Origin of the sequence: Acinetobacter sp. Ver3 (genome assembly GCF_000632455.1) — a bacterium.
Lineage (GTDB): Bacteria > Pseudomonadota > Gammaproteobacteria > Pseudomonadales > Moraxellaceae > Acinetobacter.
This window is the reverse complement of sequence record NZ_JFYL01000004.1, coordinates 1-99,489: the sequence shown is the minus strand read 5'-3', so window position 1 is coordinate 99,489 and position 99,489 is coordinate 1. Positions and strand designations below refer to the sequence as shown.

Genomic DNA, 99,489 nt, shown 5'->3' with positions numbered 1-99,489 from the left:
GAACTTTATTCCTCATTCAATAAATTATTTAATCCGCACATTGTAAAATGATTGAAAAAAGTTAAAGTTATAATGTCCTCACAATCCCGTTTCCTCTGTATCGGTGGCTTCCTAAACGGAACACAAATTAAAGACCAAGGCGACAGCTTTGTTTGTATGACCAATGGAAAGAATGAAACTTATACGAAGAAGGTTATTTTCCATCAAGAGGCATGGGATCATGACTACTATGTGTTTGAAAACATCACCGACCAACAAGCAAAAGAGTGGGTGTTTCAAAAATACGGCGAAACCGTCATTTACCGAAAAAGAAAGCCCATGAAAAAGCCCCGTAATTAAAAAATTAACGGGGCTAGTCGTACCACTCACGTGATACTCATATAAGGCTCATCTCATACTGATTGCATTAAAACACATTCACACAAATTCGTCATGCTGAATCGAATATAAATTCAAATTGACTACTGCGAAAAGCTTACAAGACCATAACCATAAAGAAAACAGACAGCAACAATCTAGAAAGGTGAAATAAATAGAATAAGCAAAAAATGAACACAGCATGAATATAATGAAAACGCTACTCACATTAAGTTTAATCAGACTATCGCTCATTGCATGTTCAAGCGTGGATATCAAAATTATGATCCAGAAGAAGATGCACGTTATCAGAAATATAAAGATGAAACAGTAAACATGTCTGAATACGATAAACAGCGCTATTACAATCAGCATCACCTAGGTGTAGTTGAGCCAGATCAAGTTCACGAATCAATTCGAGAGCAAAGAAGAAAACAGGTGCAATAAACCAATAGGGCAGTACAAATAAATGTACTGCCTAAAATCATTGAAAAATTACATTTCAATAGCTGAATAAAGCATAATTCTTTGTGAAAATTGATTAAAATTAAAACATTAGGGAAATAGAATGAATTTTGAAGTTGATGCCTTTGGCACCATCGTGATTGCCGTATTTTTTCTATTTATTGGGCGCTATCTAGTCAACCGAGTCCAATTCTTTAAAAACTACAATTTACCTGAACCTGTGATTGGCGGTTTGGTCGCAGCAATTACAGCATTCATCTTATTTAAATTCTTTAATATCAGTGCCACATTTGATGCGCAAATTCAAAGCATTTTAATGCTGATGTTCTTTACCTCTGTGGGCTTAGGTGCAGATTTTGTTAAATTAAAAGATGGTGGTAAAGCCCTATTTATATTTTTGTTCTGTGTGATCGGATTTGTGATCGTTCAAAATATTGTTGGGGTGAGTTTAGCGACGGTATTAGGTTTAGATCCGCTCATCGGTTTAATTGTAGGTTCAATCACCTTAACGGGTGGTCATGGCACGGCAGGTGCATGGGGCCAAGTGCTTGAAACCCAGCATGGCATTCAAGGTGCGATTGTATTGGGTATGGCAAGTGCGACCTTCGGTCTGATTATTGGTGGTATTGTTGGTGGTCCAGTTGCTAAATTTTTAATTAAACGTCATCAACTGGCTGACAAAATTGACAATGATCAAAACGAATCACAATTGGATGATCAGTTAAAATCTGCACCATTTGAATATCCAAAAAAGACACGATTAATTACTGCAAGTAATGCGGTTTCGACCCTTGGTATGTTTGCACTTTGTATATTCACGGCAAACTTAATGACAGATTTTAGTCAGGGTAAATGGTTTGAGCTTCCAACCTTTGTTTGGGCGCTAGGTTCAGGTGTGATTTTGAGAAATCTGCTTGAACATGTATTCAAAGTAAATATCTTTGATCGTGCGATTGACGTGTTTGGAAATGCATCTTTATCACTTTATTTATCAATGGCATTGTTATCACTACAACTGTGGTTATTAGCAGATTTGGCAGGTCCGTTAGTCACGATTCTGATTGTGCAAATGTTGGTATTGATTTTATACACTGCTTTTGTGACATTTAAGGTGATGGGGAGCAACTACGATGCTGCGGTTTTATCAGCAGGTCATTGTGGTTTTGGTATGGGTGCGACCCCAACAGCTATTGCGAATATTCAAGCAGTAACCAATACCTATGGTCCTTCACACAAAGCATTCTTACTTATTCCACTCACAGGTGCATTTTTCATTGATATTGTAAATGCGATAGTCATCCAGCTTTCGATTGGAATATTGGGATAGAGTAAGTTTAAAAAAACCGCCTTTAAGGCGGTTTTTTACTTATGGAGATTTATATATGCAGTTGAGATTCGATCATCGGCCAAATATTTTGATGCGACTGTTTGAACATCATCATGTGTCCGATCGCTTTGTGTCCCAGCTCTTTAGGTTTGAGTTCGATCGCTTCGGTAGGTGCATTAGGATATAAACGAAGTAAATCCTGAACATTTGCTTCGGTTGCAATCTCGTCATCACTTGCCCAAATGGCCGTGACAGGAATTCGTATCTCTTGGTGATAGTCTTGATCTAGAGCAACCGTTTTCCCAATCGCATTAATAACATAGCCAGGTTGACTACAAAATTGAGCCCAGTCACGTGCAACATCTTTCGGTAGATTTTCCCCCATACCAATGGCTTGGGTAGGACCATAACCAAGCGTTATGCGTGCGAGAGGAAAAATACCTTTAAACATCACAGGGGCAAGTAGTTTCGTACGACCTTTGAGCCCTTTTATATGCCCAGTCGAACCTGCAATTGCCACGACTTTTGCAACTTTATCATGGTTGGGGGTGATCCCAATGAGTTGTCCACCAGCGCTGTGACCGACAAGAATAACTTGCTTGGCATGGGTGAGTTGTAAGAGTTGATCAATCGCAGCGGGAATATCCAACTGTCCCCATTGCACAATACTTGCTTTGGATTGCTTCAATGGGCCATAAAGAGAAGCACCAATACCACTAAAATCAAACACCATTACGGCATAGCCTTGTTGGTTAAGCCATTCGCAAAATCGATGATAAAACTTTTGAGTAATTCCAGTGGCAGGGCACACCAAGACGGGAAGACGCTTTGAATGCTCGGCAGGAAAAAAGGTAGCAGCAAGTTCGTATTGATCCTGACGAATAATTTTAATTTTTTGCATAATTTAAACTGTGCAAGTATCCGTAATCAAAATACTTTACCGCAGTTCTAAAAGATCAAACCAACAAATGATGACTGTTGCGTTTGTGAAATGACTGTTCAGTCGTGAAAGTAACCTGTTTCAAGAAGTTCCAATGATAATGGAAAGTATTCCTGCTGCAATTAATGGTCCAACAGGGACACCACGTAAAATAGCCACACCTGCTACAGTACCGATGAGCAGTCCAGCGACAATATTTGGCTGATTCGCCATAAGCGTTACGCCTCGACCACCTAACCATGCCACCAGTAACCCGATTCCAATGGCTAAAATTGAGTTTAAGCTCAAGAACGACTTGAGAATATCTTTACCCGGAATGGTGCCACTGGCAATTGGCGTAAGAACGCCAATGGTGAGGATAATAATGCCGATATTTAAACCATGCTGTTGAAGCAATGGAAAATACTCGTTTAAAGGGGTGATACGAAAAACAATAAGTACTGCGACTGAAATTGTGACAGCTGTATTTTGACTGAATATTCCACATGCCAATAAAATGATTAGAACGATTAAATTGAGGTCTAATTGAGACATAAAGAAGATCCAGTGCTTATCACGACAGTACTTGAAAGTTATAATAGTTTAACTGATTTAAAGTCTGCATTCAGATGACATACTTTAAATTTCAACGAATATTGTAAGTAATGGAAGTGATTCATGGTTCTGGAAAAAATGTTACAGTCTCAAGGCTTTGGATCACGAAAATATTGTCAACAATTAATTAAAGCTGGTGCAGTGGTCATTGATGGTACTGTGATCACGGACCCGAAATATAAACTGAAGCTTCAAGGTCTTAGCTTCCACGTGTATAACGAGGAATATACTTATCGTGAAAAAGTTTATATAGCACTCAATAAACCTGTAGGCTATGAATGCTCGCATCAAGCGACGCATCACTTCAGTGTATTTGAATTGATTGATGACATATTGTTGCAAAGGGGAGTGCAAACAGTCGGACGTTTAGATCAAGACACGACTGGTATATTGTTACTTACAGATGATGGACAATTTCTGCAAGCGCTGACTCATCCTAAAAAACATGTTCCTAAAGTTTATCAAATGCATACAGCAGATCCAGTCACTGAGCAGCAAATCATTCAATTGGGTCAAGGTGTAGAGCTTCGCAATGAAACAGGATTGTTTCAAGCAACAGACATTCAACTCATAAGCGAACAACACCTACAATTTACAGTGCATCAAGGCGTTTATCATCAAGTTAAGCGTATGGTTGCTGCTGTGGGAAATCGTGTTGAATCATTGCATCGACTGCAAATTGGACAATTAAAATTAGATCAGCTTGCTGAAGGTGAATATTGCTATCTCACTGAACAGCAAATACTCGCCGCAAAAAATCAAAGTCCTGATGCTCAACTCCTTGAGATTTAAATCATCAATGCTAAAGACTCTATTCTTAAGACGATATGTTGTGTAATGCCTTAGGATAGAAAGCAATGATAGGTTTGGAATTCATTGTCTTTGACGAAGCCCATCTTTTCGTAAAGTTGGTGAGATTGAAAGTTACTTCGTTGTGTCTCTAATGAAATTCGACTGGCTTTTTCGGATTGTGCAAACAAAATTGCAGTGTCAATGAGTTGTTTGGCTGAACCTTGTCTTCTATAAATTGGAGTGACATATACATCATCTAGAATGTAGTAGCTTGAACAAGCATGGGATGAAAAACCTAAATAAAGAATCACGAAGCCAGTGATTACATCATTTTTGATGTGAATAAAAATAACACTTTGTTGGTTTTCGAATCGCTGTTTTAGAAAATCATAGGATTGTTGAATATTGGATGATGCACCATAAAACTGTCGGTATTCATCAAAAAGTACAGCGAGTTGATTGAGATCTTCTGTTGTGGCTTTCCGTACTATCACTGTTGAGCTCTCCTCAGATCATTATTTTTAATCTTGTTATGATGAAGAGCTAAACATATTTGCGCAGGGCGCTGTAAATTAAATTGTTTAAAAATACGACAAAGTTAACTTATGTCAAAAATTAATCTTTATCGCTTTCACCCAAAAGTGCATTCAATTCTGCAAAAAAATCGTCGTCATCTAAACTCGAAGTTGTAGTATTGGAATCTTGTTGTTCTTGCTTAAGTTTTTTGAGTTTCAACAATTGATCCATGTTGATCGTTTGATTTTCGATTGCAAAAGGAATGGACTTTGTCAGTACAACTTGTTTGAAAAATAAACGCACTGCTTGCGCTGGTGTAATCCCCAATTGCTTAAAAACTGCAAAGGCTTGTTTTTTTCTTGTGAGTCAAGTCGGACTTGATAAACTTCTGTTTTTCTCATGGATTAAAACCAAACGACTCTAAATTTAAGTGCTTATTTTAATCTAAGTAAATGTAATTTCAATGTCTGAACGTCAAAATTATATAAATTTGTCATTACAATGAATCTACAATGTCAGTGTTTGCGTGCTTTTAAATTGCATTTCAATATTTAATATCGGATCAATAAATTGAAGCTCATCAGCAAGTAATTGCAACGGTGCACTGAAATCATCCTCAGCTTTATGCGCGATTACCGGATAAAAAGGATCATTTTTGATTGGAATGTTGAGCGCATTGAGGTGAACGCGAAGTTGATGTTGCTTACCAGTCAGTGGCTTCAAAATATATCGTCCCCACTGTGAATTGTGTTCTATCAGGTCAATTTGAGTGACAGAATTAGTGACGCCTTCACATACTTTCATTATATAAAATGGATTTCCCTTTTCCATGCGTAATTCAACTGTTCGTGGAAAGACTAAGTCTTTTAAGTAAGGTGCGATGGCTTGATATGTTTTGGATACCTTTCGATCTGCAAAAAGTTGTTGATAGACTCCGCGACTTTCAACTTTTTTTGAAAATAAAACAACACCTGCTGTTTCGCGGTCTAAACGATGAATCGGTGTGAGATGAGGATTATCAGTGAACTGCTTTAATCTCACCAATAAGGTTTCTTGAACATATTGACCTGTCGGACTCATGGTTAAAAAATGAGGTTTATCCACCACGAGCAGATCATCGTTTTCGTATAAAATTTTTTCCTTGAACGGAACATGAATTTCGTTTGCTAAAAAACGATAATAAAAAATATGAGAATTGGGTTGATACGCCGAATTGATGGAAAGTGTGTTGCCATCCGCATTGTAAATAAGACGATCTTGAAAACGTTGTTGCCATTCCAGTGCGTCTATATGAGAAAAGGCTTGAATGAGGAAATCATAAATCGTGATCGGGGAGACTTCGAGATTTGGAAGAAATACTTTGCTGGCTGTTACACCATTGATCATCGGTGGCGTAAAACTTGGGACACTTTCTGAATTTGATTTTGGCATAACAAGACAACAGAATAAAAAAATGATCAGATGAATGAGTTTTTGAACAAGTCGAGATAGGCACTGTTCAGGAGCATGCTATTATACCTCTTCAACAGATGTCTAATGTGATCCAGATGCAATATTCTTTTCAACTCAACTTAAATGATGAAGCAGATACTCAAAAATTAGCTGCATGTTTAGGGCAGTGTATTGAAAAGGGTGTCATATACCTCATTGGAGATTTAGGTGCGGGTAAAACCACCCTGACGCGTTATTGGCTACAAAATTTAGGTCATCGTGGTGCGGTTAAAAGCCCGACTTATACACTGGTTGAACCCTATAAAATCAATCAGCAGGATGTCTTTCATTTTGATTTGTACCGTTTGAATGATCCTTATGAACTTGAGTTGATGGGTATTCGTGATTATCTGGATATTGCTGATGCGCTATTCTTGTTTGAATGGCCCTCCAAAGGTGGTGACGAAATTCCAGAAGCAGATGTTATCTTGAATATTGAGAAATCTGATGATGAATCAGTACGTCATGTCACAATTTCTGCAAATGATGAAGCTTTACTCGCAAAATTAAAGACACAGTTTTAAATAAATCTATGGCGCATGATCTTAGCTTGAATCGAATTCAAACCTTATCTCCTGCATTAGCAAACCAAATTGCTGCGGGAGAGGTAATTGAACGTCCTGCATCAGTGGTGAAGGAACTTCTAGAAAACTCAATTGATGCGGGCGCGACTGAATTAATCATTCGAGTCGAACAAGGCGGTAGTACGCTGATTGAGATTATTGATAATGGCAAAGGGATTCATCCTGAGGATCTTCCGCTTGCGGTCATGCGGCATGCAACCAGCAAAATTCAAACTGCTGAAGATTTACATGCAATTGTGAGCTTAGGTTTTCGCGGAGAAGCCTTGGCTTCCATTGCTGCTGTTTCGCGCTTGGCCTTGACCAGTAGTCGTGATGATTCAGGAATTGGTTATCAGGTCGAAGTAAACGGTACGGCCTTTGATCATCAAGAGATTCAAGCTGTTGCTACTCAGCAAGGCACACACATACGTGTACAAGATTTATTTTTTAATGTACCAGCAAGACGAAAGTTTTTAAAAAAGCCAAATACGGAATTTGGCCACATTGAAGAAATCGTACGGCGTTTAGCCTTAACGCATTTCGATATTCGGATTGTGCTGGAACATAATGGTACTATCCGTTTAAATTTGCCTGTCGCAGACAGTGGTCAACTCAGATTTCAACGTGTACAGCAGCTTTTAGGCCGACAATTTACTGAAAATGCGTACTGGATCGATGCTGATAGTGTCAATATGCGCTTATCAGGATGGTTAGGTCATCCTTCTGATGCTCGAGCACAAAGTGATTTGCAGTATGTGTACGTGAATGGTCGTATCGTAAAAGATAAAACAATCTCTCATGCTTTGCGAATGGCCTATGATGGCATCTTACATGGGCATCAACATGCAGCTTATTTGTTGTTCTTAGAAGTTGATCCTGAATTTATTGATGTGAATGTGCATCCGACTAAGCATGAAATTCGATTTTTGAATCAACGTGAAGTACACGAATTTGTACGTCATTTTGCCAAAGAAACTTTGTCGCAATTTCAAACTGCGACTGCGGATTTAGCCCAGGCTTTAAAGCTTGATCAAGATGTCATCGCACCATCAGTACAGTTACCACGTTATCAAGAGCAATTTAATTTGCATCAAAATGCTCAAGCATCGCCCCCTATGTCCCAGACGTTGCAGGAATCGAGTCATGAGGGGTATCTAACAGATTTTAGTGCTAAACAGCCTCAGTCAGTTCAATATAGCGCGCCGAGTCAGTCTTATTCAAATTCTAATATTAGCAATGCACTCAAATCTTATTTGGCACCTTTGAAAGAAACGTCATCTAATTTTGAAGTTCCTCATGATACTGAGATGGAATCAACATCGTCTAAAGTTGACGAGTTTCCTTTGGGGATTGCAATTGCACAACTTCATGGAATTTATATTCTGGCGCAGAATTCTGAAGGCTTGATCATTGTAGATATGCATGCCGCGCACGAGCGGATCTTATTACAGCAAATGAAATCTGCTTGGGATAAACCTGAATTTTGGACATCACAGCAGTTGCTTATTCCAAAAGTGATTTCAATTACACGCATGCAAGCCACGCGTATAGAGGACCTTAAGCCTCAGTTGGCGCGGCTTGGTTTAGAAATTGATCAATATGGCGATGAGCAAGTGATAGTGCGAGGTGTGCCTGCTATTTTGCACAAGGCCGATTTTAATGCATTAATCCCAGAACTTTTGAATGATCTTGATCCCAATGATGAGGCCAGTGCTTTACAACAAAAAAGAGATCATATCTTGGCAGGAATGGCATGTCATGGCGCAGTGCGTGCGCATCGCATGTTAAGTATTTCTGAAATGAATGCACTGTTGAGGCAGATGGAACAAACTGAGTTTGCAAGTCAATGTAATCATGGACGACCAACTTGGAGAGCTTTTCCACTTAGTCAATTAGATAAATTATTTGCTCGAGGAGAGTAATTGCACATGTCAAATCAAATGCCAGTCATCAACTTAATGGGGCCGACTGCGAGTGGGAAAACTGCTTTGGCATGTGAGCTATATGAGCGCGGTAATTTTGAAATTGTTTCGGTGGATTCTGCTTTAATCTATAAGGACATGGATATCGGTTCGGCTAAGCCATCTAAAGAAGAGCAGGAGCGATATCCACATCACCTGATTGATATTATTACACCGCTCGAGGTTTATTCGGCAGCTCAATTCGTTGAAGATGCATCGCTGCTGATTGATGAAATACATTCACGCGGTAAGACCCCAATCTTGGTGGGTGGGACGATGTTGTACTACAAAGCACTGTTAGAAGGCTTGGCAACGAATCTCCCTAATGCTGATGAAAAGGTACGTCAACAAATTGAAAATGAAGCCATGGTATTGGGTTGGGAGAGCGTCTACGAAGAGTTAAAACGTGTCGATCCTATGGCAGGTGAGAAGTTTAAAGTGAGTGATCGTCAGCGCATTATACGCGCGCTAGAGGTCTATCGTCTGACAGGTCGACCTATCACTGAGCTTCAAGCAGAACAGCCCAAAAAACAGCCATATCGTTACAATTTTCATAATTATGCGCTGTTACCTGATCGTGTAGAATTACACAAAAGAATTGAACTGCGCCTAAAAATAATGTGGGATATCGGTTTTTTAAATGAGGTGGAGTACCTGATTGAAAAATACGATTTAAACGATAATTTGCCATCGGCGAGATCTGTTGGATATCGCCAAGCTTTAGATTTTCTTAAAAATAGTGATGGAAGTCTCAAATCTAAGCAAGATATGGAAGACAAGTGTTTGTTTGCAACACGACAACTGGCTAAACGTCAATACACTTGGTTACGTTCTTTGCAAGAAGCGCACAGTTTTCAAACTTTTTTGACGATAAAGCAAGCTCAAGAAGACTTGCGAAACTTATATGGATAAAGCAAAATTTACTCACTATCTTTTTTATAAATTTTAATTGAAAAATAAAGATAGTTTTTTTGCGCTGATTTTATTTTTTGGAGTATAACATGTCTAAAGGTCAAACTTTACAAGATCCGTTCTTAAACTCTCTCCGTAAGGAACGTATTCCAGTTTCAATCTTTTTAGTCAACGGTATTAAATTACAAGGTCATATCGAATCATTTGACCAATACGTTGTATTATTAAAAAACACGGTAAGCCAAATGGTTTACAAGCACGCTATTTCAACAGTTGTACCTGCACGTAATCCACGTCCTGCTGGTGCTCCTGCAGGCGCTCCTGCTGGTGCTCAAGGCGGCTTCGGTGGTCAACAAGGTGGCTTTGGTGGTCAAGGCGGCTTCGGTGGTCAAGGTGGCTTTGGCGGTCAAGGTGGGTTTGGCGGTCAAGGTGGGTTTGGCGGTCAAGGTGGCTTCGGTGGCGGTCAAGGTTTTGGCGGTCAAGGTGGCTTCGGTGGTCAAGGTGGCTTTGGTGGTCAAGGTGGCTTTGGTGCGACTTCTACACCAAACTTTGATGGCGAAACAAAATTTGATGATGCTCAAGAAGACGATAACAATCGTTAATTTTTGAGTAATCAAAAAGGCACCTGATGAAGGTGCCTTTTTTTATATGAACAGCCTAAAAATTAAAATTAAAGCCCCCATAGTGGAGGCTCTCAATTAAGAAAAAATTAGTTTTGGTTGGGTTGTTTAATTTCAACGTATGTACTTGCGCGAAGCTCTCTTAACCAGCCATCTAACTCTGCATCAAATTGACGGTCACCAAGAATTTGGCGCGCTATGCGTTTTTGCTGTTCCTGAGTCATGTCTTGCTGACGTGCATCAGTAACTTGCAAAATATGCCAACCAAACTGTGTTTCAAAAGGTTCACTGACTTCGCCAATTTTCGCAGTCTGCATTTTTTGATCAAACTCTGGCACCATCATACCTGGTGAAACCCAACCTAAGCTACCACCATCACGTGCAGAACCTGGATCATTTGAATAAGTTGCAGCAAGGACTGCAAAATCATCACCTGCCTTTACACGGCTATAGATACTGTCAATAGTTTGTTTGGCATTTTCAGGGCTCACCACTTCAGAAGTCTTAATCAGAATATGGCGAGTTTGGTATTGTGGCACAATTGTCTTTTTCTCATTTGACTTGCGCTCTAAGAGTTTCAACAAGTGGATGCCATCTCGAGCCTGAATTAAATCAGTAGTATTGCCTGGTGAAACTAAAGCGATACTCGATGCAAGTTCTTCTGGAATATCTGCGATTGAGCGCGAGCCCATATCTGCGCCTTCAACTTTAATTGTAGATGTAGAAAATTGTTTCTGTATTGCGTCTACATTATTGGAAGTCTGAAGTGCATCTTGAACTTGTTGCGCGACTTGAGTGAGTTCTTGTTGAGAGGCTTCACCTGAAACTCTGAAGTGAATGACGTGAGCTTGAGTACCCACAGCAGCTTGACCTTCCGGTGATTTGAGGAAGTTTTCAACATCTTGGTCGCTGATTTTAATGCGTGACATCACTTGTTGTTGACGTAAGCGCTGAATAGCAAGATCATCAGCGACTTTAGCACGTAGGTTTTCATAAGTGCCCGGAGCCATACGGTCAAGCTTTTGCTGGAAGTCTTCAAGGCTATTACTGTTCGACTGGCGAGCAACATTAAGCACAGCATCATTTAAAGTTTTTTCATCAACTTGAATGCCATAGCGTTTTACTTGTTCAAGTTGCGCATTTTGGATGATGAGTTTATTCAGAGCTTGATTTTCAAGTACCTGAAGTGGTGGTACATCCTGTTTTTGAGCTTTAAGTTGATGTTGTAGCTCAGCGACACCTTGTGCAATGTCACTTTTTAAAATGGCACTTTTGCCAACAATAGCAACGATTTGATCTGATGGGTTTGCATAACTTGACACTGATGCAGAAATAACAAGTGCTAATGCTGAAGCTTTAAAGAGTTGTTTTAAATTTTGCATCTTCATTAATTCGTCCAATTTTGTTTAACTTTATCGAAACCCAAGATTCGATTTTCCAGTAAAGAGCTTAACTTACTGTTTAAGCCACCAAGTCCTTTAAGTGTAAACTCTGCCATTACAGCACGTTTTTGTTTGGTGTCTGGTGCATTAACATCATCTAAGTCATTGTAATAAGAGCGACCATAGACCGAAACACCCCAGCAGCACGACTCATAGTTAATCCCTAAAAGGTACTCGCGTGCAACACTGTTGTCTAGATCATATTGCATATGACCCATCAAATTCCAATTACCTTTCACAGGTTGTATAAAGGATGCTGTAACTTGGTCATAGTGGTCTTGACGATCTTCAAGTCGCTTACGATTAAAATAACCAAAGTTATATAGGTTACCTTGTTCACCTGTGTAATACACTTGTAGATCACGTTGAGCATTGTCTCCGTTAGACATCCACATTGAGTTTGCATTCACAGTAAAGTTCTGAGAAAGCTGGCTGGCAATGCTGATCACAGGACCAGTTTGACGCTCAGTGTTAAATGGGTCATTTTGACTATTATTCAAAGTCACCTTACGGTCTTCAAAGTAGTAACTTTGTCCGATGCTGGCACGTAAACGTTCTAATCCGATTGTATCAAAGAGGCTGTAACTTACCCCGAGTGATAAGAAGTTATTATCTTCTAGGCGGTCGTGGCCATAAAAACGACGTGGATTAAATAGTTGATCGTAATTCAGGGACGCTGCGGTTGAGTCAAAGTTCGGTGAACTGTTTTGATTTCTGTGTGGTGCATAAGCATAGAATGCACGTGGTGTGATGGTTTGTAAGAATTTTCCATCTTTTTCAAAGATAAGACCTGCATCCAAAGTAAACTCTGGAACTATAACTGCATTGTCTTTGGTATTTTTTCTTTGTTCTTCAGTGATACGATCAATCGTATTTTGATCAAAGAAGGTATTTATAGAGCGAACTGATGCTTGAGGTATAAAGAATGACCACTGATTGCGGAAGTTATATCGAGCAGAAAACTCATTATAAAGACGTGTACCACTTGGTTGATAAATGGTGTCCATATTTGAGTTGTCTGAAGCATTTAAGTCATTAATATCTTTTTGGAAATATGCTGTATCGTTATTAAATTCATATTCCAGTCCTTGCGGATTACCAGTGATATAATTGACAAGCAATTGCGGTAGTCGTGCATAGGGGCGATCAACATCATCAACATCAGGGTCTAGCGTCTGGAAGTCTTCAACTTTGAGTTGCGCGCGTAACCCTGGAATTCCATTCGCGTAATTAAGATCCCAAGCGCGGCGTTGGTTTAACTCTGTTCTTGTATTCGGATTGCTGTCTAGATCGGCAAAGAAGTCTTTATCAGAAACATAGTTATATTCTAAATTGGTCGTCCATTGGTCATTGATTTTCCAATTGTGCAAGAGGTGTAAATCTTTGCGATCTTCATCATCATATTTACGATCTTGTGCTAAATAACCACCCCAAATACGACCGCCACCATATTGTTCAGTCAGATATCTGAACTCACCCTCAGCCATTAATCCACGACCGCCAATGAAACGTGGAGTGATAGTCGCATCATAATTGGGTGCTAAATTGAGATAAATTGGCGCTTCAAGTTCTAAACCACCATCGTTTGTATAACCAAAACCTGGGTTTAATAAGCCAGTGGTACGACGATCATCAATAGGGAAATTAAAATATGGCACAGCCAGCACTGGTGTATTTTTAATATATAGTTTAGTGCCTTTGGTTACGCCACGACCAGTGTCTTGATTTAACTCAATCGAATTGGCTTGAATCTTCCATGTTGGGTTTTGCTCAGGTGGACACGTGCTATAAGTTGCATTCTGAAGGAGTAAAATATTGGGTGAGGTGCGCTCAATATTTTCTGCACGACCATGCCCATGTGTCGCTTCTGAAATATAAAAGCTGTTATTGAGGCGTCCCGTTTGGGTTTTTAAATTGTAGTCAATTTGATCACTTTGAGCCAATAAACCCGCTTGTGCCAACTGTACATTGCCAGAAGCTTTGGCATGAGTTTGAGTATTGTCAATTTTAATTTTATCCGCACGAACCATGCGACCTTGCTGATCGATGATGACATTGCCTTCTAATTCTGAATCACCATTTGGATTGTAATATGCACGATCAGCGGTGATGATCGATGTTGCTTGCTCGGGATCAACAGCTTTAGTATCAGGGCTGATTGGTGTCAACCAAGTTTGAGCACAAAATTTCGAGCTTGGGGAGAACGTGCTACGTTGTTGTGCTTCAGCTGAATTTTTATTGACATAATATTGATCAAAGAAGCGCTGACCAGGGTAGCTTTCTTTGATTGCAGTTTGAAGTGCTTGATTATCCACCTCAGTTGTACTGTCTTTAGAGTCGGCATAACTTGAGACTGTGCTACCACACAATAAGGTTAAAATAGCAGTCGCCAAAGGGCTGAAAGTAAACTGATGCTTCATTTATATCATTAACCAAGTATGCAAATTGCAATTAATTATTGTCGCATCATAGAGAAAAAACGGATTAGTGGCTACACTTAGCACTTTAAATATTCAGCCTGTACTAGAATTTATAGCAAATGAATACACAACGTGAACAATTGATACATACGTGGGTGCAATCTGTACTTCAATCAGAGCAGTTCGAAATAAAATATTTAGCAGGCGATGCTAGTTTCCGTCGCTATGCGCGAATCACCTTGAATAATAAATCATTTATGTTAATGGATGCACCTCCAGAAAAAGAAGATTGTGTACCTTTTGTGACGATTGATGAGTTCTTTGATCGTCATGGAGTTCGTGTTCCACATATTGTTGCAAAGGATTTAGAGCAAGGGTTATTGCTTCTAGAAGATTTTGGGGATGAGCTTTTAGCGAACCATTTAAACAATGACACGGTAGATCAGCATTATTTACAGAGTTTTAAACAACTCATTCAATTACAGTCTATTCATGGTGTGGATCAGTTTCCAGAATATAGTTACGAAAAATTAATCAGTGAAATGGAGTTATTCACAGATTGGTTGCTTCCATCATTAAATATTCGATTAAATGCTGATGAACAAGGTTTGATTAAGCGTACTTTTGCGATATTGGCAAATGCGGCTTTAGCTCAACCACAAGTAATTGTTCATCGAGACTTTCACAGTCGTAATCTCATGTTGTTGAATGATGAACAAGAACAAGGCGTAATTGATTTTCAAGATGCGGTAATCGGTGCGGATACCTACGACTTGATTTCAATTACACGTGATGCATACGTGCAATGGCCTCCAGCACGCGTAAAACAATGGTTTAAAACTTTCTATGAATTATTACCAGATGATTCAAAAATTGATCGTGATTTAGAGCGCTTTATTCAAGATGCTGACTTCATGGCGATTCAACGTCATTTGAAGATTTTAGGTATTTTTGTGCGATTGTTTGAACGTGATGGAAAGTCGGGCTATTTAAAAGATCTGCCTCGTGTCATGTGGTATTTACTCGAAGAGTCGAAGCCCTACGCTGAACTCACTCCATTTATTCAATGGGTTGAAGATAAAGTGCTTCATGCATTTGAAGCCAAATATGGTCACTATGAGGTAGTAGCTGCATGAAAGCTATGATTTTAGCAGCGGGTCTGGGTAACCGTATGCGTCCCTTGACGCTTTATAAACCAAAGCCACTATTGGAAGTGGGTGGAAAGCCTTTAATTGTATGGCATATTGAAAAACTTAAGTCGATTGGTATTAGTGAAATTATTATTAATTCCGCATGGCTGGCCGACACATTGATCGGTGCTTTAGGCGATGGTTCTCAGTTTGGTGTGAACATTCGCTGGACGCGTGAAGATGAGGGTTTGGAGACAGCTGGTGGTATCATCAATGCTTTGCCCTTGTTGGGTGAAGAACCATTTATCCTCGTCAATGGGGATGTGTGGACTCAGTTTGATTTTGCTCAGTTGCTTGAGCTTGATTTACAAGAAGATCTAGCACACTTAGTACTTGTGCCAAATCCGCTACAACACCCTCAAGGTGATTTCACACTATTAGATGGTCGTGCTTATACTTTTGAGCAAGAAAAAGAGGGCGAAAATCTGACTTATAGTGGTATTGCGGTGATTCATCCTCGTTTATTCGAAGGACTAGAATGGGGCAAGCGTCCTTTAGCACCTTTGCTTAAAGATGCTATGCACAACCACAGAATTTCTGCTGCAAAAATGGCAGAAACATGGGTGGATGTGGGTACTCCAGAAAGGTTGATGCAGTTGGATCAGCAAATTCGAGAAGGACAATTTAACTAAGTGAGTATTCACTAAGCGTTAAATAGTGTTCCACGATGCATAAAACGGTATACTTTGATTAATTTTATTGAGATGTTTACTGTTTATGCATCCTTTTTTTCATGAGTTACAACAAGGTAGTCAAAAACTAGGTTTATCACTCAGTGATGAGGCGTTGAATCTATTATTAAAATATCAAGATGCGCTTGTATTGTGGAATAAGGCGTACAACTTGACCGCGATTCGTGATCCTAAAGAAATGTTAGTTAAACATTTGTTGGATAGCCTCAGTATCTTGAAAGACTTGCCTGAAGGGCGATTGCTTGATATTGGTACCGGTGGTGGTATGCCAGGGATGATCATCGCGCTATGTCAACCTGAGCGAAGCTGTGTGCTTCTAGATTCGAATGGAAAAAAAATTCGTTTTCTCAAACAGTTCATTGCTGATTTAAAACTAAAAAATGTTGTGGCAGTTCAAACTCGAGTAGAGAATGAAGAGAGTATTAATGAACTGGGTAAATTCGATGTAATTACCAGTCGTGCTTTCGCCTCACTGACAGATTTTATTACTGCTTCTCGTCCTTTTATGCATGAAAACAGTATTATTGCTTCTATGAAAGGTTTAATTCCTGCTGAGGAAATTGAAAACCATAAAGATGAGTTGAGTTGCGAAATTATTGAGCTTCACGTTCCACGTTTAGATGAACAACGTCATTTATTGCTACTTAAACAAATTTAAAAATTCTAGGGATTGGGGTTACCATGGCTCAAATTATTGCTATTGCGAACCAAAAAGGTGGCGTAGGTAAAACCACGACTGCTGTAAATTTGGCTGCATCATTAGCAGTGCTTAAAAAGCGAGTATTGTTGATTGATATGGACTCTCAAGGCAATGCCACTATGGGTTCAGGTATTCAAAAGAATGATCTCTTATACTCAGTGACTGATGTTTTATTGGGTGAAGTGCCAATTGAAACGGCCATCACTAAAGCTGAAGTTGGATATCGTGTACTCGGCTCCAATCGTGATTTAGCAGGTGTTGAATTAGCCATTGCTGAGCAAGACGGTCGTGAATTTATTCTGCGTGATGCGATCCAACAAATTGAAGATAAGTTTGATTACATCATTGTGGATTGTGCACCAAGCTTAAGTTTGATCACGGTAAATGCATTGGCTGCTGTTAAAAGCGTGATCATTCCAATGCAGTGTGAATATTATGCCCTGGAAGGCTTGGCAGATTTAACACAAACGATTGATCGTATTCAACAAGCGTTAAATCCTGATTTAGAAATCATTGGTGTATTGCGTACCATGTACGATGCTCGAAATGCGCTGACACGTGATGTGTCGGATGAGTTGGAGCAGTATTTTGGTAAAAAATTATACGAAACGGTTATTCCTCGAAATGTGCGTTTAGCGGAAGCGCCAGCACATGGGTTACCGATTATTTATTTTGAAAAAAGTTCTAAGGGTGCAGTGGCTTATTTGAATCTTGCTGCTGAAATGTTAAAAAAAACCAAAGTGAAAAAAGGAAGTAAAGCATGACCGTGAAGAAAAGAGGCTTAGCAAAGGGTCGTGGCTTAGATGCGTTATTGGGCTCTATTCAAAAAGAAAAATTACAATTAGAAGCACAGTCATTAGATCATGGTCAGCTCAAACAAGTAGATGTCAAACTTCTTAAACGTGGTAATTATCAGCCGCGACGTTTTATTCATGAAGAAGACCTTCAGGAATTAGCATCTTCTATTAAAAAGCATGGCATCATGCAGCCGATTGTCATTCGTCCAATTGAGGATGATGTGCATCAATATGAAATTATTGCAGGGGAGCGCCGTTGGCGAGCAGCTCAAATCGCTGGACTAAATGAAGTTCCTGCAATTGTTCGTGATTTGTCAGATCAAGTTGCAATTGCGTTGGCATTAATTGAAAACATTCAACGCCAAGATTTAAATCCAATTGATCAAGCTATGGCATTGCAGCGTTTTCATGAAGAGTTTGGATTAAGTCACCAAGAAATTGCTGAAACAGTGGGCAAGGCACGTACTACAGTAAGTAATTTATTGCGCTTATTAAGCTTAGCGGATCCGATTAAAGACCATATCCAACAAGGTCAATTAGATATGGGGCATGCGCGTGCAATATTGACTTTGCGTGCAAAAGACCAAATTGAAATTGCAAAAATTGTCATTGAAAAAAACCTTTCTGTTCGTCAAACAGAACAGTTAGTGCGTGATTTTAATGCACCAAAACAGGATAAGCCAAAACCATCAATTTCAGCTGATTTAGAGCAACTGACTCAGCGTCTTTCTGAACGTTTCAGTGCAGATGTTAAAATTGATCACAATAAGCAAGGTAAAGGTAAGCTTGTGATTCATTATCACTCACTTGATGAGTTAGATGGTATTCTAAATATCTGTTTAGATGAAAAATAATTAATTTAAAAGCAGTAAATGTGATTTATTTAGATGAGTTTGAGATTTAAGTCATTTAGGTCTCAATACTCCAATTGAGCTAAGGTTTACTTTGATCATTCCATACAATCAGGTCATTGATTTTAGAGTGGGGCAGACTTTAGCATTCGATGTTCGAATTATGTATGATTAAATTGCATACGTGCTGAATCTGTTTAGGTGTTTAAGGATACCGTACCAATTAGAGGTTGTGAGTGAAGCAAGATTTTAAAGTTTATATGCGTTTGTTGAGTTACTTAAAACAGTACTGGACGATTGCATTGATTGTTGTATTTGGTTTTGTGCTGAATGCCGCGACTGAAGTTTCTGTTGCGAAATTATTAGAGCATATTATCAATGCCATTCAAGAACAGGATCGAAGTTTCACGAACTTATTCCCATTTTTGGTTGTGGTTTTGATGTTTGTACGAGGAGTGGGGCTATTTCTAGGTGGATACTACACTTCGGTGATTTCTCGAAATCTAATTTTTAATATTCGCCAAGAAGTTTTTGCTAAATTAATGCGATTGCCGTCGCAATATTATTTAGATAACACTAGTGGTCATATTACTGCCAAAATTATGTACAACGTTGAACAGCTGACTGCTGCCTCAACGGAGTCATTAAGAACCTTATTACAACAAGGTTTGATCACCATTGCGCTGTTAGGATATTTGTTCTATTCCAACTGGCGCTTGACTTTATGTATTTTGATTTTTGCGCCATTAATCGGTTTGTTGATTAGAAAAGCTGCTAAACGTATGCGTAAGCTGTCTACTCAAGTGCAAGATACGATGGGTGATGTAAACCATGTAGTGCAAGAAACCGTGAATGGTAATCTGGTTGTTAAAGGGTTTGGTGGACAGGCATACGAGCAAACTCGTTTTAAAGAAACCTCACTCGAAAACTTGCGTCGTGGTTTAAAAATGGTTGCAGTACAACAATTAAATAGTCCTGTTGTACAACTTATTATGGCGATCGCTTTAAGTATTGTGATTTGGATTGCTTTAAGACCTGAGATATTACAGGATACTTCAGCGGGTCAGTTTGTTGCGTATATTACTGCAGCCGGTATGTTGAGTAAGCCGATTAAAGCTTTAACCGATATCAATGAAAAATTACAGCGAGGAATGGCTGCAGCACATTCAGTATTTGAATTATTGGATATGCCTGAAGAAAAAAATGAAGGGCAGTTAAAACCACAACTCAAAGGCAATATTGAATTTAATCAGGCAAATTTAACATATAGCGATGGTTTTCATGCCATTCATGATTTCAATTTAAATGTTAAAGCTGGGCAGACTGTAGCGTTGGTGGGGCGTTCGGGGGCTGGTAAGTCTTCTTTAGTTAACTTATTGGTTCGTTTTCAAGAATTAAGTTCAGGGTCAATCAAATTCGATGGCCATGATATTCAAGATATCGAAGTTACAGCGTTACGCTCACAAGTGGCTATGGTCAATCAGCAAGTCGTGCTGTTTAACCGAACTGTTCGTGAGAATATTGCTTATGGTCAGTTACAAGATGCTTCGGAAGAGCAGATTATTGCTGCTGCGAAAGCTGCTTATGCCCATGACTTTATTATGGCACTGCCTCAAGGCTATGACACACCATTAGGTGCTCAAGGTTTAAATTTATCTGGCGGACAAAGACAGCGTATTGCAATTGCTCGCGCAATCTTAAAAAATGCTCCAATTTTAATTCTTGATGAAGCGACAAGCGCATTAGACAATGAGTCTGAATACTTTATTCAGCGTGCTTTTGATGCAGCTATGCAGGATCGGACAACGATTGTCATTGCACATCGATTATCAACGATTGAGAATGCAGATCTTATTGTGGTAATGGATAAAGGTCGGATATTAGAGCAGGGAACACATCAGGAATTACTCGATTTGCGTGGTGCATATTTCCAACTGCATCAACGTAATTTTGAGGAATAAGTTATGTCTATTGCGCAGGTCATTCAAAACGCTTGGAATAAGCAATCCAAGTGGTTGATTGTATTGCGACCCCTGTCATTGCTTTATCGATTAGGATTTTTCCTGAACAAAGCCTTGTATCAACGTGGTATAAAACCTATTTATACTGCACCAGTTCCTGTCATGGTCATTGGCAATATAACGGTAGGTGGTAGTGGTAAAACACCGTTATTAATTCAATTGGTTAAATATCTTCAACAAAAAAATATTCGAGTTGGAGTAATTAGTCGAGGCTATGGTGGTAAAGGTCCTTTTCCTGCAAGCGTGAATCTCGATTCTGAGCCAAATGAAGTGGGTGATGAGCCCTGTTTAATTGTGCAATCTACTGGCGTGCCGATGGTCGTAGGTGGGCAACGACAGAAAAGCATAGAGTTGCTTCTCTCTAAGCATCAACTTGATTTGATCATTAGTGATGATGGTTTGCAACATTGGGCACTTGATCGTCAATTAGAATGGATTGTGCTGGATAACAATCGTGGTTTGGGTAATCAGAAACTGTTACCAGAAGGTTTTTTGCGTGAGCCAGTAGCACGGTTATGCAGTGGTACAGTAATTGAGCATGCTGAACAACCAAGTTCAGATCTGTATATGCAATTACAAGTTGCGGCGCCGTACTTGTTAAATCCAGTCGAAGATCAAGTTGAATATTTTGCCACTGATTTGAATTTTTATGCGGTCGTTGGTATTGGGTTCCCGCAACGGTTTTATAAAACCCTTGAAAGTATGGGCTTAAAGCATTTTCAGTGTCATGAATTTCCTGATCATTATGATTATCAGATTGATGATTTACAATTTGAAGATTCAAATCCAATCATCACCACTGAAAAAGATGCTGTGAAACTCCTCCCTTTGTTAAAACAACATCCAGAATTTAGTCGTGAAATTTGGGTGGTTCCTGTTGAAGCAGCTTTATCATCAGCTTGTTATGATTTGCTGGATCACCAGCTTGCAAAACTCGGTATCGTAAACACATAAGGAATATCCATGAAACACATTGTAATACCTGCTCGCTTTGCAAGTTCGCGTTTACCTGGAAAACCACTACTTAAAATACACGGGCGTGAAATGATTTTACGTGTGGTAGATCAGGCGCGAAAAGTGACTGGGTTTGATGATTTATGTGTTGCTACTGATGATCAAAGAATTGTTGATCTTTGTAAGGCAGAACAAATTGATGTTGTGTTGACCAGTGCAGAACACCCTTCTGGAACCGACCGATTGAGTGAAGTCGCACGAATCAAAGGTTGGGCGAGTGAAGATATTATTGTAAATGTGCAAGGTGATGAACCATTATTGCCTGCATCTTTAGTCCAACAGGTTGCTTCTTTGTTAGAGCAAAAGCCTGAATGTTCAATGTCTACTTTGTGTGAAGTGATCAAAGAATTAGAAGAATTTAAGCGCGATAGTATTGTGAAAGTTGTCATGAGTAAATTCAATGAAGCGCTTTATTTTAGTCGTGCAACCATTCCATATGATCGTGATGGATCAAAGCAACAACCACATTTACTACATCCTAAAGCCTACCGACATCTTGGTTTATATGCCTATAGAGTGAAGTTGCTGCAAGAGTATGTGACATGGGATCAGGGTGAGCTTGAGGTTTTAGAAAGCCTTGAGCAACTACGTGTTTTAGAAAATGGTCATCGAATCGCAATTGATGTGGCAGAGGTGAGCTTACCACCAGGTGTGGATACGCAACAAGATTTAGACCGTCTTAATGCAATGCCTATTTCTCATTTCCAATAGTATAGATTAGTCAATGACTCAGACTCAGCATGTTTATCCTTGGCAACTTAATGTATGGAGCACACTGACTCAGCGGTTTCCTCAAGTAGGTCATGGATTACTTTTTTATGGCAAAAAAGGCTGTGGTAAAGAAGCTTTTACCCAGCAATTTGTTACTTGGCTGCTATGTTTAGATAAGCAGCCAAATCAACCTTGTGGTCAGTGTTCGAGTTGTTTGTGGCTAAAATCAGATACTCATCCAAATTATGTTTACGTCACGACGGATGAGGACAATAAGAAACAAAACGCTAAAATTAAAATTGAGAAAATTCGTGAATTACAGCCATTCGTGCAACAAACCGTCGATGGTTGGCGGGTTATTGTGATTGAACCGGCGGAAGCGCTCAATACCGCATCGTCAAATGCTTTATTGAAAACACTTGAAGAACCAGGTGAGCGTGTTGTGATTATTCTTTTGGCGGATCATTATTTAAAATTACCAGCCACTATACGAAGTCGCCTACAACATTACGCCTTAGATCGGTTGTCTGATGATCAAGCCAATGCGTATTTGAATGAGCACTTGAATGCGGAGCAGCAGACTTTGGGCACACTGTTGCTTAACCTGTCGAATGGTATGCCTTTAGCTGCTATTGAGTTGGCCTCAAGTGAATGGTTAACTCTGCGAAGTGAGTTTATAAATGATTGGTATCATTTAGTCAGTCAAAAAAATATGCCAATGCAGTACGCTTCTAAATGGAATAAGCAACTCAACTTTTCCGAGTTGATTGTTATGTTTGAGTACTTATTAGCTGATCTTGTTGCCTATAAAATGGAACAAAATGTAAAAAATAGCGATTTAGACTTTAGTTTGTTAGCTGAGCAATATCAATTAGAACAATTATTTGATATTTATAGCGATGTGCATCAAGCAAAACAAATGGTTGAGCAGAATGTTCAATCAAATTTAATTGTTGATCAGCTTTTTATAAAATTAATGAATGTTCAATAATCATGTTTGAATACAGGGGATAGAGATGCAGCCAAGTCCGGGCGGTTTATTACAAGTCAATATTAATGATCGCGAAACTCTGCAATCTAGTTATATGCCTTTTGTTGAGGGTGGTGGATTATTTATTCCAACCAAACATCTAGTCAAAATGGGTGAAGAGATTTTTATCTTGGCAACACTTCCTAATCAAACCCAAAAAATACCAATTACGGGTAAGGTGATTTGGATTTCGTATAAGCAATCGGGCATTAAACCACAAGGTTTTGGATTGCAGTTAACTGGAGATAAAGGAGCCTATTACAAAATGGAAGCAGAAAAAATACTCGCTGGAAGTATGTCAACAGCACGCGCAAGCTTTACAATGTAGACTCTGACTTAAAAAATTAAAAGGTGTCCTTGTGTTTGTAGATACACACTGTCATTTAAACATGCTCAATCTTGAACCTTACGAGGGAAATATCGATTTAGCAATTCAGCAAGCGATTGATGCTGGTGTCACAAAAATGATGGGGATATCGGTTGATTTGGATGATCATATTATTCTGTCAGAAATTGCAGCTCGACACGAAGGAGTGGGTTACAGTGTTGGGGTGCATCCATGTGAAGATCCAGCAGTCATGCAGCGTGCTACTGTTGAAACTTTGGTTGAATTGGCGAGTATAGATAAGGTCTGGGCAATTGGTGAAACGGGTCTAGATTATTATCACAGTACTGAATTTGTTAAAGAACAAAAAGAATGTTTTGCACGACATATTCAAGCTTCACAGATGGTGAAAAAGCCAGTGGTCGTACACACACGCTCATCTAAAAAGGATACGATAGATATTATAAGAGCTGAAAAGTCGACACACGGAATTTTGCATTGTTTTACTGAGGATTGGGATACGGCAAAAGCGGTTCTAGATTGCGGTTATTACATTTCATTTTCAGGAATAGTATCGTTTAAAAATGCTCAGGATTTACGTGATGTGGCCAAGCAAGTTCCATTAGATCGACTATTAATTGAGACTGATAGCCCTTATTTAGCACCAATGCCATATAGAGGAAAGTCTAATGAACCAAAGTATGTCCCATATGTAGCCAAAGCATTAAGTGATGTATATGATAAGTCAGTCGAGGAGATTGCCTTTATTACAACGCAAAATTTCGAGAATCTTCTACGAATGCAGTAAAAATTTAATACGGAAAATAGAAAGAAGAGAGTTTATAGAGTGAAGATGGATCGTCAGGCTCAGTTTAGAGCGAGAGAAGCATTAATATTTCAGGTCGCAGAACAACTTCTTTTGGAAAACGGCGAAGCGGGCATGACATTGGATGCATTGGCCGCTGAGTTGGATTTGGCAAAAGGAACACTCTATAAGCACTTCCAAAGTAAAGATGAATTGTACATGTTGCTCATTATTCGTAATGAGCGCATGTTATTAGAAATGGTTCGAGATACTGAAAAAGGATTTCCTGAACATTTAGCTTTTTTTATGTTGCACCATTTGCATCATCCAGAACGTACTGTACTCTTTCATCAAATTGAAGAGCGATTGTCTACAACCGGTCAGGGTATTAATCATTTGTTTAATGAAATGTATCAGATTCGCAAAAGTAGACTCAGAATTATCATTCGTATGACAGAAAATCATCTAGCATCCATTCAAAGTAAGATGAGTTCTCGGGATTATTTAGCATCCATTTGGTCGATTACTCATGGTGGTGCTGCGATATTAAACTCGAGTTTCTATCAACGCTATTTAGGCTGTCGAGATACGTTAAGGGTTGCTTTAATTGATCAAGCGTTGATGATGCCTAAACAGATTAATTTGACAGAATCAGTGGCCTAATATGCAATCTCTAGATCACCGTCAAGGCGGATTTACTTTAATCGAATTGATGGTGGTCACTGTGATCATCAGCATCATGGCGGCATTGGTGGTGATGAATATTGGTGGGATTGATCAACGTAAAGCAATGCAAGCTAGAGAGGCTTTAATATTAGATTTAAAACGTATTCATCGAGAGGCTGTTGATCAATCGTTAGTGGTTGCATTGGTGCCACAATCGAATGGTGATCAGTTTCGCTATACATTTCAAAAATATAATGATTTAACTCGTCCAGAGCAGACGCTTGTATCGAATAATAATCGTCAACCTTCCACTTGGGTTGAAATGCCAGAGTTTTCTGCGAGAGAGCTACCTGCAAAGGTTTCATTTCAGATCGAAAGTAGCGACTATAGTTTTGAAAATGCAACTAATGCAGACTTGATGAATAATAATGCACCTAAATTAATTTGGTTGGGCAATGGCGAGGTTAAACCTGTCACAATTCAAATGTATTATGAACAAAAAGCAATTGGTGATCTTATTCAAATAGATTACTTGGGTAAAATCGATGCGGGTGCTTAAAGGATTTACCTTGATTGAGGTTGTGGTGGCTTTGGCTATTTTTGCTGTAGCAGCAATGTCATTGACGAAGGTGGCTATGCAGTACACACAGGCGACTGCAAATGCAATTTTAAGAACAAAAGCACAATTCGTCGCACAAAATGAAGTCGCTGCAATGCAAATTAGTGGTGAATGGCTAGAGGGAACTCAATCGAAGCAAATTACCTCTCAAGGGTTAAGTTGGCAAATTGATAAAAAATCAGAAGCGACTATTAGCCCAGATGTTCAGAAAATAGAAGTGCAAGTGAGTCTATATAACAATGATTTAGGTAAAGTTGAATCAGGTGTCACCACCATGGTGTTTTATAACTATCCTATCAGAGAGCAATCCAACTCATGATCAAGAGTAAACAACAAGGTTTTACCTTGGTAGAGCTTTTGGTTGCCATAGCCATCTTTGCAGTATTGTCTGCTTTAGGATGGAAAATTTTTGATTATTTAAATAAAGTCAAAGATCGCAATGCGGTGCATGAGCAGCAGCTTCTCAGTTTGCAAGATAGTTATTTACAAATGCAAAGAGATGCTTTGCAAATTGTACCGCTGACTGCAAATATCGCAGGACAAATCCAACCTGCATTTTTACTGGATGATCAGTCTTTACAATTTAGTAAGGCAGGGGTCACAGATCCGCTGAAACAGGGTTTGTCTCCATTTGAGAGAATAGAATATCGTTATAATGCACAAGATCGAAAAGTTTATCGTTTAAAGTATCCCAATCTGAATGTTCTTCAAACAACCCAACCTTTATCCAGTACGATCCTAGAGAATGTGGATGAGTTTCAAATCACAATTTTGAACCCGAATGAATTGAATTCGTGGCCGGATGCATCAACAATAAGTTCTAATGGTAATGATGCTCAAGATGGTGTTGCTCGACTATTGCCTAAAGGTATGCGAATTAGATTTAAGCAACAAGATGTTGAATACGAGTGGATTTTCAGTTTGCTTAATACTGACTATTTAAAACCGACATCTAGTCAATAATCATTAGGAAAATGCATGAAGCAGCAAAAAGGAATCGCCTTGATTACGATTTTAATGTTAGTCGCTTTGGCAACTATCATTGCTGCGACGATTGCCCATCGTCAATACAATACCAGTGAAAATACGGCCTATGTGATTCGTCAAAACCAAGCACTGTATTATGCAAAAAGTGCTGAAGCTTTTTTCTCAGAATTATTGGTTCAAGATGCTAAGTCCAATTCAAAATCAGATAATCTTCAAGAAACTTGGGCTCAACCGATGCCACCATTTCCAATTGATGGTGGTTATGTCGCAGGGCGAATTATTGATGAAACGGGTAAGTTTAATTTAAACAGTTTGGTCAAAGATGATGGCGTGCCGAATGATAATGCGGTGAATTACTTTAAGGGATTATTAACAAAGCTTGGTTTGCCAGAAGAATTGAATGAAGCGGTAATTGATTGGCAAGATCAAGATGATTTGACGATTGGCGCGATGGGGGCAGAGAGTAATTATTATTTAAGTTTAACGCGTCCTTATTTGCCAGCGAATGGTCCTTTTCATAGCGTTGAAGAGTTGAAGCAAGTGCGAGGATTTGAAGGTGATAAGTTTTTATTGATAAAACCTTATGTTACAGCGATTCCTTTAAAAGAAATTAAAATTAATATTAATACAGCACCAGCGATGATTATTGCTGCTATAGACCCAAGTTTGGATGTGCAAAATGTACAGCGTGATTTGGATCAGAAAAAAGCCAATGGTGAGTTTTTTGAGTCCGTAGATCAGCTCTGGGAACTCAACACTCTAAGTCAGTTAAGTGAAGAAGCAAAAAGCACAGCAAAAAATAATTTTGATGTTAAATCTGCATTCTATCGAGCAGATATTGAAATCATGCTATCTGATCGAAAGCGATATTTTTCGAGTTATCTGATGCGTGATGAAGATAAGGTTTATGTCTTCTCAAGAAGTTTGGCACCTCTTCAAACCAATTGATTAAATTGCTAAACTATTAATTTAAACAAATTGAATGATAGCTTTTTATTTTTTTGTTTTTAATACGTTTTGCCAATTGCTTAAAACGTTAAAATTAATGATGAGTTGTGTGAATATGCACTATAATCATTTTAATCCATGATTTTTTATTGCTCTGACATATGTTAATTCGAAAATTATTTAAGTTTGAAAACGCGCATATTGTGCGAAATTGCACATCAGACCGCTGTAAGCGTTCAATTCATGGTCATAGCTATAAAGTCGAATTATTATTGAAAGCCTCAAAGCTAGATCATGGTCAAATGGTCTATGATTTTGGTTTGCTGAAAGGTGTGATCAAAGAACTTTATGATAGTTTTGATCATGCGATTTGTTTTTGGCAAGAAGATTCAGCTGAATATATTCAAGCATGTAAAACTTTTAGTGCGCGTTGGGTTTCATTACCCGTTTCACCTTCTGCTGAACAATTTTCTCGAATTTTCTTTTATTTGGCAGAACAAGTACTGAAATCAACTATCACGCAAAATGGTGAAGGTGATGTTGAAGTCTATTCAGTGATCGTGCATGAAACTGACACAGGCTATGCGCAAAGTTTTGCTGAAGATATCGTAAATGAACAGATGGGCTTATTGGCGCTTGATCAAATCGTATTCTCAGAACAAATTCAAAATGAATGGTCTGATCCTAAAATATACGAACAATTGAAACAAGGATTCACTTTTAAGAACCCAAGTGTAGATTTACAAGTAAAACTTTAAAGCTGTGATTGATTTAGGGATGAACACAATGCAACTCACCGAACAAGAATTAAGTCAACTGAATCAAGTTCGGTTAGAGGATGGTTGGAAGTATGCTTTAGCAGATTTTCTGCTCAGCGATAAAATGGATCAGCTGAAAGCTTTTCTCAAATCTGAATTACAGGCGAATAAGGTGATATACCCACCTAATTCCCTTATATTTAATGCGTTCAACACTACACCCTTAGATCGTGTAAAGGTCGTGATTCTCGGTCAAGATCCTTATCACGGTCCAAATCAAGCACATGGATTGAGTTTTTCAGTGCAAAAGGGTGTTGCATTACCGCCGTCTTTGCGTAATATCTATCACGAACTCAGCACTGACCTTGGAATAGTGCCTGCCAAGCATGGTGATTTAACCCAATGGGCTGAAGAGGGTGTCTTGTTGCTGAACAGTGTATTGACTGTTGAGGCGGGCCAGCCGACTTCACACCAAAAGAAAGGTTGGGAAGATTTCACTGATGCTGCGATAGATGTTCTAAATGAGCAACGTGAAAAGATCGTTTTCATTCTTTGGGGTGCGTACGCGCATAAGAAAGGTCAACGAATTGACCAAAATAAGCATTTGGTCTTAAAAGCAGCACATCCATCACCGTTGGCAGCAAACCGAGGTGGTTTTTTTGGGTGTAAAGTTTTTTCAAAAACAAATAATTATCTTAAACAAAATGGCATTGAGCCAATTAAATGGCAGCTGGAAGCATGACAATATCTCCTGAGACGAATCAATATCATCCTGACTTAATTGTTGAAGAAGCACAGAATGGATGGAGAGTGGTTCGATTAAATCGTCCAAAATCTTTACATGCACTTGATGAATCTATTGTGACGGCTTTATTGGCTGTTTTTGAAAAGTTTCATCATGATGATGCGGTTAAAGCGATCTGGTTTGATTCAACAACCCCTAAAGCTTTTTGTGCCGGTGGGGATGTACGCAAACTCCGTCAGTTGGTCATCAATAATGAGGTTGATGCGGCAAATAAATTTTTTGAACAAGAATACGCGCTAGATCTTTTGTTGCATGACTACGCTAAGCCGATTGTTGTTTGGGGTGAAGGTTATGTGATGGGTGGTGGGCTTGGTTTATTTATGGCTGCACCATTCAGACTGGTTACACCTTATTCGCGTCTTGCAATGCCAGAAGTGAATATTGGTTTATATCCAGATGTTGGTGCTAGTCGTTTCTTGGCAGATCGTGGTCCAATTGGTCTATTTACAGGTTTAACTGGATCGATCATGACTGCGGCAGGAGCTTATGGTATCGGTTGGGCGACTCATATTTGTGATGCTCAGCGTGATGTTGTTTTACAAAAGTTGATCAATATCGATTGGGATCATTATCCTGCTGGCGATTTTAGGGCATTAGATGACACTTTAAATAGTTTGCATCGACCAGTTTCTCCAGGGCCACTGCAAATCTCGTTAGATGTGATTCACAGTGTCTGTCGTGGTGCAAACTTTGAAAATGACTACGAAGCAATCATCGGTTTAAGTGATGCACGAAGTGATTGGCTAAGACAAGCTAGTGAGAATCTTGCAAAAGGCTCACCGAGTACGGCTGCGATTACTTGGTTGTTATGGCAATGGGGGCGTCAAGTTCATCCTTGGCAAGAAGTATTTGAACTTGAAACTCAAATTTCTGATTGGAAAATTAGACATCCTGATTTTGTTGAGGGCGTGCGTGCGCGTTTAGTGGATAAAGATTTATCTCCTGAATGGACACCTGCAAAGTCTATGTCCTTAAAAGGAATTTTAGGTGCGCACCCACCAGTTACAAATATCGAGAGCTGGAATAACTTGTTAAAACAGTACGGTATTATCTAATTTTGACTGAAATCCAATTTGATACTGAAGATCTAAAATGGATGCAGCGTGCCTATGAGCAGGCTGCATTCGCAGCTCAATTGGGAGAAATCCCTGTTGGAGCTGTCATTGTGAGTCAGGGAAAAGTGATTGGTGAGGGATATAATCAACCGATCTTGAGTCATGACCCAACTGCTCATGCTGAAGTGGTCGCGCTTCGCCAAGCATGTAATCAAATTCAGAACTATCGTCTACCAGAAGATGCAACTCTTTATGTAACCCTTGAGCCATGCACAATGTGTGTGGGGGCTTTAATTCATGCTCGAGTTCATCGTGTTGTATTTGGTACTTTAGAGCCGAAAGCGGGTTCGCTGGTCAGTGCGCGACAGTTATTGAATAATCAAGGTTATTACAACCATATATTTGAATTTGAAGGGGGGTGCATGCAATCAGCGTGTGCTCATCAGCTTTCAGAATTTTTTAAATTCAGACGTGAACAAAAAAAACAACAGCGTGTACGACAAAAAATAGAAAATAATCAGGAATGATTGCTATTGTTGATTGTGGAAAAATTGACATAATGTATTGTCAGTATGAAGCGGAATCAATGAAAAGGAATAAAAAATGAATTCAATCCAAGTTAAACAAGAATTTAACCAGCCTATAGATCGTGTATTTGAAGTTTTGTCAAAACATGCGACTTATAATGATGTATTTGCACCGATTCAGGTTGTACGCATTAAAGATGCAGCTGATCCGATTCGTCCTGATGGGATTGGATCAGTACGAAAAATGGGATTAGGCCCAATAAAGCCAATTCAAGAAGAAATTACTGTACTAGAGCCAAATAAGCGTATTGAATACAAAATTATCAAGAATCCATTAATCAAACATCATCTTGGAATTATTGAATTTAAAGAGCTTTCAACAGCTAAAACTTTAGTCACATACACGATCGAATTACAGGCAAGAGCACCGTTTGTGAGCAAATTAATTCTTGCACAACTCAAACTTGCTATTACACTTGGCTTTAAGAAATTAGCAAAACGCCTCTAAGGCGAAGTTGGTAAAGTAATGACAATTCAAATTATCACGATCGATGGACCAAGCGGTTCAGGTAAAGGAACTTTGGCAGCAAAATTGGCACAGCATTACCAGTTTCATTTACTAGATTCTGGCGCTTTGTATCGTTTGTTGGGATTGTCATTACATCAGCTGAATTTAATTGATTCAATTCACAATCCAGATGTGTTGGTTAAATGCGTAGAAATAGCGACTCATCTCGATATTCAATTTGTTAGTGATCATTTAAAAACAAAAATTTTACTTAACGGGCATGATGTAACGGATGAAATTCGCACTGAAAAAGTCGGTGAGTTTGCATCCAAGGTTGCAGTTGTACCTGAATTAAGACAGGCATTATTCGAAAGACAACGTGCATTTGCTCAAGCACCAGGTCTTGTTGCCGATGGCCGTGATATGGCGACTTCAATCTTCCCAGAAGCCCAAGCAAAAATATATTTGACGGCTTCTGCTGAGTCGCGTGCTGAGCGACGTGTAAAGCAGTTGCAGGCCATGGGGCAAAATGTTAAAATAAGCGACATTTTATCTAATATCCAAGCACGTGATAAGCGTGATATGGAAAGAACCGTTGCGCCGCTTAAGCCGGCTGAAGGGGCTTACATTATCGATAGTTCAGATCTGGACATTGACGCTGTATTTAACCTGATGACCGCATATATTGATGCGCAATAAGATAAATTAATGAATATTAGTGGAAGCATAGCTTGATCAGTTCTATATGGACTATGTCGATACTTAACTAAACCGGCCTTGTCTGATCCAAGACCGCTGACTTTTCTAGGTATATCATGACCGAATCTTTTGCAGCCCTCTTTGAAGCAAGCGAATTAAACCTCAACGTTGAAAAGGGTGCAGTCATCCAAGGTATCGTTGTTAGCATCGATTCTGACTGGGTAACTGTAGATACTGGCCTTAAATCTGAAGGCGTAGTAGCTCGCTCTGAATTCTTAAACGAACAACGTGAACTTGAAGTTAACGTTGGTGACACAGTTGACGTAGTTGTTGAAGCGCTTGACAACGGTATGGGTCAAACAGTTTTATCACGTGAAAAAGCTAAACGTGCTGAAACTTGGACTAAACTTGAAAAAATCTTTGAAGACGGCGAGATCGTTACTGGTGTTATCTCTGGTAAGGTTAAAGGCGGTTTCACTGTTGACATCGGTCCAGTACGTGCGTTCTTACCAGGTTCTTTGGTAGACACTCGTCCTATCCGTGACACGACTCACCTTGAAGGTAAAGAGTTAGAATTCAAAGTTATCAAACTTGACGCTAAACGTAACAACGTTGTTGTATCACGTCGTGCAGTTATGGAAGCTGAATCTTCAGCTGACCGTGAAGCTCTTCTTTCTCAACTTGAAGAAGGTCAAACAGTTACTGGTACAATCAAAAACCTTACTGACTACGGTGCTTTCGTTGACCTTGGCGGTATTGATGGTCTTCTTCACATCACAGACATGGCTTGGAAACGTATCAAGCATCCATCAGAAGTTGTTGAAGTTGGTCAAGAAGTTACTGTTAAAGTACTTAAATTTGACAAAGAGCGTAACCGTGTATCATTAGGTCTTAAACAACTTGGTGAAGATCCATGGTTAGCGATCATGAACCGTTACCCTAAAGGTTCTATCGTTAAAGCGCGTGTAACTAACTTAACTGATTACGGTTGCTTCGCTGAAATCGCTGAAGGCGTTGAAGGCTTAGTACACGTTTCAGAAATGGACCACACAAACAAAAACATCCACCCATCTAAAGTTGTTCAGATTGGTGATGAAGTTGATGTTATGGTTCTTGAAGTTGATGAAGAGCGTCGTCGTATTTCTCTTGGTATCAAACAAACTCGTGCTAACCCATGGGAAGAGTTTGCTAAGGCTCACGACAAAGGTGAAAAAGTTTCAGGTACAATCAAGTCTATCACTGACTTCGGTATCTTCATCGGTTTACCAGGCGGTATCGATGGTCTAGTTCACTTATCTGACATTTCTTGGAATGAACAAGGCGAAGAAGCGATTCGTCGTTACAAGAAAGGTGACACTGTTGAAGCGGTTATCCTTTCTGTAGACGCTGAAGGCAACCGTATCAGCCTTGGTATCAAGCAAATGAACAGCGATCCGTTCAACGATTTCTTAGCTGCTAACGAACGTGGTGCTCTTGTTAAAGGTACTGTAGTTGCAGTTGATGCTCGTGGCGCAACAATTAAGTTGGCTGACGAAGTTGAAGCTTCTCTTAAAGCTTCAGAAATCAACCGTGACCGCGTTGAAGATGCAACTAAATTCTTAGAAGTTGGTCAAGAAGTTGAAGCTAAGATCATCAATGTTGATCGCAAATCACGCGCAATCAACTTGTCTATCAAAGCGAAAGACGAAGCTGAAGAGAAAGAAGCTGTTGCTAACTTGAAAACTGCTTCTGCAGGTCAAGACAACGGTCCTAAGACAATTGGTGATTTGATCAAAGCTCAAATGAACCACTAAGTCTTTCGTGTTCAATGTATTGTTAATGTAATTTAACTAATACTTTTTACACAAATACTGTAAACGGTAGCGTAGTATTGACTTACTGCGCTACCGTTTTGTATTTAAACAGGTTATTATCTCGCTATGCACAGAGTAGCTTGATAATTAAAGAGGTCGCAGATGACTACTGAAGCACTTAATAAGTCTGACTTAATAGAACGTATTTCTATCAAAAACCCTCATTTGGCTGAGCCATTGGTCGAAGAAGCTGTTAAAATTATGATCGATCAAATGATTGAGTCATTATCAGCTGATAATCGTATTGAAATTCGTGGGTTTGGAAGTTTTGCTTTACATCATCGCGAACCGCGAGTTGGACGTAATCCTAAAACAGGTAAGTCAGTTGAAGTGGCTGCTAAAGCTGTACCTCATTTCAAACCAGGTAAAGCACTAAGAGATGCTGTAAACGAATCAGCAGGAAAATAATAAATTACTCAGGGGTGGTTATGCGTTACGTATTAGTTGCACTGTTAGTTGTAATCTTCGGATATGCATTGGCATTGGTTCTGCAAAATGGTACAGAACTGACTGTTGATCTTCTCTTCACTCAAGTACCGGCAATGAGATTAGGTTTATTGCTTTTGTTGACTTTGGCACTTGGGATCATCGTTGGATTATTACTCGGAGTTCAAGTTTTCCGTGTATTCCAAAATAGTTGGGAAATTAAGCGTCTTCGCAAAGATATTGAATATCTTCGTAAAGAACAAATCCAAAATGCTCAGTTAGCTGCTGCTGAAGCTGCTGCAAATGTACGTCATGAAAAGACAGTACTAGATGTGCATTCAGATCCGCGTAACTCAAATCCGCTGTAATTTATAAATATTTAAAAAACCTCTAAAATTTATTTTAGAGGTTTTTTTTATTGAAAATAAACTGTTGAATTTTAAGCTGAGTTTTTTAAAGTTAATTTTGCAGCTTAAGTTGAACATCTTTATAATGACGCAACTTTAGATGGACGGAAGAACAACCTTGAGTATCATTGTTGCTTTAGATGCAAAAAGCCAATACGACGCATTGAAAATGGCTGAAAATTTGGATCCTAAACTTTGTCGTGTAAAAGTCGGTAAGGAACTTTTTACACATGAAGGTCCGACTGTTGTAAAAGCATTGCATGATCAGGGTTTTGAAGTATTTTTAGATTTAAAATTTCATGATATTCCAAATACTACAGCACAAGCCGTTTGCGCTGCTGCAGATCAAGGGGTATGGATGGTTAATGTTCACGCATCTGGTGGACGAAAAATGATGGAAACTTGTGTAGAAAGATTAAAAGCAGGTAACTATCAAACACAGTTGATTGCAGTTACCGTATTAACTTCAATGGGGCGAGAAGATCTACGTGATCTAGGTTTGGATATTGAGCCTTTTGAACATGTAAAACGTCTAGCGACTTTAACTCAAGAAAGTGGCTTGGATGGTGTTGTATGTTCTGCGCAAGAAGCAAAAATGTTACGCGAAACTTTAGGTCAGAACTTTGCTCTCGTCACTCCGGGAATTCGTCCGGAAGGTTCTGCAGCGGATGATCAAAAACGTATTGTTACACCTAAGCAAGCAATGTTAGATGGTTCTACACACTTGGTTATTGGTCGTCCGATTACTAAATCAGAAAATCCAAATCAGACTTTAAGAGACATTCTGGCGACTTTGTAATTTTCCAATTACAGATATTAAGTATTTTAAAATGCCATGAATTTTCATGGCGTTTTTTTTAATTTTATGATGTATCAATAGTTGAAGTTATATTATCTCTAAAGGGAACTACTGACCATTATTGTTAGACTCAAGAAAGTTTTAAACAAGGTTTAGAAAGGAGTGAGAAGAAGCCTGGTGCTAAGAAAGCTAAAACTTAAAAACATAATAGAACTAAAGGATTGTATAAAAGGTTTAACAAATAAAGAAATTGAAAAAGCTATTAGGCATGGCGTTGCTGCTGCATAAAAGGTATGAAAGGAAAAAAATATGGAAGCTTGTAATTGGCATTGGGGAGCAATTGCTACTTTAATAGGGGCTGGAATAGCATCTACTACTGCATGGTGTATTTCAAATGAATGGAGAAATCAAAAAGTTAGTGAAGTCATTGCAAATGAAGCAAAAGAATATATTTATAATTTAAGTAAACTTGAATTAATACAGAACGAAATTGAAACTAAAAGCACTACAGCAAAAAGAAGGAAGGAACTATTAGAAGAATATATTTTATATAAAAATAAAGCATCTAAACATTCAAATTTTCTCGGAAAAGCATGTTCTAAGGATTTATAAGTAACTTAAGCTCAAATTATGGTTCTCAATGTATAAGATATATAAACTTTATTAAGGAAGAAAAGAATTATGACATGAAAGATACACCACATCCGAATGATGCATATTTACTCATTGAACACTTACTCATATATGCCTTGTATAAAAATGGTTCTATAAAAAGTAAAATAACTAGTAAATTAAAAAGTTACCATCATGCATAAAGAACTAATTTTTTAAATCCCATAGGCATACTACAACTCACACTTGAGAGTGATCCAAACATTATCATGGGCAATCCATTCTTTTTAGTTCTCTCTCCTTTTGGGAGAGAGTTAGAGAGAGGTTTGTTAGAAAATATCATTTTCCGCTCAAACTATGCCTAGAATCATCAATCAAAAAAATAAGCCCTCTAAAAAGAGGGCTTAAAATTAAAGATCATGCACGATTAGAGAATTGATTTTAAGCGTTTAACAACTTCTTTACATTGGTCTAAATCTGCTACGAGAGCAAGACGAACATGGCTTTCACCTGGGTTTCCTTGTTCAGTATCACGAGATAAATAACGACCCGGTAAGACTTTGATATGTGCTTTTTCCATCAGCATTTTGGCAAAAGTTTCATCATTATCTACCTTTAACCAATAATAGAAACCCGCATCAGGCTTTTTCAGTGGTAGCAAATCACCTAATTCTTGTTGGAATAAATCAAATTTAGCACGATATTGTTTACGGTTCTCTTCAACATGTGCTTCATCATTCCATGCAGCAATAGATGCCAATTGATGTTGTACTGGCATTGCAGCTCCGTGGTAAGTGCGGAATTTTAAATAAGGTTTTAATAGACTAGCATCACCAGCAACAAAGCCAGATCGCATACCTGGTAAATTAGAACGTTTAGATAGAGAATGGAATACGATACAGTTTTTATAGTCATCACGACCTAGTTCAGCACAAACTTCGAGTAATCCTACAGGGGCTTCATCAAACCATAGTTCTGAATAGCATTCATCAGATGCGATGACAAAATTGTATTGATCAGAGAGCGCAATTAATTTTTTGAATTGTTCTTTTGAAAGCACAGCACCTGTCGGATTTCCGGGGGTGCAGACAAAGAGCAAAGCTGTCTTCTCCCATACTTCCGCAGGGACAGCATCGAAGTCGCCAAGGTAACCATTTTCTTCAGTACAGTTGATGAAATAGGGTTGAGCGCCAGCGAGTAAAGCTGCACCTTCGTAAATTTGATAAAAGGGATTCGGCATAACTACATAAGGCGCTTCATCACGATTGATCAGCGCTTGTACGAATGAGAAAATTCCTTCACGTGTGCCAGTCACAGGTAAAATATGATCTTCTGCGCTAATAGCATTTAATTTGAAACGGCGTGTGAGCCATTGCGCAATACTTTCACGTAATTCTGGTAAGCCTTTACTGTTTGGGTATGTCGAAAGATGATTGAAGTTATCGACAATAGCTTGTTTTACGAATTCAGGTGCAGGATGTTTTGGCTCACCAATTGACAATGGAATTAACGGAAGATTTGCAGGTTTTACATCCTGAAAAAGTTTATTCAACTTTTCAAATGGATAAGGATGTAATAGGTTTAAACTAGAGTTCATGAAACAGTTACCGTCGGGTTAAATCTAAATTTTAATGATGATTACAGACCTGATTTGAAGCCTCATCTAATGCTGCTTTTAATTGTTCAGCAAAAGCCTGAGCTTCAGTTAAATTCATAGGTTCGCCATTCTTTTTGGTTACAAAGAAAATATCTTCTGCGCGCTCACCCAAGGTGGCGATTTTCGCGGAATGGATATCGAGACCTTGCATCATAAATAAGCCACCGATACGGGCAAGTAATCCAGGCTGATCGAGGGTAGAGATCTCGACCATATTTTGCTGTAGCGCCTCGTTCAACGTAATATCAATTGTGTTTTCGATATCAAAATGACGAAGTTGGCGTGGAATACGGCGTTGCATTAAACCTGGATAATTTTGTGAATCTGTTAATGCGTGCACCAATGATTCTTTTACCGTATTTTCACGTTCTGGATCTGTCACTAATGTGCCAAAACGATCAAGCACCACGTAGGTGTCTAAGCTAAAGGATTTAGTTGCTGTAATAATGCGTGCATCTTGTACATCTAGATTCATACGATCTAGAACTGCAACAGTGGTGGCAAAAAGATTAGGTTGATCTTGAGTGTAAATAAAAATCTGCACAGCATCTTGCGCTGATTTACGGTGCGCGCGCATCATCACCAATGGTGCTGAATTATCACCATGATCTAGGATTGCACGTGTATGCCATGCGACTTCATCTGCAGTTTCTTTGAGGAAGTATTCGTCACCAAGTTCTTGCCAAACTTTTTCAACAGCTTCTAAAGCATAATCATTGACAAGTAATTCACTTGCTGCAAATTTGGTATCTTCGATCAGCATTTGGTAATCGACAGGACGACCCAAACCACTACGAATAACGTCACGAGCATTGGTATATAACTGACGCATGAGCGATGCGCGCCATGTGTTCCAAAGCTTAGGATTGGTTGCGTTAATGTCAGCCACTGTAAGCGTATACAGATAGTCTAAGTGTTCCATATCACCGAGCTTCTCGGCAAAATCTTTTACAATATCTGGATCAGAAATATCTTTTTTCTGCGCAGTCATCGACATCAATAGATGATTTTGGATTAACCACGCAACAAGATTACACTCACGCTCAGTAAAACCGTGCTTGCTACAGAACTCAATGGCATCAACCGCGCCCAATTCACTATGGTCTCCACCACGACCTTTGGCGATATCATGGAACAAAGCAGCGAGGAATACGATGTCTCGGCGCACCAGACGCTGGAATACGGAACTTACGACAGGAAAATCTTTAGCAAATTCTGGCGCTTTAAAACGATTTAAATTACGTAAGAGTAGGAGTGTATGTGCATCTACAGTATAGATATGGAATAAATCGTATTGCATAAGGCCCATGATTTGCCCAAATGCAGGAATATAGTTGCCGAGTACACCATAACGTTTCATCGCAAGCAATGTTTCATATAAGTTATTCGGTGATCGGATGATCGCCATAAACAAGGCTTGATTAACTGGATTATCTCGATACGCTTGATCAATGCGTTTTGCAGCTAAAGTAAGCAATCGAAGTGTACGAGCTCGAATACCATCAATATCAGGGCGATTTGCTAGGATATAGAAAATCTCAAGGATGGCTGTAGGCTTCTCTGCAAAAATTTTATGGTGTTGAACTGCGAGTTTACCATCCACCAATTTGAAGTTTTCATTCACTTCCTCAATTTTACGCTCATAGTTGGGTAAACGAGGCGTGATGACAGACTCATTAAAATAGGCGAGTAGCATTTCATTCAGGGTTGAAACCTGCTGGGCTGCTCGATAGTAGCGTTTCATGAACTGTTCAATTGGATAATTGATATGTTCACCTTCGACTTTGTGGTAACCAAATTTTGCTGCGATATCGCGTTGGTAATCAAACAATAGTCGGTTTTCATCACGCTTAGTTAAGCGGTGTAAATGATGACGAATTTCCCAGAGAAAATTCTCAGCATCTTCGAGCACCCCAAGTTCAAACTCAGAAATGAAACCTAAATGTACAAGATCGTATATACGATTTACTCGGAAATGCCGTTTTGCAATCCAACCAATTTGGTTAATGTCTCGAATGCCGCCCGGTGCATTTTTGATATCAGGTTCTAGATTACTTTCAGTATTGTTGTGTTGAGCGTAGCGTTTGGCTTGTTCTTCCATCTTGGCATCAAAGAAAGTTTTATCCGTCCAAGTTTGTGAAACAACACGACGAGGCCATTTCGCTAAGTGTTCATTGCCAATAATTAAACGAGACTCAATGAGAGATGTTGCTACCGTTAAGTCATTCATGGCCTGTTCAAAGCACTGCTGAATGGTTCTTACACTTACACCAGGTTTAAAATTGCCAACATCCCATAGAGAGGAAATAAAAATGGTAATGGCATTTTCTTGTTCTTGTGTAAGGTCATCTTCTGAAAGGATCAGAATGTCGACATCAGAGTAGGGCATCATTTCACGACGACCATAACCTCCTACAGCAAACAAGCCCAGATCGGTTTGATCTAACTCAGCATGTTGCCAAAGGAATTTAAGTGCCTCATCAATCAGGTTAGATCGAGTGAGGATGATCTCACGTATCGCCTTACCATTTTCAAACTCATGTTGTAATTGATTTTCAACATCTGAGCGCCATTGATTAATTGCCTTGATGTCGTGATTACTCGAAACATAGTTTGCTAATGGAGACGTATTGATCATGAAATGATGGCCTACCTAATGAATTATTTGTTTTGATTTACAATTACTTTTGAAGCTGCTTCAGTCGCTAATTCGCGTGCAATGTCAGTTGTTTCAGCACGTGCAGTTGCGACCCCCATACGGCGACGTTTAAAACCTTCAGGTTTACCAAAAAGACGTAAATCGACATTAGGGTTTTGCATAGCAAGATTTACGCCAGAAAATGACAAATTCGTATCATCAACACCTGCATAGATCACAGCGCTTGCAGCAACACTGTGACGTTGCGTGTTCACTGGAAGACCTAAAATCGCACGGGCATGAAGTTCAAATTCACTTTGATATTGAGATGCAAGTGTCACTAATCCAGTGTCATGTGGACGAGGAGAAACTTCACTGAACCAAACTTGATCACCTTTAACGAATAATTCCACACCAAAAATACCGCAACCGCCGAGCGCTACTGTGACTTTATTGGCAATACGTTTTGCTTCATCAAGGGCAGCTGTGCTCATAGGTTGAGGTTGCCAGCTTTCTACATAGTCACCTGCATCTTGACGGTGTCCAATAGGATCGCAGAAGTGCGTTTCGATTTCTCCTGTTTCAGGATTTTTTGCCCGTACTGTGAGTAATGTAATTTCGAAATCAAAATCAATTTGCGATTCTACGATGACAGTGCCTTGATTGACACGACCACCTGTTTGAGCATATTCCCAAGCTGTGTCGACTTCATCAAAAGATTTTACGCGTGATTGTCCTTTACCTGATGATGACATTACAGGTTTTACAAAATTTGGATAGCCAATATCATCACATGCTGCACGGAATGATTCCAAACTATTGGCAAAACGATAAGCTGAGGTTGGTAGCCCTAGTACCTCAGCTGCGAGGCGACGAATTCCTTCACGATTCATGGTGAGATTCACGGCTTTCGCAGAGGGAATAACTACGGCGGTTTTAGCATCTTCGATTTCCACTAAGACTTCAGTGGCAATGGCTTCAATCTCGGGAACAATTAAATGAGGTTGAACTTGTTCAATCAGTTTTTTTAATTCTTTTGGATCCGCCATATTCAATGTGTAGGAGTGATGAGCAACTTGCATGGCAGGTGCATTGTCATAGCGATCTGCCGCATGTACTTCTACACCTAATCGTTGTAATGATATTACCACCTCTTTACCCAACTCACCTGAACCCAATAATAGAACTTTAAACGCCGAAGATTGAAGTGGAGTACCGAGTGTAATAAGCATTTGATTCATCCGTGCTTGATATTATGGACTTTTAGCATATCAGAACTAAAACCTCTTGAGCGCGATGAATACAAGAAAAAGCAAGAAATTATTTTGATATCGTTTAATTTTTTTATTGATAAAAATTTATAAGCCTTATCCGAGGATCAGGCTTATAAATTTAGAATCTGAATGAATATTACGCAAGAAATGTTTAAAGTGGGAAATAGGTATACACCAAACCGTATGTGAGTGCGGCTGTGAGTGTTGCAGGTACAATCTGTTTAAATTTGAAATACAAACCCGAGAGCACAATAAAACCAATTAACATGGCAACGCTCTTATTGGGTGTTTCTAAGAGCGGAGGTAAAGTCGCGACCACGAGCATTGAACTGATTGCTGCAATACCGATTGATCCAAGGGCGATTTTAAGCCAAAGAGCACCGCGTTTCTGGCGACCTTGTTGTAGTCTCTGAATCACAAAAAAAGGACCAAAGCGTGAGGCGAAATTCGCGATGCCGACCAGAATACCGACACAAATAATTTCTAGATTCATGATTGTTCACCTGTGTGCAAAGGATCATGTTGCTTCAGTACATAATGTTTAAACAGACCAGCCAAAATACCGGAGCTTATGCCAATGAATATCGCTGCAGATAAATCGATAAAGTAACAGGCAATAGCAGAAACAATAATGGTGATGGTCACGACAAAGGTATGTTTTTTCTCAAATGCAGCTAGTAAGAAGCTCAAGAAAAGTGCAGGTAATAGAAAGTCGAGCGCTGCCTGCAAAAATTGGGGAAGATGACTGACTTGATCTGCAAATAAGCCCCCGAGAAAAGATCCAAGTGCCCAAGACAACCAGCTAAACAGACTCAGACCTAGCATCCAAGATTCAGACCATTCTTGACGGCGTTGCGACAGTTTAATCATGCCTGATGCAAAGACTTCGTCGGTCAAGCCCCATGACCAAATTGCAGTTTTTTTCAGATTGAGTTTATCTTGAATTAAGTTTTGTAAAGCAGGGCCATATAACAAATGTCGAATATCAAGCGCTATTACAGTTAAGGCTGTCATCCAGATAGAAGTGCCACTGCCGAGTAAGGCAACCACCAAAAATTGACTGGCACCTGCATACATCGAACAGGATAAAAATAATGCTTCCCACGCTGTAAAACCAAATTGAGTTGCAGATACACCAAACGCGAATGAAACAGGCAAATAGGTGAAAATGATGGCTTGACTATCTTTGGCACCTTGCCAAAAACCTGCCGGTGTCATGTGTGGGGAGCTTGATTGGGTCACGATAAACCTAATTGGAGATTGGAACAAAAGGTATAAAACGAGATTGAGTATTCTACCCGAATTTACTAGCATAGTGCCGAATAGTTTATTAGAGCGATGTCATGTTTGCGATTCAATCTCCCTTTAAATTAGCTGCATTGACTACATTCCTCATCTTCACTTTGTCCGGTTGTGGTGGTCAGGCAGAAACTGCCGATGAAAAGGTTGAAATTAAAGAAGCACCGAAGTTGACCAATGATGCAACTGAATATGCAAATCATGCTTGGCAATTGATTAATCAGGTTGATCCTATTCTGTATCAAGCCAATAAAGCGCTTATACCATCACAAGTACGCGAGCCTGTGCGTCAATTGGTATTGGATTGGCGTATTAATGTCAAAATGACCGACTCAGTGACTGAAGGGAAATATGCGCTTTGTCGTAAAGCGCTAACAACCATAGATGCTTGGGCACGTGCAATCGTGGAAAATGAGGGTCAGCTCGCACAGCGTCAAGCCAATTATGAACGCGATAAAGCCCAGTGCAAAACTGCAATTGAGCAACCAGAATTAGGAAACACCAAGGCGTATACAAAATTATTTTAAGTGACCCTAGCAACCCCAATATAACGATTAATCCAGATTTTACTGAAGCTCTTCATCTTTAGTCGGTTAAGTTTGATCGGCTAAAACTTTAAGTTGATTGAGATCAATCACCTCAATTTTTTTAAATGCAATTTTAATTGCGCCAATTTTTTCTAAATGCTGTAGTTCTTGATTAATGGTCTGTCTTGAGCAGACCAACATTTGTGCCAATTGTTCTTGAGATAGGTTGATGGTGTTTTTTTCAATCTCTTTGAGATTACCGTATCCATTTAAGATAAAGATTAATCTTTGTGCTAAACGTTGAATAAGGGGTTGTGTTTGAATAGAGACCAACTCCATGAAAGCATAACGGAGTTTATGACTCACCAATTGGGCCAGATAAAACCAAAATTTTGGATATTGTTCTAAAATTAGATCAAGTCCTACACGACTTATTTTGAGGATTTTGGATTTTTTACTGGTAATCGCATGATGAGAGCGGGGTTGTTGATCAATCAACGAAATTTCACCAAACCACATAATGGGATCTGCGATAACTGTCACCGCCTCACGACCTTCTACGTCAATATGTGCTAAACGAACAGCACCATCAATCACGGCATAAATGCCATCAAATTGATCAGCTTTAGAAAATATCAGTTGCTCTTTGCCATATTCAATGAGCTGTGCATGTTCGAGCATCAGCTGTTGTAGTTCATGATCAAACTGGCTAAACCACCAATTATTTTTTAAAAGATAAACGTATTGATTTGAAAGCAAAATTATCCCTTTTATACTGTTTATTTGTCGTCTAGTCGACAACTTATTGGTTTACATTTATATATAGTGAAGGAAATAGTCAGAAAAAGGAATGATAACATGACTCGTTTAGAGAGCTTGCTTGGACAATATGCAGCTTATCACCTAGATCGTAAAAACGTATTTTCACATTTTATTGGAATTCCCTTGATTGTATTTTCGATCTTGTGTTTTGCAGCCAAAGCGCAATTTACAGTTGCAGGATATCCCATTGATCTTGCAATGTTATTGATCGTCGCATCGGTGATTTATTACTTGAGTTTGGATCTCATTTTTGGGGTAGTGATGGCAGTGCTATTTGCTTTAATTTATCAGCCAGCCACACAAGTAGCAGCTTTAGCGACATCCTCTTGGGTATTGGTAAGTGCTGGATTTTTTATTGTGGGATGGATTATTCAATTTATTGGGCACTATTATGAAAAGAAAAAACCAGCTTTTGTAGATGATCTTGTTGGACTCGCGATAGGTCCTTTATTTGTCGTAGCAGAATTTATCTTTCTTATTGGTTTACGTAAGAAACTGGAAGAGAAAGTATTGGTTCGAGCTAAACAATTACGCTATGACATGGACCATAAACACGTAAATCACTCGAGTACTTCAACTCAAAATCCATGATCTCAATCTTTTAAATAATCTTTGCAAAAAAAAACAGCCTTTCGGCTGTTTTTTAATAACTTAAACGTTGAAACGGAAATGTAAAACATCACCATCTTGAACGACATAAGTTTTACCTTCAAGACGCCATTTTCCAGCTTCTTTAGCGCCAGCTTCGCCGTTGTATTGAACAAAATCGTCATAGGCAATGCATTCTGCACGAATAAAGCCTTTCTCAAAATCAGTGTGAATCACACCAGCAGCTTGAGGAGCGGTCGCACCAATTTTTACAGTCCAAGCACGGACTTCTTGAACGCCTGCAGTGAAATAAGTCTGTAGGCCAAGTAAGCCATAACCTGCACGAATAACCACGTTAAGACCTGGTTCTTCCATGCCCATCGCTTCTAAGAATTCAGCACGCTCATCATCTTCAAGCAAAGAAATTTCAGCTTCGATTTGGTTGCAAAGCGGAACTACAATAGCATTCTCTTCTGCCGCTAATTTTTTAACAGCATCAAGGTGCGGATTGTTTTCAAAACCATCTTCAGCAACGTTAGCAATATACATTGTTGGTTTAAGGGTTAATAAACCAAAGCCACGAACTAATTTGCGCTCGTCGTCATCAAGATCAGCTGCGCGAGCAGGGCGACCTTCATCAAGTAATGGCTGAATTTTTTCTAGTACAGCTTTTGTTGCAACAGCTTCTTTATCACCACCTTTCGCAGACTTTGCTAAACGTGTAACCGCTTTTGATACTGTTTCTAAATCTGCTAAAGCAAGCTCAGTGTTAATAGTTGCAATGTCATCAAGTGGGTCAATTTTGCCATTCACGTGAATAACATTTTCGTCTTCAAAACAACGTACTACGTGTGCAATTGCATCAGTTTCACGAATGTTGGCTAAGAATTGGTTCCCTAAACCTTCACCTTTAGAAGCACCAGCAACTAAACCTGCGATGTCTACAAATTCCATTGTGGTTGGAATAACACGTTGAGGTTTAACAATAGCAGTTAATTTATCTAAACGTGGATCTGGAACAGGAACGATGCCGGTGTTTGGTTCAATGGTACAGAATGGGAAGTTTTCTGCAGCAATAGCAGCTTTCGTCAATGCATTGAAAAGTGTAGATTTACCAACGTTCGGCAAGCCGACAATACCGCAATTAAAACCCATGAAAAGACTCACACAGTGTTATTTAAAAATTGTCGGTGATTTTACATCAAAGCCATGACAAAGTCAGGTCATGGCTTTGATGTTTCTCGAAAAGACAGATGAGACTTAATTCAATGGTGTGAATTAGATTTTACGTTTGTCCAAACTATGTGCCAATTGATCGCCTAAAGCTTGAATCAGCATCACTAATACGACTAATACGACGATGACCGCCAACATAATTTGCATATCGAAGCGTTGGTAGCCATATCGGTAGGCGATATCACCTAAACCACCTGCTCCAATAGCACCCGCGATCGCGGAGGAATTGATCATGGTTACAAGCGTGACAGTAAAACCTGCAACAATACCAGGCAGTGCTTCTGGTAAAAGCACATGCCAAATAATTTGTTTGCGATTACAGCCCATGGCTTGTGCAGCCTCTATGAGTCCATGATCAACTTCTCGTAGACTTACTTCCGCAATACGTGCGAAAAAAGGTGTAGCCGCAATAGTTAAAGGTACAACCGCAGCCCATACCCCATAGCTTGTCCCCACAATTAGTCGAGTGAAGGGAATGAGCGCCACCATTAAAATTAAGAAGGGAATAGAGCGCGTAATATTCACTACCCAACCCAAGGCATGATTGATTTTTTTTGACGGAATAATCCCATTTTCTGAGGTGTTGATGAGGATCACGGCCATAGGCAAGCCAATGAGAAGTGCTAAAAATGCAGAAATACCGACCATTAATAAAGTATCAATAGTGCCTGTAATTAAAAGATCAATGAGCTGGTTGTGCATAGCCAAGCACCTCGATTTGTGATGTTTTATGGGGGAATTGCTGATGGAGCGTATGCACATCAACATCTAATTGAGGAATACCTACGATGAGTGAGCCAACCAGATGATGTTGAATAGTGTCTACATGGCTTTGATATAAATGCACAGGCAGTGTAATTTTAGAAAGTACATCATTTAAGTTGGGAGGATTTTTCAAATCAGTTGCATAGCTGATTTTCAAAATGGTATGCGTTAAATGTGTAGCTCGCTCTTGATGTAACTGGAATGGCAAATCAAGCTGTTCCAAATTGAGGAGTTCTTGCGTGATTTTCTGCTGGGGACGAGAGAAGACTGACCAAACTTGCCCTGATTCAACGATTTCACCTTGATCAATAACCACCACTTGATCGCAAATTTCACGAATCACCTGCATTTCATGTGTAATGAAACGATGGTGAGTCCTAATTTTTGATTAATTTCTTTCAGTAAAGATAAAACAACAGATGTGCTTTCTGGATCAAGTGCCGATGTTGCCTCATCGCACAATAGTATTTCAGGTTTACTGACCAATGCGCGGGCAATCCCAACTCGTTGTTTTTGCCCACCCGATAATTGTGATGGATAGTGATGATGCTTTTCAGCTAAACCGACTAGATTTAAAACCTCATCCACACGAGTTTGAATCTCAGCAGCAGGCACTTTTGCGATTTTCAATGGAAGCGCGACATTTTCCCAAACTGTTTTGGCAGATAGTAAATTAAAATGTTGAAAAATCATGCCAATACGCTGGCGTAGGGCGATTAATTCATTGTGATTAAGCTGCCCTAGATCATGTTGATGTATATGAATACTACCATCAGAAATAGTTTCTAACCCATTTAAGGTGCGAATCAATGAAGATTTGCCCGCACCACTTTTGCCGATAATGCCGAAAATTTTTCCTTCGGGAATATCCAAATTAATGTTTTTGAGTGCGTGAACTTGTTTTCCTTGTACATCGTAATACTTATTTAAATGACGAATTGTAATATGGGGTACTGCAAATTCAATGTGTGAACCAAAACTCACCATGATCATTCTCCTTATTTCCAGCCTTCAAACCACAAACCTTGTCCAAAGTCTTTGTCTAGAATCTGACGGACTTTTGCAGAGTTTTGGAAGGTTTCAACCACAGTTTTTAATTTGTCATCCTGATCTTGATAATCTCGACGCGTTACAAACAAAATCGCAAATTTTTTATTAATCGGATCTAATAACAGTGCAGACGTAGGATCAGCAACTTTTGCCATTTTCAAATAATGAGGAAAACCCATAATTAAGTCAGCTTCATTGTAAGCATGCGCGGTTTGCGGGCCTTCAACTTCAATAATCTTGAGTTTTTTAGGATTACTGATAATGTCTCGGGTGCTGGTGAGCTCATTATTAATATCTTTGACTTGAATTAAGCCTGCACGAGCCAGCAAATTTAAACCACGTGCCATGTTAACTGGATCATTCGGTACGACTACTTTCGCTTGATCAGGTATTTCCTGTAGGGATTGATATTTTTTTGAATAAAGTCCGACATGACTGCCTGAACCTTTCGCAAAAGGCACAAGGTCATAGCCTGTTTCACGCACTGCATTCGCTAGAAAAACACTTTGTTGAAAGAAATTAGCGTCAATATCACCATTTTGCACAGCAACATTGGGTGCTTGCCAGTCTGAAAACTCAATCAACTCGAGATGGATTCCTTGTGCTTTTACATCCTCAGCGACACTTTGCAGTAATTCAGAATAGGGTGGGCTAATGCCGATTTTAATCACTTTATCATTTGAGTTTTGACTGATATAACGATATCCCACTAAGGCCGCCAGTACTGCGACGATGATGACTGCAATTTTGATGAATTTAGATGATTGAGTTGAAGTAGACATGAACACTCCTTATTTCCAGCCTTTGAACCATAGTTTTTCACCAATATCCTCATTCAATGCTTGTTTAACTTTGTCTGAGCTTTGATAAATTTGGATAAATTTTTTCAGTTGAGCTGCTTTTTCAGGCTGAGTTTGTTCAAAGTCATCGCGAACAACAAATAAGATGGCATAAAGCGTGTTGTTAATTTCATCCAAAATTAAGGCATCATTCGGATCAATCGTTTGTGCTAAGCGTAGGTACATTGGATAGCTAAATACGAGGTCTGCATCATCTACGGCACGCGCAGTTTGCGGGCCTTCGACTTCAATAAAGTTCAATTTTTTTGGATTGGATTTAATATCTTTTAAGTTGGATAAGTGGTTGTTGGAATCCTTAAGTTGTATTAATCCAGCGTGTTGTAAGAGGAGTAGGGCGCGACCCTGATTCACAGGATCATTTGGCAGTACAACTCGAGCGCCATTTTTAACTTCACTAATCGCTTTATATTTTTTTGAATATAAACCGACATGTGTTCCTGAGCCGATGCCCAAGGGTTTGAGCTTAAAGTTGGTTTCTTTTAACGCATTATTCAAGAAAGGTTGATGCTGAAAATAATTTGCATCAATATCCCCATGATTTAGGGTGATGTTGGGTGTATTCCAATCTGAAAATTCTACCAAACGTACATGAATGCCTTGAGCCTCTGCTTCATCAATTGCGGCTTGAAGTGGTTTTGCAAAAGGTGGGCTAATACCAATGACAATTTCTTGTTGATTATTTTTTTTCAAAAAGGACCATGCAAATGCTGCAATCACAATAATGGCGATTGCAACGCCGATCCATTTAAGTCGAGAAGACTGAGCTTGTGCCATAGAAAGACCCCTAAATATTAAAAAACTTAAGCAGAATGTTGGTGTATAGAAATTAAATTTGATTGTTGTGTATCTTGGTTTGAACTTGGACATCGGAAATGATGTGCAGGATGTGAATGTGGTAAATGATCTCCCGCATTGAATAGCTTGTGCCTTAAGCTACCCTCAGCATAGGCGGTCTTATAGCGACCACGTTGTTGGAGTTCAGGAATGACATAACGAATAAAATCTTGATGTGACTCTGGAGCGACTGTACGGGCAAGGTTAAAACCATCTAATCCAGAAATATCAATGAATTCGATTAGCTGTTGAGCAACTGTTGCTCCACTGCCAACAAATAAGGGATAACGTCTACCGAGTACATGCTGAGCTTTTAAATCTGCCAAAGTGACTTTGTTTTCCTTAAAGCGCTCATTTACAGAAACGATGCTGTTGGTTTTTTTATATGGAATAGCATCCTCATCTTTTAGATGACCTAAGTCTGTTCCGATTGAGCTTGAAAAATGCGCAATCCCTGCTTCAGGACTTGCATATTGAATATAGTCCTGCAGTTTTTCTTGCGCTTGTTGATCTGTTTCAGCAGTGACGACAGTGATGCCTGCAAATAATTTAATTGCTGTACCATGACGACCGTGTGAATGGGCTAATTGGCGAATCTTTTGTGTTTGCGATGCAATTTTTTCAGCAGTATCTCCACCAATAAACATGGCTTCTGCATGCCGAGTGGCAAACTGTAGTCCTTTAGGTGATGCTCCCGCTTGATATAGAACAGGTGTTCGTTGTACTGAAGGCGAGACTTGGAAGACGCCGTGACTGTTATAGAACTTTCCTTGATGGTGGATCGCATGCACTTTACTCGGATCGGTAAAAATGCGATTGAGCTTATCTTGGATGACGGCATCATTTTCCCAAGAGCCTTCCCAAAATTTGTAGCAGAGTTCTAAAAACTTTTCGGCTTGTTCATAACGTAAATCGTGATCTTTCAATCCTCGCTGACCGACCAATCGCGCTGCACTATCCAAATAGCCAGTGACGATATTCCATCCCAGACGTCCTTGGGTCAGGTGATCCAGACTCGCGAAGCGACGAGCAAATTGATAAGGCGATTCATAACTTAAGTTCACTGTAATACCGAAACCCAAATGCTGTGTGACGGCTGCCATTGCAGACACCAGCGTGCTTGGATCATGGCTCGGCAGTTGAATCGATTCTTTCAAGGTTAGATCAATGCCATTTTGATAGACATCGTAAACGCCAGTAATATCGGCAATGAATAATCCATCGAAAAGACCTTTCTCTAAAGTTTGAGCGAGTTCTGTCCAATAACTTAATTCATTAAATCGGTAGGATTGATCACGTGGGTGTGTCCAAAGTCCATGATTAATATGACCCACACAATTCATATCAAATGCATTGAACAGGATCTGTTTTTGAGGACTCGATTGAATTTTTGTCATTACAGCGTACCTCGTCTTGGGGGGAATACGCCGTTTAAAACATAATTGGCAATAAAAAAATATTTCCAACGCGCTGGATCATGCAAGGTATGAACACGTGCGTTTCTCCAGTATCGGTCAAGATTATCTTGTCGTTGACTTCCACGACTACCAGCCAGTTCAATCAGTTTTGACGAGACTTTTAGTGCAGTCTCGGTACTGTGTGCACGTGCTTTAGCCACTTGAATAGAAGCATGTGCAACTGAATGTTCTGAAGGGGAGACTTTGGCATCTTGAACCGCTTGCGCTGCTTGTTTTAGTAGTAACTCGGTGGCCTTGACGTCTGTTGCAATTCGACCAATTTCGTATAGTGTCAAAGGGTCTTGAGTGGCATGTTCAACTTTTGCATCTATCCAAGGGCGTGCTTGACGAACGCGTATTAATGTTTCTTCAAAAGCAGCTCGAGCAATGCCTGTTTCAATTGAGGCATGAATAATTTGTGCAAATGGACCTGAAATGGTGGCAGTTGAATAAGCCAAATCAAAAGGGACTATATCCTCTGGGTCAATCTGTACATTTTCAAATTTAACAGTCCCACTGCCTGTGGTACGTTGACCAAATCCACTCCAGTCATCTAATAGGCTTAAGCCTTCGCTATCATATGGAACAAAGACTAGAAACTGGCGCTCTTGTTCATCACTAGCAAGGGTTGGAATACGGTGAGCGAATAGACTGCCAGTGCAATAAAATTTTTCTCCATTGAGGACATAACCATTTTCGACTTGTCTTAAAGAGGTATGGCGTTGTGCTGCATTTTTAGTTTTAAACTCAGCCAAGGCATTTCCAAAGCGAGCGCCTTGTAAAACTTCAGTAAATAAACGTCTTTTTTGAGCCTCAGACCCAGTATTCCTCAAAATTTCAAGTGCATAGAAATGATTTTGTGGAATTTGTCCGATAGAGCCATCCACACCACTCATTAATGCGATGATTTTTGTCAGTGTATGAATAGAAACATCGGCACCGCCATATTGTTGAGGTACTGTAATGGCCCATAAGCCAGATTGACTGTAAGCTTCGATTTCTTCATGAGGAAGTTCACGATTTAAATCTCGCTCAGATGCACGGTGCTTAAACTTTTCTGCAAGTTTGTGTGCGACTTTTAATGCTTCTACATCAGAGCGAATAATATGCGCTGGTCTATAGCTGCCTGATTCTTGGATCTCTAAAGCTTGTAAAGATGACATGATGACTCCTTAAATCCAGGCATGACGTGCAGGAAATGTATGGTTTAAGTAATACGAACCCAGCGCGTGAATTTTCCAGCGAATGGGATCATGAAGGGTATGTACACGTGCATTTCGCCAGTGTTGATCAAAATTATGAACATTGAGGCTGGCGCGACTTCCTCCGAGCTCAATCAACTTTTCTGAGATATGCAGTGCAGCATCATTGGCATAGACTTTAGCTTCAGCAACTTTGATCGAAGCTTCAGCAATCTGTTCATCAGAGAGTTGTTCAAGCACACTGAGTGAATCTAAATAATCAGCTGCTTCATCGAGCAAAAGAATGGCGGCATCTAACAAAACATTAGCTTTGCCAACTTCTTGTAATGTGAAATACTCATCACTGGCACGCTCAACTTGTGCATCCACAATTGGGCGTGCTTTACGGATCGCAAACAACATGTCCTCAAATGCTGCTTCAGCAATACCAACATCGATAGCCACTTGCATCAGCTGTGAAAATGCGCCTCTAAAATTAGGGACGTCCAATAATTTTCTTTCATCAAAAATCAGTAATGGATCAACTTCAACATGGTCTAAAATCACTGTGCCACTTGAAGTGGTACGTTGACCAAATCCATCCCAGTCATTGATCACTTCGACACCAGTGGATTCACGGTTCACTAAAACTAAAACCACGTGACCTTCAGGGTGTATTGCTTTGATGGCTAACCAATGTGCAAATGAACTGCCTGTAGAATAGAATTTTTTTCCTGAAACTCGATATTTCCCATCCTCCAAAACAAGGCGTGTGTCTAAAGTCTTGGTATCTTTGGTATGTCGTTCTGGCCCCCCATTGGCAAGACGCTTACCTTTTAAAATTTCGTTGAAAATAAATTGCTTTTGTTCATCGCTTCCCATGATATTGATCATATTGAGCAATGCAATTTGATTTTGTGGAATTTGCCCTAAACTTGAATCCGCTTTATTTAGAATACGAAATACTTGGGCGAGGGTACGATGAGAGACTTCAGCACCGCCATAGACGTGGGGGATGCGCAAGCCTCCTAAACCTTTTTGGCTGAATAGTTCAATTTCTGCAAATGGTAAAGCTCGTTGTTGTTCACGGTGATTGCGACCTTCGAGCGCATAATCAGCAACATGATAGGCTGCATGAATGGCATCTTGATCATTTTCAATAACATGAACATTTTCAGTAATTAAACGAGACATAGATCAATTCCTCTTTGAGGAGATATACGCTACGCCCATAGAATATTTTTTTTAAATGCTGGTTTTTGTGGAACTATTCAAAAAAAATGCTTAAGACAAATATAGATATCGATTGAAAAATATTAGAAAATTTAAATTATTGATTGATAATGAATTTTAATAAATCATAGTGCTCTAAACACGATGGATTCATTTAGACTTTGCAATAAAAAAGATAAAGATTTGCTAAACATTTATAATTTAACGGATTCATATTTCCAAAAATAACAATTTAAGTTGCAATTGATGCATTATCACATTGTGTTTTGGCATAGGGTTGCATAAAGTAAGCAAAACAATAAATCCTATGATTGATCAAGACTTCGGAGATTTTATGCGCATCCTTTACCAGTTTCCTTTATCTCACTTTTGTGAAAAAGCTCGCTGGTTACTTGATCATAAGGAATTGGATTATGTTGCTCAAAATATGATTCCGGGCGTACATCGTGCATTCGCAAAATTAAAAACAGGTCAAAACTCTCTGCCGATATTACGCGATAAAGAAAAGTGGATTGCAGATTCAACCCAAATTGCCCTGTATTTGGATGATGTCTATCCAGAGCATTCATTGCTCAGATCAGATTTAAAGTTAAGAAAAAAAGCAATTGAAATTAATGACCTGAGTAATCAATTGGGTGTATCAGTGAGGCGGTGGGGGCTTGCTCAAGCTTTATCTGAAAGCGATGAGCCACTAGAAATCATGATCGGTGAAAAAGGATATCTGAGAAAATTTCAAAAGATCAGTAAGCCACTTATTAAAACTTTAGTTTCAACCAGCTACCAACTTGATGATGAACAAGTTGCGCTTGCTAAAGAAAATATGCATGAAATTATTTTGCAGTTAAACGATCAATTGATTCAGAATCAAGCTCGATATATGGTGGGAGATCGTTTGGGTTTGGCAGATATCGCCGTTTGTTCAATGCTTGCTCCACTACTTGAGATCTCTGGTACACCATGGGAAAGAGAATATCATCAGCCAGTTTCATCTGAATTTGAGGATTATCAAAATCAATTGCTTGATTTGCCGATAGGACAATATGTTAAACGTATTTATGCCAATGAACGAAATGCGCGGGTAGATTGGCGCGGGATATAACAGAGCATATTTTCTGTTATATTGTCTGATTGGTTAATTTATTTTCATTTGAATCGATATTTTTGAAAAAATAACGCATAATTATTTTGTGCCATGAAAATATTGAGAAGAAGATGGAATTAGATCGTTACGATAAACAAATTTTAGAAATTCTTACGCATGAAGATTTGAATCTGAACGAGCTTTCGGAGCGTATTAACCTGTCTGTAAGTTCAGTGCACCGTCGTATTAAACATCTCATCGAAACCAATATCATGACGAATTTAAAGCGTGATATTAACTATCAAAAATTGGGGTTTAATTTACATGTGTTGTTACAAGTATCATTGAGTAAGCATGACTCAGATACTTTTGCAAAATTTTTAGATGAACTTAAAAGTATTCCTGAAGTGATCAATGCTTTTTTAGTCACAGGGCAATCTGCTGATTTTATTATAGAAGTTGTTGCTCGTGATATGGAAAATTATAGCCAGATTTTGTTACAGCGCATTGGTAAAATTGATCATGTTGTGGCATTGCATTCAAGCTTTGTCATTAAAGAATATGATGTATTTAACTGTCATGGTTTATTGAGTAAAGCATAATTCAAGCAATTACAAAATAAAGACGACCATCAGTTATAAAAAAACGCACCTGAAGGTGCGTTTTTCTAATTCTGAATATAGATTAAGCATCCAATTGTGCTAAAACTTCTTCAGAGAATTCAACGTTGGTATATACGTTTTGTACATCATCTAAATCTTCAAGCATATCAATCATTTTCATGATTTTTTTCGCTTGATCGATATCTGTGATTTCTGCTTTAGTTGAAGGGTTCATCACCACTTCTGCATTGTCAGATTTTAAACCTGCAGCCGCTAAAGCATCTTGCACTGTACCAAAAGACTCTGGTGTAGTGATCACAAGAATTTCATCTTCTGTCACTTCAATGTCTTCTGCACCAGCTTCCAACGCAACGTCCATAATTTGGTCTTCTAAAGAAACATCTTCAAAAGTAATTTCGCCACGTTTAGTGAAAAGGAAAGCAACAGAGCCGTTAGTACCTAAGTTACCATCTGTTTTAGAGAAGCAATGACGAACATCTGGTACGGTACGGTTTAAGTTATCAGTCATTGTCTCCACAATAACGGCTACACCACCAACACCATAACCTTCGTATGTGACTTCTTTTAAATCATCATTGTCTTCACCACCAGCACCACGCTGAATGGCACGGTTGATGACATCACGAGTCATGTTAACGGACAATGCTTTTTCAACAACTGCACGAAGACGTGGGTTGCTTGCTGCATCAGGACCACCGAGTTTTGCAGCTGTAACAATTTCACGAATATATTTTGTGAAAACTTTACCACGACTAGCATCTTGTTTAGCTTTACGATGCTTAATATTGGCCCACTTGGAATGACCCGCCATGCGAAATATGCTCCTTGTAGATTGGCCTTATGCCTAATCAAATCTGCGAAATTCTACCATAAGGGCTTTTTTTTAATAAAGACCCTTATTTTAGCAATTGATCAAGATCAGGCTTTATTCTTCGGTTCAGGAATAATAATGTCTAAACCTGTATGTTCCTTATAAAGTTCCTGAATCAATTTCAAATCATGATCCAACTCTGATGGCATGATTTTGCCAAAAATTCCGCCTTGTTTGGTTTTTTGGTTTACAAACAAGAAAACGATAGGGACGTTTGCGGCTTTTGCGATATGCCAAAAACCAGTGCGGATCGGTTTACGTTGTTCACCATTTTTCGCACGAGTCGCTTCAGGAGCAATCACGAGATTAAATTTGTCATTTGAATTGAAGAGTTCAACCATTTGAGCCACGATATCTTTATTTGAGTGACGGTCAACTGGAATACCGCCAACCCCTTCTAGAATAGGCTTGAATGGTCCTTTAAATAGTTCTTTTTTAATTAGTGTGTGAATCGGGATATCATGGATTTGGAACAGTGCGATTGAGAGTACTGCATCCATCATCGTGGTATGTTCAAAACCGATAATGACTTGTTTATCACCAAGCACATTCGGTTCTACATGGTATTTGACACCAGCAAGTTTAAATGCCATTTCGGCAATGTGTTTTTTCATGATTCACAGAGATATTTGAATTTTATATGGCAGAGTTTCTTACTTCATTTTAAAAAATTCAATCCCTTTAGTGATAAATTATAGAAAAAATGACTACTAAATTTAGATCTTCTCTGCAAACTTTACATCCTCGACGCTTACCGAAAATTCATAATTTTTCACATATTTGTGACTGAAATTCTATAGATGATCAAGATCGTACGTGATTTGTAAACTGCAATGAATAAATTTTGGTCAAGCTGAAGATAAAAAAATGAAAAACCTTGTTTTTGAATTTGATATTGGCTAGTATTCTGATTCGAAAATACTTGAGAAATCAGTATTTATAGGGCCTATAGCTCAGTTGGTTAGAGCAGCGGACTCATAATCCGTTGGTCGACAGTTCAAGTCTGTCTGGGCCCACCATATAAAACAACCACTTAGGTGTACTAATCGTAAGTGGTTTTTTAATGTCTGAATCCATGTAAGCACTATGTAAGCAATCAAAATAAATACGTGTAAGCAGGGCGGACAATAAAAAAGCCTCATTAAGAGGCTTGGCTTTTAAAAATTGGGTGTAAGAAAGTTATTTGACATGGTTTTACTCCACCACCTTCAGGATGTGGATCGTGCCATAGTTTCCCATTTTCATAAATCACCGAATGCATATAACCTCGTGGAGAAATACCATTCACTAAATGTTTTATACCAGCACCAATTGAGATATCACGAACCCAGCTTTCAGAATCATCATTTGGTTCATGAAAACCTAGCGATATAGCTTTAAGACCTTTGCCCTCAAGGAACCGATTAAGATTTTCTTGATACTTTGCACCTTCTACTGGGCATGCAGGTTTTGACTTGTCGCATCCTTCCCAAAAATCAGGGATATCTTCAATATTTAATCCCAATAATGTCGCAAGGGTAGCACCTTCACAATTCCCACCAATGCCTGTTTTTGTCTGCATCACTTTTTTCATCACACACCTACCAAATTCCGAATATCAGTCAAACGCCACTTCGCACCGTTTTTAGTCATCACTGGTTTTAAGTCGCCATTGCCATAACTTGCCCATTTGCGAAGCGTTACTTGTGCATAACCTAAAATCGTTGCTGCATCTTTTGTGCTGACTAATGAAGTACCAGATGCAATCTTTTGTGCTAAAAGCTCCTCAGGCTTCAATACAACTTTAGACATTTTCTACCTCACTTAAACCCACAAACTGAACAGAACACACCACAGCGAACCGTGAATTTTTTACACATAAAGCAATATTCAGTCATATTTAAGTCCTTGCTGGCATTAACAAACCGTGCACACGATCATTAATTTCTATATATGCTGTACCGTTTACTGATGTCGGATAGATTTTCGGTGCAATAAATTTCATGTAAATTGCAGCGGCTTTTCGAAAATCCATAAGATAATCAAAATTGAAGGTTGGAAATTCTTCCGCTGTATAGCGTTCAGGCTTTTGAAAATCTATTTTTTTCACATCTGGGAACTTTCCGTTTATAGGCCTGAAAAGTTCAAATGCATCTGAATACTGAAGAAGCCAAAATTCTTCGCTAATTTCATGGAGGTTCACATAATCAATACGTTCACTTTTACCAAGTTTGCGAATAAGAGAAGCTATGGATTCCCTCGGTATAATTAAATCAATTTCTTCAGATTCTGGTGCATCGCAAATTAAAGCTGCATGACCATGTGTAGCTGAAATTATTCCCTTACCAACATAAACACCTTTTAAGTAAAAACGGACATCTTGTTTGGCTGTAAAAATAAGACATGCTTGTAAATCTTTATAAAGAATAGGATAAGAATTTTTAAATTTCATCACGCCACCTTTTCCCATATCGCCACGACTGCAGCTGCAAAACCAAAAATAATTAACATCACACACCCATAAAAATATTCACGTTTCATACGATCCACTCCTTGGAGTGCGCCCCGAAGGGCGCTTGTGATTAGCCTGTAATCTCAGCTTCACGTTGATCAGCTGCACTTTCGATAGCTTTCTTATCCTCTTCAGTTAATGATCGAGACAAGTAAGGATCGCTTTCAATTTCAGCCCAAACTTGATTTATTTCGTCTTGGGTCTGGCACTTCATGATGCGTGCAATCGCTTTCTCAACTGGTTTTTGCTCTGGTTGACTATCAAAAATGTCTACTTGAGCAACAATTACTTTACGCTCGCTGTATTTCACCAATAGCTCTTGATGATCTTCAGGTGTCAGTTTGGCTTTGTTTTCAGTAACTTTAGGTGCTACAGCTTCAAGTTCAGGAAGTGTTTTAGCCTCATTAATCATCATGGCTAACCCACCTTTGACTTGAGCACTTCTATTCGGATCTACAGTTTCATTCGTTGATTTAGACTTATTCAAATCCTCAATTTTGTTAGTAACCGCATTCACCAGGTATGTTTTATGAGCATCTGTAAGAATTTCATTGCCATTGATAAACGGAATTACAGTTTCTAAATCCTTTGCATTTCCAATCTGAGCGATTCGATCTAAATATTCTTTACGTACTTCAGTTGAAGTAGGTTTTTTTGCCGAAACATTCTTTTCTTCTACATCATTTGACGTTGAAATTTGGTCATTAGTTGCAACATTCTTAACAACATTTTTTTGAATATTAGCTAATGTTGTTGGCTCGTCTTGCGGAGCAGGCTCAGGCGTAATGTCGATAATCGAATCAAGTTCTTCTTCATGTGTGCGTAGACCCATTAATAAGTCAGGCGCATAGATACGACCAAAGAATGATGCAGCACGGTACCGCAACATTTGCTCAGGCATGGTTTGCCATTTTGAACCATTCTTTTGGAACCAACCTTCTTTTACAGCCAGTTCCATGGTGATCGGGCTAGACTCAAGGCGCTCACCAGTTGCTTTTTCAATTACCCATGCTACACATTTAAGATTTTTCACACGGGCAACTTTGTTTGAATCCACAGGCTCACGCTTACGAGTCTCTTTGTTATATTCCCACTCTGTAACTGCATAAGGAATTTCCATTTCCTCATCACCACCAGTGATGTCAAAACGTAATGGGCTATAACGTCCACAGCTGTTAATTGCAGCAATAATAAATTGGCTTGACCAACTTGGACGACCATCAACTAAGTAGAGATTTTGCATAATCATCATTGGATCTGCGCCTAAACGCTGTGCCATATTTAGAGCGATGATGCAGTTAGATACGCCATTTGGATTGTGTTCAGGCTTATATAGCCATTTTTTAGCATTATTGTCATAGCGGTCTTTAACCATGATTGTATTGCGGAAAGCTTCGGGAATAATCGTACTGTTCGCTAAGCTTTCAGCCATATGTGACATAGCTTGGAAGCCACGATATGTATTAAAGCTTGCCTCTACATCATCTGGTTTACGTTGAGTGCGAAGCTGTTCAGTTGTCATCATTTGTGAAGTCATGGGTATATTCCTTATTTTGAAAAAAATTAATTACTTACGAAATTTGCATGTAGAGAAAGCAGGGCAGAACTTTTCACTGCAAAGCATGGATTTTGAGTTGCCAAAAAAGACACCGTTTTTTATGACCTTGGCTGCAAACTGAAGCAGTCCAGGTTCTTCCTCAGTGCCAAGTAAAACCTGAGCTGGTGATTCGATTTCACCGATTCCCACGTGCTGGCCTTTATCTGTTTTTGCGGTGGTTAAGCCATAGATGCGAGATGGTGCTGTTACAGCTTCCTGTAAAGCATGTGCAGCCAGTACGGTATAAATTCCCATTTGCGGTGCATGGCCAACTGTTTTAACCACACCATCACTACCTACGGAGCTTTTACCGGTTTTAATGTCACCAATGCCTAATTCACCTTCGTCGTTTTCATAAATACGGTCGATGGTGCCAGTAAGTTCAATGCCTAGATCTGCAAGGATTAATGATTCGCAACGTACTTCCACACCAATAAACTTTTGAGTAGGTGCAATGTGGGTGATGTACTTATGCATCATTGACTGGCCAATTGATTCAGCATCGTTCTGGTTTAGATCAGACCAATCCACTTCTTCATTCGGCTGCCAAATTTGATGGTGCAGAATTTCTTCACATTCTTCGATTGAAACATCGTTACCCACCAGATTTTGATAGTCCCATTGGGTAACTGCTTCATGAATTGCAGTACCTAAACGAGTACGTGCACCAGCTGGATTACGCTTATTTAATAAATTCTTAGCTTCCCATCGCGCAGGGCAATCAAATAAATCGCTTAGAGATGAAGCGCGGATAGAAACGATATTTTTTTGAGGTGTGACAAATGCGTTCATCTTTTTGATTCCTCATAAGCCATGCCCATATCATGAGCCAAAAGATTCCCTGTTCCTTTATCCCAAACGATGCCAAATTCATTATTTAAATAAAACCGTAATGACTCGTGTTGGCAGGGGTTTAATAAGATTTCAGCACCTTGATCTACAAGCCAGTTTGCAAAATCTTCAAGGTCATTTTTATTGGATAAAACTCGTCTTTTTGAATATTTGGCATTACTGCTGTATCTAGCACGAAGCTTTTGCCATTCATTTTTTGTAGACATGATCAACCCCCAAAAATCAAAGCGATAAGGGAGCTAACCAATAGCCAGCAGATCACAGCCATTACAGTGAATATTGAAAACTCTTTAATATTTGCGCGGATGTAAGCTAGACGAGTTGTCGTCATTTCCGCTGGGGTAGGGTGTTGGTGCAAACGTTTAGACGTTTGACTCTTTGTTTGATTGTGGTTCATACTTATCTCGCTTAATTGCAAAGCGGCATGCCTTCGAACTCATTGCCGCTTTTTTTATTGGGTACGAGATCAGTTTAGTAAACTAAACAAATTGAGTCAATACTTTTGTTTAGTTAAGTGAACTTTTTTATTTTCCCAAACTATTTTGCTTTTTAAAGACAAATAAAAAAACCCACCGTTGGGGTGGGCTGTTTTATTTTTTATGTTTATCAATCAGTAGTTTCTCTTAAAAAGTCTTTCTTTATTGACCACATTTGCTTTGTAGTGTGGTATCTAGGGTTAATTTCAGAAATAACTAAAAACAGCCATTGCTTTCTCTCATCACCTTCCATGTAACTTGTTATGTTTTCTGTCTTTTTGAATGGCATAACACCAATTAAATCACCTTTTTTTATTAAATGATCCCCAGTGTAGTTGGTAGCTGTGTGGGCAAAAAAAGAGGGGTCACCTGCAACTTTAATCATTATTGGTTCGGATGGTTTTTTCATATCCTGCATAGATATGGCGATAACAGGTTTGTCTTGCACTATATTGGTATCCATAAATTTACAAGCCATATCAAATGCAGCTTCATTATCTTTGAAGTGTAATATTTGATCGTTTACCAATTCTTTTTTATTGCCAACCATTACCCACTTTTTTAGTTTTACTAATAGCTTATAACCCCAAGTCATTAATAAACCGATAGGAATTAAATAAAGATATAAGTGAAAAAACAAAAAATCTCTATTTCTTGGATAATAGTCTGGGTCAAAAATTACACCAACCCATCTATCAATATATCTATAGTCATAACCATATCGATATTCAGCAAATACCCACGCTAAATACGAAAGTAGTCCAATTGACAATATTATTAGCCCAACTCTTTGGATTGGTGAGGATGTCCCATATTCCCAAATCTTTTTCATATCATCACCAGCTTTCTAAACTGGATATTTGCCAAACCCAGCCAACAATCTCAAATTGTTGATCAATCATTTCTTGCGCGCTTAATTGTATTTCTGGGTATTCAACTGAATTGTCAGAAACAATGCGAACCCCGCCCATAGGCAGGTTATAAAGGCGTTTAGCCATAAATAAACCACCATGACAAATAGCAAAAATTTTCCCGTCTTTGATTTTTTTACGAGCTAAATCCAAGTGAATTGTGTCCCCATTTTTAATGGTTGGACTCATTGAATCGCCGATTGCAGTCGCTGCCACGGCATTCTCTTTTGTAATGGATAGGTTCCTGAGTGTTGCTTTAGACATTCTTAATTTGCGTGTTTCATTAGCGATAGCCTCGCCAATAGAGCCGCCGCCACAAGCAAAAGAAAAATCTTTAAAGAATGGAATTTCAATCTCGTCATCATCAAGCGGGGTATTACTATCCCACGGCTCGACTTGTGTAAATTCAGGGGTTTGATTGCCTGTTAAAAGCCAGTTTTCAGAAGTTTTTAAGGCTTGCGCTAATAAAATTAATCTCTTACCTGTTGGGTTGTTTACCCCACTGATCCAGTTAGTAACTGTCCCTTTACTGGCACCAGTAGCGGCAACTAAGTCTTTATGTTGTAAACCCAGCTCAAACATACGCTGAGCAATTCTATCTGATGTGGTTTGCATAATGATTAAGCCTAATGTTTGTTTAAAATACTAAACAAAAAAATTGACATATTCCTAAACTTATCGTTCAATAAACTAAACAAAGTTGTTTAGGTAAATAAACATGACCGTGGATGATTTACGGGCTTTCTATAAAGCAAAAAGTGATGCAGAGCTCGCAAGAATTCTTGGGCGTGATCGCTCTGTAATTAATTATTGGCGAAAAGGTATCCCTTTAAGCACTCAAGCCGTTTTTGAAATTTCAACAAAGGGGGAGTTAAAAGCAAATATTGCCCCTTTGCCTGCAAATTCTTAGGTGAGCCTATGTCTGAAAAGCTTACTGAAAGCATCACTTTTAAATGCACGTATGAAGAAAAGCGTGAATTTGAAGCGATAGCCAAAGCCGAAAAAACCGATGTTTCTAAATTAAGTCGTGTTTGCATGAATCAAAAAATCTCGGAAGTGAGGGAATACCTAAATTCTCTCAAAGCCTTTGCACGTCTTACCACAGAAACAATAGATACAGACTTTGCGCTGACAGCGCAGCCACGATTGATTGATGTAACACCAAAACATTCAGGCGTGAAAAAAGCCCAACTGTGCGACCAGTTGAGCCTTTTAGCCGTTCACTCAGAAAAGTAAACGAGGTTGGAAACCGATGATGAATTTAACACGAAACAAATACTTATTGAAAGGGGGGAGCTAATGAATGAGTTGGCTCTTTTCGCAGGCGCTGGTGGCGGAATACTCGGATCGCATTTGCTTGGATGGAAAACCGTGTGCGCAGTTGAACGTGATGCCTACGCAGCACAAGTTTTGGCGCAACGACAAAATGATGGAATTCTCCCGTCTTTCCCAATTTGGTCTGACGTGTGCAGTTTTGACGGAAAGCCATGGAGAGGAATTATTGACGTTATATCTGGCGGATTTCCATGCCAGGACATCAGTTCGGCAGGTAAAGGAGCTGGAATTGATGGAGCAAGATCAGGGATGTGGGCCGAGATGGCTCGAATTATTGGTGAAGTACGACCGAAATTCGTGTTCGTGGAAAACTCACCAATGCTTGTTTCAAGAGGACTTACCCGAGTCATCGGTGATCTTGCCCAAATGGGGTATGACGCAAAATGGGCACGTTTTTCAGCATCCAATTTCGGAGCGCCCCATCAACGTGACCGAATCTGGATTGTTGCCAACACCAGTGGCATCAGATTGGAAGAGAAATGGATCACCAGCGGATTACGCACGAAAGTCACCGACTCTAGGAGCGATTGTTCAAATGTATCCAACCCCCAAAGCTTCAGATGGAAACAAGCGCGGAAAGGTAAGCAGTCATCATCAAAACGGATTAGCGGGAGCAGTCAAGAGTGGACACGGTGGTGGTGTGTTGAACCCGAATTGGGTCGAGTGGCTGATGGGGTGGCCCATCGGGTGGACAGACTTAAAGCCATTGGGAATGGACAAGTTTCATACGTGGCTAAGAGCGCATTCGAATACTTGAGGAATGATAAATGAATACTGCAAAAGTAATTCCATTTCGCAAGCCTCAAGAGAAAATACAAGAGGCTGGATCAAACATGTATAGCAATAAGTTCGAACAAGGCTATGTAATGTCTAGTCGCTTGTATCGTTACGAGGTTTATCCGTTCCTAAGTGATGCGGCTAGAAATGTTTATGCGGAATTAGAAAACCGTATCAATGGACATAATAAAGAATCTGATTTTGTTAGCTACTCTCAATTGCAGGGTGGTGATCTTGAAGGTTCACGAAAAATGGGGAGAACAACAGTATCTAACGCTCTGCAAGAGCTTATTAAATTAGGTGTTATTACGGTCACGGCTAATGGCAAACAGGGGATGAAATCTTACAGATTAAATGAAGTTTCCCTCAAAGATCAGTTCACTAACAAGACTAGTCCTACTACAAGACTAGTCCGCAAACAAGACCATACTAGTACAGCTAGTGAACCAGTAACTAGTCCTGTAACAGGACACACAATAGATAGATCTATAGAATCTTTAGAAGAAGATAATAATAAGAAATTCACCGCACAAAGCCGTGCACTGAATTTCGTTGAATATCACCCACAAGATCGAACAGCGATTTCATTCAAAGACCTTTGCGAAAAATATCCAGCTGTAGTCGATTTTCACGATCAAGCCAAAATTAGTTATCCAAATCATTCAAGTGACCGCATCTTTGAAAATCTCAAAGCTATGGCGCAATGGTCTTTGGATAAATCAAATCACACGCCGCAAAAGTGGATGTCGATCTGGTTGACCACGTTCATGAAGAATTTGAGAACTGATGCTGAAGAACAGGCTTATCAGCAACGTCAAAACAAACCAGCTCAACAGAAATCGAATACTGCACAAAAACCGCAAAGTCGATTCGGACACTTCCTACAACCAAACCAACAGCAAAACGAAATTCGAGATATCGAGGGGGAATCACGCAATGTCTGAACCTCAAAATTATGATGTGGCTTTGTTTGAGAGCGCTTTTGAAGTCACTTTTCCAGTTGAAATAGCGCAGAGAATGCTCGCAAAAATGGAGGGTCTATTCGGATCTGAGTTTGATCGAGTACACGGTAAAACCGATTCGAATCTTTTGATCGAATTACTACGTGAAGCGCTTGAAGGCATCACACCGCAACAATTGAAAAGCGGTTGGGACCGTATTCGATCTGAACGTTGGTGCCCAACAATCGCAGGGATTAGAGATTTATGTCTCATCGATGATGACTGGTGGTCGGCTGAATTGGCTTGGGTCAAAGCAATGAACTTTGAAGCCGATCAAAACTCTGAAATCACAATCATTGCGAAACACTCACTCGATGATGTACGTCAAATTTTGAAAGTTGAGGGGCAAAAGGCAGCACACAGAGCATTCATCGAAATCTACAAAGACAACGTGACTAACGCGAAGAAATCTAATCGTGTTCAAGTCATGTATGTAAATCCCAAAAAGACCGAGAGAACTAAACAACTTACGAACGATGAGAGAAATCGTAGTGGCGTGCCATGTCCACCAGAGTTATTGGCGAAAGTTAGAAGGGGGATGCCAGTATGAGCACTACTCAGTCACATGGATATATGTTTGAAATTACGATAGAAATTTTACTGTTTATAACCTGTAGAACAAGCAAAACATACGTGCAAGATATCATGGATGAAGTTGTTTCAGGTGTGAGTGCTAGAACTGTTCAAAGGTATCTAAATTCGCTGCAGAAGCACGGATATATTCAGGGAGATAACCAACTGCCACAAGGCTTTGTTCCAACTTTGAAATCTAAACAAACATTTGGAGTGGGCTTATGACAACACTTCGATGGAGCGAACAACAGCTACAAGCGCACTTAAAAGCACATCAAAACCGATCAGGCTTAGCGCGTGAGCGACTTAAACAAGAAAATCAAGTAAAGGTACAGCAAGCTAAGAAAAACGCAATACAAGCGAATTTAGAGCGAAATACAGACTATGACGAAAATCAGGTTTTGTTTTGTGAAATCGCTGCAACTCCACCAAGTGTGAATCACTACTGGGAGCGTCACGGTAAAGGCATGAAATTGAGTGATAAAGCACGTCAGTTTCACGCCGTGATTAATGCGCTTATACCAGCTCTGAGACTCACTACACGTTTAAAACTCGAAGTGACTTTTCATTTTCCAACCATGCAAAAACGAGATATCGATAACCATTTGAAAGCAACTATCGATTCTTTAGTGAAGTGTGGATTTTGTGAGGATGATGAACAGTTCGACGAGCTTCATGTAAAGCGTGGAAGCGTCGTCAAAGGTGGCTTAATTCGTTTGAAAGTCTGGGAACTTTAAGGGGAATAAATATGGATATGACGGTTGATTCTGTAGCGTTTGCCACTGATCCTCGCGCGCGCGCGCGTTTTATTAATCAAAAAAATAAAAAGACGGTTAAGGAATTTCGCGTTAAACAGCGTGGATATAAGCGTCCAGACTTCAACCGTATGATCTTAGATTTGTGCAATCACTTTGGTTGGACGCATGAAAAGATCGCATTCATTTTGCCCGTGTCTGGTGCTTCTACAGTCTCAGAATGGGCGAGAGGTGGCATTCCAAATTATGACAACGGCGCGGCATTTATCGAGCTGTGGCAAACGGAAACAGGCATTGAGCGATACCCGCGTGAAGGGGAATGGCAGACCTACAAATACAAGTTAGGTCAGTTAGATATTTTTGAAGACGGCGGTCTATGTGACCAAGTGATTGATGAGTTGGATCGGGAGATAGGATTGTGAAATCAGTTTGTATTATTGCTAGTGATAACGTGGTGATTGATGGTGATGTGGTTTTTATAGATCAGGAGAAATTTGGGTCTGAAATAGTGGTTTATCTGCCGCTCGGCATTGAGAATTTCAAGATAATACAAAGAGGATTGCATGTTTTTGCCTACGGATTACCGCCAAAAAAAGGATTGAAACTAAAACTACTTTGGTTTTGGCACATGGTTGTTCTGCGTAAATCACACGTGTATTTAACAGGGGCGCTTAGATAATGCCTCCTGATTATACCCATATCGAGAATGACGGTACGCCGTGGAAGTACGATAACAATGAGTGGTTCTTTTGGCGTGATGGCTTTGGTTGGATTCAGTATGTAGGTCAAAAGCCTACGAGTTTTTATAATAAGTTTCGGGAGAGATAATTGAATGAATATCTGTATTGAAACACCTGACAAAGAAACATGGGATAAGGCTCAATTGGCTTGCTTTGAAAATGGATGGGATTGGGAAGGTGAGGAATGGCCCGAGTGGGATCATGATCTTCAAAAGGATGTATGGAAATCATCTCCTGAGTTTTCATTAAATCATGAAGGTTGGCATGAAGATGTTAGTCACCTATGTGTCATGGATGGCGTTCTGTGTGTAAATTATATTGGGGATGGTGATCCAATTGAGGATGGTTTTGTTCTAAAGACCATTGATGAGATAAGTCGTAAATAATCACCCAGCAAACCATAATCAATAACCCCTCAAATTAGCCCTATCGGACAATAAACAACGATAGGGCTTTTTTATGTCTCGCAAACTTCAAACACCAGGTGCAACTGAACCCGAATTAACACCAGGTGTAACTGAAACCGATCCAAACGGCGAAAACGTTTCTAATGAAATGTCTACCAATCCTGAATCAACTGAATCTCAAGATACAGCTGAACCAATTCAGATCAATGACGTACGTCTAGACCTAATTCTTGAAAACCAAAAACGCATCGAATCAAAACTCGACCAATTGCTTAAAGCTGGTGGTGTAGAAGCGAAGAAGAAAACACGTTGGGTTCAAGGTAAACACGGCTTAGAGCAAAAGGAAATCTAATCATGTGTGGTGGCGTAGTAGGGAAAGTCATCGGAACGGTGACAGATGCAGTTGGTCTTACTGATACCAAAGCAGCGTCAAAAGGGTTCGATGCTCAAGCAGCAGAAGCACAAGCGAAGAAAGAAGCGCAATTGGCTGAGAACGATGCTAAGGCGCAACGTAAGAAACGTAAAGCCTCTGATGTGCTTGCTTCAGCAGAAGAAAACGAAAAGAAAACAACATTAGGCGGTTAAGGCATGAGTGAACTAGCAAAACAGCTATGCAAACGACTTGGAGAAATGCGTTCTGAGCGCGCCAAGTACGAGTCGCATTGGACTGAGTGTTACAAGTTTGGTGCACCTGAGCGCCAACAATGTTTCAGTGGTGGCAGTGATTTAACTGGCACACGTGAGAAACAACGTGCTGATTTGCTAGATTCAACTGCTGCAGATTCTATTCAAACGTTTGTGTCGAATTTAATTAGTGGTACCACACCAGCGAATGCAATTTGGTTTAAGGCTGTACCTGATGGTATGGACGATCCAGCCGAATTAACTGAGGGTGAGCACTGGTTAGAGCAGGTTGCACAGTTCATTTTCCGTAACATCCACGGCGCGAATTACGATTCTGAAATCTTCGACGTGATGATTGACTTTGCGATTGCTGGTTGGTGTGTCATGTACCAAGACATTGATCGTAAGAAAGGTGGTGGATACGTATTCCAAGGATGGCCAATTGGTGAGTGCTTTATTGCATCAACTCGTTCAGATGGCTTAATCGATACTATTTTTCGTGAATACACTAAAACTGCAGCACAGATCGTCAATGAGTTTGGGGGGCACAAGGTCAGTCAAGCCGTTCAAGATGCATTTAAAAACCGTCCTGATGATCGTTTTAAATTACTGCGTGTGATTCAACCACGTGATGTTAAAACGCCGTTAGATGGCCGTCCATTGCTTCCAAAGAATATGCCTTTTGCTTCATATCATTTGGAAGTAGACAGTAAGCATATGCTGAAAGAATCAGGCTACAACGAGTTCCCATGCGCGGTACCACGTTTTAGAAAAATACCTGGTTCAGTTTACGGCGTAGGGATTATGTCAACCGCATTACCAGATGCAAAGACAGCCAATACATTGATCAGAGATACGCTACGCAGTGCTGAAATCGACATTCTAGGTATGTGGGTAGCAGAAGATGACGGCATTCTAAATCCTCGTACAGTGCGCTTAGGTGGTGGGAAAATCATTACAGCGAACAGTACCGATTCATTGAAGCGCTTAGATTCAGGTCGAGGCTTCGTGGTTGGGGATGGTCTACTTGAAAAAATTCAGTCAGGGATACGCCGTAAATTATTGGCTGATGGTCTGACTCAACACTACAACACACCGCCAACTGCAGCTGAAATCTATGCGCGTGTAGACATGATTCGTCAGCAATTAGGTCCGTTGTATGGACGTGCACAAGCTGAACTACTAGTTCCACTTTTAGAGCGTTCATTTGGGCTTGCTTATCGTGCTGGTGTGCTTGGAGAAGCTCCTGAAGAACTTGTCGAGCGTAATCTTTCTTTCAAATTTATCTCACCTTTGGCACGTGCTCAAAAGCTTGAAGAAGTCTCAAGCATCGAGCGTTTGATGATGTCACTCAGTTCAATCATTGAAGTAGATCCAAACACTCTAGACAACGTTGATACAGATGCGATTCCTCACGTTATTGCAGCTGGTTTAGGTGTGCCAACGTCAATCATGCGAACGACTGAAAAACTTGAGGCATATCGAGAAGAGAAGGCCCAAAGACAACAACAGGCTCAAGCCCAAGAGCAAGAAGCAATCATGGCTCAACAAATGACTGGTGCGGTTGCTCAAGGTATGGGTAAAGGGTTAGAGGCTCAAATGGTAAGTGAGGCTGTTCAATGATTGGTTTTTTCATAGCAATTTTAACGGTAATGCTTTTAGTCAAGGGCGTAATCATCCGTCAATTGATCCAAGAAAACCGTTTAAACAAGCGCAATGCTGAATACTACAAAGCCAAGCTTGATGAACATTCAAAACCTTTCCAGCAGTTGCTTAACGAAGAAGAAGCCAAAGATGAACGTGGGTATCACTTCAAATGGCGTCAAGTTAAGAAACCTACGTCTATGACCTATCGATTGCATTTCGATATGAGTGGAGATGGTCAACGAATTTTAGAAGAACTCACTTCACGATTTAAACGAAATGTTTTTACCGATGATGAGCGTGAAACGTGTCGCCGTATAGGTCGTGCGGAGGTCGTTGACTTCATCATCAACCGAATTAATACAGCCAATGATCCTCGCTATAGCGAGCAATTAGAAATTGCACATATGGAGCAAAACAATGAATGAATCACAAACAACAGACACAACGAACGTACCAACAACTGAACAAACACAAGCGCCAGTTGTGGACACAACAACTACAGAAACGCCTAGTGCGGATCAAAACAACCAACAGCAACAAGCTGAAAACAATCAAGTACCGACACCAGTTGATGTACCTGAATCAGCTGATGCCTATTCAGTTGAGATTGATGGCTTTGATTTTGATGCTTTCAAGTCGGGTAATGCCGAAGTGCTTAAATCCTTTCACGCTGAAGGTATGACCAATGCTCAAGTCACGGCGGTCGTTAAAGCATTTGATGAGCATAACGCCGTGCAGATTGAAGCATTACAAGAAGAATGGGGTACTGATTTTAATGCAAATGTGAATCTAGCAAAGCAAGCCATTGAAGCTTTAGGTTTTCAGGCAAGTGATTTGGATTCACCGATTGGAGCTTTGAAGCTTGCTGCAGCAATTGGTAAGCAAATTCAGGAAGATTTACCGCCATCAAACACACAGCAAAGCGGTAGTGAAACAATCACACAATTAATGATGTCAGAAGCGTATAGCGATGCAAATCATCCTGATCACAAGTCGGTGACTGCGCGTATCAATGCTTACTATGAAAAACAATATCAGGATTAATAAGGGGCAAGTCCAATGGCTCAAGATATCGCAACCAATGGTGGCATGATCTCCGCAGCATTTAAGCGTCAATTCCACGATGCTTTTGAAGTGAAATGTCAACAAACACAATCAGTATTGCAGGTCTTAACGACTGATCGTGGTCAGATTCAAGGTTCATCTTTTACTGTGAATGACCTTGGTACTGTAGAGATGGAGGCAATGACAACACGCTTTGCCGATACTAAATGGTCTGTACCTGAAGCTGGTACTCGCTTAGTAGCTATGGCTGACTATGGATTATTCGTACCGATCGATCCACGTGATGAAGCAAAATTGTCTGCTAATCCTACATCACCTTACATGCAAGCATGTCTCGCTGCAGAACATCGCCAGCGTGACAAGGTGATCATTGCAGCTGCTGGTGCATCAGTTCAGCGTAAAACTGCTGACGGCGAGAGTTATACAAACTTGGCTCTGCCGTCTACTCAAATCATTGGTGCAAATGCTACACCAGTAAATAAAGCGAAGATCGCAAAAGCACGTGCGTTATTTCGTAAGAATCATGCTGACAATGCGCCGTTATACTTCATTTACAACTCTGAAATTCTTGAGCAGATTTTAGTGGATGATGAACTCACCAAATGGGATCGTGACACTATCCAAGCGATTCAAGATGGTGATGTGGCTAAAAAATGGGGTGGATTCATTTGGCTACCATATGAAGACTTGCCAGCAGGTACAGGTTCAACAGAACAGGCGCCAGTTGGTCGTACTTTCGTAGTGGCTAAGGGTGGTATTCACTATGGACGTAATTCGATTTCAAACTTCGATATTACAGTTCGTGGGGATAAATCAAACACCAAACAAATCGGTGGTATCGCATCTTATGGTGCTGGCCGCTCTAACGAACAGAAAGTTGTAGCGCTCGACTTCGTACGTTAATCAGTTTTGGCCTAACACTTTTCAGCAAGAGTGTTAGGTCTTTTTTTATATCAAGTAAATTCAGCTAAAGGATTTTTAAAATGAGTAACTCAGAACAACAAATCGAACAAGAAATTCAAGACAAAGGCCTAAATGCACCACGTTTAACACCTAATCATATTGATTCAATTATTGTTGATCAATATTACTTCACCGCAGCTAATGCGCAGTGGGGTGCCGACCCAAACACAACATCATTAATCGGCATGCACAAGCAGTTGGAGACTCTAACCTTTTGTGTGTTGATCTTGAAAAATGGATTCACTGTTACAGGGGAATCCTCATGCGCAAGTCCTGAAAATTTCGACGCAGAAATTGGTAAAAAAATTGCGTACGAAAATGCACGCAACAAAGTGTGGATGCTTGAAGGATATTTACTAAAAGAAAAACTACATCAATCTAAATTGGATACGCAGTTCTAACACCCAACAAACCTAATCAAAGAAGCCCTCAATATGAAATAAAATTGAGGGCTTTTTTATGACTACAACAAGAGTATCTATCTGCAATCATGCGCTGAGTTTGATTGGTGATCGGGGCATTACAGGGTTTGATGAAAATACAGCAACAGCTGAACGTTGCAGAAGTCTATACGATCAGACACGTAAATCGATCTTGCGTGATCATCCTTGGTCATGTGCTAAAAAACGTACCATTCTTGCGCCAATTACCACACATCCTAGCTTTGGCTATGCGCATGCGTTCCCATTACCACGAGATTTTATTCGTATCATCAGCGCTAATACAGAGTGCTATGAAATCGAAGGTCGTCATATCCTTGCCAACCAAAATCAAATCAACCTCGAGTACATCTTTGATAACGACAATGAAGATGAATGGGATTCGATGCTGGTTGAAGCTATGGCGCTTAAATTAGCTTCGAGACTCAGTAAACCGAATACAGGAAGTGATGCAGCAGGGCAATCAGCATTAGCGGAATATGAGCGTTTGTTACGCCGTGCACGAGCAATCAATGCACAAGAGCGACCTAGTGAAGAAATGCAGTATGCACCATCACGCTACGTGGGGAGTCGTTACTAATGGCTAGACAATGGTTATTAAAAAACAATCTCAGCAGTGGTGAGCTATCTCCATTACTCCATACTCGAACAGATATTCAGCAGTATGGAAATGGTGCAAAGACGCTATTAAATGCGATTCCACTTGTTGAAGGTGGAGCTAAGAAAAGACCAGGTACAAGATTCAAGGGTGTATTTGACGATTGCCTTCGCCTAATCCCGTTCATTCCAAATTCAGAAAATGCGTACATGATCATCCTTAAGATCGGTCATTTGTATGTCTATGATCCACGGTCGAATACAACGGTATGGTCAGTAGAAACGCCATACGATACGGCGCAAAAGATCAAAGAAGTTCAATTTGCACATACACGGTACCGCATGTATTTCGTGCAGGGTGAAACACCAGTTTATCGTTTTATTTGTTCTGCAGATTTTACCAATTGGCAATTCAGTCCATTTAACTTCACGACACAGCCTACAGATGAACTCGGATCTTCGCCAAACGTTGCTTTAAAACCATCAGGTACGGATGTTGGTAAAAATATTAGTCTGACCGCTACAGCTTTTCCATCTTGGAACAATGCAGAGCAATACCTTATTGGTGACCGTGTGATTTACATGGGGCAAACATGGCGAGCGATAGTCGACAATAAAAACGCAATACCTGCTGAATCTGCATCACAGTGGGAATTAGTGACAAATGTAGATGCTTCAGTATTCAATTCAAGTCATATTGGTGCAGTAGTCTCTATCAACGGTGGTCAGGTCAAGATCACATCGATCAGTTCACCTACAGTGGTAATGGGTGAAGTCATGGTCAAGTTGAATGCGGATGTACAAGCAATCGCAAAGTCTTGGACTTTGGGATCATTGGCATTTACATCAAGTACAGGTTACCCACGGACGGTTGTATTTTTCAAACAAAGACTGGTATTTGCCAATACAAAAACCAATCCGAATCAGATGTGGTTTAGTTCGATTGGAAATGACGGCGACTTTTTGGAGTCGACTCAGGATTCAGATGCATTTAGCATCGCTTCATCATCTGCTCAGTCAGATAATATTTTGCATCTTGCTCAACGTGGCGGCGTGGTTGCGCTTACAGGTGGCTCAGAGTTTCTGATTAGTTCGACTGGTGCACTCACACCAGCTTCGGCACAGATCGACCAACACACATCATACGGCGTTCAAAAAGATGTACGACCATGTTTAGTCGGTAATGAATTGTTATTTGTTCAACGTGGTGGTGAGCGTTTAAGAGCATTGTCATACCGCTATGAAGTGGATGGTCTGACTTCACCAGAACTTTCAGCAGTTGCACCACATATTTCTCAGAATCACGGTGGCATCAAAGAGATTGCTTATCAACAAACGCCGTATAGCCTTGTCTGGATGGTCTTGGGTGATGGGAAAGTAGCGAGTATCACACTTAACCGTGATCAGGAAATGAATGCATGGTCACTACATGATTTCGGTGCAGATGTAATCTCGATATGTGCCTTGCCAACCAGTACTGGATCAGATCAATGTTTCATGCTCACTGATCGAAATGGCAAAACATTTCTTGAAGAAATCACGGATAGCGCATTGAGTGATTGTGAATTCTTAGTCACGAACTCAACGCTTGATGCAAATATGCAGAAGTTAGTCGATCCGCTCTATAACTGGTCTGAATATGACGGTTATTTTTACAGTGAAGATTATCCCGATGGTGTGGCTACAGCGTTTCTAGGTCAGCCATTTGAGATGGTCGTTGATTTGCTTGCACCTGATTTTAGCCAGGTACCATCAACCATGATGTTCCATAAAATTATGGTCCATGATGTTGTGGTGTGGCTCAATAAATCGATTGGTGGTTATGTCAATGAATATGAGTTTCAGCACAAGCGAAATGATCAATGGGCCTTTCAGAATCAGCCATTTACAGGCTACACCGAAGTAGCACTAAGTGGTTGGATGCCACTGCATGAACTACAAATTAAATTAACACACAACAAACCTCTACCGTTTCACGTTCAAAGTATCTCTATGTTGGCATCAGTGAACGAGAAATAAAATGTATGTACGTGCAGCAGAAGAACGAGACGTTCCAGTATTAGTAGATTTTGGCGAAAAACTTACTCAAGAATCGGAGCGTTTCAAATCTCAAGGGTTCGACACAAAACGTGCGACCCAAGTATTTGAAAAACTAATTGATGAATACGGTTCAATCTTTGTTGTTCTAGATAATGAGTTTGAAGTGGTCGGGACGCTAATTGGTGCCATTGATATTGATTGGCGAACTGGTCATAAGGTCGCATATGAGCATGGTTTATACGTATTACCTGAGTATCGTAAGTCAGGTGCAGCATCAGATTTAATCAAAGCATTCGTTTTATGGTCTGAAATGCATAGTGCTGATCGAATAAGCGTTGGAACTATCACAGGAATTCATGCTGATAAGACTGTAAAGCTTTATGAATCGCATGGGTTTGAACTCACTGGCTATGTATTGGAAAAGGATATTTAACTATGTGTGGTGGTAAAAGCGGTGGATTGATTAGCGATATTTTCAGCAGTGTTGAAAACTCTATGAATGCTGTTCAAACACGTGCTGAAGCGAAAGGTAATGCCAAAACGGTACGCTCAGTAGCACGTGTTGAGGCTGAAAAAGCTAGACTTATGGCAAAAAATAATGCTGGTTCAGCACGTGCAGCAGCGGCAGAAAATGGACTTGATGTTGATGTCGGTTCAGCAGCTGCTATTCAAGATGAATTTATCTCTGATGGTGCTTATAACGCTGCAATCATGATTCAAGATGCAGACAATAACGCTTCAAATATTCGAAGAGCTGGAAGCATACAATCAAATAGCTATGGTTTGAGATCGGCAAGCAGTGCGATTAGTGCTGGTGCACGTGTAGCAGGGTGGAAATAATTATGGTGATGATTCCTCGTTCACAAGGTCGAATTAATTCTAGTCCGCAATTAAGACAAAGCCCCGCATTTTCAGGTCTTTCTAATTTAGGTCAAGCAATAGGCGGTGTGGTTGATGCAAGAAATGAATTAGCCACCAAAGAAGCCAAGGTCAAAGTTGATGACATCTTGACGGTAGAACTATCGGAGCAAGTTACTAAGCTTAAAAACGATGTGGCAAACGGCGCAATGGGTGCAGAAGATGCGAATAAATTATTAAGTGGTTGGTCAGAGAAACGATTTAAAGAAATTGAAAATGATCTACCACAGCATGCACGTCAGGATTTAAAAAACCATTGGACCAGTAACGTCAATCGAAATGGTACAGGTTTTCTACCATTGCAGTTGAGAGCTGATGAACAGCGCGGTTTAAACGTTGCTGATCGTATGACTGAAATTGCGACACGTATGCCACGTCAACAAGGTGCAGAATATTTAAAAAATAATATTTCGACTTTGAATATTCCTGAGCATGTAAAACAGCAACGCCTGAGTACTTACAACACTTCAATGGATCTCATAGAAATTGATAGCCGTATAACTAAAGCGATCGAAACAAAGAACACTCAAGACTTACAAGCTTTGGTAGGTGAACTCGATCAAGGTAAATACGGTTATCTTGATGGTCAGCAAGCACAGCAAAAGAAAGCCCAAGCACAAAGCCGTATCGATGCGATTAATAAACAGGTTGAGGTCGAAGAAAATAAACGAGTGCAAATGGCGGGTAAAGTTTTCGGAGATTTTAAAACTCAAGTTCTCACAGGGCGTATGTTGGATGAAGAGTATTCCTTGAACGTTGAAAAAGCTGTTTCAGGTACTGAACATGAAAGTGAGTTCAAATTTTATAAGCAGCAGTCTAATAATTTTCAGCACTTTAATCAGCTATCCACCACTGAGCAACTCAAGCGTATCAATCAGCAAAAATCTAAAATGGCTAATAGTCCTTCAGCCGATCCAGCTACTGAAGAAAAGATTCTAGGTGTATTTGAATCTCTGCATGCTGAGAAGTTAGAGAATATTAAGAAGAATCCTAATCAAGCTGTGTCAGAGGCTGGTTTAAAGGTTCATACGCTTTCATCTAGTGAATTGCGTAGCAGTCCGAAATCATTTGTCTCTAAATTGATTGATAACGGCGTAAATCAAATTGCGTTGAAAGATGCAAATCTATCAGTACGTCCAATTTCAGAAGAAGATTTACCAGAAGCACGAAAAGCCTTTGAAGCTATGCCAGTGAATGAAAAGCTGAATTTTATCGGTGAATTGATTGGGCAGTCCAAAGGTGTTCAGGATGGTTCATCTTTGTGGGGATCAGCTTTGGGGCAGTTAGGTTCTGGAGATTTATCTTACGTGATGGCTGGTGTAGCGCGTATGAATAACTATAGGTCGACAAAAGGTGAGGACGTTGCGACTGCGATAGTAAGTGGCACACAAGCTTTAAAAAATAAACAATTGATTTTGCCAAAAGATGATTTGCTTCGTCAGGAATTCGGAAAATATGTGGGTACATCTGTCACAGGTACTACAGCAAATATGAGCTTTTCAGCATTTAAATCAATCTATGCTCATTTGACAGAACGTGATAACTACCAGCATAAAGATAAAGACGATATCAATAAAAACTTAGTTTCTACTGCACTCAGTATGGCCACTGGTGGTGTATATAAACAAAACGTGAAATATGGTCAATCTGATTGGAAAGTCTCAAAACCATATGGCATGGATGATACAAATTTTGAAAGCCACTTAGAAAAAGGCTACAACACGATAGCCAAGCAAACAGGCTTAAGTGTTGCTGAATTACAAGACTTACGTTTACGCCGTTCTGATAAACGTTCAGCACGTGGTGAAATTCAATATGATTTGATCAATGAGCGCGGAACCCCATTAATTGTTAATGGTGCAATTTGGCGAATCAACCTGAATGGAGTAACTAAGTAATGAGCAACTGGTTATCTGAATTTGCAGGCGAAGAACAGCGTCAAATTGATGAGTTAAACTCCAAGGGTCTTGCACATAAACCCATTGAGCAACCGAAAGAAGTTGGATTATTTGATGGTGCTGTTAGTGCGCCTTTTCGTGGTATGGCTGCTGGATTTGCTAAAGTTGGTGAAACTGTCATGGCACCAGTTGATGCCGTGGTAGATCGTGTATCGCATTCTTTGAGGGATGTACGAACAGAGGAATTTATAGAGCCTTATTCTGTCTATAAAGAAAATAAGGATAAGGTACGTGATGAGCTTATCTATGGATCAATCGATTATCTTGAAGACAAGGAAAATACAGGCACTATTGGGAATATAGCATTTAGCCTTGGTGACTATGCCACACGTGCAACCTTAGGCGGGGCAATTGGTGGTATTGGTGGTGCAGCAGCTGCAACAGGACTATCAGAAACTAATCATGTCTATGGTGATTTAACACGCCAAGGTGTTGATAGTGATACAGCCACACAAGTTGCTTTGACCGATGGTGCGGTTGCAGCAGTATCGACCGTTTTGCCGATGTCTTATGGATTTAAGGGCACAGGTGGATTGATCAAAGATGGATTGCTCTCAATAGGTGGGGCGACTGCTTTATCTACTGCAGGTCAGTATGCATCGAATCAAGCTCTTGAGTCTGAAGGATATGACAAGCAAGCAAAGAAATATGAAGTCACAGGCGAATCAGTAGCAACAGATGTACTTTTAAATACTCTGTTTTTTGGTGCTGGACGCTATATGTCTAATGCTACTCCTGAGCAAAAACATGCTGCACTTGTCGCAAATGAAATGGAGTTTGATAAGACATTAGAGCCAGTAAATACAACTAATCCAATTCAAGAAAACAATCACTATAAAAATTTGGATAAAGCGAAAGCTGATTTAGTTGCTGGTCGACCAGTCAATATTCCTCATGAAGTACAGGGCGAAGAGAAGAAACGTCCAGTCCAATATGAAAATATGGCAATTCCAGCAAACGCTAAATTGATTGCACGCAAGGCACAGCAAGAAGGAATTGATCCGTCAGTAGCTTTGGTTATTGGCCACATAGAAACAGGTGGTCAATTTAGTTCAACTGCTAAAAATCCAACGTCTACGGCGCATGGCTTATTCCAAGTTCTGGATAAGACTTGGAGTAATTTAGGTGGTCGAGATCGTAACAGTGTGGACGAACAAATCCGCATTGGCTTCAAGCATATGAAACAGGCGGAAAGCACGATCCGTAAAAGTATTGGCCGTGAACTGCAACCGCATGAACATTATCTAGGGCATTTACTTGGACCTGGTGGCGCAAGTGCAGTTCTAAAAGCAGATCCAAATACAAAGCTGATTGATGTGGTTCGCAAGTACGATCCAAAGAATGCCAATGACATTGTGGTAAATAATGGCATGCAGGGTATGACCGTTGGTCAAGCTATTGGTAAATGGCGCAGTAAATGGAATCAATTAAGTGCTCGATATGGTGGTACCAATACCAGCACAGCAATGGGGATGGATGGTTCAAGTTATGACTTTGCTTATGAAGTTAAATCACTTGATGAGCTCATTGCATCGAATGATTTAGCTTATGGCGTCAATCCTAATTATCCAAGTGAATTACAACCACGTGACCGTACACGTGAAGCATCACGCCAACAGATCGAGCAAATGGCGAATGACTTAAAACCTGAATGGCTCGGTGAATCTCCAAAGCTGTCTGATGGTGCACCTATTATCGGTATGGATAACGTAGTTGAATCAGGCAACGGACGTACACTGGCCATTGCAAAAGCTTACGAGTCAGGCAAAGCAGATGCATACCAACAGTTTGTTGCAGACTATGCCACATCAAAAGGCATCGATATAACAGGCATAAACAAGCCCGTTTTAGTCCGTACGCGCCTAACAGATACTGACCGTGTGCAATTTGCTCGCTTAGCTAATGAGTCTGATGTGGCGCAATTCAGCGCTACTGAAAGAGCTGTTTCAGACGTTGATCGTTTACCAGACTCATCCATGATTAATTTTAATTCAGACGGATCAGTCAACTTAGATGGTTCGATGGATTTTGTACGTGGATTTATTTCATCATTACCTAAGGCTGAACAAGCTACGATGATGACGGCTGAAGGGCGATTAAACCAAGATGGTAAACGCCGTATTGAATCTGCATTGGTACAGCGTGCATACGGTGATTCAAGTCTAGTAACTCGATTGGCTGAATCTTTGGATGATGATAGTAAAACGGTTTTAAATGCATTGCTTCGTAGCGCTCCACAACTTGCACAGCTCGGTGATTTGGTTAAGCAAGGGGGTAGACATCAAAACACTTTAGCAAGTGATTTAGCACAAGCAGCGCAAAAACTGAGTGATCTAAAGGCCAATGGCCATAACGTTCAAGACTATTTAAACCAAGGTCAGTTAATAGATGATGGACTTACACCTGGTGCAAAACAGTTCTTAAATGTATTTGATCAAAATAAACGAAGTGCTAAAGGGATTTCAGAGAATATTCAATCTGAAATTGATCGTATCGAAAGCATGGGAGATCCGCGACAAGGTTCTTTGTTTGGTGATGGTCCTGAAGAATCAGCGGCTTTGGATATTATTATGCAAAATCCTGATCAACAGATTTCAGTTAGTCGTATGCGTCCAGATGGTGAGATGGAAGAAATCACGATGACATTGCGTGAACGTTTGGATGAATTGGAAGCAGAAGTTAGACAAGCTCAAGAAGACACTTTGGCAACTCAGACGGCGATTAGTTGTGCTTTGCAGTTTGGTGAGTAAAAGTGTGCATACTTTTTAAAATCAATATGTTAGCTGTAAATGGTGTATAATTAAACTGTGGTGTGGGTTATTTGATTCACATTGTTTTTTAATTTACTAATATAAGGAGCTCACATGAGCTATTTAGATATTATCCAATCAGAGCACTGTTACGATGTTACATTCACCAATGACTACGGTAAGCCTGTAACTATTCACTGTATTACCAATTTAAAATTAAATGATGATAAGGAGCAAATGAAGCGTGACTTATCTTATTTATTCGGACGCGGAGTGATTAACTTTAAACCGAGATGATTTACCCAACAAACCCAACCTTAACAAATGCTCAGATGATCAAAATTATCTGGGCATTTTTATTATGAAAGAACAATGTAAAGCCGCCGTAGCCAAAGCACTGGGTAAAGCATCCCTAACGGCTCAAGAAGCTGCAAATATTGATCAACGTGTTATTGATGCTAAAAAAGCTTTAGCACGTAAAGATATTCAAAAATGGCGCAATCTATCCGATGCTGAAAAGTTAGTTAAAGCTGGTGAGTTTGTAGCTACAGATATTCAAGAACAATTAAAACGAAAACATAAAATAGCAGCTCAAGATATTCTCACTCAAAATAAAAACTTAGCTTTACTTGATCATCCAACTTTATCAGCCAGTGAAGTTGTAGACCGAATGGTTGCAGCACACGGAGATATGTCGGGAATTCAATCTTTGGATTCTAAAGCGCGTGCAATTGCATCTATTTACCGTGGTGAGCTAGTAGACTTCTATACCAACATCAAGGGCGGTTTAGGTGTGTTTACCGATGCTGATTTGGTGCAAAAAATTGTCCGTGAGCGTTTTGGTGATAATACTGGTGATCCATTAGCAAAGAAAATAAGCGATAAAATGGGCGAGGTATTTGAAGGGATGCGTGAACGCTTCAACCGTTCAGGTGGTGACATTGGAAAACTAGATGATTGGGGATTACCACAGACACACAGTCTTGAAAAGATCGTTAAAGCCGGGAAAGAAGCTTGGGTAAAAAAGGCAGAAAGCCTGATCAATACTTCAAAATATGTGCATGAGGATGGCACATACTATTCACAACAAGAAATCCGCGAACTGCTTGAATACTCATTCGACACTCTGAGCAGCAACGGCGCAAATAAAACCGAAATTGGCCGTCAGTCCTTTGGCGGTAATTCAAAAGTCACCAGCCGTCATTCAGAAAGTCGTGTTTTACATTTTAAAGATGCAGACGCTTGGCTTGAATATCAGGCAGATTTCGGCGGAATGCCTTTTGTTGATTTAATTGAGGCGCATATTAATGGGTTATCTAAAGATATTGCTATGGTGGAAAATCTTGGCAGTAGTCCTAAAAATTCCATGCGCATTTTGATGGATGCGGCAGAGCAAAAGGACTGGCAAAAAGGTATTGACGCAAACTCTACTGGTAAGACACGTAAACGCGCCCAGACCATGTTTGACGAGTTCACCGGGCAGAACACACCACAATCCGAAGTACTGGCCAATCTCGGTCTTGCATACCGATCTATGAACGTGGCATCCATGTTGGGTGGCACCACATTATCATCCGTCACAGATCAAGCCATGATTGCCAAGACTGCATCGATCCATGGCATTGCCTACCGTAAAACATTTGGCGAACTGATCAGCCAGTTGAATCCGAAAAATAAAGAAGATCGGGAGCTGGCGCACAGCTTAGGTTTGGCCACTGAAGAAATGCTCGGATCTATTGCACGCTGGTCGGATGATGGTCTAACTTCGGTGCATGGCAAGTCACAGAAACTGGCACGTGTGTCGAGTGGTATTGCTTCACAGGTTATGCGTATATCTGGTTTGAATGCACTGACAGCAGCTTCAAAAGTCGGATTTACTAAGATGCTCATGCATAAATATGGAAGCCTTTCACGCTCCAAAGGCTGGAATGATCTTGATCCATTAGATCGTGAGTTGTTAGAAAAAACAGGATTAAACGAACGAGCATGGCAAGTGATGCAATTAGCTGAACCAGTGATTGACCGTAAAGGCAATCAGCTTATGTCTGCTCGATCAATCTACGAAATTCCTGATGATAAGCTAAGTCAATTTGGTGATCCTAAAGCAGTACGAGATGAAGTTGCGACACAATTTCAGGCTCACTTACTTGATGAGCAAGGAATGGCAGTGGTTGAGGCTGGATTGCGTGAACGTACATGGATGAGTGCAGGGCAAAAAAAAGGTACGGGCATGGGTGAGCTGGTGAAGTCCATGCTTCAGTTTAAATCATTCCCAGCAGCATTCCTTATGCGTCACGGATCACGTGCAATGAGTAGGGAAAAGGGTACTTCAAGAGCCATGTATGGAGCATCTCTTTTTATTATGACAACCATGCTAGGTGGACTTGTTGTGCAGCTTAAAGAGCTTGCAAACGGCAATGATCCATCTACCATGTGGGATGAAAATGATCCTCAAAAAGGCATTAACTTTCTAACACGCTCAGCGGTTCAAGGTGGTGGTTTATCCATCCTTGGGGATATTCTTGTAGCTGGTACTGACACCAGTGGTCGTAGTGCTACAGATTTTATGGTAGGTCCTTTGGGTTCAGATGCTAAAGCTGTGCTAGGTTTGACTGTTGGAAACTTTACTCAATACTATGAAGGAAAGGATACCAATGCGGCGAATGAGGCATTCAAAGTTATTAAAAATAAAATCCCTGCTCAAAACCTTTGGTATACAAAAGCAGCAACGAATCGTATGATTTTCGATGAGATGCAGGATATTATTGCACCAGGTTATAGAGAAAAATTACTTCGTAAAGCTGAACGTGAACATGATCGTACGCGCTTTTGGGGTGATGATCTTGGTGATATTCAGATGCCTGATTTTGAGCGTGTCGTGCAGTAAGTAGGACACCCAATTAAGCTCAATTTAACCCCCTGTATATATGGCTTATATACAGGGGATTTTTTATGACGATTGAAAAGAAACCAGGACACATTCGACCTGAGACAAAGGAGAAACTATTACTTTGTCTCGAAATGGCTGGTTCTGACACAGTGGACTTGATGACTGAAGCCTACGGTCAGAACTTGTTTGATAAAAAAGGGCGTGGCGATAAGGTCTGGTTGTACAAGGGTGCAAAAGAAGCATTGTCATGCATGGAGAAAATCAAACGCCTGTTGAATGACGACGAGCTTACAAAAGGCAATGTTGATGAACGCTCAATCACGCCTGAACAACAAGCAGCTCAATTGCTCGAAGCAGTAGCTAAAAAATTAGACGAGCGTAAACAACGCCCGAGCTAATTTATGATTAAGGTCAGCTTTGCTGCATTCTACCTAGTTTATGCGGAAACCTTAAATTGGGTAGTTCCTGATTTCCATTTAGACGTCTGTGATTTCCTAGAGGATTATGGCACGCTTGGGCTATTGATGATGCCACGTGGACATGGCAAGTCAACACTCTTGGATATCTACAATGCTTGGAAATTATATAGCAATCCTGAACATCTAATTTTACATCAGGGCGCTACGGATCCTGATGCTTACAAGGTCAGTCGAGGAACTGAACAAGTCTTAGAAAGGCACCCACTATGCCAAATTTACAAAGTAAAGAAAGCGCGTGGTGAGACACAAAAATGGTGGGTGAGTGGTTCTACAGATGTGCGCCATGGTTCAATTCATGCACGAGGAATTTTATCTAACGTCACTGGTGCACGTGCTAATGAAATCCAAAATGATGATGTTGAGGTACCGAGCAACATTGGAACGCCTGAAGCACGTGAAAAACTACGTTATCGATTATCTGAACAAACACACATTCTAATACCTGGTGGACAGAAGTTATTTGTCGGAACTCCGCATACTCACGATTCACTATATACCCACATTCAAAAACTTGGTGCCAAGTGTCTCATTCTTAAAATGTTCCAAAAAGAAAAACGCTTTGAGCAGGTCATCGAATGCATTGTTGATTTTGAGCCTATTTATATTTTTAGTGGGATTGGTACCAGCTCAAGATTGTTGGTAAAAGACAAAGATTTCCAAGTTAAGCAAGTCGGCAAGGCTTATAAAATTACATTCGATGAGTCACATTATCTGATCGATGTTTACAGCGAAGCTTTATGGCCCGAGCGATTCACTTCAACAGTTATGGAGGAACGCCGTAGAGAGTGCCGAACAATCAATGAATGGGATTCACAATATCAGTTACATGCTAAACCAGTAGGGGATGTTCGTTTAGATCCTGACAAGATGATTCCTTATGACTGTGAGCCCGTACTTAAACGTGCAAACGGTCAATATTACATGATGCTTGGTGAGCGTCGAATTGTTGGCATTTCATGTCGTTGGGATCCATCATCAGGGAAAATTAAATCTGATGTGTCGGCAGTATCATTGGTTTTACATGACGATTTGGGTAATAAGTATTGGCATCGATCCATTCAGTTAAAGGGTGATGTAGTTACACATAATGCCAACGGAGAAATAACTGGTGGTCAAGTGTGGCAACTCTGCGACCTGATCGAAAAGTTTTATATTCCTAAAATTACTATTGAAACAAACGGTATTGGAAACTTTGCGCCAGCTGCGCTCAAAGGCGCATTGAAGAAGCGTAAATTAAGATGTGGTGTCAAAGAGCATCATTCAACAGGACCAAAGAATAAGCGCATTTTGGAAAGCTTAGAAGGCCCTTTAGTATCAGGTTTAGTGTGGGTGCATGTATCCGTTGTTGATACACCTGAAGATGGAGAAAACTCGTCTGTTCAATACAAACAAATGCGGATGTTTAATCCAGCTATTACAGATCAAGAAGATGATTATTTAGATTCTTTAGCTGGTGCAATCGTGGATCAGCCTGAACGTATCGGAAAAATACACAGACAAAATGAGGTCAATGAATCGCCTAATTGGAGAAGTGAAAGTGGTGTGCATGAAGCCACTTATGATTTTGAAAATTAGGGGCATATCATGGCAGTACCAGAGCAAACGCCATATAAAGAATACGAAGGCAACGGTGTTACCAAAAGCTTTGCGCTAGGTTTTATTTGTGAGTCGAAAGACCATTTGATTGTATTGGTGGATGAAATTGAACCACCGATTGCAACATGGAGTTTATCCGGCGGCAATGTGGTATTCACCACTGCACCTGCATCCGGTAGCAAAATTACCTTACAGCGAAACACGCCATTTGGCCGAACTACAGATTACCAGTCTTTTAATAATTCGTTCCGACCACAAGCCGTAAATGGTGACTTTGACCGCCTTTGGTTAAAGTTACAAGAATTGGGTGTAGCTGACTGGCTTATGAAGCTTTATGTTGATCGGCTGCATCAGCAACAAGAAGCAAAGATCAATGATCTTAAAAGCTATGTAGATGATCGAGATGATGAGCTTCAGTCCTATCTTATGGAGGAAATCCGCAAGCAAGGCGTAGCACTAGATCAGCTGGATGAATACTACAACTACCTTATGCAGCGACTAGCACAAATTGCCGAAGATAAAGGATGGGATGCTTCTTTTGTTGTGGATGGCCCTCAAACACAAAAAGAGATTAACCTGTATGGTGGAAAAAAATACGACATGCCATTTGGCGGTTATGATGTGGGGCAGATTGTTGTTTTAGATAACGGTTATCGTGTTGAATCTATTGAGCCGAACAATATAAACAACCCCAATATTGATATGGATGGGTGGGAGCGAGTTAATTACTCCTATAAACAAATATCAGTTAAAGACTTTTTCACACGCGAGCAACTACGTGACTGCTTAACTGCGACACCTCAATTAAAATACTCTGATGCGTTTCAGGCTGCTGTTGATGCTGCTATTGCGAATGGATCACACAGCATCTTTGTCCCGTTTGATCAGGGTGAGGTTTATGTACTAGATAAGACTGTAAATTTAAATTGCTCTGGCTTTGAGATCAGGGGCAATCGCGCACCAACTTATTTCCGTAATACAGGGCAGATTATTCGTGGTTATATCTGTGCTGATGAAAATGTAGTTGATTTCTTTAACTACAATAACGGTGCTGGGTCTGGTATTTATTCCTCAAACCAAATTGTTGTGGATGGTATTGGTAAAATCGGAAAAGTTGTTAATGGTGTCCGCACACAAAACTTTCTTAAAATGGACACTGACAACAACGGCCCACATCGTGGTGTATTGTTCACAAAATCCTGTGGTATTGAGTTTAATGAAATCCTAAGCATCACAACTCGCACATCATCATATATGGGGGCAGGATCAGTAGTCTTTGAAAATGGTTGCGTATACAACAGGAACAATGCTGTATCAAAAGCTTACTCTCGCTCATTCAATTTACGAGTTGCTGGAATTCAATCCGAGCAAGGTGCGAAGTGGCAGGGTCGTTTTGATGGAGGTATAACATTTGTCGATAACATGCTGGAAGGGCAAACAACACCAATTGACATTCAGACAAATGGCGGAACTATAGACATACACAATAACTATTTTGAAGCCCACACTGGAGAAGCTATTGTTAAGTTTAGTGGGACAACTGCTGCTGCTACATTTAATCACCGCAATAATTATTACGCACACACGGATAACGTAATAGATATTATGCAGTTAAGCGGTATCCTAAGCGTTAACTCTAGCGGTATCTATAACAGTATCGGCAACAGGGTTTCTCAATTAACTTTCAAATCTCTGTACCTTGCAGTAAATTCCATCATAAACAGTGGTCGAGCTTACACAGACACAACTAGCGGTACGCAGCTTAGAGGCTACTGCTCAACAGAGGGAATTCCAGTGGACTCTGAAGCTGTTTGTACTAGTGCAATAGGAACAACACCTATACAAACACCAATCGGCCTAAATAAACTAGCACATGTGGTTACCGGAACATCAGCATATATTCCGCTAAGCCTACCTTTTGAATCAGGCGACTCAGTTACAGTATGTGCGCTAGTGAAGTTAAAGGGTGGGGATAGTCCCATCATGCGGCTCTATAATGAATCTACCCTGATTACATCACTATCACAACTTCCAATTTTATCGAATAATGATGGTAGATGGCAGATTGCTATTATCTCAACAATACCATCTGTTAGTGGTACACAATGCAGAATTAATTTCACATCAACAGAGGGCTTAGTTGTTGCAGCGGTAGGTGTTAAGGTTATACCAAAAGCCAAGTTTCAAGAGTTTTCGTCCACCTTTGGCGAGCAAACAATCTCAGAGAAACGTGCACCTATTACGATTTTTAATCCTTTATATAATGAGAATGTGCTAAGAAGTTATTTGGTTGAGAAAAATGTAACACTGCCAAGCATTTCAAATGGTTTATATTACGACCTATCTACTACAACAGTACGTGGTGCTGAGGTTGGTGATCCTGTTTATGTTGGGTTAAATGTTGATGATCAGGGCCTTGATATTCGTGGTCGTGTATCCTCAGCAAGTACGGTATCTATTCGTATTCACAATAGAACAGCAGCACCAGTCAATCTAGGTGAAGTAGCCTTAAAGATCAAAGTTCTCAAATAAGATAAAGACCTTCGGGGTTTTTAATACACAGCATATACCTATGAACCCTGGCTTTTAATTAAGTCAGGGTTTTTTAATGTCAAAAATAATGGTGGCGGCATGTCCGATCAGAAATCAGCAGTAATGGAAATGGCAGCGACTGTTTCTTCCGCTGCTTCAAAAACAACTTATGCAGGGGCGGCTTCTGGTTTCTTAGCGTACCTTGCCTCAGTCGATGTACTCGCTTGGCTAGGGATACTTTTTGCCTTTGGTGGCTTCATGGTGAACTGGTACTACAAGCGTCTAGAAAACAAACGTGCTGATGAAATTCATCGACTCCGGATGAAAAAAGAAAGGGGGCAGTACGGTGTCTAATAAAACCAAATACTACGTGATTGGATCCTCTCTAATTTTGGCCATGGGGATTGGTGGCCAGAAAATGATTACTGGTCCAAGTGACGAACAGATTCAGGCAACGGCTGTAAAAGAGGGGTTTACACCTAAGCCAGAGATTCCGGTAAAAGGTGATGTGCCGACCATTGGCCACGGCACTACGGTCTATCCAAATGGGGTGCGCGTCAAAATGTCAGATCCAGCGATTGACCGCAAACAGGCGTTTGAATATCTAAAATTGCACATGGATAAGGATGCACAACGATTCAATAAAACCATTCTTAATATTCCAGTTTCTCAGGGTGAATACGATCTGTATCTGGATTTCACCTACCAGTACGGTACTGGTGCCTGGTCTGGATCTTCAATGTTGCGTCATTTGAAAGCACGTGAATATATCAAGGCATGTAAATCACTTTTGAAATGGAAGTATGTGGCCAAGCGCGACTGCAGTATTCGTTCTAACAATTGCTATGGCGTGTGGACCAGACAAGTTGAGCGCTATAACAAGTGCATGGGGGTGAACTGATGTCAGCCTTTATCGCCAAGTTTTATGAACTAATTATTTATTGTCTTTTAGTGCTACTGGTTGCTATCGCCGTTTGGGGTGGTTGGCAGAAGTACAAACGCACCCAGGCAGAATACAGGGTACTGAATGCAGAAATTATCTGTCAGGGCAAGATCGATAAAAAACTGAAGCCATACCTTGATGCTGAAAAACAGGGGCAGAAAAATGCAAACGAGGCAGCAAAGAATTATGAACAACAAAAAGAAGTTGAGCGATCCAAAACAGAAACCATTACACGTGAAGTGCAAAAGATCGTTGAACGTCCTATTTATATCCATACTAATTGCTTTGATGACGACGGGGTGTCAGCAGTCAATGCCGCTGGTAATTCCGGCAAACCTTAAAACACCTTGTCCGGACTTATTGGAATTAAAATCCGGCCAAGCCAAAGAAGTGCTGCAGGTGATGGTGGATGATCGAAGAAAGTATGTTGATTGCCAGAACAGACACAAAGCCATTGTGTCGATTATAGAAAAGCCCTCGAAATGAGGGCTTTTCTTGAACTTAAATTAAATAAATATAACTAAAACTACTTTAAGTGGGATTTGAGAGGTGAATCCAACAATACCTCTTGAGCAATAAATTTAGCACCTGCAGGAGTTAAATGTTTTGTATCATAAGAAATAAAATTATCTTTATAAAAAACAGGAACCTTAGATTCTTTGTTAGATATTTTATCAAAAATACTAATGTATCTATCGCCAAAATCCTGTTTAGCCAATTTATCAAATTCTAAATAAGTTTGAATTGGACTTACATAAATTTCACTAAATTCTTTATTTGATATACGTACAAAGTTATTGTTATAACCAAAATTCTTGGTCCCAAGAATATAGGTATTTGGATTGATTTGATTAACAACTTTAAAGCAATTATTTAGTTGAGTTAATTGTTCCTTATAGTCCCTATCGGGATCTGCCAACAACAAAGCAATAGTTACAATTTTAGCCTCTTTTAAATAATCATTTAACTCACCGGGTTTGGTAAAGACACTTGGATCATCGCAGCCAATAGGGAAGTATTTGATATCTTTGACATTTACTTGGTTTAATGATCTGATTAGGTCACGACCAAAGGAATCCCCTAGAACTAGAATATTTTTAGACTGAGTGTATTGATATTTGTAGGCATCATCCACAAAGCTTCGCGGATCACCTTCATATGAAAATTTACCATAATAGTTATGCAAGCCATACGTTAAGTGTAAAGTGGCCCCATAACCAATCAAGACAATAGACCAAATAGTTAAAATTGTAATAGATTTTTTCTCAGCTATAACTGCTGTGTTTCTAAAAGGTTTTTCAATAAACTTCCAACTAAAATAAGAGATTAAAATAATTGGAAGGATAGCCATTAAAAAATATAGAGTTTGGGGTTGTTCTTGAGAGAGAAGTCTTATCCCGGCAAAAACAGGTTGATGCCAAAGGTATAAACTATAGCTAATCAGCCCCATAAGCACGATGGGTTTAATGGATAACAGTTTAAATAGAAAATTGTTAGTGTTTCTGTTAAAAAGAACAATTAATGTAGTTCCAATCACAGGCAATAAAGTAACCAATCCAGGGTGGAAACTGTTTTTATCAACATAAAAATAACTAAAGACAATTAATATAAAACCTAAAGTTGAAAGGTAATTATTATTAATATTGGTTTTTTTATAAATAATGGCTGCAATGGCTCCTGCTAATAGTTCCCATGCTCTAGAAAAGAGCATTAAAAATGTAAATTCTCTATTATCTTGATAGATATAGCAAAAGGAAAAGCTTGCAATAAATAATAAACTTAAAGTGTAAAATAGTAGGGAGTTTGTATTTTTAGGCTTTATTTTATGTATAAAGTAAATCAGAAAAGGAATTACTATATAGTACTGTTCCTCCACAGCTAAAGTCCATGTGTGATAAAGTGGTTTAAACTCAGCAGCAGTGGACCAATAGCCTGATGTTAAATAAAGTAGAATATTATTGGCAGACAAGATGCTTGCCACAATAGATTGACCATAGTTCTTTAGGTCATAAGGAATCATAATAAATAAATTAATCACACTAACTATTGTGATCATTGTTAACAAGGCTGGATAGATTCTCCTAAATCTTCGCGAGTAAAAGTCCAGAAAAGAAAATTTATTGTTTTCAGCATTATCTATTAGGATCCTTGTGATCAAAAAACCACTAATCACAAGAAAGACATCCACCCCTAAGAAACCTCCAGTAATAAACGGGGTTCCAGCATGAAATAAAATAACCCCAAAAACAGCAAGAGCCCTAAGCCCATCGATATCCGATCTATAATATTGCATGAAAATACATCTATTTTAATAAATTGGGCAGATTTTAACTGAATTCGTGTTATTTATAAATCACAAAAAAATCAAGCTTTTGTACACCTTCTGCTCAAAATTAAAAAATCAACATCAAAGCCTACCCCGGCTCCTTCCTAAAAATCCTTCCATTCTTTACCGTGTGCTCTATGTAAAAGTAGGTCCATGTTTTCATTGTTCTATTCCTGCCTCTTTTAAAATCCAGTCTTCAATTTTTGTATGATGTAATCTCAATAGATCCACCGGTCTATCTTTATAATGTTTTTCTGCAGTAGCACTTGGTTTATGGCCCATAATCTGAGCCACAACACCAGTCGGGATTTCCAGCCACTCAGCCAAGTTTGAAAATGATCGGCGAAGATCATGCACGGTAAATTTTGGCAGTCCTTTTTCTTCCAAGGCGGCATAGTAGCTTCTACGTATATCGGTAATATGGCCTGACTGTGATTGCTCGGACCAGAACACAAAGTCGGAATCTGGGTGCCTAGGTAATTGCCTTAGCAGTTTTTCAACATAAGGTGTCATTGGGATGATTCGGTCTTCCTGCTCAACCTTATCCCAGATGGAAATAGTTTTCCATTTGAAGTCTAGCTGCGAATAGGTGAGAGAGCGCATAGACTCAGAACGTGGTCCGCATAGAATACTGATCTGCAGGAAGGTCTTGTGCATAATATTTTGAATATCACTGACCGCATTAAACCAATCTTTTAACTGATTGCGCTGTACAGAGTTTTTGACCGGCTTTAATACTGGTACAGCCCGACGTACGCGCTTAGCCTGATGCACTTTAGCGTCAATCAGGTGCATGTAAGTTTCGTGCTCCTGGCACCAGTTGATGCATGATCTGGCAATACGAAAACCTAAAGCTGCTCGCCCTGGTCTTGTTTGCCCCTCTTTGGTCTGCCAATCAATAAGTGTATCGGATGTTATTCTTACAAGTGGCACATCAAGAAGTGATGAAAGTGCACCTGGTATTGTTAAACCTTTACCACGTACTTTTTCTTCACCACCTCGATGTGATAATTCAATGTGGTCACGGAGGTGGCGATTAGACCATAGGTGCTTATTCGCATCAACATATTCAGCAAAGACCTCGCCAAAAGTGATTCGTTCATTTTGCTTTGCTTGATAATGCTCATCGTTTTTTTGATCTTGTTCTGCTTTACTCCGTCTAGGATCAATGCCTTGATCACAAAGTTGCTGCAGTCGTCTGGCTTCCTTGCGTGCATCATCGAGCGCCCAAACATTTACATCACCAATGGTTATGCGTACACTTTTACCTGTGACACGACCTTGATAGATATATGATCGGTTACCATTTTGTGTGACACGTACAGATAGGCCGGGTGTGTCGAGGTCCCAATAGAAAGTTTGGTTTTTGCCATTTTCAGGCAAATCGAGTTTGGCCACTTTTGAAGTGGTGAATTTGATCTTCATTTTCTTACAAGTGCTTACATCAGGGGTGGTGTAAGCACTATGTAAGCAAATAGGTTATATGCTTGTCTACACTGAGATACAGTAAAAAATATTAAGTGTTTATTTTAAAAGAAAAAATAGAATTAAATATGCATCAAGATACACTGCGATACCGTAAAAATTCAGGACTCATAATCCGTTGGTCCACAGTTCAAGTCTGTGTGGGCCCACCATATAAAACAACCACTTAGGTATGCTAATCCTAAGTGTTTTTTTAATACTAAAAAATAGTAAGCATATAGTAAGCAGAATAAATCAACTCTAATCAATACTTGTATAGTGCAAACTCATCCCACTTACTATAAAATGAACTGTAACGCTTACTTTCTCTTATCTTCTTAATCTGAAAAATATTCTCTTCGCTTAATGTTTCTTCCCAGCTTAACAGACTTTGTTGTTTTGGTCGTTGCAAGTGCTCTGAATAGATATCAAAGAATAAAACAGTCAACTCCCCAACATATTTAAATCCAATCGGCAAATTTGCATGAAAAAATGCTATGACGTTTTCAATCGACTCAAGATCCAACTCAAATTTTGCTTTGTAATAACAATATAAAATGTAAGACCAAAAATCCAAGAAGTTGGCGTATACAGTAAATTCATAGCTTTCTAGACTGTAATCAATATGCTTCTTTCTCGGATCTAACGCATACCCTCTTTCAATTGCTTTACGTGTATCTACCTCCAATGCTTTATAAAACTCAGCTAAATCTTTCGCAGATGGAATCTTACTAAGAAATATCCAAATTGGATGATGAAAATAAACTGAGGAATTTGGAATTTTTAGATCAGTAAATTCCAATGTCTTTTCTGTAGGCTTTTTTGTGCCTTCTTTGTATTTGTACCAAACGCCAGATTCAATTTGATCAAAGAAATTGGCAATTTTATTGGCGTGTGTTTGGTAGGAATTGTTTTCTTCAGATGTTAATGACTCTTCTCTTTCTGCACAAGATGCACACACTTGCATATTGATATATTCATACCAATACATCGTTTGCAGTATATCTATAGCTGTTTTCTTTGGTCGACCTACTTTATCCATATTAAAAAGTCAATTGTTCAGTTATTCATCAATAAGTTGAAGATTCATCTTAATCCTAAAATCAACTAAAAAATACACAACGAAAATAAAAAATGGAGTCCAAAATGGGCAACGTATCTTTACTCTGCTCAACTGCAGAAGCTGCGGCACTACTAGGTTTAAAACCACAAACACTTCGCAAATGGGCAATTTACGAAAATGGTCCAATTTTGCCAATACGCCACGGGCGACTATTACGATGGAATAAAAATGAAATTTTAAAGTTTGCTGGTGAAATTAAATAATCAAGTCAACCTTGTGGATTTGAATAAAAATTGAAGTTCGCAAGGTTGCTAACAAACACAGATGATTTACTCATGAATAGTAAAAAAAATGATCTAAAAATTGTAAGCATGCAGGATGTTGAAGCTACAGCAATTAAGTGGCTTTGGGCTGGATGGCTACCCTTGGGTAAGATGACGATTCTTGCAGGAGCAGGTGGCTGTGGTAAAACCAATATCTCTCTTGCACTTATTGCAACGATCACCTCAGGTGGGGTTTTCCCAGATGGTATGCAGTGTGAAAATTCGGGGGAAGTCTTAATTTACTCAACCGAAGACGATCCATCAGATACATTAAAGCCTCGATTGATCGCAAATGGAGCCAATCTTTGCAAAGTATCATTTATTGCTGGACGTACCAATAAAGATGGTAAATTAGAATCCTTCGACCCAGCTAAAGATTTTCCTAAAATTGAACAGTACATAATAGAAAATCCTGACCTTAAGCTTCTAATGATAGATCCGATCATTTCTGCGGTAAGTGGTGATATGAATAAAGCAAATGATGTGAGACGGTCATTAAAGCCATTAGTTGATTTAGCTAATCAATATGGTTTTGCAATTTTAGGCATTACTCATTTTGCAAAAGGTAGCGCAAACAATAACCCAGCTGACAGAATTCTAGGTTCCCAAGCGTTTAGTGCATTGGCACGTATGGCTTGGACTGCTGTTTATAGGGAATCTGAAGGTGATCATATTTTAGTTAGAGCAAAAAGTAATATTTCAACACTTGAAGGTGGTATACGTTATCAATTGGAGTCTGTAATAATTGCAGATGAGATTGAGGCAACTAAAACAGTCTGGTTGGGCAAAGTTGAGGGCTACGCGAGAGGGTTGCTAAATAGTGCGGAACTTGATGCTGGAGACCATAATTCTGCGATAGACATTGCTAAAGATTTCTTGATTGAACTATTAAGTGGTGTTGACAAATTACCAGCAAAAGAGGTGAAAAATCAAGCTAAAAACGCTGGTCTAAGCATAGCCTCTTTACGACGAGCTCAGGAAAGGTTGAATATTAAACCTTTCCGGGTTTGTGGAGAAAAAGAATGGTTTTGGTCTTTACCAAAAATTTATCATTTAAATGAGCCTACTCATTTCTAAAGCTTATATAGTTTGATTTAGACAACTTGAACAAGTTGAGCTATATACATTCAAGTGACTGAAAATTATGTACATTCATCTTGCTCATACCAAACAGATATGAGCAAGTTGATGAACAACTTGAATACTATTTAAATCATGTAGTTAACTTCAACTTATTCAATTTGCTCAACTTGTACTCATATTTACTCTCTTTTTAAATATATGATAAATTTCATCATATATTTCCATAAAACTCACGATTCCATTCCTACTAAAACCATATCTTTCGAAAAACTGCTGATCAACAAAATAGGCGGCTGCTTCATAAGTATTGAGGTGTTGTGACACGTCTAATTGCTTACAGAATGCTGGATTAAACTGAAGTTGTAGCGCCGTAGTTTCAATAATCTTTGTTGCTATTATTTTAGCAATTTGACGGACATTTAAATTTCGAATAGCTGGGTGTATAGCAATAGGGATTTGGCCTGGTGAATTGCTCATAATAGACTCCAAGTGAATTTACTTAAATCGTCTGTTATGAAAGAATGCAAATGTAGAATGTCGAAATTTTACAATCTTTCATTTTAGTCATTTGGAATGAAAAGCATGAGTGCTTTATTGTCGAGATAAGGCACTCATGCACATACAATATTATTCATATAAATTTCCTCCTTAATTTTTTTAAAGATGTCTTTTTGTCGAAATAGACAATAAAATACTGTCAATATATATATGATAACTTGTCGATATGGTCAAGTTTTTATTGTCGATTTATGGTGTTTTATGTTGATTGAGATGGATTCAGAGCTGTTTTGTAAAAGGCTCAAAGAAATAAGAACCCAAAGGAAAATGACACAGCATGATATTTCTGAAAAAACTGGGATTCCATCGACCTCAATTTCACATATTGAAGCAGGCTCTCGAAAGCCGTCTTTAGAAAATTTTTATAAATTGGTGGTGGTACTGAATGTCTCAAGTGATTACTTGCTTGGGCGTACCGATCAATATTCAGATCTAGGTACAGACCCAATTGCTAAATCGATTCAAGCGTTACCAGAGACCGAAAGAGAGATGATTCAGAAATTCATTTTGTCTTTGCAAAAGTAACGTATCCATATTGATATAAATTAACTGTAGTAAACCTATGACTCTTCTTGATTTAAAAGACTTAGAAACCCATTTGTGGGAAGCGGCGCATATTATTACTGGTCCGATTGATGCGTCAGACTATAAGACCTATATTTTTCCAATTCTGTTCTTCAAGCGTATTTGTGATGTTTACGATGAAGAGTTAGCAGATGCGATTAAAGAAATAGGTGATGAAGAACTTGCTCGTGGGCCCATGTTTCACCGTATTGATATTCCTGAAGGCTGTCATTGGGATGATGTCATCGCCCATACGCAAGATGTAGGTCAGCATTTAAAAGAAGCCTTCAACAAAATTGAACAGGTCAATGAAAACTTATATGGCATTTTCGGTGATGCGAGCTGGACCAATAAAGATCGTCTATCTGACGAGCTTTTAATTACCTTGCTTGGGCATTTCAATAAATATCATCTCGGTGTGAGTAAGGTACGTAATGATGATATGGGCCGTGCGTACGAGTACTTGATTAAACGCTTTGCCGATAAAGCCAATAAAAAAGCAGGGGAATTCTATACACCACGCTCTATTGTGCGTTTGTTGGTGAATATTCTTGATCCGAAAGCGGGTGAGAGTATATATGACCCAGCTTGCGGTACAGGTGGTATGTTATTGGAAACCATTCACCACGTTGCGGAGAATGGCAGTGATCCACGTTCATTAACATTAAAAGGTCAAGAAAAGAACCTGACAACGGAAGCCATTGCACGAATGAACTTGTTCTTACACGGACAAGAAGACTTTCAAATTGTCCGTGGTGATACGCTACTTGAGCCTAAATTCCTGCAAAACGATCAGCTTGAGCAATTTGACTGTGTAATTGCCAATCCTCCATTTAGTTTAAAAGAATGGGGTTATAACAAATGGTCTTCAGATCCATATGCACGCAATGTCTATATGGTAGAAGAGCCTGATTTAACTAGTGAAGACCCTGAAAAAACCAAATTGGTACGTAAGTCGTTCTTAGCACCAAAAACAAACGGCGATTTTGCTTGGATTCAACATATGTTGGCTTCAGTTAAAGATAATGGTCGTATGGCGGTGGTCTTACCCCACGGCGTATTGTTCCGAGGTGGTTCTGAGCTAGAAATTCGTAAACAGCTTTTATTGTCAAATCAACTTGAAGCAGTGATTGGTGTTGCACAAAACCTTTTCTATGGAACAGGGATTGCGGCTTGTATTTTGGTCCTGCGTAAAGATAGGAAGTCTTTACAGCAAAAAGTTGGAACTGAATTAAATGCACCTGTGTTGTTCATTAATGTTGAAGACATCTTTACCAAAGGTCGTGCGCAAAACACATTGAGTAATGAGCAGTCTGATGAAATTTATGACCTTTACATCAAAGCTAAAGAAGAAGGACAGGAAATCATTGGTCAGTCTCGTTGGGTGCCATTTGCTGAAATTGAAGAAAACGAATTTAACTTAAATATTGCTCGTTACGTTCAAAAGCCTTTAGAGCAAGAGACCATGACGTTAGAGCAGGCTTTAAGTGACTTCACGACTAAAATGGCAGATTTAGAAAAAGCTGAGCAAGAGCTAGAAACATTGTTGAAAGCCCAAGGTTTTAAGATTAAGGATGTAGGTTAAGTCAAATGGCGAATGAAAATGCAAAATTAGAAGACCTACTCTGGGGTGCTGCTGAGTTTCTCCGTGGGCAAATTGATGCTTCTGACTATAAACAGTATGTCTTTCCGCTTCTGTTCTTTAAGCGTCTATCAGATGTGTATGATGATGAACTTGAGGATGCCAAAAAAGAAATGGGTACAGATGACCTATTTGGCTTCTTACAATTCCATCGTTTTGAAATTCCAAGCGAAGCAAGCTGGAAAACAGTTAAAGAAACCACTCAAGATATTGGTAAAGCCATTCAAACGGCACTACGCACGATTGAAGCTAAAAATGAGCGTTTAGCGGGTGTATTTGGTGATGCACAGTGGACCAATAAAGAACGTCTGCCAGATCATTTACTCAAAGACCTGATTGGGCACTTTAGTAAGATTGATTTGGGGTTACATAAGGTCAAGCAAGACGATCTTGGTCAGGCTTATGAATACTTGATTAAGAAATTTGCGGATGACTCAGGTCATACGGCGGCAGAATTCTATACCAACCGTACTGTCGTGCATTTCATGACTCGTATCATGGAATTAAAGCCAGGTGAAACCGCTTACGATCCAACTTGTGGTACGGGTGGGATGTTGCTCAATGCTGTGATGGACCTTCGTGAGAAAGGTGAAGAATGGCGTAGCGTGAAGCTCTATGGTCAAGAGGTGAATTTACTGACCTCTGCAATTGCACGTATGAATATGTTCTTACATGACATTGAAGAGTTTGATATACGCCGTGGTGATACTTTAGGTGAGCCTAAGTTCATTGAAAATGATCAGCTTAAACAGTTTGATGTGATTTTAGCGAACCCGCCGTATTCGATTAAAAAATGGGATCGTAAGAAATTCTCAGCAGATCCTTTCCATCGCAATATGTATGGTGTACCGCCTCAAGGCTGTGCCGATTATGGCTTCTATACGCACATCATTAAGAGTTTGGTGGTG

110 protein-coding genes, 1 tRNA gene and 2 pseudogenes are annotated in these 99,489 nt (G+C 39.7%); 77 read left to right on the top strand and 36 right to left on the bottom strand.

Going from position 1 to position 99,489, the window contains the following annotated elements; translation table 11 throughout:
• Nucleotides 1–72 precede the first annotated feature (72 nt).
• From CL42_RS02385 to gltS, 3 genes are all read left to right on the top strand, one after another.
• Nucleotides 73–339, top strand: a complete 267-nt coding sequence (locus CL42_RS02385; protein WP_035264646.1) for a hypothetical protein — start codon at nt 73–75, stop codon at nt 337–339.
• Between the two features lie 276 nt (nt 340–615).
• The gene (locus tag CL42_RS02380; protein WP_035264644.1) at nt 616–804 is read left to right on the top strand and encodes a hypothetical protein; all 189 of its coding nucleotides are present in this window, start codon (nt 616–618) and stop codon (nt 802–804) included.
• Between the two features lie 121 nt (nt 805–925).
• Nucleotides 926–2,149 carry a sodium/glutamate symporter gene (gene gltS / locus CL42_RS02375; protein ID WP_035264641.1) on the top strand — a complete coding sequence of 408 codons (1,224 nt, stop codon included), beginning with the start codon at nt 926–928 and terminating at the stop codon, nt 2,147–2,149.
• 49 nt (nt 2,150–2,198) lie between these two features.
• Here the strand turns inward: gltS and CL42_RS02370 are convergent, their stop codons facing one another.
• Together CL42_RS02370 and CL42_RS02365 are read right to left on the bottom strand one after the other, a co-directional pair.
• Nucleotides 2,199–3,050, bottom strand: a complete 852-nt coding sequence (locus CL42_RS02370) for an alpha/beta fold hydrolase (RefSeq protein ID WP_035264638.1) — start codon at nt 3,048–3,050, stop codon at nt 2,199–2,201.
• Nucleotides 3,051–3,170: 120 nt separating this feature from the next.
• Nucleotides 3,171–3,623, bottom strand: coding sequence for a DUF441 domain-containing protein (locus CL42_RS02365; RefSeq protein ID WP_035264635.1), 453 nt, complete (start codon nt 3,621–3,623; stop codon nt 3,171–3,173).
• A gap of 123 nt (nt 3,624–3,746) precedes the next feature.
• On the opposite strand from CL42_RS02365, the gene CL42_RS02360 reads away from it, so the two are divergent.
• Complete coding sequence (locus CL42_RS02360) at nt 3,747–4,475, top strand: pseudouridine synthase (RefSeq protein WP_035264632.1); 729 nt, start codon at nt 3,747–3,749, stop codon at nt 4,473–4,475.
• Between the two features lie 50 nt (nt 4,476–4,525).
• On the opposite strand, the gene CL42_RS02355 is transcribed toward CL42_RS02360, so the two are convergent.
• The 3 genes and pseudogenes from CL42_RS02355 to CL42_RS02345 all read right to left on the bottom strand — a co-directional run bounded on the left by CL42_RS02355 (nt 4,526) and on the right by CL42_RS02345 (nt 6,422).
• A complete protein-coding gene (locus CL42_RS02355) occupies nt 4,526–4,969 on the bottom strand; it encodes a GNAT family N-acetyltransferase (RefSeq protein ID WP_035264628.1) in 444 nt (147 codons plus the stop codon).
• Between the two features lie 121 nt (nt 4,970–5,090).
• A pseudogene (locus CL42_RS02350) lies at nt 5,091–5,392 on the bottom strand (type II toxin-antitoxin system RelB/DinJ family antitoxin).
• Between the two features lie 106 nt (nt 5,393–5,498).
• Nucleotides 5,499–6,422, bottom strand: a complete 924-nt coding sequence (locus CL42_RS02345) for an RluA family pseudouridine synthase (protein ID WP_035264625.1) — start codon at nt 6,420–6,422, stop codon at nt 5,499–5,501.
• A gap of 116 nt (nt 6,423–6,538) precedes the next feature.
• On the opposite strand from CL42_RS02345, the gene tsaE reads away from it, so the two are divergent.
• From tsaE to hfq, 4 genes are all read left to right on the top strand, one after another.
• Complete coding sequence (gene tsaE, locus CL42_RS02340) at nt 6,539–7,006, top strand: tRNA (adenosine(37)-N6)-threonylcarbamoyltransferase complex ATPase subunit type 1 TsaE (RefSeq protein ID WP_035264619.1); 468 nt, start codon at nt 6,539–6,541, stop codon at nt 7,004–7,006.
• Nucleotides 7,007–7,014: 8 nt separating this feature from the next.
• Complete coding sequence (gene mutL, locus CL42_RS02335) at nt 7,015–8,967, top strand: DNA mismatch repair endonuclease MutL (RefSeq protein ID WP_035264616.1); 1,953 nt, start codon at nt 7,015–7,017, stop codon at nt 8,965–8,967.
• 6 nt (nt 8,968–8,973) lie between these two features.
• Complete coding sequence (gene miaA / locus CL42_RS02330) at nt 8,974–9,918, top strand: tRNA (adenosine(37)-N6)-dimethylallyltransferase MiaA (RefSeq protein ID WP_035264613.1); 945 nt, start codon at nt 8,974–8,976, stop codon at nt 9,916–9,918.
• A gap of 89 nt (nt 9,919–10,007) precedes the next feature.
• Nucleotides 10,008–10,520, top strand: coding sequence for an RNA chaperone Hfq (hfq, locus tag CL42_RS02325; RefSeq protein ID WP_035264611.1), 513 nt, complete (start codon nt 10,008–10,010; stop codon nt 10,518–10,520).
• A 107-nt stretch (nt 10,521–10,627) separates the two neighbouring features.
• Here hfq and CL42_RS02320 read toward each other — a convergent pair whose 3' ends face one another.
• The gene (locus CL42_RS02320; protein WP_035264610.1) at nt 10,628–11,926 is read right to left on the bottom strand and encodes a peptidylprolyl isomerase; all 1,299 of its coding nucleotides are present in this window, start codon (nt 11,924–11,926) and stop codon (nt 10,628–10,630) included.
• Entirely contained in the window at nt 11,926–14,400 is a 2,475-nt protein-coding gene (locus CL42_RS02315) for an LPS-assembly protein LptD (protein WP_035264608.1), read from the bottom strand. The genes CL42_RS02320 and CL42_RS02315 overlap by 1 nt, the downstream gene beginning before the upstream one ends.
• Before the next feature lie 119 nt (nt 14,401–14,519).
• Here CL42_RS02315 and CL42_RS02310 point away from each other — a divergent pair, with 119 nt between their 5' ends.
• The 27 genes from CL42_RS02310 to CL42_RS16430 all read left to right on the top strand — a co-directional run bounded on the left by CL42_RS02310 (nt 14,520) and on the right by CL42_RS16430 (nt 36,205).
• Nucleotides 14,520–15,536 carry an aminoglycoside phosphotransferase family protein gene (locus CL42_RS02310; RefSeq protein WP_035264606.1) on the top strand — a complete coding sequence of 339 codons (1,017 nt, stop codon included), beginning with the start codon at nt 14,520–14,522 and terminating at the stop codon, nt 15,534–15,536.
• Nucleotides 15,533–16,222: an N-acetylmuramate alpha-1-phosphate uridylyltransferase MurU gene (gene murU, locus CL42_RS02305; protein WP_035264603.1), complete on the top strand. Its 690-nt coding sequence runs from the start codon at nt 15,533–15,535 to the stop codon at nt 16,220–16,222. The genes CL42_RS02310 and murU overlap by 4 nt, the downstream gene beginning before the upstream one ends.
• Before the next feature lie 85 nt (nt 16,223–16,307).
• Complete coding sequence (gene rsmG / locus CL42_RS02300; protein ID WP_035264600.1) at nt 16,308–16,940, top strand: 16S rRNA (guanine(527)-N(7))-methyltransferase RsmG; 633 nt, start codon at nt 16,308–16,310, stop codon at nt 16,938–16,940.
• A gap of 23 nt (nt 16,941–16,963) precedes the next feature.
• The gene (locus CL42_RS02295) at nt 16,964–17,746 is read left to right on the top strand and encodes a ParA family protein (RefSeq protein ID WP_035264598.1); all 783 of its coding nucleotides are present in this window, start codon (nt 16,964–16,966) and stop codon (nt 17,744–17,746) included.
• On the top strand, nt 17,743–18,633 hold the full coding sequence (locus tag CL42_RS02290; protein WP_035264597.1) for a ParB/RepB/Spo0J family partition protein: 891 nt from the start codon (nt 17,743–17,745) through the stop codon (nt 18,631–18,633). Before CL42_RS02295 ends, CL42_RS02290 begins: the two co-directional genes overlap by 4 nt.
• Before the next feature lie 233 nt (nt 18,634–18,866).
• On the top strand, nt 18,867–20,591 hold the full coding sequence (gene msbA / locus CL42_RS02285) for a lipid A export permease/ATP-binding protein MsbA (protein ID WP_035264595.1): 1,725 nt from the start codon (nt 18,867–18,869) through the stop codon (nt 20,589–20,591).
• A 3-nt stretch (nt 20,592–20,594) separates the two neighbouring features.
• The gene (gene lpxK / locus CL42_RS02280) at nt 20,595–21,605 is read left to right on the top strand and encodes a tetraacyldisaccharide 4'-kinase (protein WP_035264589.1); all 1,011 of its coding nucleotides are present in this window, start codon (nt 20,595–20,597) and stop codon (nt 21,603–21,605) included.
• Nucleotides 21,606–21,614: 9 nt separating this feature from the next.
• Entirely contained in the window at nt 21,615–22,376 is a 762-nt protein-coding gene (gene kdsB / locus CL42_RS02275; RefSeq protein WP_035264587.1) for a 3-deoxy-manno-octulosonate cytidylyltransferase, read from the top strand.
• A gap of 13 nt (nt 22,377–22,389) precedes the next feature.
• Nucleotides 22,390–23,367 (top strand): DNA polymerase III subunit delta', encoded by a 978-nt coding sequence (locus CL42_RS02270; RefSeq protein WP_035264584.1) that lies wholly within the window; start codon nt 22,390–22,392, stop codon nt 23,365–23,367.
• A gap of 25 nt (nt 23,368–23,392) precedes the next feature.
• Nucleotides 23,393–23,734: a PilZ domain-containing protein gene (locus CL42_RS02265; RefSeq protein WP_035264581.1), complete on the top strand. Its 342-nt coding sequence runs from the start codon at nt 23,393–23,395 to the stop codon at nt 23,732–23,734.
• Nucleotides 23,735–23,765: 31 nt separating this feature from the next.
• The gene (locus tag CL42_RS02260) at nt 23,766–24,539 is read left to right on the top strand and encodes a TatD family hydrolase (protein ID WP_035264578.1); all 774 of its coding nucleotides are present in this window, start codon (nt 23,766–23,768) and stop codon (nt 24,537–24,539) included.
• Nucleotides 24,540–24,584: 45 nt separating this feature from the next.
• The gene (locus CL42_RS02255) at nt 24,585–25,199 is read left to right on the top strand and encodes a TetR/AcrR family transcriptional regulator (RefSeq protein ID WP_035264575.1); all 615 of its coding nucleotides are present in this window, start codon (nt 24,585–24,587) and stop codon (nt 25,197–25,199) included.
• 1 nt (nt 25,200) lies between these two features.
• The gene (locus CL42_RS02250; protein ID WP_035264572.1) at nt 25,201–25,761 is read left to right on the top strand and encodes a pilus assembly FimT family protein; all 561 of its coding nucleotides are present in this window, start codon (nt 25,201–25,203) and stop codon (nt 25,759–25,761) included.
• Entirely contained in the window at nt 25,748–26,140 is a 393-nt protein-coding gene (gspI, locus tag CL42_RS02245; protein WP_035264570.1) for a type II secretion system minor pseudopilin GspI, read from the top strand. The genes CL42_RS02250 and gspI overlap by 14 nt, the downstream gene beginning before the upstream one ends.
• Nucleotides 26,137–26,784 carry a type II secretion system minor pseudopilin GspJ gene (gspJ, locus tag CL42_RS02240; protein ID WP_035264568.1) on the top strand — a complete coding sequence of 216 codons (648 nt, stop codon included), beginning with the start codon at nt 26,137–26,139 and terminating at the stop codon, nt 26,782–26,784. Before gspI ends, gspJ begins: the two co-directional genes overlap by 4 nt.
• A gap of 15 nt (nt 26,785–26,799) precedes the next feature.
• On the top strand, nt 26,800–27,756 hold the full coding sequence (gene gspK / locus CL42_RS02235; protein ID WP_035264566.1) for a type II secretion system minor pseudopilin GspK: 957 nt from the start codon (nt 26,800–26,802) through the stop codon (nt 27,754–27,756).
• Between the two features lie 161 nt (nt 27,757–27,917).
• Nucleotides 27,918–28,514 (top strand): 6-pyruvoyl trahydropterin synthase family protein, encoded by a 597-nt coding sequence (locus CL42_RS02230; RefSeq protein ID WP_035264564.1) that lies wholly within the window; start codon nt 27,918–27,920, stop codon nt 28,512–28,514.
• Nucleotides 28,515–28,542: 28 nt separating this feature from the next.
• A complete protein-coding gene (gene ung / locus CL42_RS02225; protein ID WP_035264670.1) occupies nt 28,543–29,256 on the top strand; it encodes a uracil-DNA glycosylase in 714 nt (237 codons plus the stop codon).
• On the top strand, nt 29,253–30,374 hold the full coding sequence (locus tag CL42_RS02220; protein WP_035264667.1) for an enoyl-CoA hydratase/isomerase family protein: 1,122 nt from the start codon (nt 29,253–29,255) through the stop codon (nt 30,372–30,374). The genes ung and CL42_RS02220 overlap by 4 nt, the downstream gene beginning before the upstream one ends.
• Nucleotides 30,375–30,376: 2 nt before the next feature.
• Nucleotides 30,377–30,901, top strand: coding sequence for a tRNA adenosine(34) deaminase TadA (gene tadA / locus CL42_RS02215; RefSeq protein ID WP_035264563.1), 525 nt, complete (start codon nt 30,377–30,379; stop codon nt 30,899–30,901).
• Between the two features lie 76 nt (nt 30,902–30,977).
• Entirely contained in the window at nt 30,978–31,409 is a 432-nt protein-coding gene (locus CL42_RS02210; RefSeq protein WP_035264561.1) for an SRPBCC family protein, read from the top strand.
• A gap of 18 nt (nt 31,410–31,427) precedes the next feature.
• Complete coding sequence (cmk, locus tag CL42_RS02205) at nt 31,428–32,108, top strand: (d)CMP kinase (protein WP_035264559.1); 681 nt, start codon at nt 31,428–31,430, stop codon at nt 32,106–32,108.
• A gap of 116 nt (nt 32,109–32,224) precedes the next feature.
• Nucleotides 32,225–33,901 (top strand): 30S ribosomal protein S1, encoded by a 1,677-nt coding sequence (gene rpsA / locus CL42_RS02200; RefSeq protein WP_035264556.1) that lies wholly within the window; start codon nt 32,225–32,227, stop codon nt 33,899–33,901.
• 162 nt (nt 33,902–34,063) lie between these two features.
• A complete protein-coding gene (locus tag CL42_RS02195; RefSeq protein WP_035264555.1) occupies nt 34,064–34,369 on the top strand; it encodes an integration host factor subunit beta in 306 nt (101 codons plus the stop codon).
• A gap of 20 nt (nt 34,370–34,389) precedes the next feature.
• Nucleotides 34,390–34,755: a lipopolysaccharide assembly protein LapA domain-containing protein gene (locus CL42_RS02190; RefSeq protein ID WP_035264552.1), complete on the top strand. Its 366-nt coding sequence runs from the start codon at nt 34,390–34,392 to the stop codon at nt 34,753–34,755.
• Between the two features lie 139 nt (nt 34,756–34,894).
• On the top strand, nt 34,895–35,593 hold the full coding sequence (gene pyrF / locus CL42_RS02185; protein WP_171076736.1) for an orotidine-5'-phosphate decarboxylase: 699 nt from the start codon (nt 34,895–34,897) through the stop codon (nt 35,591–35,593).
• Nucleotides 35,594–35,902: 309 nt separating this feature from the next.
• Complete coding sequence (locus CL42_RS16430) at nt 35,903–36,205, top strand: hypothetical protein (protein WP_051586506.1); 303 nt, start codon at nt 35,903–35,905, stop codon at nt 36,203–36,205.
• A 427-nt stretch (nt 36,206–36,632) separates the two neighbouring features.
• Here the strand turns inward: CL42_RS16430 and dapC are convergent, their stop codons facing one another.
• From dapC to CL42_RS02155, 5 genes are all read right to left on the bottom strand, one after another.
• Complete coding sequence (dapC, locus tag CL42_RS02175; protein ID WP_035264538.1) at nt 36,633–37,802, bottom strand: succinyldiaminopimelate transaminase; 1,170 nt, start codon at nt 37,800–37,802, stop codon at nt 36,633–36,635.
• Nucleotides 37,803–37,833: 31 nt separating this feature from the next.
• Entirely contained in the window at nt 37,834–40,500 is a 2,667-nt protein-coding gene (gene glnD, locus CL42_RS02170) for a [protein-PII] uridylyltransferase (protein WP_035264535.1), read from the bottom strand.
• Nucleotides 40,501–40,523: 23 nt separating this feature from the next.
• Entirely contained in the window at nt 40,524–41,741 is a 1,218-nt protein-coding gene (gene purT, locus CL42_RS02165) for a formate-dependent phosphoribosylglycinamide formyltransferase (protein WP_171076735.1), read from the bottom strand.
• A 184-nt stretch (nt 41,742–41,925) separates the two neighbouring features.
• Nucleotides 41,926–42,267, bottom strand: a complete 342-nt coding sequence (gene ygaH / locus CL42_RS02160) for an L-valine transporter subunit YgaH (RefSeq protein ID WP_035264532.1) — start codon at nt 42,265–42,267, stop codon at nt 41,926–41,928.
• Nucleotides 42,264–42,992, bottom strand: coding sequence for an AzlC family ABC transporter permease (locus CL42_RS02155; protein WP_092766232.1), 729 nt, complete (start codon nt 42,990–42,992; stop codon nt 42,264–42,266). Before CL42_RS02155 ends, ygaH begins: the two co-directional genes overlap by 4 nt.
• 125 nt (nt 42,993–43,117) lie before the next feature.
• Between CL42_RS02155 and CL42_RS02150 the strand changes: the two genes are divergently transcribed.
• Nucleotides 43,118–43,600: a hypothetical protein gene (locus CL42_RS02150; RefSeq protein ID WP_035264529.1), complete on the top strand. Its 483-nt coding sequence runs from the start codon at nt 43,118–43,120 to the stop codon at nt 43,598–43,600.
• A 66-nt stretch (nt 43,601–43,666) separates the two neighbouring features.
• On the opposite strand, the gene CL42_RS02145 is transcribed toward CL42_RS02150, so the two are convergent.
• Nucleotides 43,667–44,359: a Crp/Fnr family transcriptional regulator gene (locus CL42_RS02145; RefSeq protein WP_035264515.1), complete on the bottom strand. Its 693-nt coding sequence runs from the start codon at nt 44,357–44,359 to the stop codon at nt 43,667–43,669.
• A gap of 99 nt (nt 44,360–44,458) precedes the next feature.
• Between CL42_RS02145 and CL42_RS02140 the strand changes: the two genes are divergently transcribed.
• The gene (locus CL42_RS02140; RefSeq protein ID WP_035264513.1) at nt 44,459–45,013 is read left to right on the top strand and encodes a DUF962 domain-containing protein; all 555 of its coding nucleotides are present in this window, start codon (nt 44,459–44,461) and stop codon (nt 45,011–45,013) included.
• A gap of 60 nt (nt 45,014–45,073) precedes the next feature.
• Here the strand turns inward: CL42_RS02140 and ychF are convergent, their stop codons facing one another.
• The 8 genes and pseudogenes from ychF to CL42_RS02100 all read right to left on the bottom strand — a co-directional run bounded on the left by ychF (nt 45,074) and on the right by CL42_RS02100 (nt 53,587).
• Nucleotides 45,074–46,165 carry a redox-regulated ATPase YchF gene (gene ychF / locus CL42_RS02135; RefSeq protein ID WP_035264512.1) on the bottom strand — a complete coding sequence of 364 codons (1,092 nt, stop codon included), beginning with the start codon at nt 46,163–46,165 and terminating at the stop codon, nt 45,074–45,076.
• A 123-nt stretch (nt 46,166–46,288) separates the two neighbouring features.
• A complete protein-coding gene (locus CL42_RS02130; protein ID WP_035264510.1) occupies nt 46,289–46,948 on the bottom strand; it encodes a methionine ABC transporter permease in 660 nt (219 codons plus the stop codon).
• A pseudogene (locus CL42_RS02125) lies at nt 46,929–47,998 on the bottom strand (methionine ABC transporter ATP-binding protein). The gene CL42_RS02130 and the pseudogene CL42_RS02125 overlap by 20 nt, the downstream one beginning before the upstream one ends.
• An 11-nt stretch (nt 47,999–48,009) precedes the next feature.
• Complete coding sequence (locus CL42_RS02120; protein ID WP_035264508.1) at nt 48,010–48,843, bottom strand: MetQ/NlpA family ABC transporter substrate-binding protein; 834 nt, start codon at nt 48,841–48,843, stop codon at nt 48,010–48,012.
• Nucleotides 48,844–48,852: 9 nt separating this feature from the next.
• Nucleotides 48,853–49,695 carry a MetQ/NlpA family ABC transporter substrate-binding protein gene (locus CL42_RS02115; protein ID WP_035264505.1) on the bottom strand — a complete coding sequence of 281 codons (843 nt, stop codon included), beginning with the start codon at nt 49,693–49,695 and terminating at the stop codon, nt 48,853–48,855.
• Between the two features lie 26 nt (nt 49,696–49,721).
• Nucleotides 49,722–51,152, bottom strand: a complete 1,431-nt coding sequence (locus CL42_RS02110; protein WP_035264503.1) for an LLM class flavin-dependent oxidoreductase — start codon at nt 51,150–51,152, stop codon at nt 49,722–49,724.
• Nucleotides 51,152–52,375, bottom strand: a complete 1,224-nt coding sequence (locus CL42_RS02105) for an SfnB family sulfur acquisition oxidoreductase (RefSeq protein WP_035264500.1) — start codon at nt 52,373–52,375, stop codon at nt 51,152–51,154. Before CL42_RS02105 ends, CL42_RS02110 begins: the two co-directional genes overlap by 1 nt.
• A 9-nt stretch (nt 52,376–52,384) precedes the next feature.
• A complete protein-coding gene (locus tag CL42_RS02100) occupies nt 52,385–53,587 on the bottom strand; it encodes an SfnB family sulfur acquisition oxidoreductase (protein ID WP_035264498.1) in 1,203 nt (400 codons plus the stop codon).
• A 373-nt stretch (nt 53,588–53,960) separates the two neighbouring features.
• Between CL42_RS02100 and CL42_RS02095 the strand changes: the two genes are divergently transcribed.
• Nucleotides 53,961–54,725: a glutathione S-transferase family protein gene (locus CL42_RS02095; protein WP_035264660.1), complete on the top strand. Its 765-nt coding sequence runs from the start codon at nt 53,961–53,963 to the stop codon at nt 54,723–54,725.
• Nucleotides 54,726–54,838: 113 nt separating this feature from the next.
• Nucleotides 54,839–55,309: an Lrp/AsnC family transcriptional regulator gene (locus tag CL42_RS02090; protein ID WP_035264497.1), complete on the top strand. Its 471-nt coding sequence runs from the start codon at nt 54,839–54,841 to the stop codon at nt 55,307–55,309.
• Nucleotides 55,310–55,391: 82 nt separating this feature from the next.
• On the opposite strand, the gene CL42_RS02085 is transcribed toward CL42_RS02090, so the two are convergent.
• Both CL42_RS02085 and CL42_RS02080 read right to left on the bottom strand, forming a co-directional pair.
• Nucleotides 55,392–56,141, bottom strand: coding sequence for a YebC/PmpR family DNA-binding transcriptional regulator (locus CL42_RS02085; protein WP_035264495.1), 750 nt, complete (start codon nt 56,139–56,141; stop codon nt 55,392–55,394).
• A 107-nt stretch (nt 56,142–56,248) separates the two neighbouring features.
• Nucleotides 56,249–56,815 carry a 1-acyl-sn-glycerol-3-phosphate acyltransferase gene (locus CL42_RS02080; protein ID WP_171076734.1) on the bottom strand — a complete coding sequence of 189 codons (567 nt, stop codon included), beginning with the start codon at nt 56,813–56,815 and terminating at the stop codon, nt 56,249–56,251.
• 328 nt (nt 56,816–57,143) lie between these two features.
• On the opposite strand from CL42_RS02080, the gene CL42_RS02075 reads away from it, so the two are divergent.
• Nucleotides 57,144–57,220, top strand: a tRNA-Ile gene (locus CL42_RS02075).
• Between the two features lie 122 nt (nt 57,221–57,342).
• Here CL42_RS02075 and CL42_RS02070 read toward each other — a convergent pair.
• The 9 genes from CL42_RS02070 to CL42_RS02035 all read right to left on the bottom strand — a co-directional run bounded on the left by CL42_RS02070 (nt 57,343) and on the right by CL42_RS02035 (nt 63,143).
• A complete protein-coding gene (locus tag CL42_RS02070) occupies nt 57,343–57,774 on the bottom strand; it encodes a hypothetical protein (RefSeq protein ID WP_035264493.1) in 432 nt (143 codons plus the stop codon).
• Complete coding sequence (locus CL42_RS02065; RefSeq protein ID WP_035264492.1) at nt 57,774–57,992, bottom strand: helix-turn-helix domain-containing protein; 219 nt, start codon at nt 57,990–57,992, stop codon at nt 57,774–57,776. The genes CL42_RS02070 and CL42_RS02065 overlap by 1 nt, the downstream gene beginning before the upstream one ends.
• An 88-nt stretch (nt 57,993–58,080) precedes the next feature.
• Entirely contained in the window at nt 58,081–58,632 is a 552-nt protein-coding gene (locus CL42_RS02060) for a hypothetical protein (protein WP_035264491.1), read from the bottom strand.
• Between the two features lie 130 nt (nt 58,633–58,762).
• Entirely contained in the window at nt 58,763–60,229 is a 1,467-nt protein-coding gene (locus tag CL42_RS02055; RefSeq protein WP_035264489.1) for a hypothetical protein, read from the bottom strand.
• 30 nt (nt 60,230–60,259) lie between these two features.
• On the bottom strand, nt 60,260–61,081 hold the full coding sequence (locus CL42_RS02050) for a PD-(D/E)XK nuclease family protein (protein WP_035264487.1): 822 nt from the start codon (nt 61,079–61,081) through the stop codon (nt 60,260–60,262).
• Nucleotides 61,078–61,347, bottom strand: a complete 270-nt coding sequence (locus tag CL42_RS02045; RefSeq protein ID WP_035264485.1) for a hypothetical protein — start codon at nt 61,345–61,347, stop codon at nt 61,078–61,080. The genes CL42_RS02050 and CL42_RS02045 overlap by 4 nt, the downstream gene beginning before the upstream one ends.
• A 2-nt stretch (nt 61,348–61,349) precedes the next feature.
• Entirely contained in the window at nt 61,350–61,538 is a 189-nt protein-coding gene (locus CL42_RS16965; protein ID WP_155756944.1) for a hypothetical protein, read from the bottom strand.
• A 209-nt stretch (nt 61,539–61,747) separates the two neighbouring features.
• Nucleotides 61,748–62,449: a hypothetical protein gene (locus tag CL42_RS02040; protein WP_155756943.1), complete on the bottom strand. Its 702-nt coding sequence runs from the start codon at nt 62,447–62,449 to the stop codon at nt 61,748–61,750.
• 4 nt (nt 62,450–62,453) lie between these two features.
• Nucleotides 62,454–63,143, bottom strand: a complete 690-nt coding sequence (locus tag CL42_RS02035) for a S24 family peptidase (protein ID WP_035264484.1) — start codon at nt 63,141–63,143, stop codon at nt 62,454–62,456.
• A gap of 103 nt (nt 63,144–63,246) precedes the next feature.
• On the opposite strand from CL42_RS02035, the gene CL42_RS02030 reads away from it, so the two are divergent.
• The 32 genes from CL42_RS02030 (at nt 63,247) to CL42_RS01880 (ending at nt 89,899) form a co-directional block, all read left to right on the top strand.
• Entirely contained in the window at nt 63,247–63,438 is a 192-nt protein-coding gene (locus CL42_RS02030; protein WP_035264481.1) for a hypothetical protein, read from the top strand.
• An 8-nt stretch (nt 63,439–63,446) separates the two neighbouring features.
• On the top strand, nt 63,447–63,764 hold the full coding sequence (locus CL42_RS02025; protein WP_035264480.1) for a hypothetical protein: 318 nt from the start codon (nt 63,447–63,449) through the stop codon (nt 63,762–63,764).
• A 63-nt stretch (nt 63,765–63,827) separates the two neighbouring features.
• Nucleotides 63,828–64,634, top strand: a complete 807-nt coding sequence (locus tag CL42_RS02020; RefSeq protein ID WP_035264477.1) for a DNA cytosine methyltransferase — start codon at nt 63,828–63,830, stop codon at nt 64,632–64,634.
• 62 nt (nt 64,635–64,696) lie between these two features.
• On the top strand, nt 64,697–65,584 hold the full coding sequence (locus CL42_RS16425) for a hypothetical protein (RefSeq protein WP_155756942.1): 888 nt from the start codon (nt 64,697–64,699) through the stop codon (nt 65,582–65,584).
• Nucleotides 65,577–66,191, top strand: a complete 615-nt coding sequence (locus CL42_RS02010) for a hypothetical protein (RefSeq protein WP_035264474.1) — start codon at nt 65,577–65,579, stop codon at nt 66,189–66,191. Before CL42_RS16425 ends, CL42_RS02010 begins: the two co-directional genes overlap by 8 nt.
• Nucleotides 66,188–66,439 (top strand): hypothetical protein, encoded by a 252-nt coding sequence (locus CL42_RS02005; protein ID WP_035264471.1) that lies wholly within the window; start codon nt 66,188–66,190, stop codon nt 66,437–66,439. Before CL42_RS02010 ends, CL42_RS02005 begins: the two co-directional genes overlap by 4 nt.
• A complete protein-coding gene (locus tag CL42_RS02000) occupies nt 66,436–66,951 on the top strand; it encodes a RusA family crossover junction endodeoxyribonuclease (protein WP_035264469.1) in 516 nt (171 codons plus the stop codon). Before CL42_RS02005 ends, CL42_RS02000 begins: the two co-directional genes overlap by 4 nt.
• Before the next feature lie 11 nt (nt 66,952–66,962).
• Nucleotides 66,963–67,391 (top strand): hypothetical protein, encoded by a 429-nt coding sequence (locus tag CL42_RS01995; protein ID WP_035264467.1) that lies wholly within the window; start codon nt 66,963–66,965, stop codon nt 67,389–67,391.
• Entirely contained in the window at nt 67,388–67,648 is a 261-nt protein-coding gene (locus CL42_RS01990) for a hypothetical protein (RefSeq protein ID WP_035264465.1), read from the top strand. The genes CL42_RS01995 and CL42_RS01990 overlap by 4 nt, the downstream gene beginning before the upstream one ends.
• On the top strand, nt 67,648–67,797 hold the full coding sequence (locus CL42_RS17210; RefSeq protein WP_171076733.1) for a hypothetical protein: 150 nt from the start codon (nt 67,648–67,650) through the stop codon (nt 67,795–67,797). The genes CL42_RS01990 and CL42_RS17210 overlap by 1 nt, the downstream gene beginning before the upstream one ends.
• Nucleotides 67,798–67,801: 4 nt before the next feature.
• Nucleotides 67,802–68,095: a hypothetical protein gene (locus CL42_RS01985; RefSeq protein WP_035264463.1), complete on the top strand. Its 294-nt coding sequence runs from the start codon at nt 67,802–67,804 to the stop codon at nt 68,093–68,095.
• 73 nt (nt 68,096–68,168) lie between these two features.
• Entirely contained in the window at nt 68,169–68,468 is a 300-nt protein-coding gene (locus CL42_RS01980) for a hypothetical protein (RefSeq protein ID WP_035264461.1), read from the top strand.
• A gap of 2 nt (nt 68,469–68,470) precedes the next feature.
• Nucleotides 68,471–68,701 carry a hypothetical protein gene (locus CL42_RS01975; protein ID WP_035264458.1) on the top strand — a complete coding sequence of 77 codons (231 nt, stop codon included), beginning with the start codon at nt 68,471–68,473 and terminating at the stop codon, nt 68,699–68,701.
• Between the two features lie 3 nt (nt 68,702–68,704).
• The gene (locus tag CL42_RS01970) at nt 68,705–70,363 is read left to right on the top strand and encodes a portal protein (RefSeq protein WP_035264456.1); all 1,659 of its coding nucleotides are present in this window, start codon (nt 68,705–68,707) and stop codon (nt 70,361–70,363) included.
• Nucleotides 70,360–70,812: a hypothetical protein gene (locus CL42_RS01965; protein ID WP_035264454.1), complete on the top strand. Its 453-nt coding sequence runs from the start codon at nt 70,360–70,362 to the stop codon at nt 70,810–70,812. Before CL42_RS01970 ends, CL42_RS01965 begins: the two co-directional genes overlap by 4 nt.
• Nucleotides 70,805–71,431, top strand: a complete 627-nt coding sequence (locus CL42_RS01960) for a hypothetical protein (RefSeq protein ID WP_035264451.1) — start codon at nt 70,805–70,807, stop codon at nt 71,429–71,431. The genes CL42_RS01965 and CL42_RS01960 overlap by 8 nt, the downstream gene beginning before the upstream one ends.
• Nucleotides 71,432–71,446: 15 nt before the next feature.
• On the top strand, nt 71,447–72,355 hold the full coding sequence (locus CL42_RS01955; RefSeq protein ID WP_035264448.1) for a phage capsid protein: 909 nt from the start codon (nt 71,447–71,449) through the stop codon (nt 72,353–72,355).
• Nucleotides 72,356–72,435: 80 nt separating this feature from the next.
• Nucleotides 72,436–72,816, top strand: coding sequence for a Gp49 family protein (locus CL42_RS01950; RefSeq protein WP_035264446.1), 381 nt, complete (start codon nt 72,436–72,438; stop codon nt 72,814–72,816).
• Between the two features lie 58 nt (nt 72,817–72,874).
• Nucleotides 72,875–73,435 carry a hypothetical protein gene (locus CL42_RS01945; RefSeq protein ID WP_035264444.1) on the top strand — a complete coding sequence of 187 codons (561 nt, stop codon included), beginning with the start codon at nt 72,875–72,877 and terminating at the stop codon, nt 73,433–73,435.
• On the top strand, nt 73,435–75,471 hold the full coding sequence (locus CL42_RS01940; RefSeq protein ID WP_035264443.1) for a carbohydrate-binding protein: 2,037 nt from the start codon (nt 73,435–73,437) through the stop codon (nt 75,469–75,471). The genes CL42_RS01945 and CL42_RS01940 overlap by 1 nt, the downstream gene beginning before the upstream one ends.
• Nucleotide 75,472: 1 nt before the next feature.
• Nucleotides 75,473–75,925, top strand: a complete 453-nt coding sequence (locus CL42_RS01935; RefSeq protein ID WP_035264441.1) for a GNAT family N-acetyltransferase — start codon at nt 75,473–75,475, stop codon at nt 75,923–75,925.
• A 2-nt stretch (nt 75,926–75,927) separates the two neighbouring features.
• Complete coding sequence (locus CL42_RS01930; protein WP_035264438.1) at nt 75,928–76,332, top strand: hypothetical protein; 405 nt, start codon at nt 75,928–75,930, stop codon at nt 76,330–76,332.
• Nucleotides 76,333–76,334: 2 nt separating this feature from the next.
• On the top strand, nt 76,335–78,308 hold the full coding sequence (locus CL42_RS01925; RefSeq protein ID WP_035264436.1) for a hypothetical protein: 1,974 nt from the start codon (nt 76,335–76,337) through the stop codon (nt 78,306–78,308).
• Nucleotides 78,308–81,118, top strand: a complete 2,811-nt coding sequence (locus tag CL42_RS01920) for a transglycosylase (protein WP_035264435.1) — start codon at nt 78,308–78,310, stop codon at nt 81,116–81,118. The genes CL42_RS01925 and CL42_RS01920 overlap by 1 nt, the downstream gene beginning before the upstream one ends.
• Nucleotides 81,119–81,232: 114 nt before the next feature.
• Nucleotides 81,233–81,415, top strand: a complete 183-nt coding sequence (locus CL42_RS01915) for a hypothetical protein (RefSeq protein ID WP_035264433.1) — start codon at nt 81,233–81,235, stop codon at nt 81,413–81,415.
• A 64-nt stretch (nt 81,416–81,479) separates the two neighbouring features.
• On the top strand, nt 81,480–84,005 hold the full coding sequence (locus tag CL42_RS01910) for a phage-like protein (protein WP_035264431.1): 2,526 nt from the start codon (nt 81,480–81,482) through the stop codon (nt 84,003–84,005).
• A 134-nt stretch (nt 84,006–84,139) separates the two neighbouring features.
• Nucleotides 84,140–84,406 carry a hypothetical protein gene (locus CL42_RS01905; protein ID WP_228133221.1) on the top strand — a complete coding sequence of 89 codons (267 nt, stop codon included), beginning with the start codon at nt 84,140–84,142 and terminating at the stop codon, nt 84,404–84,406.
• Nucleotides 84,407–84,409: 3 nt separating this feature from the next.
• Nucleotides 84,410–86,062: a phage terminase large subunit gene (gene terL, locus CL42_RS01900; RefSeq protein WP_035264428.1), complete on the top strand. Its 1,653-nt coding sequence runs from the start codon at nt 84,410–84,412 to the stop codon at nt 86,060–86,062.
• A 9-nt stretch (nt 86,063–86,071) separates the two neighbouring features.
• Nucleotides 86,072–88,615 carry a hypothetical protein gene (locus tag CL42_RS17385; RefSeq protein ID WP_035264425.1) on the top strand — a complete coding sequence of 848 codons (2,544 nt, stop codon included), beginning with the start codon at nt 86,072–86,074 and terminating at the stop codon, nt 88,613–88,615.
• A gap of 99 nt (nt 88,616–88,714) precedes the next feature.
• Nucleotides 88,715–88,969 (top strand): holin, encoded by a 255-nt coding sequence (locus CL42_RS01890; protein ID WP_035264423.1) that lies wholly within the window; start codon nt 88,715–88,717, stop codon nt 88,967–88,969.
• Entirely contained in the window at nt 88,962–89,516 is a 555-nt protein-coding gene (locus tag CL42_RS01885; protein WP_035264421.1) for a glycoside hydrolase family protein, read from the top strand. The genes CL42_RS01890 and CL42_RS01885 overlap by 8 nt, the downstream gene beginning before the upstream one ends.
• On the top strand, nt 89,516–89,899 hold the full coding sequence (locus tag CL42_RS01880; RefSeq protein WP_051586504.1) for a hypothetical protein: 384 nt from the start codon (nt 89,516–89,518) through the stop codon (nt 89,897–89,899). The genes CL42_RS01885 and CL42_RS01880 overlap by 1 nt, the downstream gene beginning before the upstream one ends.
• Nucleotides 89,900–90,084: 185 nt before the next feature.
• Here CL42_RS01880 and CL42_RS16420 read toward each other — a convergent pair whose 3' ends face one another.
• The 3 genes from CL42_RS16420 to CL42_RS01865 all read right to left on the bottom strand — a co-directional run bounded on the left by CL42_RS16420 (nt 90,085) and on the right by CL42_RS01865 (nt 94,390).
• The gene (locus CL42_RS16420) at nt 90,085–91,851 is read right to left on the bottom strand and encodes an acyltransferase family protein (RefSeq protein WP_051586503.1); all 1,767 of its coding nucleotides are present in this window, start codon (nt 91,849–91,851) and stop codon (nt 90,085–90,087) included.
• A gap of 192 nt (nt 91,852–92,043) precedes the next feature.
• On the bottom strand, nt 92,044–93,309 hold the full coding sequence (locus tag CL42_RS01870; RefSeq protein WP_035264418.1) for a tyrosine-type recombinase/integrase: 1,266 nt from the start codon (nt 93,307–93,309) through the stop codon (nt 92,044–92,046).
• 304 nt (nt 93,310–93,613) lie between these two features.
• Nucleotides 93,614–94,390, bottom strand: coding sequence for a hypothetical protein (locus tag CL42_RS01865; protein ID WP_035264415.1), 777 nt, complete (start codon nt 94,388–94,390; stop codon nt 93,614–93,616).
• 104 nt (nt 94,391–94,494) lie between these two features.
• Here CL42_RS01865 and CL42_RS01860 point away from each other — a divergent pair, with 104 nt between their 5' ends.
• Entirely contained in the window at nt 94,495–94,674 is a 180-nt protein-coding gene (locus CL42_RS01860; RefSeq protein WP_035264412.1) for a helix-turn-helix domain-containing protein, read from the top strand.
• A gap of 72 nt (nt 94,675–94,746) precedes the next feature.
• A complete protein-coding gene (locus CL42_RS01855) occupies nt 94,747–95,811 on the top strand; it encodes an AAA family ATPase (RefSeq protein WP_051586502.1) in 1,065 nt (354 codons plus the stop codon).
• Between the two features lie 168 nt (nt 95,812–95,979).
• Here CL42_RS01855 and CL42_RS01850 read toward each other — a convergent pair whose 3' ends face one another.
• On the bottom strand, nt 95,980–96,294 hold the full coding sequence (locus CL42_RS01850) for a hypothetical protein (protein ID WP_035264409.1): 315 nt from the start codon (nt 96,292–96,294) through the stop codon (nt 95,980–95,982).
• 282 nt (nt 96,295–96,576) lie between these two features.
• On the opposite strand from CL42_RS01850, the gene CL42_RS01845 reads away from it, so the two are divergent.
• The 3 genes from CL42_RS01845 to CL42_RS01835 all read left to right on the top strand — a co-directional run.
• A complete protein-coding gene (locus CL42_RS01845) occupies nt 96,577–96,900 on the top strand; it encodes a helix-turn-helix domain-containing protein (RefSeq protein WP_035264406.1) in 324 nt (107 codons plus the stop codon).
• Between the two features lie 37 nt (nt 96,901–96,937).
• Nucleotides 96,938–98,524 (top strand): type I restriction-modification system subunit M, encoded by a 1,587-nt coding sequence (locus CL42_RS01840; protein WP_035264403.1) that lies wholly within the window; start codon nt 96,938–96,940, stop codon nt 98,522–98,524.
• Between the two features lie 5 nt (nt 98,525–98,529).
• Nucleotides 98,530–99,489, top strand: a 960-nt coding sequence (locus tag CL42_RS01835; protein WP_035264397.1) for a type I restriction-modification system subunit M, incomplete at its 3' end; no start/stop codon positions are given.

Excerpts from the sequence above, each read along its gene's own strand:
- CL42_RS02385 (WP_035264646.1), top strand. The coding sequence starts at position 73 with ATGTCCTCACAATCCCGTTTCCTCTGTATCGGTGGCTTCCTAAACGGA.
- CL42_RS02380 (WP_035264644.1), top strand. The coding sequence starts at position 616 with ATGTTCAAGCGTGGATATCAAAATTATGATCCAGAAGAAGATGCACGT.
- gltS (WP_035264641.1), top strand. The coding sequence starts at position 926 with ATGAATTTTGAAGTTGATGCCTTTGGCACCATCGTGATTGCCGTATTT.
- CL42_RS02370 (WP_035264638.1), bottom strand. The coding sequence starts at position 3,050 with ATGCAAAAAATTAAAATTATTCGTCAGGATCAATACGAACTTGCTGCT.
- CL42_RS02365 (WP_035264635.1), bottom strand. The coding sequence starts at position 3,623 with ATGTCTCAATTAGACCTCAATTTAATCGTTCTAATCATTTTATTGGCA.
- CL42_RS02360 (WP_035264632.1), top strand. The coding sequence starts at position 3,747 with ATGGTTCTGGAAAAAATGTTACAGTCTCAAGGCTTTGGATCACGAAAA.
- CL42_RS02345 (WP_035264625.1), bottom strand. The coding sequence starts at position 6,422 with ATGCCAAAATCAAATTCAGAAAGTGTCCCAAGTTTTACGCCACCGATG.
- tsaE (WP_035264619.1), top strand. The coding sequence starts at position 6,539 with ATGCAATATTCTTTTCAACTCAACTTAAATGATGAAGCAGATACTCAA.
- mutL (WP_035264616.1), top strand. The coding sequence starts at position 7,015 with ATGGCGCATGATCTTAGCTTGAATCGAATTCAAACCTTATCTCCTGCA.
- miaA (WP_035264613.1), top strand. The coding sequence starts at position 8,974 with ATGTCAAATCAAATGCCAGTCATCAACTTAATGGGGCCGACTGCGAGT.
- hfq (WP_035264611.1), top strand. The coding sequence starts at position 10,008 with ATGTCTAAAGGTCAAACTTTACAAGATCCGTTCTTAAACTCTCTCCGT.
- CL42_RS02320 (WP_035264610.1), bottom strand. The coding sequence starts at position 11,926 with ATGAAGATGCAAAATTTAAAACAACTCTTTAAAGCTTCAGCATTAGCA.
- CL42_RS02315 (WP_035264608.1), bottom strand. The coding sequence starts at position 14,400 with ATGAAGCATCAGTTTACTTTCAGCCCTTTGGCGACTGCTATTTTAACC.
- CL42_RS02310 (WP_035264606.1), top strand. The coding sequence starts at position 14,520 with ATGAATACACAACGTGAACAATTGATACATACGTGGGTGCAATCTGTA.
- murU (WP_035264603.1), top strand. The coding sequence starts at position 15,533 with ATGAAAGCTATGATTTTAGCAGCGGGTCTGGGTAACCGTATGCGTCCC.
- rsmG (WP_035264600.1), top strand. The coding sequence starts at position 16,308 with ATGCATCCTTTTTTTCATGAGTTACAACAAGGTAGTCAAAAACTAGGT.
- CL42_RS02295 (WP_035264598.1), top strand. The coding sequence starts at position 16,964 with ATGGCTCAAATTATTGCTATTGCGAACCAAAAAGGTGGCGTAGGTAAA.
- CL42_RS02290 (WP_035264597.1), top strand. The coding sequence starts at position 17,743 with ATGACCGTGAAGAAAAGAGGCTTAGCAAAGGGTCGTGGCTTAGATGCG.
- lpxK (WP_035264589.1), top strand. The coding sequence starts at position 20,595 with ATGTCTATTGCGCAGGTCATTCAAAACGCTTGGAATAAGCAATCCAAG.
- kdsB (WP_035264587.1), top strand. The coding sequence starts at position 21,615 with ATGAAACACATTGTAATACCTGCTCGCTTTGCAAGTTCGCGTTTACCT.
- CL42_RS02270 (WP_035264584.1), top strand. The coding sequence starts at position 22,390 with ATGACTCAGACTCAGCATGTTTATCCTTGGCAACTTAATGTATGGAGC.
- CL42_RS02265 (WP_035264581.1), top strand. The coding sequence starts at position 23,393 with ATGCAGCCAAGTCCGGGCGGTTTATTACAAGTCAATATTAATGATCGC.
- CL42_RS02255 (WP_035264575.1), top strand. The coding sequence starts at position 24,585 with ATGGATCGTCAGGCTCAGTTTAGAGCGAGAGAAGCATTAATATTTCAG.
- CL42_RS02250 (WP_035264572.1), top strand. The coding sequence starts at position 25,201 with ATGCAATCTCTAGATCACCGTCAAGGCGGATTTACTTTAATCGAATTG.
- gspI (WP_035264570.1), top strand. The coding sequence starts at position 25,748 with ATGCGGGTGCTTAAAGGATTTACCTTGATTGAGGTTGTGGTGGCTTTG.
- gspJ (WP_035264568.1), top strand. The coding sequence starts at position 26,137 with ATGATCAAGAGTAAACAACAAGGTTTTACCTTGGTAGAGCTTTTGGTT.
- gspK (WP_035264566.1), top strand. The coding sequence starts at position 26,800 with ATGAAGCAGCAAAAAGGAATCGCCTTGATTACGATTTTAATGTTAGTC.
- CL42_RS02230 (WP_035264564.1), top strand. The coding sequence starts at position 27,918 with ATGTTAATTCGAAAATTATTTAAGTTTGAAAACGCGCATATTGTGCGA.
- ung (WP_035264670.1), top strand. The coding sequence starts at position 28,543 with ATGCAACTCACCGAACAAGAATTAAGTCAACTGAATCAAGTTCGGTTA.
- CL42_RS02220 (WP_035264667.1), top strand. The coding sequence starts at position 29,253 with ATGACAATATCTCCTGAGACGAATCAATATCATCCTGACTTAATTGTT.
- CL42_RS02210 (WP_035264561.1), top strand. The coding sequence starts at position 30,978 with ATGAATTCAATCCAAGTTAAACAAGAATTTAACCAGCCTATAGATCGT.
- cmk (WP_035264559.1), top strand. The coding sequence starts at position 31,428 with ATGACAATTCAAATTATCACGATCGATGGACCAAGCGGTTCAGGTAAA.
- rpsA (WP_035264556.1), top strand. The coding sequence starts at position 32,225 with ATGACCGAATCTTTTGCAGCCCTCTTTGAAGCAAGCGAATTAAACCTC.
- CL42_RS02195 (WP_035264555.1), top strand. The coding sequence starts at position 34,064 with ATGACTACTGAAGCACTTAATAAGTCTGACTTAATAGAACGTATTTCT.
- CL42_RS02190 (WP_035264552.1), top strand. The coding sequence starts at position 34,390 with ATGCGTTACGTATTAGTTGCACTGTTAGTTGTAATCTTCGGATATGCA.
- pyrF (WP_171076736.1), top strand. The coding sequence starts at position 34,895 with ATGGACGGAAGAACAACCTTGAGTATCATTGTTGCTTTAGATGCAAAA.
- CL42_RS16430 (WP_051586506.1), top strand. The coding sequence starts at position 35,903 with ATGGAAGCTTGTAATTGGCATTGGGGAGCAATTGCTACTTTAATAGGG.
- dapC (WP_035264538.1), bottom strand. The coding sequence starts at position 37,802 with ATGAACTCTAGTTTAAACCTATTACATCCTTATCCATTTGAAAAGTTG.
- glnD (WP_035264535.1), bottom strand. The coding sequence starts at position 40,500 with ATGATCAATACGTCTCCATTAGCAAACTATGTTTCGAGTAATCACGAC.
- purT (WP_171076735.1), bottom strand. The coding sequence starts at position 41,741 with ATGAATCAAATGCTTATTACACTCGGTACTCCACTTCAATCTTCGGCG.
- ygaH (WP_035264532.1), bottom strand. The coding sequence starts at position 42,267 with ATGAATCTAGAAATTATTTGTGTCGGTATTCTGGTCGGCATCGCGAAT.
- CL42_RS02155 (WP_092766232.1), bottom strand. The coding sequence starts at position 42,992 with ATGACACCGGCAGGTTTTTGGCAAGGTGCCAAAGATAGTCAAGCCATC.
- CL42_RS02150 (WP_035264529.1), top strand. The coding sequence starts at position 43,118 with ATGTTTGCGATTCAATCTCCCTTTAAATTAGCTGCATTGACTACATTC.
- CL42_RS02140 (WP_035264513.1), top strand. The coding sequence starts at position 44,459 with ATGACTCGTTTAGAGAGCTTGCTTGGACAATATGCAGCTTATCACCTA.
- ychF (WP_035264512.1), bottom strand. The coding sequence starts at position 46,165 with ATGGGTTTTAATTGCGGTATTGTCGGCTTGCCGAACGTTGGTAAATCT.
- CL42_RS02130 (WP_035264510.1), bottom strand. The coding sequence starts at position 46,948 with ATGCACAACCAGCTCATTGATCTTTTAATTACAGGCACTATTGATACT.
- CL42_RS02120 (WP_035264508.1), bottom strand. The coding sequence starts at position 48,843 with ATGTCTACTTCAACTCAATCATCTAAATTCATCAAAATTGCAGTCATC.
- CL42_RS02115 (WP_035264505.1), bottom strand. The coding sequence starts at position 49,695 with ATGGCACAAGCTCAGTCTTCTCGACTTAAATGGATCGGCGTTGCAATC.
- CL42_RS02110 (WP_035264503.1), bottom strand. The coding sequence starts at position 51,152 with ATGACAAAAATTCAATCGAGTCCTCAAAAACAGATCCTGTTCAATGCA.
- CL42_RS02105 (WP_035264500.1), bottom strand. The coding sequence starts at position 52,375 with ATGTCATCTTTACAAGCTTTAGAGATCCAAGAATCAGGCAGCTATAGA.
- CL42_RS02100 (WP_035264498.1), bottom strand. The coding sequence starts at position 53,587 with ATGTCTCGTTTAATTACTGAAAATGTTCATGTTATTGAAAATGATCAA.
- CL42_RS02095 (WP_035264660.1), top strand. The coding sequence starts at position 53,961 with ATGCGCATCCTTTACCAGTTTCCTTTATCTCACTTTTGTGAAAAAGCT.
- CL42_RS02090 (WP_035264497.1), top strand. The coding sequence starts at position 54,839 with ATGGAATTAGATCGTTACGATAAACAAATTTTAGAAATTCTTACGCAT.
- CL42_RS02085 (WP_035264495.1), bottom strand. The coding sequence starts at position 56,141 with ATGGCGGGTCATTCCAAGTGGGCCAATATTAAGCATCGTAAAGCTAAA.
- CL42_RS02080 (WP_171076734.1), bottom strand. The coding sequence starts at position 56,815 with ATGAAAAAACACATTGCCGAAATGGCATTTAAACTTGCTGGTGTCAAA.
- CL42_RS02070 (WP_035264493.1), bottom strand. The coding sequence starts at position 57,774 with ATGAAAAAAGTGATGCAGACAAAAACAGGCATTGGTGGGAATTGTGAA.
- CL42_RS02065 (WP_035264492.1), bottom strand. The coding sequence starts at position 57,992 with ATGTCTAAAGTTGTATTGAAGCCTGAGGAGCTTTTAGCACAAAAGATT.
- CL42_RS02060 (WP_035264491.1), bottom strand. The coding sequence starts at position 58,632 with ATGAAATTTAAAAATTCTTATCCTATTCTTTATAAAGATTTACAAGCA.
- CL42_RS02055 (WP_035264489.1), bottom strand. The coding sequence starts at position 60,229 with ATGACTTCACAAATGATGACAACTGAACAGCTTCGCACTCAACGTAAA.
- CL42_RS02050 (WP_035264487.1), bottom strand. The coding sequence starts at position 61,081 with ATGAACGCATTTGTCACACCTCAAAAAAATATCGTTTCTATCCGCGCT.
- CL42_RS02045 (WP_035264485.1), bottom strand. The coding sequence starts at position 61,347 with ATGTCTACAAAAAATGAATGGCAAAAGCTTCGTGCTAGATACAGCAGT.
- CL42_RS16965 (WP_155756944.1), bottom strand. The coding sequence starts at position 61,538 with ATGAACCACAATCAAACAAAGAGTCAAACGTCTAAACGTTTGCACCAA.
- CL42_RS02040 (WP_155756943.1), bottom strand. The coding sequence starts at position 62,449 with ATGAAAAAGATTTGGGAATATGGGACATCCTCACCAATCCAAAGAGTT.
- CL42_RS02035 (WP_035264484.1), bottom strand. The coding sequence starts at position 63,143 with ATGCAAACCACATCAGATAGAATTGCTCAGCGTATGTTTGAGCTGGGT.
- CL42_RS02030 (WP_035264481.1), top strand. The coding sequence starts at position 63,247 with ATGACCGTGGATGATTTACGGGCTTTCTATAAAGCAAAAAGTGATGCA.
- CL42_RS02025 (WP_035264480.1), top strand. The coding sequence starts at position 63,447 with ATGTCTGAAAAGCTTACTGAAAGCATCACTTTTAAATGCACGTATGAA.
- CL42_RS02020 (WP_035264477.1), top strand. The coding sequence starts at position 63,828 with ATGAATGAGTTGGCTCTTTTCGCAGGCGCTGGTGGCGGAATACTCGGA.
- CL42_RS16425 (WP_155756942.1), top strand. The coding sequence starts at position 64,697 with ATGTATAGCAATAAGTTCGAACAAGGCTATGTAATGTCTAGTCGCTTG.
- CL42_RS02010 (WP_035264474.1), top strand. The coding sequence starts at position 65,577 with ATGTCTGAACCTCAAAATTATGATGTGGCTTTGTTTGAGAGCGCTTTT.
- CL42_RS02005 (WP_035264471.1), top strand. The coding sequence starts at position 66,188 with ATGAGCACTACTCAGTCACATGGATATATGTTTGAAATTACGATAGAA.
- CL42_RS02000 (WP_035264469.1), top strand. The coding sequence starts at position 66,436 with ATGACAACACTTCGATGGAGCGAACAACAGCTACAAGCGCACTTAAAA.
- CL42_RS01995 (WP_035264467.1), top strand. The coding sequence starts at position 66,963 with ATGGATATGACGGTTGATTCTGTAGCGTTTGCCACTGATCCTCGCGCG.
- CL42_RS17210 (WP_171076733.1), top strand. The coding sequence starts at position 67,648 with ATGCCTCCTGATTATACCCATATCGAGAATGACGGTACGCCGTGGAAG.
- CL42_RS01985 (WP_035264463.1), top strand. The coding sequence starts at position 67,802 with ATGAATATCTGTATTGAAACACCTGACAAAGAAACATGGGATAAGGCT.
- CL42_RS01980 (WP_035264461.1), top strand. The coding sequence starts at position 68,169 with ATGTCTCGCAAACTTCAAACACCAGGTGCAACTGAACCCGAATTAACA.
- CL42_RS01975 (WP_035264458.1), top strand. The coding sequence starts at position 68,471 with ATGTGTGGTGGCGTAGTAGGGAAAGTCATCGGAACGGTGACAGATGCA.
- CL42_RS01970 (WP_035264456.1), top strand. The coding sequence starts at position 68,705 with ATGAGTGAACTAGCAAAACAGCTATGCAAACGACTTGGAGAAATGCGT.
- CL42_RS01965 (WP_035264454.1), top strand. The coding sequence starts at position 70,360 with ATGATTGGTTTTTTCATAGCAATTTTAACGGTAATGCTTTTAGTCAAG.
- CL42_RS01960 (WP_035264451.1), top strand. The coding sequence starts at position 70,805 with ATGAATGAATCACAAACAACAGACACAACGAACGTACCAACAACTGAA.
- CL42_RS01955 (WP_035264448.1), top strand. The coding sequence starts at position 71,447 with ATGGCTCAAGATATCGCAACCAATGGTGGCATGATCTCCGCAGCATTT.
- CL42_RS01950 (WP_035264446.1), top strand. The coding sequence starts at position 72,436 with ATGAGTAACTCAGAACAACAAATCGAACAAGAAATTCAAGACAAAGGC.
- CL42_RS01945 (WP_035264444.1), top strand. The coding sequence starts at position 72,875 with ATGACTACAACAAGAGTATCTATCTGCAATCATGCGCTGAGTTTGATT.
- CL42_RS01940 (WP_035264443.1), top strand. The coding sequence starts at position 73,435 with ATGGCTAGACAATGGTTATTAAAAAACAATCTCAGCAGTGGTGAGCTA.
- CL42_RS01935 (WP_035264441.1), top strand. The coding sequence starts at position 75,473 with ATGTATGTACGTGCAGCAGAAGAACGAGACGTTCCAGTATTAGTAGAT.
- CL42_RS01930 (WP_035264438.1), top strand. The coding sequence starts at position 75,928 with ATGTGTGGTGGTAAAAGCGGTGGATTGATTAGCGATATTTTCAGCAGT.
- CL42_RS01925 (WP_035264436.1), top strand. The coding sequence starts at position 76,335 with ATGGTGATGATTCCTCGTTCACAAGGTCGAATTAATTCTAGTCCGCAA.
- CL42_RS01920 (WP_035264435.1), top strand. The coding sequence starts at position 78,308 with ATGAGCAACTGGTTATCTGAATTTGCAGGCGAAGAACAGCGTCAAATT.
- CL42_RS01915 (WP_035264433.1), top strand. The coding sequence starts at position 81,233 with ATGAGCTATTTAGATATTATCCAATCAGAGCACTGTTACGATGTTACA.
- CL42_RS01910 (WP_035264431.1), top strand. The coding sequence starts at position 81,480 with ATGAAAGAACAATGTAAAGCCGCCGTAGCCAAAGCACTGGGTAAAGCA.
- CL42_RS01905 (WP_228133221.1), top strand. The coding sequence starts at position 84,140 with ATGGCTGGTTCTGACACAGTGGACTTGATGACTGAAGCCTACGGTCAG.
- terL (WP_035264428.1), top strand. The coding sequence starts at position 84,410 with ATGATTAAGGTCAGCTTTGCTGCATTCTACCTAGTTTATGCGGAAACC.
- CL42_RS17385 (WP_035264425.1), top strand. The coding sequence starts at position 86,072 with ATGGCAGTACCAGAGCAAACGCCATATAAAGAATACGAAGGCAACGGT.
- CL42_RS01890 (WP_035264423.1), top strand. The coding sequence starts at position 88,715 with ATGTCCGATCAGAAATCAGCAGTAATGGAAATGGCAGCGACTGTTTCT.
- CL42_RS01880 (WP_051586504.1), top strand. The coding sequence starts at position 89,516 with ATGTCAGCCTTTATCGCCAAGTTTTATGAACTAATTATTTATTGTCTT.
- CL42_RS16420 (WP_051586503.1), bottom strand. The coding sequence starts at position 91,851 with ATGCAATATTATAGATCGGATATCGATGGGCTTAGGGCTCTTGCTGTT.
- CL42_RS01870 (WP_035264418.1), bottom strand. The coding sequence starts at position 93,309 with ATGAAGATCAAATTCACCACTTCAAAAGTGGCCAAACTCGATTTGCCT.
- CL42_RS01865 (WP_035264415.1), bottom strand. The coding sequence starts at position 94,390 with ATGGATAAAGTAGGTCGACCAAAGAAAACAGCTATAGATATACTGCAA.
- CL42_RS01860 (WP_035264412.1), top strand. The coding sequence starts at position 94,495 with ATGGGCAACGTATCTTTACTCTGCTCAACTGCAGAAGCTGCGGCACTA.
- CL42_RS01855 (WP_051586502.1), top strand. The coding sequence starts at position 94,747 with ATGAATAGTAAAAAAAATGATCTAAAAATTGTAAGCATGCAGGATGTT.
- CL42_RS01850 (WP_035264409.1), bottom strand. The coding sequence starts at position 96,294 with ATGAGCAATTCACCAGGCCAAATCCCTATTGCTATACACCCAGCTATT.
- CL42_RS01845 (WP_035264406.1), top strand. The coding sequence starts at position 96,577 with ATGTTGATTGAGATGGATTCAGAGCTGTTTTGTAAAAGGCTCAAAGAA.
- CL42_RS01840 (WP_035264403.1), top strand. The coding sequence starts at position 96,938 with ATGACTCTTCTTGATTTAAAAGACTTAGAAACCCATTTGTGGGAAGCG.